A 115343-nucleotide genomic window follows, 5' to 3' on the forward strand; every position below is an offset into this window, starting at 1 on the left:
CAATTGATAAGACCCGAAGACCACATACCCACTCTGACCAGTTATATTGGTACTCCCGGAAAATGTCATTTTCTTTTAATTATAAGTAAATTCCCTTAACTTCATTAAGTTAAAAGTATAATAATGAATACACTAGAAGCAAATATTAAAATTACCAGAAACGGAGAAAAGCTCTCTTCTGTCTCTGTTATGATGCCGATATGGAATAAATTGTCCGATCATGGCAATTTGCTTGTAAAACTCCCATTACTTGGTATAAGTACGATTGCTAAAGATGAAAATGATGCTGATAAAGCTATCGAAGAAGCAATTGCGTCTTTTTGTATTGTAGCCGATAAATTTGGTCAAGGAATTGAAAAAGAATTACAAGCATTGGGTTGGATAGCTGTTAATGGCGAAAATGGTGAGCCTCTGTTGGGCTATAATGTTTCAGATACAGATGCTTTACTCGAAAGACTTTTTGAAACTGGCGAAAATTATATAAATAAACATTTAGAGATAGCATAATTATGTCTGATACTTATTACCCGTCCGTCGATATTAATTTTATCGAGGAACACGTTATAAAAAGCGGCAAACTGGTTAAAGACGGAATTATCAAATTTGGTACTACTACTACATTTGTCGTCGATGGACCACAGGCAATATACAAAAGAAGTATTTTTTTAAGGGAATTACAGCCCGGTCAGATTTGTTTTGAACAAGCGACTGCCCTTGCATTTAGATTTTCATTTATGGGCGCACTTCTTGGTTGGCTTGAAGAAAATAGAGATTGGAAAGAAGGTGCATACGTTGAACAACAAGAAATCAAGCAAAACTAATTGACCAATATGACAAAAGGCGAGAATTGATTTTAGCCTATTCACCAAAAAAGGCCTTTTTTGGTGAATAGGGTCTATTTTTTCGTTTTACTTCTCATCTTCCCTACCTCCTCCGAAGTCAATATAAACTTACTCTCCTTATTAAATCTTCTTTTCACATAAGTAACAATAGACGCCACTGCATAATCATCCAGGAAACTACCATGTGCCGGCATTTGCCCGTTAAACTTTTTACCGTTCACCGTAATCTCTCCATTTAAACCATTCAGTATAACATTCATCAATCGCTCCTTATCTCCAGCTACCCACTCAGAACCTACTAACGGCGGATAACGGTTGTTATCTCCTTTCCCATCTCTCTGGTGACAACTACTGCAATAGGAATTAAACATTATCAGTCCGGCCATTTCACCTCCTTTGCCCAGATTATCCTTTATCTCATCCGGTGTTTTGATATACGTCCGGGATTTCCTCGCTTCCATAGGTGCCAACTGCGCTTCTCCGAATTTCGCTTTATCTCCTTTGTACATCACCCGCCAGATCTTTCCTTCATTAGACTCAGAAATATATAAAGAACCATCTGGTCCCGTAGCCAGTCCCATAGGACGGTACTTTGCGTCGCTGGTATTTACTACGGTATCGATGCCAGTAAAACCATCTGCAAATACTTCCCATTTCCCTGTAGGCGCACCATTTTCAAATGGAACAAAACAAACGATATAACCTGCCTGCGGATATGGCGAACGATCTGTAGAACCATGAAACGCAATGAAAGCGCCTTTCTTATAGCGTTCAGGAAATTGATTACCCTGATAGAACAACAGATCCATCGGTGCCCAGTGACCGGGGAAACCCATGACGGGCTTATCGAATTTACTTGCTCTGCCTACAATTTTTCCATCACCACCATATCCCGGTTGCAAAATGTTTTTGTTCTGCATATGATCCCAGTAAGCGTATGGCCAGCCAAAATCTGAGTTTTCGGTAACTTTAAGTAATGGCTCAGAAGGTAATACAGCTGCCTGCCAGGCAGTATAAAGGTTAGGATATCTTGTATGAAAATTATCCATGCCGTTCATGGCAATGTATAATGTATTATCCATCGGGTTCCATGCAATCCCTAATACACTGCGGATGCCGGTAGAATATTTAGTACCATCCTTTTGCGTTTGCCCTGTTTTGTTGGCATCAAACTTCCAGACGCCGGCATGCCATTCAAGATCAGGCGCAGGGTCCAGTCCTTTACCACCTGGCATTCCAGCGGGACCGGCAGTATTAATATCTTGTGCGGCATCGGTAGGTCCGCCGAATGGGACATACATGTTTCCTTTGTTATCGAAAGCGATTGGTTTGGCAGAATGCCAATGCCGGAAAAGGGCTGTATCCTCGTCCGTAAGAATGGTTTCTGTTTTACTTTCCGGTACTAACTGACCAGGTGTTAATTTATTCCTGAGTACATATTTGACGGTAGTCGTATACAGGTATCCGTTATAGATAGAGATACCGGCGGGTTGCCCTCCTTCATCTCTGTAATCTCCAAAGTAAGAGATTACATCCGCCTTGCCATCATTGTCTTTATCACGAAGTGCTACAGTTCCTCCGCGCCCGTCCATGGCGTCATTGTAGGTAAGCTTCACATAGATATCTCCGTTGTCATTTACGACGAGATGCCTTGCGCGACCAACACCTTCAGCGACAACAACAGCTTCAAAATTTCCGGGCAGGACCAGTCCTCCATTATCAGGATCTGATGCTGGTAAGGAATACTGTTTCTGATCTTTACATGAAATTACTGCAACAGCCAACAGGCAGGAGAGAAAAAGCCTTAACATGAAATTCAGGATTAAAATGAAAATTGGGTTCTCAATCTACACACACTCGCTTTTGACAACAGGGGAGTTGTCTGTATTTATTCAGAGGAAATAAATCAATTTAGCTTAAAAGGGACTATCATCTGGAATTCAGGAATCTTTACTTCGAATTGCTTTTTATTTAGTTGATTTTCCATCTGGTAAGTACCATACATTTTTCCGATTTCAGTTCGCAGATTGGAACCCGAGACATACTGATAGCTTTCGGTAGGTGCCAGCAGTGGTTGTACACCTACTACGCCCTCTCCTTCCACTTCACGATGTGTACCGTTTGAATCAATGATATACCAGTGGCGACGAAGTAATTTGATGGGGAAGATGTTATTATTTTCAATGGTGATACGGTAGGCGAACATGAATTCACTGCCAATCGGATTAGAATAATCCGGTTGATAAAATGTTTCCACACTGATGGTGATTCCGTCTGTTACTTTCTTTACCATAGAACACCTCCGTTTTCGTAAAAATAAGCAAAATAAATGCAGTAGTAGTAAAATTTATATGTTATGCCAGACTTTAACTTTTTATTTAGAAGTGGTAAAGTCACAATTATAATTAGCTGATAATCAAATAACTAAATAATTGAAACCGTCCGAAGAATAGCGGGATCCCTTTCTGCTGCGCGTGCTGCTATCTCAAAACGATTCTGATAATATCCTACTCTTTTACACTCCCAGAGGTAATGCCAGAGAAAGGGAATCAGTCCTAACTCCCTGTATTGCACTACATGACATACCTCATGTCTTACCCAACTTATATCCTGCAGAAACTCTTCCCGGTTTACCCCATGCAGGTAAATGGTTTTTCCTATTACCATAGCAATCCGCTCGCTTTTCATCCGGCGGGCTGCAATACGGGCCAGGACAGACCGTTCTTTTATATGACATTTAACCGCTGTCAATGTTTTTATATTGTACATCAAAAATAATAATTGCGAATGACCATCAGGATAATAGTATCATAATTTGTACCGGTTTTCCTCAATAATCATTCGCAATCAGAAGTTTATGTATCAATATTAGAGCGAAAACCTGCGGGAGATATTAAAACCCCAGCGGAACTGCCCCTGCTGCCAGGTGGTAGTGGTTTCCGGAATGAACTGGTTTTCCAGGATAGCTGTGGAGTTGGTAAAATTGACGTGAAAAACGTGCCCACCGGTTTCAATTTCCAATCCTACCGCCAGGGGATTATAAAACTTCTTCCCCTGGGTTGCAAAGTAATCTTTGCTTTCCTGGCTGCGGAAAGGATAGAAGTATTCCACCAGCAGTCCCAATCTTTTAGAGAATTTGAATCTTCCGCCAGCACCAAGGGCAAAGATGTCATTCTCATCCATATATACTACTCTATTGCGATGTACCAGCGTTGGTAACAGCGTTAATGACAGATTCCGGTTAAATTTACGTGCCAGGATCACCTGAGTGGTATAACTCATACGATCTGACCGCTTTTCGAAATGACTGGCATCTGATTTTGTTCTGCTTGATTTCATAGCTGTCCCTACCACATTACCAAACAGTGTAACAGAAACAGGCATATGGTTATCTGTTGTTTGCACCAGCAGGCGGTATTTTGCCAATCCTTCATACATCTGGGTAAGGCTACCAGAGCCTTTTGTACGGCCCACTCCCACCATCAGGCGGTCTGTAACACCGTATTCAAAAGCGATGCGAACATCGGTAGAGTTGTCCATTCCAAAGAATGTTTTACCGCCGCCGGACTCTCCGCCCAGATCTCCGAAATGATGCGCCACCCGGAAATCAAGTTCACGCTTCTTTAATGTTTCAGGAGAATGCCCCTGGATAATGCGGGTGGACTTATAGGTAGCGATAACCGGTTCATGTGTTTTGACAGAATCGTTCGCAAACATTTTTGACAGATCGTCCTGCGCATAAGCATTTACGCCCAGGCAACTGCCCACTAATAACAGGTATATATATTTCATAGTAGTTATAGTTGATGAATTCAGGAAGGAGAATAAGTGGCTTTTACGGTTACTTCCACTACTTCGGCAATGTTTTTTACTACCAGGGTAGGAATCTTGATATGATGATCTGCCAGGCGTACATTGAATTTAGTAGTGGCGGCAGGCTTTCCGTCCTGCACTGTCACAGTCGCCTTTTCGCGGTATACTTTGTCCACACCATGCATTGACAATGTACCTTCTACCGTTACGTTATATGTACCATCCTTATGCAGATCTATAATATCAATGATCTTTCCCTTGAATTCTGCGTGAGGGTACTTATCGCTTTCCAGGTAGTTTTCATTGAAGTGTTCTTCCATCAGTTGCTTTTTGAACTTAAAAGTGTTCACCGCTACTTTAAAATAAACAGCTCCCGTTTTCAGATTGATGGCAGAAACCCCTTTGCTGGTAACCGCATCAATATCCTCCATAGGAGTGGCCGAGAAGAAGGACAATGTAGTATTACGGCAGGAAAAGATCTCCTGGGCAAAACACGAGATAGTCAGTAAAAGCCCGGCGAATAATGTAACTAAATGTTTCATGTTGTTGGGTTTAATGGTTATTCGGGCATCCCGTGAGAGATCCAGCAGGCAATAGAATCACGCATTCCCACACTCAGGTCGGGGAATCTGCTGGGCGGCATATCTGCGTCCGCACTGATTACGCGCGAGCGGAAAATCGCTTCATTGCTGGTGAGATACGTTTTCAACTTCGCATAGGTAGTAAAATCGGATGAAGCAGTGGCACCGGTACCTTTATGGCAACCTCTGCTTGTGCAATTTCCTGCTATGGAAGTGAGAACATAGGAGGAAGTGATAACAGCTGTGTCACAGGCAGTGACAGGGATTCCTGGATCAGGAGCCGGGGCTTGTTCGGCAGTGCATCCATATGCTAAAGCTAATAGCAATACGGGTAACAAATTTGCTCTCATAGGTTTTTTTGAGTTGGGCACGGGTTTTATGGCCCGTTGGGTTGAAAATATGGCTATTCTGTTTAGAACGTTCTCTGCAAAAATAAATTATAATGTAAAAAAATAATATTTTGATTTTCGGTATTCTATGTTATGAACTCTTGCTCAACTCCCGGAATTTGATACTTTTGTTTCTATGAACATAGATCAGCTGTACGATATTTATAAAAAACATACGTCTATTCAAACAGATACCCGGCAACTAAAAGCAGGCGATATGTTTTTTGCCTTGAAAGGGTCCAATTTCAATGGCAATACTTATGCTGCAGCAGCCCTGGAAAATGGAGCTGCTTTCGCAGTAATAGATGAAGAGAAATATTATACACAGCCAGATAAGATGATGCTGGCAACAGACGTGCTCGAAACCCTTCAGCAGCTGGCATTGCGGCATCGTCAGGAACTGAAGATCCCTTTTCTGGCTATTACCGGCACTAACGGTAAAACCACTACAAAAGAGCTGATAAGTGCGGTATTGTCTTCTACTTTCAGAACCACTGCTACAGCAGGTAATCTGAATAATCATATAGGCGTACCCTTAACCATTCTGCGTATTCCGGCCAATGCAGAAATGGCTGTTATAGAAATGGGTGCTAATCATGAACATGAAATAGAAAGTTATTGCCGGATAGCATTGCCCACACACGGTATTATCACCAATATAGGTAAGGCACACCTGGAAGGTTTTGGCAGTGAAGAAGGTGTACGCAGGGCTAAAGGAGAACTGTATAATTTTTTACGTGATAACGGGGGAACAGTATTTCTTTATAATGAATATTCTTACCTGGAGGAAATGAGCAAAGGAATAAAAGAAGTAATCACCTACGGGAAAACTAACGCAGATTATACAGGACAACCACTTGCAGATACTGCACTACTGGGCGTGAAAGTAGATACAACTGGCACTATCTCCACTCAACTGGTGGGCGCTTATAACTTCCCGAATGTAATGGCGGCAGTAGCTACAGGTAGCTATTTTGGCGTACCCGGCAGCAATATCAATGCAGCAATTACCGCATATACACCATCCAATAACCGTTCACAGGTTATTCAACAGGATAGTAATACCATTATCATGGATGCTTACAATGCAAATCCATCCAGCATGAAAGCAGCCATTGAAAATTTTGCAGGCATCAATGCCACCAAAAAAGTATTGCTGCTTGGAGCAATGAAGGAACTGGGAGAAGATAGTGTGAAAGAACATCAGGCACTGATAAATATGCTGCAACGTACTCACTGGCATGCGGTAGTACTGGTAGGAGGAGATTTCAGTAAAGCAGAACATCCTTATCTATACCTGGAAAATGCAGCAGAGGCTGGCTCCTGGTTAAAACAACAACAGTTCACTGATACGTATATATTAATTAAAGGATCGAGAAGTGTGGGCATGGAAAAGGTTATATAAAAAAAGAGACCTGCAGGTTAAAGAACCCGCAGGTGTTCATAACCTATGCCAACTTTAGAGTAATTCTAAAAGATTTAAATATCATTATAGTGTACGATCAGATCGTATAAATAATTTTTGTTTGACTTGTTTAATTGATGAGGTTTAATTCCGGCAACAAATGAGGAATAATAATAGGTTATACCCAGGTTTGATGCGTAAACTACGCTGCGAACATTCTCATACAATCTTAACAACAAGGTATGCTACTAATTGTTTAAACTTAACTGAAATAGTTTTCTCTTTCTAACGTGATTCTTCTGGTGTCTGCAATTATATACGGTGAGTGATAATGGACGGATTTAATTACTCAAAAGATTTTTCATACTGGCATTTCCTGGCACAATTCAATCAATACTCCGCTGGTATCTTTAGGGTGTAAAAAACATACCAGTTTATTATCTGCACCTCGCTTGGGAACCGGCTGTAATAATGTAAATCCTTCGGCCGATAAACGCTCCATTTCTGCTACAATATCCTTTACTTCAAAGGCAATATGGTGCATTCCCTCTCCTTTTTTTTCCAGGAAACGGGCAATCACACTTCCCGGACTGGTAGCTTCCAGCAATTCTATCTTTGTATCCCCCTGCTGGAAAAATGCAGTTTGCACCTGCTCACTTTCTACTGCTTCCTTTTTATAACAGGGACTGTTCAGTAACTTCTCGAACAGAGGAACAGATACCTGTAATGATTGTACGGCAATACCAATGTGTTCAACTTTAAGCATAACAGCAAGTTAGCATTTTTACGGTGTAGGAAGGAACCGCAGGATCGTAAATCTCGTAGATGATTATAGACCCTCTCTATACCCTCATCAGTACTTATAATGTATGAACAGTTTATTAAGCGTAATTTTGTCTTAATAATTCGTCACTCATAAAGATCTGTGCCACTATGTTAAAGTTGCCCGTTTATCTTGACAACAATGCTACAACACCCTGCGATCCGCGGGTTGTAGAAACAATGCTTCCTTATTTCACTGAGATCTTCGGGAATGCTTCCAGTCGTAACCATTCCTACGGATGGGCGGCAGAAGCTGCTATAGATCTTGCACGTGAGCAGGTAGCTGCACTGATAGGCGCTGATCCCAAAGAAATAATCTTCACCTCCGGTGCTACTGAGGCAGATAACCTGGCACTGAAAGGCGTATTTGAGATGTATGCCAGCAAAGGCAACCACATCATTACTACTGAAATAGAACATAAAGCAATACTCGATACCTGCAAACACCTGGAAAAGCTGGGAGCAGAGGTGACTTACCTGAAAGTGGATAATGAAGGCCTTCCCAACCTGATAGAACTGGAAGCTGCCATTACACCCAAAACCATCATGGTGGCAATAATGTATGCCAATAATGAAATTGGGGTAATTAATCCAATCCGTGAAATCAGTGCAATTGCCAAAAGAAATGGCGTACTGATGATGAGCGATATCACACAGGCTGCCGGCAAAATCCCTGTAGATGTGGACCGCGATGGAATAGATCTGGCTGCTTTCAGCGCCCATAAAATGTACGGTCCTAAAGGGGTAGGCGCCCTGTATGTGCGTCGGAAATCACCCCGTGTAAAAGTTACTTCGCAGATGGATGGTGGCGGTCATGAAAGAGGGATGCGCTCCGGGACACTGAACGTACCAGGAATTGTAGGTTTTGGGAAAGCCTGTGAACTAAGCTTTCAGGAAATGAACGCAGAAGGCAAACGGTTGTCCCTCTTGCGCGATAAACTGGAAAATGCGTTGTTGCAAATGGAAGAGTCTTATGTAAATGGCTCCCGTACACATCGCCTTCCCCATGTAACTAATATCTCTTTCAGATATGTGGAAGGAGAAGCGCTGATGATGGGATTCAATAAGAATCTCGCTTTATCGTCCGGCTCAGCCTGTACCTCAGCATCTCCTGAACCCAGTTATGTACTCAAAGGACTTGGACTGGGCGATGATCTGGCCCACTCTTCCCTGCGCTTTGGACTGGGACGTTTTACTACAGAAGAAGAAATTGACTATACTATCCAGGCCGTAACTGATACTGTGAATAAACTGCGGGACATCAGTCCACTGTGGGAAATGTTCAAGGAAGGCGCGGATATGACGGAATATTATTGACATTTTTATACTTATACTTATGGCTTACCCGGAGAAAATACTGGATTATTACAATAACCCAAGGAATGCCGGCACACTGGATAAAGCAAAAATCAATGTGGGAACGGGACTCGTGCATGTACCGGGATATATTGAAGTGATCCGGTTACAAATAGAAGTAGATCCTGCCACCAGCGTGATCTCAGATGCAAAGTTCAAAACCTTTGGAAGCGGAGCTGCCATTGCAGCATCTTCACTGGCAACCGAATGGATCAAGTTTAAAACTCTTCAGGAAGCATCACAGATCGATGATATGTATCTCGTTGAAGAACTAAACCTGCCTCCCTCAAAGATTCATTGTGCTGCTTTGGTAGAGGATGCCATCAGAGCTGCTATCAACAATTACAGGTTAAAGAACGGATTGGAAGAACTCCGGTTTGAGGAGGTTACTACTGATTTTGAAGCATAAGTTGCTATCCATCCCTGCCTGAAACTTATATACTATCTTCAGATTTTAATAACAATCCCCCCCATTATTGCGTTAATCAGCTAGTAATTGATCATTTTTAATTATATATATTTGTACTTTCAGTCATTACTATGCTAGCAATTTTCAAAAAGGAAATACATCAGTTTTTCAGCAGCATTACAGGTTATGTGGCCATTATTCTTTTTTTGCTGGCTAATGGGCTTCTCCTGTTCGTGTTCCCTGATACCAGCCTGCTGGATTATGGATATGCAAACCTGAATCCGCTATTTGAGCTGGCACCACTAATCTACTTATTACTGATACCTGCCATTACCATGCGCAGTTTTGCGGATGAATTCAAAACAGGTACAATGGAGTTGCTCAGCACCAAACCACTTACCTGGTGGCAGATAGTGCTGGGTAAATTTGGAGCCGGAACACTGGTTGTTCTCATTTCACTGGTACCCACTATCGTTTATTATGTGGCTATCCGCCAGCTGAGTGCGAATCCTTCCAGCCTTGATAACGGAGGTATTGCTGGTTCTTACATAGGACTGTTTTTACTGGGAGCTGTATTCACCGCTATTGGTGTATGGTCTTCCTCCCTTACCTCCAATGCTGTCGTTGCCTTTCTCACCGCTATTTTCACCTGTTTCATATTTTATTACGGCTTTGATGCGTTAAGTAAGCTGCCGGCATTTACTGGTAGTGCAGACTATTACCTTCAAATGGCCGGAATCCGGTTTCATTATATTTCTATCAGCAGAGGTGTGATAGACAGCCGGGACATTGTATATTTTGTCAGTGTAATCGGGCTAATGCTTTACCTTACCAGGTTGTCATTGCAGCGCAGAATCTGGGATTAATCTTTAAGTAACAATTATCATTGTGGCTATCAACAGAAGGAAACAATATTTACAGCGTGCGATTGTTGTTATAGGTGTGCTGGCAGGAATTAACATACTGGCAGCTTATCTCCACAGCCGTTGGGACCTTACCGCAGAAAAACGATATACACTCACTCCCCATACCAAACAATTGCTGCGGGGACTGGACAGCACAGTGACTATAGAAGTATTCCTCAAAGGTGATTACCCAGCCAGTTTTAAACAACTGGCACAGTCTACACAGGAATTACTGGAAGAATTCAGAGAATATGGTGGTAAACATATCCAGTTCTCCTTTCAAACTCCCGGCCAGGGACTGACAGACTCCGCCCGCCTTGCTTTTCAGCAGTCGCTGGTAGAAAGAGGCATTACTCCATTTAACATGCAGGTGCAGGAAGATGCCAGCCAGGGATATTCTGAAAAACTGATCTTTCCCGGTGCCTTACTGCATTATGGTAATAAAACTATCGGAATCAATCTGCTCAAAAACCAGGGAGGAGCAAATCCGCTGGAAACAATGAACAGCTCTGAATCCCTGCTGGAATACCAGTTTTCCAGTGCTATTTATCATTTACAGCAAAAGCAACAGCCACTGGTGGGTTATATGCTGGGTAACGGGGAAATGCTGGGTGCTGAAGTGTTTAGCGCCCTTACTACCATGCAGAGCAACTATCTGCTGGATACTATCACACTTCAATATGTATCACATATTCCGAAGGATTTTAATCTCATTGTGTTTGCTAAGCCAATCAACCGTTTTTCTGATGAGGATAAACTGAAGATAGACCAGTATGTGATGAATGGCGGGAAAGTGATCTGGTTTATAGATGAACTGAATGTGTCAATGGATAGCCTGCAGCATCATGAAAGTTATGCGGCACTTGATCAGGCTCTGAACCTGGAAGATCTGCTGTTTCGCTATGGGGTACGCATTAACCAGGACCTGCTGCAAGATCTGCAATGTGATCAGATTCCGCAAATTGTAGGACATAATGGTAACCAGCCCCAGTTTGCGCTGGTGCCTTTTCCATATTTTCCTTTATTGGCGCCAACAGGAGCACACCCTATTGTAAAAAATATGGATCCCATCCTCAGCCATTTTGCCAGTTCCATAGATACCGTAAAAGGTGGTGGAATCTCCAAAACTATCCTCCTGACCACCTCCAACAGCACTCGTGCAGTAGGTGCTCCGGTAGAACTGAGCTGGAACGATCTGCGGGTGAAGCCTAATACACGCCAGTTTACCAAACATAACCTGCCGGTAGCGGTATTGCTGGAAGGGAAATTCACTTCCTTATTCCACAACAGACTTGATGTAGCTACACAACAGGCGCTACAACAAGGCACTGGCATGGCTTTCAAAAATAGTAGTGACGGGATGAACAGTATGATTGTGGTGAGTGATGCTGATATTATTACAAACGCCGTTTCTCAGAAAGATGGCCCTTTACAGATGGGGATTAATATGTATAATCCGTCTGTAGTCTTTGCCAACAGAGAATTTCTCCTCAATTCACTGGAATATCTCACCGGCAACTCAGGTATTATGGAAGCCCGTAATAAAGAACTCACGCTGAGATTGTTAGATGCAGAAAAAATTAAACAGGAAAAAACGAAGTGGCAGGTGATCTGTTTCCTTGTCCCTATTGGTATAATCTTGCTTTTTGCTGTTATTTTCCAGTTTATCAGACAACGAAAATTTGAGCAGTAACCAATAAATTTTATTCTCCTACGTTCTCTAATTGTTTAAGGAGCAATAGTTAAGGTATATTACACCTATCTTTGTGCCTATTAAAAGGCCAATACTTGCCCCGGTATATTTATTGTATATAGCCATTGTACTTTGCCCCGGCAATTCAATTGTATATTATTCATAAGTAGAACAGCATCCCGGACAAGCCGGGATATGCCGGGAAGATCACAAAAAATTAAATCCATCAGTGTATAACGCAGAAAGTATCAGCAAGGTGCTGAAAGGTGAATTATTACAGCAAACGGGTAATCCGGAGATTGAACACATTTTACTGGATAGCCGGAAACTGACTTTTCCAGAAACTTCTCTTTTCATTCCGTTGGTAAGCACCCGGCGGAATGCCCACCAGTATATGGAAGAGGTATATGAAAAAGGAGTAAGTAATTTTGTGGTAAGTGAACCCCTCCCCGCAGGCAAATTTCCCAAAGCCAATATTATATTGGTAAAGGATACCATGCATGCACTACATATGCTGGTCGCTTTTCACCGTCAGCATTTTCAGATTCCGGTTATCGGAGTTACGGGCAGTAACGGTAAAACCATCGTAAAAGAATGGCTCTACCAGTTGCTGGAAAAGGACTACAACATTGTTCGCAGCCCTAAAAGCTACAATTCCCAGATAGGTGTTCCTTTGTCAGTATGGCAAATGAAACCCGAGCATACACTGGCTATTTTTGAAGCCGGCATTTCCCAGCCGGGCGAAATGGAGCACCTGGAAAAGATTATCCGCCCTACTATCGGCATCTTTACCAATATAGGCGAAGCTCATAGTGAAGGCTTCCTCAACATCAGACAAAAGATCAATGAAAAGCTGGTATTGTTTTCCAAAAGCGACCTGTTGATCTACAATAAAGACTATCTCGTGCTGAATGAGTGTGTGAATACTTTCCATAGTGTAGTAGGAAAAAAAGATAATCATGAAGGATTACAGTTATTCACCTGGTCGCGCAAAACGGATGCAGACCTGCGCGTTACCAGTGTAGATAAAAATAATAATCGTACCCGCATAGATGCGCTATATAAAAGTGCCCCCCAAACTATCACTATTCCTTTTGTGGATGAAGGGTCTATTGAAAATGCAGTCCACTGCTGGGCACTGATGATCCACCTGGGTATGGACCCGGTAGTGATCCAACAGCGGATGGACCAGCTGGGCAATATTGCTATGCGGCTGGAACTGAAACAGGGTATTAATAACTGCTCTATTATTAATGACAGTTATAATTCCGACCTGGGCTCCCTCACCATTGCCCTGGACTTTTTACAGCAGCAACATCAGCATCCCACCCTCACAGTAATACTGAGCGATATATTACAAAGTGGAAAAAGTGATGCATCTCTTTATGAAGAAGTAGCCAGCCTGCTGCAACAGAAGGGGATCAATAAACTGATCGGTATTGGTAAGAACATCTGCCGGGAGAAAAAAAGCTTCCAGCAGGTAGCTGATCTGAAAAGTCATTTTTACCTGACTACAGAAGAGTTTATACAAAACTTCAATTCCCAGGACTTCCAGCATGAAACCATTCTGCTAAAGGGCGCACGTATCTTTGAATTTGAGCGGATTGGTAAACTGCTGGAGCAGAAAGTACATCAGACCATACTGGAAATCAATCTCAGTGCGGTTTCCCATAACATTAAACAATACCAGGCATTACTGCAGCCATCTACCAAAATGATGGCAATGGTAAAAGCATTTTCTTACGGCAGCGGCAGCTTTGAAATTGCCAACCTGCTCCAGTTTCATGGTATTGACTATCTCGCAGTCGCTTATGCTGATGAAGGAGTGGAGCTGAGAAGGACCGGTATTACCATGCCCATTATGGTAATGAACCCGGAGCCCAGTTCTTTTGATGCCATCCTGCACTGGAACCTGGAACCGGAAATATATTCTCTTCACCTGTTACGGCAGTTCGAAGAAGAGGTAATCATTTCCGGTAAAACGCATTTCCCCATTCATATTAAACTGGATACGGGCATGCACCGGCTGGGCTTTGAGAAGAAAAATATTCCGGAACTGGCGTTATTATTAACTGACAATGCACACCTTAAAGTGAAATCTGTCTTCAGTCACCTGGCAGGCAGTGAAGATTCCGCTATGGACAATTTCACCAAACAGCAGGGGGAATTGTTCTTTGAGATGAGCCATGAACTGCAGAAAGCATTGGGTAATGCCGTAATCCGGCATATATCCAACAGTGCGGCAATACGGCGACATCCCAACCTGCAGCTGGACATGGTAAGACTGGGAATAGGAATGTACGGTATAGACAGCAGTGAGGATATGCAGTCCCAGTTGCGTCCGGTAAGTACATTAAAAACAACGGTAGCACAGGTAAAACACCTGGAAAAAGGAGAAACAGTAGGGTATGGAGGAAGATGGAAGGCCAATGGAACATCTGTAATTGCCACAGTACGCATAGGGTATGCAGATGGTTACCCCCGCCGCCTGAGTAATGGCGCGGGTAAGATGCTGGTACGCGGGCAATTAGCTCCTATAGCGGGCACAGTAGCAATGGATATGTTGATGCTGGATGTAACGCATATTCCGGATGTAACCGAAGGCGATGAAGTGATTGTTTTTGGAGAAGGACTACCGGTACAGCAACTGTCAAATTGGGCAAATACCATCCCTTATGAAATATTAACAGGAATTTCTCAGCGTGTGAAGCGTGTATATTTCCAGGAATGACCAGAAATTCCGATTTTGCACTTTATTAGTACTTTTAACAAAATTTATTCCCTTTGAAATATCGTCACGTAATTTGGATTGTAGTGCTGGTGCTGGTTGTAGACCAGGCATTGAAGTTTTGGATTAAAACTCACATGAATTTTAATCAGGAATACAACATTTTCCCTAATTGGTTCCGTATACATTTCATCGAAAATGACGGTATGGCTTATGGAATGAAGTTTGGCGGCAATGCCGGTAAAGTATTGCTGACCTTGTTCCGACTGGCAGCTGTAGTATTAGGCTTCAGATATATGAAGAAGCTGGTAACACAGCAATACAGCAATGGGCTGCTGATCTGTGGATCACTGATCCTGGCGGGCGCTGCCGGCAACCTGATAGACAGCATGTTCTACGGGATGATCTTCTCTTCTACCAATTATTATGAAATAGCTAAATTCCTGCCTGCTGAAGGTGGTTATGGCACTTTTCTACATGGGAATGTGGTTGATATGCTGTATTTCCCCATTTATGAAGGATATCTGCCAAAGTGGATCCCTTTTAAAGGCGGCGACTACTTCATCTTCTTCCGTCCTATATTCAATGTAGCGGACGCAGCCATCTCTATAGGTGTAGTTTCTATCCTGGTACTCCAGAAACGTTTCTTTGCCAAACACCATGAGAAACTGGCAGAACAGGAGCAGGTTCCTGTAGCAAAATAAGATTAGTAAGAAATATATATTGGCTTTCAGTTGGTTAGAGTGATCTAAAACCAGCTGAAAGCCAATTTTTTTTAGCACCTACCCACCGTTCCCAGCATTTTATTTTCCTCTTTCCTTTGAAAAACTAAATTCCCTTATTACATTTGTCCACAAATTCTATAGACTAATAGATATACTAATATTTACCACCAATAAATTGAACAATGGACAATTCTTTACGATGTTGTTGTAGCATATAGCACTTTACCCGGCAAACCTGTAGGGACAACCAATTTCACTCAACATCTTATCAAACAAATTACAAATAATACAACTGTATGAACAGAACAAGACTTTCCATACGTATAATGTACCCATGGCTGCTTACATTGCTATTGCCTGTATTGGCAAAGGCGCAGCTGAACGGTTCCTATATTATCGGTGGGAGGATTACCGGCGATAAAAATGAAATACTGGCAGGCGCATCCGTACAAATCAAAGGAACTTCCTTTGGCGCACTGGCAGACAGTACCGGACGCTTTGAAATAACAGCCAACACCAAATTTCCGCTGAAACTGGTAGTAAGACTACTTGGTTATCAGCCACAGGAATTTGACATAAAGAATAGTAGCAGCCGCTTGCAGATCCATATGATTACACAATCACTGCTGGTGAATGAAGTGGTGGTATCGGCTTCCCGTCAGTCGGAAAAGCTGTTGAAGTCACCCGTAGCCATTGAGAAACTGGACGTACGGGCCTTGAAAGAAACTCCTGCAGCTTCATTTTACGATGCCATCGGTAACCTGAAAGGAGTGCAGATGACAACAGGCGGACTTACCTTCAAAGTATTCAACACCCGCGGTTTCAACGTTCCCAATAACTTCCGCTTTATGCAGTTGATAGACGGGGTAGACAATCAGGCAGCTACACTGGGTGTGCCTTTGGGAAATGCGATAGGCCCCACTGAACTGGATATATTAAGCATAGAAGTCACTCCCGGCGCCTCTTCTGCCCTTTATGGAATGAACGCTATCAACGGGATGTCTAACCTTATAACAAAAAATCCTTTCCAGTACCAGGGTGTAAGTGTTTACCAGAAACTGGCTTTCAATCACTTTGATGGTAGTGCGGGTTCTCCTAAACCCATCACTGAAACTGCCGTGCGTTATGCGCAGGCATTGAGCAGTAAATTTGCATTTAAGATGAACTTCTCTTATATGCAGGGTACTGACTGGTACGCGGATAGTCACAACGACTTTAATCCTGGTTCCAAAGCCAATCCTGATTTCCCCACATTAACAGGAGCCGACAATGTGGCCAATGATGCCTGGAATAAATATGCAGATCAGAGTACTTTCCCGATTACTGATAAGAACGGAAAATCTTACAATGTATCCCGTACCGGTTACTGGGAGAAAGACCTGGTAGGCGATTACACCGTAAAGAATATCAAATTCGATGGAGCCATCCATTATAAAATAAAACCTAAACTGGAAGCCTCTTACTCTTACAGAGTAGGGCGAATGGACGGTTTCTTTCAGCGTGGTAACCGTATTGGTCTGAAAAATGTACTGGTACAAAATCATAAAGTAGAACTGGTAGGACAGGATTTTACCCTCCGCTCTTATGTATCACTGGAAAACACGGGCAACTCATATAATATGAACCCGCTGGCAGACAACCTGGAAAAATCCTTTAAGACCGATAAAAACTGGCAGAAAGATTATACCACAGCACTGAATGATGCACTTACTTTAGGCGAAGATATAGCAGCAGCACACAGGGCTGCACGTGCAGCTGCTGATAATGGCCGCTGGACTCCCGGCACACCGGAGTTTGATAAGCAACTTGCTAAAATAAAAAGTATCAACGACTGGGATATCTACCCTGTTTCCAAAGACAGTACCAACAAAAGTGGTGGTGCCGCATTGCTCCAGATGAGCCACTTCTATCATGTGGAAGGTACCTGGAACCTGCGTAAATACATCACCTTCATGGACGTACTTGTGGGTGCAGACTATCGTACTTACGAGATCATCCCTGATGGTAACAACTTTGTAGACTTTACCAAACCAATGGATCAGCGTAATACTCCCGGAGGAAAACATATCTGGTATGGTAAAACAGGTGGATTTGCTCAAGTCGGTAAGCTTTTCTTTCATGATCAGCTGAAACTGACAGGTTCTCTTCGTTATGATAAGAGCCAGCAGTTTGATGGTAAGTTCAACCCACGCATTGCGGCGGTGTTTACTACCCCCAACCAGCGTCATAATTTCAGGGCTTCCTGGCAGAATGGATTCCGGTTCCCTTCATTATTTGAAGCATACTCTTTTGTTAATAACGGTGGGGTAAGACGCGTAGGCGGACTGGCATTCATCGAAGATGGTCTGGGTTATTTCAAGAACTCTTACCTTACTTCCTCCGCAACGGCATTTACTACTGCTGTAAACAAAGCTACGAATGCTGATCCTACTGTAACCCGTGCACAAGCGGAAGTAAATAATGCAGGTGTACTGAAAGTGGCAAACCTGGACCCTATTGTTCCGGAACAGATCCATTCATTTGAAGCTGGCTATAAGAGCGTACTGTTTGACAATAAATTATTCGTTGATATTGATGGATATTACAACTCTTATAAACATTTTATAGGACAGGTGGAAGTAGCTGTTCCCAAAACAGGAGACGTAAACAATCAGACCCAGGAAGTACTGGATCAGATGTATGATAAACAATACCAGAACCGCTATCGTGTATGGACCAACAGTAAATCTACCGTTGAGAACTACGGTTTTGCGCTGGGTTTAACTTACAACTTCTATAAAACCTTCACTATCAGCGGTAACGCCAACTATAATACGCTGGCACAGGATAAAACCAAAGACGATGCTTTGATTCCTGGTTTTAATACGCCAAAATGGTTTACTAATGTAAGTATCGGTAACAGGCAGGTATTGCCACATATTGGCTTTAATGTGGTATGGCACTGGCAGGACAACTTCTACTGGCAAAACCTGTTCGGTAATGGTAATGTACCGGCTTACAGCACAGTAGATGCCCAGGTCACTTATGGATTGCCTAAACTTCATACTTCTGTAAAAGTGGGTGGTTCTAACATTTTTAATTCATCTTATTTCCAATACGTTGGGGGGCCTACTATAAAAGGTCTTTATTATGTGGCTATTACATATGATCTGCCTTTCAACAAGTAGAAAAACCTCATTTATAAAGAATAGAGCGGCTGTAAATAGCCGCTCTATTTTTTTGTTTCCATTTGGATATACAATTTATTCAACCTACCTTAGTCTATAATATCTATAGACTAGACTATATAACATTCATTCATGTCGCATAACGAGGTAATTGAGAAGATTGAGAAACAGACAGCCACCGTTGCACGTCAGGAGGTATTAATAGACCTGGTGAACGAAGAAAATCAGAAGAAACCGGCGCTCTGGTTGCTGATTGGACTTATCGCGTTGGCGGTACTGGCGGGAGCCGGGATTTTGTATTACTACAATACTTCCGATGCTACCCATACACGCATCTATGATTTTACTGCTTCCCTTTTTACCAGGGAAGTATTGTTTTATATCTGTGTGGGGCTGGCGGCCCAAATGGTAGACGGTGCCCTGGGCATGGCTTATGGGGCTACTTCTACGTCGCTTTTGCTGGGCCTTGGTATTCCTCCTTCTATTGCGAGTGCCAGTGTACACGTAGCAGAGGTATTCACCACCGGCGCTTCAGGGATCTCTCACTTCCGTTTCGGAAATGTAAACAAGAAACTGTTCTTATATCTTCTGATACCTGGTATCCTCGGATCTGTAACGGGTGCCTACCTGCTTTCCAAAAAGATAGACGGTGATTTCATCAAGCCTTTTATGAGTGCTTATCTGCTGGTATTGGGTATTATAGTTTTACGCAAGGCTTTCCAGGCAAAAAAGGCGAAAAGCAAAACAAAGAGACTGGGCTTTCTCGCGCTTTTTGGTGGTTTCATGGATGCTATTGGCGGAGGAGGATGGGGCCCAATTGTTACTTCTACCTTATTAAGCAAAGGCCGCACAGTACATTATACAATCGGCTCTGTAAACGCAGCTGAATTCTTCATCTCTTTTGCCAGTGCCAGTACTTTCCTGCTGTTCGGTGCTATTACTGGCTGGCCTGTGATCATTGGACTGATTATAGGCGGGGTGATTGCTTCTCCTTTTGCAGCAATACTGGTGAGGAAGATCAAACGCAAACCTATGATGATCATGGTAGGTATCCTGATTATTTTACTAAGCCTTAGAACGATTATCACAACACTGATTCATCACGTGAAATAAAATTAACCATTATTATATTTGATAAAGAAGTCCCTGGCGCTGCCAGGGACTTCTTTGTTTGGGGCTACTGTCTTTAGTAATATCAGGACACAATCTATACTAGTTTCAGGAAGGCCCGGGGAGACATAATAGTGAGTCTATGCATAGAACATACATTGGACATTCGTTGGACATTGGTTGGACAATCTTAGAGCACATAAACGTGTTCTAAGATTGTCCAACCAATGCCCAACGTACGACCAATCCCCCGTCAAATCCAGAAGTCACTCCGAACTTTCCCCGAAGACTCTATTAATTTATACAAATCCTGAATAGCTATAAACCTGGTGACTTTCAAAAAAAAATTCCCGGCTATCTGGAAGGGACAGCCGGGAATTAATATCGGAAAGACTTAATCTTACTAAATTTCTCCTACCATATCGATTGGGTTTACCCAGGCATCAAATTCTTCAGGTTTCACATGACCAAGTTTCACTGCCATTTCTTTCAGGGTAGTACCTTCTTTATGTGCTTTCTGTGCAATTTCTGCTGCCTTATAATAACCAATCTTCGTATTGAGTGCAGTTACCAGCATCAATGAATTGTCTACGTGCTTTTTGATGTTTGCTTCGATAGGCTCAATTCCCACAGCACATTTATCATTGAAGCTCACACAACCATCTCCAATAAGACGGGCAGAATGCAGGAAGTTGAAGATCATTACCGGTTTAAATACATTCAACTCGAAATGACCGGTAGCACCACCAATGTTGATGGCAACGTCATTACCCAATACCTGGGCTACGATCATTGTCAATGCTTCACACTGGGTAGGGTTTACTTTACCCGGCATGATGGAAGATCCTGGTTCGTTGTCCGGAATATGGATTTCGCCGATACCGGAACGTGGACCGGAGCTTAGCATACGGATATCGTTTGCTATTTTCATCAGACTTACTGCTACTGTTTTGAGGGCACCATGTGCTTCCACGATAGCATCGTGAGCCGCCAGGGCTTCAAATTTATTTTCGGCAGTAATGAAAGGCAGTCCGGTAAGTTCAGCTATTTTCTTAGCTACATTTTCAGAATATCCCTTAGGTGTATTAATTCCAGTACCAACGGCAGTACCACCCAGGGCAAGTTCGCTCAGGTGTTCCAGTGTATTCCTGATAGCTTTCAGACCGTGATTCAGTTGGGATACATATCCGCTGATTTCCTGTCCGAGTGTTAAAGGCGTAGCATCCATAAAATGGGTACGGCCTATCTTCACTACATGCTTGAATTCCACAGCTTTGGCAGCCAGGGTATCCCGCAGTTTGGTAATACCGGGGATAGTTATTTCCACCAGCATTTTATAAGCTGCAATGTGCATTGCAGTAGGGAAAGTATCGTTAGATGACTGTGATTTGTTCACATCATCATTGGGATGGATCACTTTATCTTTATCAGCAAGCTGACCGCCGTTGATCACGTGAGCGCGGTAAGCTACTACTTCATTTACATTCATGTTGGACTGGGTACCTGAACCGGTTTGCCACACTACCAGCGGGAACTCGTTATCCAGTTTACCTTCCAGGATTTCATCGCAGGCCTTACCTATTAGTGTTGCCTTTTCTGCTGTCAATACGCCAGCATCCAGATTGGTCAGCGCTGCTGCTTTTTTCAGGTAAGCAAACGCTTTGATAATCTCCCTGGGCATCCTGTTGATATCCTGTGCGATCTTGAAATTATCGATAGATCGTTGTGTCTGAGCGCCATAGTAAGCATCTACCGGCACTTTCACTTCGCCCATCGTGTCTTTCTCTATTCTATATTCCATATACTTGATTTTTGCGGTACAAACCTAAGTAATCAATAGCACTTTTTGTTTCGCAAAGCGGAACTATTCTCCTGTAAATATTGCTTTCTCCTTCTTTATGAATGCGGCGGCCCCTATCTGAAGGTCTTTAGTGGCAAAGCAGGCACTGAATTCTGCTATTTCAAGTTCATAGCTATCAATATCCTTATCAAATGCCGCATTAGCACATTTAATTACCCGGGCAATGGCGAGCGGAGCCCTGGTATGAATCGTTTTAAGAATTTCTTTGGCTTTGGCAATCAGCTCTTCCGATGGTACTACATAGTTAACAAGACCCCATGCCAGGGCATCATTTGCATTAATCATATTCCCGGTCATCATCAGTTCCAATGCCTTTCCCTTTCCTATCAGGGCGGTAAGCCGCTGGGTACCACCATAACCGGGAATCAGTCCCAGTTTTACTTCCGGTTGCCCGAATTCAGCATTTGCTGATGCGATCCTGAAATGACAGGCCATTGCCAGCTCACAACCACCTCCTAATGCGAAACCATTCACCGCTGCTATAATTGGTTTTGGAGAATCTTCGATACGTTTGAAAATTACATGTCCTTTTTTAGCCAGTTCTATTCCCTGCTGGGCAGATATAGTAAGAAACTCTGCAATATCTGCTCCTGCCACAAAAGCCTTTTCTCCTGTACCGGTTATTACTGCGCTTTTAATTTGCGTGTTAGTATAAATTTCATCTATAGCCAATGCCAGTTCTGTCATCACCTCCTGGTTCAGCGCATTCATTTTATCCGGCCTGTTGATATAGATAAAGAAAATATTATCAGTGAGTTCGGTACGAATAGTTTGATACATGATAATCCGGGTTTTGTTAGAGGAACTAATTTAAGTCATAAAACGGAGAGTGGAACGATAATACTATTTTAGATTCCCTTAAGTCATATAGTACTCTCTGCCCAATCAGACATAATTCAAACAGGAAGTAAAGAGGCTCATCCTACGTCTTTTAACGTAAGATGAGCCTCTTTACTTCCTGTTCAGGACATATCTGAAGTATCTTTATAGTATAGTCAGGTTATAGCCTTAGAAGTGTTTTTCCCAATGATGGCTATGTTTTTTGTGTTCCCAATGGGCTTTCATACTACGATGATCTGGTACCCGTCCAAAATCATACGTGATGGTGGCAAAGAACATTTTTGATTCCACATCTTTATAGGGCTGAGTGGATACACCGTTCACTGTTTCCTTAAAATCTTTATTGAAGAAGTCATTCGGGTAATACTGGATTTTTAATCCAAAGCCAGGGCTTACACGTAATCCTGCAAAGAGGGAGGGCATTAGCAATGGAGTACGATCACTGAACCACTCATTGAATTTATGTACTTTATCTCCGTTCAGGAATTTTTTCTCTTTATAATTAAAGGCAAGATCGTAAGAGCCTCCGGCAAAAAAGAAGAATTTGCCTCTTCTTAGATCCCCTATTTTGAATCCCAGTGGAACACCTACAGTGTATACACGACGTTTCAGTTTTACAGAGTCATTATCTTTAGTAATCAGCCCTATGTTTTTGAGGTTGAGACCAGTGAAAATGCCAAAGTTATTGCCAAAATCGTAGTTGAAGTTATTCCCCACATTAAAGAAGATGGTAAAGCGTGGAATATTCCTCACATGATCACCTGCGTATTTAATATCCCCGAAAGACAATAATGGACCATCTCCACCCCAGGTTATGTAGCTTTTTTTATGATGAACAGGATATCTGTCAAAACTCATCCAATCATGTCCGGAGGAATCCGAAGGAGTCTCCTGAGAGAAAGCAGAGAGCTGTAACAAGCACAGCAGCATGGGAAACAGGTAAAACTTGGAGTTCATATTATTGATAATTGTACCAGGAAAGACGACCGGGTCAGAAAAAGGTTACAATAAATTTAAAAATCCCTGTGGGTAGCCACCCATTCATTGATATATATCGCAATGTCTTCTGTCCGGGTGCCGGGGGGAAAGAGTTTACCAACACCGATTTCATTCAGTTCATTCATATCTGGCTGTGGTATAATGCCCCCGCCGGTCAGCAGCACATCATCCATTCCTTTTTCTTTCATGAGTGCCATAATACGGGGAAATACAGTCATATGAGCACCTGACAGGATACTGACACCAATAGCATCCACATCCTCCTGCAGAGCGGCATTCACCACCATATCGGGCGTTTGACGCAGCCCGGTATAGATTACCTCCATACCGGCATCCCGGAGTGCTGCTGCTATTACTTTTGCACCGCGATCATGGCCATCCAGGCCCACTTTAGCTACCAATACCCGCACGGGGCGTTTCAGGGGGTTCTCCATAAACGTTTCGGTTGTTAAGGGTTGTAATTTAGGATTTTTTAGTCCACAGACCATGAATCTATGGACTACTGGACTTTTTACTACCTTTGCCGTCCGAAATATATAATCTATATGAGTGAAGAAAAGTCTCTGAATTTTCTGGAACAGATCGTAGAAGAAGACATAGCCAATGGCGTTAACGATGGCAGAGTGCTGACGCGCTTTCCTCCTGAGCCTAATGGTTACCTTCATATTGGTCATGCCAAATCTATTTGCCTCAATTTTGAACTGGCAAAAAAATACAATGGGCAGACCAACCTGCGGTTTGACGATACTAATCCTGTTAAGGAAGATATTGAGTATGTGGATTCTATCAAACATGATATTCAATGGCTGGGATTTGAATGGGCACAGGAACTGTATGCATCAGATTATTTTGAGCAGCTATACGCATTTGCTGTACAACTGATAAAAAAAGAGCTGGCTTATGTAGATGATTCTACTGCAGAAGAGATTGCCGCATCCAAAGGTACACCTACGGTACCGGGTACGCCTACTCTATATCGCAGTCGCAGTGTGGATGAAAACCTGGATCTGTTCGGGCGTATGCGTAACGGAGAGTTCAAAGACGGCGAAAAAGTACTACGTGCCAAAGTAGACCTGGCATCTCCCAACATGCATATGCGTGATCCTATCATCTATCGTATCAAGCATGCCCATCATCATCGTACGGGTGACAAATGGTGCATTTATCCGATGTATGATTTTGCTCACGGACAGAGTGACAGCATAGAAAAGATCACACATTCGATCTGTACGCTGGAATTCATTCCGCATCGTCCGTTATACAACTGGTTCATAGAACAACTGAATATATTTCCGTCTCATCAATATGAGTTTTCACGCCTGAACCTTACTTATACGATCATGAGTAAACGTAAGCTGCTGGAACTGGTGAACGGGCAATTTGTAAGTGGCTGGGATGATCCCCGCATGCCTACTATCAGCGGATTGCGCCGTCGTGGATATACACCTGCAAGCATCCGTGCCTTCTGCGAACGTATAGGCGTACAAAAGCGCGATAACCTGATAGATGTAAGTCTGCTGGAATTCTGCATTCGTGAAGAGCTGAACAAAACAGCCAACCGTGTAATGGCAGTACTTGATCCGGTGAAGTTAGTGATCACTAATTATCCTGAAGGTCAGGTAGAAGAACTTTCTGCAGAGAATAACCAGGAAGATCCCGAAGCTGGACGTCGTATGTTGCCTTTCAGTAACACGTTGTATATCGAAAGAGAAGATTTCATGGAGAATCCTCCGAAGAAATTCTTCCGTCTTGGACCGGGATTAGCAGTACGATTGAAGAATGCTTATATCATCAAAGGAGAAAGTTTCGAGAAGGATGAGAATGGAGAGATAACTACTATCTATTGTACTTATTATCCTGAAAGCAAAAGTGGTATTGATAACAGCGGACTGAATGTAAAAGGCACCATTCACTGGGTGAGTGCGGCTCATGCAGCAAAAGCGGAAATAAGACTGTACGATCGTTTGTTCAATGTAGAAAATCCAGGAAGTGAAGAAGGAGATTTCAAATCATATATCAATCCGGATTCCTTGCAGGTTATTCCAAATGCCTATATAGAGCCGGGACTGGTGAATGCCAAACCTGGAGAGCGTTTACAGTTTTTGCGTAAAGGTTATTTCAGTGTGGATGCAGACAGTACACCGGAGAAACCGGTGTTCAACAGAACAGTAACATTGAAAGATGCATGGGCGAAGGAAGTGAAGAAGGGTTAGTTTCGAAGATAATGCATCAAAAATAAATGAAGGTCCTGAGTAACTGTATATCTCCATCAGGAGCCGAAATAATAAGAGCCTGTATCAGCAATTCGATACAGGCTCTTATTATTATATAATGAAGATGATCAACTATGCATTAATAGCATCTAGTCCTTTTACGATTCGTTCAATCGTTTCATGTTTGCCCAATGTTTCTGCGATATTAAATACCGTAGGACCAAATTTTCCACCACATAACATGATGCGGAAAGGCAGCTGCAACTCACCCACTTTAATATTTATAGAAGTAGCCAATGTTTTGAAGCTTTCTTCTATATTCTCCAGTGTGAAGTCTGACATGGATTCCAGCACAGATGCCCAGTCCATAAAGAACTGTGATTTCTCAGGTGTCCATTTAGGTTTTACAGCCGCTACATCATAATTTTGCGGACGCTGGAAAAAGAAGAACCCGTGATCCCATATTTCGTTTACAAAATGACAGCGTTCTTTTACCATGCCGGCTATTTTGGCAATGTATTCCATGCTTGCATTTTCACCCTTTTCTTTTAGTACGGGCGCAAACAATTCTGCCAGGCGGTTATCATCAGTCTTAACAATGTATTCGTGATTGAACCATTTTGCTTTTTCGAAATCGAACTTAGCACCTGATTTATGTACACGATCCAGGGAGAAGCGTTCGATCATTTCTGTCATTGAAAAGATCTCTTTTCCGGTACCATCGTTCCATCCCAGCATTACCAGCATATTGAGGAATGCTTCAGGGAGGAAACCTATTTCACGGAAGCCTTTTGTGATCTCGTTTGTTTTAGGATCTGTCCAGTTCATAGCGTATACCGGGAAGCCTAAACGGTCACCATCACGTTTGCTCAATTTACCATGACCATCAGGTTTGAGGATCAATGGAAGGTGTGCCCATTTCGGCATTTCCGCTTCCCATCCCAGGTATTTCCACAGGAGTAAATGTACGGGAGCAGAAGGCAGCCATTCTTCACCACGGAAGGCATGGGTGATTTTCATCAGGTAATCGTCCACTACTACCGCAAGGTGATAGGTAGGCATTCCATCTGCTTTCAGCAATACTTTATCATCCACAGTATCAGTATTAAACTGTACATGACCACGTATCAGATCGGTAAAGCTTACTTCTTCATTTGCCGGCATTTTTATACGAACTACATGAGGTGTTCCTTTTTCCAGCAGTGCCGCTGTTTCTTCCGGAGAAAGGCTCACGGAGTTACGCATTTGTAAACGCGCAGCGTAATTATATTGCGGAGAGGGATTCTCTGCCGTTTTCAAATTAGCACGCATTGCTTCCAGCTCTTCCGGTGTATCGAAAGCGTAATAAGCATACCCGTTCTTTACCAGTTGTTCAGCATACTCCCGGTACTGTGCTTTTCTTTCACTCTGCCGGTAAGGCGCATACGGACCTCCCACATGCGGACCTTCATTAGCTTCCAGGCCGCACCATTTCAGGCACTCGATAATATATTCTTCCGCACCGGGCACATAGCGGGTTTGGTCGGTATCCTCTATACGCAGTATGAATTCACCATCATGCTGCTTTGCAAATAAATAATTGAATAAGACCGTGCGTACACCACCCAGGTGCAGTCCGCCGGTTGGACTGGGCGCAAAGCGTACCCGAACTTTCTGTTGTTGCATAAGCGCAAAGGTAAAATATTGTAACTTCATTCCATGTTCTATCTTACTAAAACACCTGCTCTTCTTAAAACAATTTATAAGAGCTGTACCTGGAATTTTTCTCCTGCAAAACCATCGGTGTACCTCACCTTTGATGATGGTCCGCATCCCACGGCCACTCCTTTCGTACTGGAACAGCTCAAAAAATATGAAGCAAAAGCAACTTTTTTCTGTATAGGTAAGAACGTGGTAGAACATCCGGGTATTTACCAGCAGATCCTGGAAGAAGGGCATGCCATTGGCAATCATACACATAATCATCTGAACGGGTGGAAAACAAGTACGGATAAATACTTAGAGAACATAATGGAAGCCCGTAAGTACATCAACTCACCACTTTTCAGGCCACCATATGGAAGGATTACCCCATTCCAGGTAAAACATATTAAGAAGACCATCCCGGGGGCGCAGATCATCATGTGGGATATTTTAAGTGCCGATTTTGACACTGCAATTAATGGAGAGGACTGTGTACAGAATGTTGTTTTTAAAGCGAAGGCGGGGTCTATTATTGTATTTCACGACAGTACGAAGGCATGGGACCGGTTAGAATATAGTTTACCGCGTGTATTGGAGTTTTTCAGGAAGCAGAAATTGTCTATGGATGCCATTCCCTATTAAAATTAGAAAACCCAGGTTCCAAACTTCGTACTGGCATTCGCGCTTTCCGGAGATCTGAACCTGGGTAGTTATTTTAAAGTACTACCTGATTATTTAGGTAATGCTACATTTTTAACTTTATCACCAATACTTACAAGAACCGAGTCATCACACACACCATTACCATAATCAATGGTAGTTATTACAGACTTAAACGTTAATGCCACTTTACCCTTGCCGATATAAGGACAATCAAACTTTCTTACAAGCGCAGCAGAATCACTTATTGTAGCGGTAGCAATATTACCATCGGGATAAGTGAGTGCATCAGAACCTGTAAAGGTATAAACATCGTCTGATGTCGCATCATCACCTTCAGTAGTACCGGCACCGGCAGTTTGTGTAATGGTAAATTTGCTGCCATAACTAATAGTAATAGTATCAATCTGAATAGTACCACCTTTTACCTCTGCACTATATTTATATACATCATTGGTACTCAGGTTGGTGATCAGATCTGTACCGGTTAATTTAACACCGTTTACTGTATAGGTAATAGGTTCTACAGTAACAGTAGCTCCCGGATAACGGAAATAGCCTGTATAAGTTAATTTCAGAATCCCTGCACGGCTGCGACCGGAAACATCGGGACAACCAGTACCGAAATCTACGGTTAGTACTTTAGGCCAATGGTCAATTGTCATATCATCTGCTGTTGGAGTATAGCAATAACCCAGTTTACCTGACTGGTTATTCTTAGCTATACGGCCGGTTTCACTTAATCCCATATTTATACTTACCTCTGCCACAACACTGAAAAGATCATTATATACACTGCTTACGGTAGCTTCATTGCCAGCAGCGCTAATAGACAAATTATCGTTAGCATTTGAAGGAGCAGCATCACTGCCGTTTTTGGTACACGCAAAAAATATGGTAGCAATCAATAACAGGGCGATTACACCTGCAAGGATACGGTTAAAGCAAAAATAGCTTCTCATAAAATAGTATAGTTTTAAAAGAGGTTTTTGGCCGTACTTTTGTACGGGGCTGACAATATTGATATTAAGATTATACAAATATAATTATTTTTACTAATCATATAAAAAAAATTAATATTTAAATATGCAATGGATAGATACGCATGCACACCTGTATGGGGAGGAGTTTGCGACAGACAGGACAGAAATGGTGGAGCGGGCATTAGCGGCAGGCGTATACCAATTATTATTACCTAATATTGACAGCAGCACCATCAATGGAATGCTGGCGCTGGAAGCGCAGTTTCCGGGTAGTTGTCATGCTATGATGGGGATACATCCTTGTTATGTAAACGAAAATGTGGAGCAGGAATTGAGTATTGTCCGGGAATGGCTGGAAAAACGTCCATTTAAAGCTATTGGGGAGATAGGGCTTGATTTTTACCATGATGTAACCTATACAGAACAGCAGTATAAAGCCTTCCGGGAACAATTGGAGCTGGCCCGGCAATACAGTTTGCCGGTATCGATACATGCCAGGGAAAGTACCCGGGAGTGTATTAATGAGGTGAAAGCATTACAGGATGGTCGCCTTAGTGGCGTATTCCACTGCTTTTCCGGAACACTGGACCAGGCTAAAGAAGTGATTGACCTCGGTTTTTATCTGGGAATAGGAGGCGTGGTCACCTTTAAAAAAGCTGGACTCGATAAAATACTGGAAGATATAAACTTAAAATACGTCATTCTGGAAACAGATGCTCCCTACCTGGCACCAGTGCCATACCGGGGAAAACGGAACGAAAGTTCATACATTCCACTGATAGGCGAAAAGATTGCAGATGTAAAAAATCTAACAATAGCCGATATAGCTGAGATTACGACAAGCAATGCACAGAAATTATTCAAAACTAACTAACCATTAAGGCGCTACATTTGCAGGCAATTTGGAACAGCAGCAATGAGTAAAATCCTGATTATCTACACCGGGGGTACAGTAGGGATGATCTACGACGAGAAGACCAAGGCTTTGCGCCCTATCGGGTTCAATGAAATACGCAACAATCTGCCGGAGCTATACCGCATGGGCATTGATTTTTATGTATATGCCTTCAATCCTCCTATAGACTCTTCAGACATGCAGCCGGAGATATGGGTAGAGCTAGCCTCTATTATAGAAGACCGGTACGACAGGTATGATGGGTTCGTAATATTACATGGTTCCGATACCATGTCGTTCACCGCATCTGCCCTGAGCTTTATGCTCGAAAATCTTTCAAAACCAGTAATTCTTACCGGTTCTCAGCTACCCATCGGCAAGATCCGTACTGATGCTAAAGAGAATATCATTACCGCTATGGAAATAGCTTCTACCCGGCATAATGGTCAGGTAGTAGTTCCGGAAGTATGCATCTATTTCGACTTCGCCCTTTTCCGTGGCAACCGCTCCAAGAAATATAACGCTGAAAAGTTCGAAGCCTTCTACTCCATGAACTACCCTCCACTGGCAGAAGCAGGCATCGACATCAAATATAAAACCCAATTCGTACTTCCCACACCGGACAAACCACTGAAAGTACACAAACAGCTGGACGATAATGTGACCGTACTTAAAATGTACCCGGGCATTACCCGCAAAGCCGTAGAAGCAATACTCAGCGTACCAGGATTACGGGGAGTGGTACTGGAAGCCTTTGGTAGTGGTAATACAAATACACAACCCTGGTTCACTGAAAGCCTCAAAAAGGTGATCGATAAAGGCGTAGTGGTAGTGGATATCACACAATGTGATGGTGGTTCCGTAGAACTGGGTAAATATGAAACCAGTCAACCCCTTCAACAGATAGGTGTGATCAGTGGTCATGATATGACCTTTGAAGCAGCAGTAACCAAACTGATGTTCGTCTTAGGCCAGGGACTGAACCCCGAAGCAACAAAGAGCATGATTGAAACTTCTCTGAGAGGAGAATTAACCCCATTCAGTCACGATTGGGAATAATTTGGGAAATATAACCGGAAAGGTTACTTTTGCAATCCCGTAATAAAATTTTCAACCGGAAAGGTGCAGGAGTGGTTGATCTGGCTCGCCTGGAAAGCGTGTATACCGCAAGGTATCAAGGGTTCGAATCCCTTCCTTTCCGCAAACTAGAAAGCCTTCAAGTCGAAAGATTTGGAGGCTTTTTGATGTAATACTTTATTTAAAATATTGATTTAATTCAAAATATCCTTCGCGGATTGGAATTTTGAAAATGTCAGTAGAGTACATCCCATTCCACACACCAAGTAATTCATGATTGTTTTCATCATGATTATCTATGATAAATTTTAGTTCCTTTACTAAATCTTTTTTCCCGGAAACATTGTAAAAGTCAGATTGAGTCCGATTTGTCCAATCAATAAGATAATACCATACCGATTTATCTCTGCTATGAAATGGGAAATTTTCCAAGCTTGTTGCAAACGGCATAAATAGCTATTAATTCATCTCCGTATTTTTCATCTCTATTCGTTGTTTAGCCAAATGTATGGCCAAATGTAATTTCTGTTGCAATACTTCTTTTGGGGGCAATTCGAGAAGATACTGGGCAACATGTATACCCGCTGCATCAAGTTCTAATAATTCCACTAACTCATCATTCTTATCGGCACAAAGTATCAGCCCAATTGGAGATAATTCATGTGGTTGTTGCTCATATTTAGCCAACCAGCGAAGATATAATTCCATCTGACTTTTATGGCTATGCTCAAATTTACCGAGTTTTAAATCGATGGCGACTAAGCGTCTTAACTTACGATGATAAAATAAAAGATCAATGTAATAATCAGTATCATCAATCGAAATTCGCTTTTGCCTGGCTAAAAATGCAAAATCATTACCTAGCTCTAAAATAAATAACTGCAACTGATATATAATGCTTTGTTCCAGATCTTTTTCACTATAAGTATCCTGTAATCCTAAAAAATTCAAAATATATGGATCTTTAAATGTAAGATTTGTTGTCATTTCTTTATTGCTGCGTAAACGTTCCAGATCATTTTGAATGACCAATTCAGGCTTCTTGCTAATTGCCGTACGCTCGTACAGCATAGAATTTATCCGTTCCTGCAATTGACGGCTGCTCCATCGTTCATTTGACGCCATTGTCAAATAAAATTCACGTTGGAGCTCATCTTTGAGATAAACTATTGATTTTATATGTGTCCAGCTTAATTGTCTCTGCACTGCGGAGACAATTTGTGCTTCTGAGAATGTCTCTGCACAACGGAGACAGTGCCGTAAAGTTTTGTCATCCCATCCTTTACCAAATACTCCTATCAACTGGTTAGACAATTTCTTTACAACTTCTTTTCCATAATCTGCCCTTTGATTTCCTAACACATAGGTATTCAATTTTGTCCCCACACTCCAATATAATAATACCAGTTCCGCGTTTACTTTAACCAGCACTTTCTGCCTACTGCTTTCAATTAGACGTTTTATTTCATCAAATAACAGTTGTTCTTCTTTTATCAATTTACTCCCCATTCCAGAATAATTTAAGTTGGAAGATTTTGGTGTATTAATTAAAATTATTGCATCCATGGGGGATTAACAAATCTCTTTAAAAAAGTTTCCTTTCTTATAAAAGACTGAATTTCATTTAGATCATCCTGGAATCGGTTCCGGGTAGAGCGGTTCGTTGCCTCCCCGCTCCCCCACAGATCCGTGCGAGCAGTTTTCCTGCACACGGTTCCTCTATTTACGGTTTCGCTAATTGATAGCTGTGATAGATTCTTGGTTGTACAAGAGGCATCCACTCAGTAGTCAGTTTCATGATCTTATCCCATAATATAACTAATCATACCTTCAAATCCAGTAGCATATCCCTTTAAAATCCCCTCCTTTTTGATAGCATTTACACGACTATTATCCTTGTATATAATTACCCGAACAATTTTCCGCTGCAAAGATTTAAAGACATTTAAATCTTTTGCAAAGAGAATGGCGCCCAGGTTAGTAATATCCCAATTAACTCCTGTGAGAAGAAAAATATCTTCCTAACTCATGAACTTCCACGCACTCTTTTTTGTTTAAGATTTATTCACCAAATCAATTTAACATTATGTCAAACCTCACCCACATTCCCTCAAAAGGTACTTTCAACATCGTTCTGACAAAAACAATCTCCGGTAACACGGTACTTAAAGATCCAACATGCACCTTCAGCTACACATGGAACTTTGAAACAAACGAAGGACAAGCCTCCCTCGACCAGATCGACAACTCTAAACTGGACATTACCCTCTACCCCGAAGGACTCTCAGGTACTCTTGCATTTATGTCCAATATGGAGCCTACCAGCTACCAGGTAAACGGACAAAATGTGTATATCTACCGCGTAATACTCATGATCGACCCTAACACAGGTGAACACAAAGCAGGAATTATGTTCAACCAGGACGGCTCTACAATTGAAACCAGCACAAACTGGTCCGAAGAACTTGTTGATATAAACAGCCTGTTCAAAAAGTATTCTGTTAGCTAATCTGATTTTTTTTTGAGCCCACAACGGGGGGGAATTAGCAATAATTCTTCCCCGTTTTTATTTGAATCTGTAAAAAGAATACAACTATCCAGAATTCGTCTTATAAGCAGGCCCCCTTTTGATCGCACCTTTACATCATTAAACAAACATCAAAAAAATGAACAACACAATCTTAATTACAGGTGCCAGCAGCGGTTTAGGTAAAGCAAGCGCAAAACTGTTTCAATCAAAAGGCTGGAATGTAGTGGCTACTATGCGTAACCCGGAAAACGAAACTGAACTGACAACATTAAACAACATCCTCGTCACCAGGTTGGATGTACTGGATCTGAGTTCTATAGAAAATGCAGTAAAAGCGGGCATACAGCAATTCGGAAAAATCGACGTATTGTTAAATAATGCGGGTTATGGGGCTTATGGCCCACTGGAATCCTTCCCCCGCGAAAGGATAGTACGGCAGTTTAATACCAACGTAATTGGGCTCCTGGACGTAACAAGAACATTGCTGCCGCATTTCCGACAGAATAAAAATGGTATTATTATTAATGTTTCTTCGATCGGTGGCCACATGACCTTTCCTTTAGGCGCACTCTATCATGGAACTAAATTCGCTGTTGAAGGTATTTCTGAATCGCTGAGTTATGAGGTTGCAGCATTTAATGGGAAGGTTAAGATTATCGAACCTGGGGCTATTGCAACAGACTTCGCAAGCCGCTCCCTGGACTTTAGCATGGACGAAAGCCTTACCGAATACCAGTCATTAGCAACAAAAGTAATGGCAGGATTGCCGGCCCTCTATCAAAGTGCATCACAGGCAAATACAATTGCTGAAGTAGTATACGGGGCAGCCACAGATGGTACAGATAAACTGAGATATGCGGCAGGAGAAGATGCGAAACAGTTTATCGGTAACCGGAAACAGTTGGATGACGAAACTTTCTTCGGAGCAGTGAAGGCACAATTCGGGCTTTAAAAGAGGTATATTTACGAAGGCCATGAGTAAATTTATCCATTTACATACAATTTCAGATCTATTCAGGTTGTTAAAACTGGAAGGAACCTCTCAGCATCCGCTGATCGCAGTTGTCGACTTTAGCAAAGCAGATGAACATATGGAGGAAGAGACAAAGGTCTCCGCAGACTTCTACTCGATCATGTTTAAAAACTACGCTAAAAACAATGTCAAGTACGGACGTAAACTCATCGACTTCCAGGATGGTAACCTGATCTGCATAGCGCCCAACCAGGTCATTGAACTCGATGGCGAGATCGAAGAGAAGGAAAATATGCTGGGCTGGGGATTATTTTTTCATCCTAATCTCATCCGGGCCACTTCGCTGAATGATAAAATGAAGGACTACAACTTCTTCTCCTACGAGGTATCAGAATCCCTTCATTTATCGGAAAAGGAAAAGCAGATATTATACGATTGCGTTTTAAAGATACAGGCAGAATTACAGGAAAATATAGACGTGCATAGCCAGGCGATCATCGTTTCGAATATTGAACTGCTTCTGAATTATTGTACCCGGTTCTATGGGCGGCAATTCATTACCCGAAAAACTTCCAACAACGCAGTGGTGGCACAGGTGGAGAAAATATTAAGTGAATATTTCAGGAACGATAACCAGGGCTTGCCAACCGTAAAATACCTGGCAGAACAAGTACGTTTATCACCCAGTTACCTGAGCGACCTCCTAAAAAAGGAAACCGGTAAAAATACACAGGACCATATACACATTTATTTGATAGAAGAAGCGAAAAGTATACTGTTAAGTACGGAGAAGTCGGTGGGAGAAGTCGCATATGCGTTAGGGTTTGAATATCCACAATACTTTAATAAACTCTTTAAACAGAAGACAGGCAAAACACCTATAGAATTTAGAAACATGAATTAAAGGGGACATTGTCCTCTTTTTACACCTTAGTGCTGTACCCGCAATACTCCTTCAACGTACCAGGCACGCAACCGGACAATAACAGCAAGTTTAACTACCGCCTCTGATAAAATTTCAACCTGAAGGATATTTTTTATGATCAGATTTATTAATCATTTTGCAATGCAATAATTATTTGCAGTACGACATAGCAAAAACAACAACCTTAGTTGAATTTCATAATAATCATTTACGATTCGGTTCAAACTTCGCCCCCGGTGGCCCGCAGATTAAAAGCCTTCAAGTCGAAAGATTTGAAGGCTTTTTCTTGGACCGAATTGACGGGCCATGACCTAAATAATTTTCGAATTCTCCTTAATTTATAATTATATTAATTTGTTTCTAATTAAATTGGCAATGGTGCCGAAGTTTGCTCCAAGGATGCCTGATGTTATAATTTAAAATTGAAGTAAATAAATGTTAAGAAAAGCAATTTCTATTTTGCCTCTACTCATTAGCCTTTCTCTTTTAAGCAGTTTTTTGTATTTGTTAAATAAGTATCAGGTGTATAAGGCAACTAGAATGATTAATACTGAAAGTTATTTGTTTATTTATGATTTTTATACTGGTATAGGATACCTGCTGATATTAATTGGTATTGTTCTTTCTTTTTTTATAAAAAATTGGTTGTTCAAATTGGGTTCTATAATTGTGTTGGTTTTCACGGTTGTTTATATTTATCAAAACATTGGAATGTTTAATCCGTTTTAGAAAACGATACATGTTTAGATACAGGAAATAGCCGAAGGTATTAAGCTAGACCGCGGTGAACACAGACGTCCCACTAGACTCGTCGGGGGGTATCCCACTCTTCTTTATCATAGATCAATCCTCATCAATCCAAGGATTATAGGGGACTTATTCTTCGAATACTGGTACTTTTTCAACAACAGGCTTCCATTGTAAGCTCATTTCTATTTGTTTGAGTATTTGCCTCGCCTGTGTCAAAGGGTGATCCGGAAATTCAATATCATAAACATACTGTTCAGATTTATTCATTAAAGGTCCATCCTTAAAATTATTATCATAAGGATCAGCAGACCAGTTTGAATATCCATTTTCATCAACAGAGATCATTTTATTCGAAATAAGTTTGTCTGCAATCAATGCTTCTCTCATTCCCGTAATACCTATTTCTACGGCCTGCACTTTAAAGACAAAACTACAAGTCTTGAATGGAAAGGTTAATGATCCGATATATGTCATTCCTGAACCTTCCTGTGGAAGCTTGAAAATTGTTTTTATGAAAGGTCTTGTATCTTTTTCAGACAATGCTACTTCAATCAGTCCACCGTTTACGCCGGATATTAAGTGTCTATAAAAACTTCTAAGTGTTTCAATATTCTTTATTGTAGGAATATCTGGTGGCTTCTCAAAAAAATTGACGCTTATGGATATAGTCTGTTCGGGATTTATCCATTGAATGATGGATTTATCGTCCTTAGCTTTTGCCCAGCCGAAGTCAGAAATTGAAACTGAATTGATATTAATTATCTCCCTTCTAAATAATGAAAACATAGCGTAAATATAGGCTATATATAATGGTCGATCTGTGTTAAAAAAAGAAGCGTTAATCAGCTTATGTATTCAGTATTGTGGGATTTAAACATCTTGTAAATATTATTGCTTACTATTAATAATAGCTACATTTACTCAACTTTTATGATTTACCTATGAAATTGTATTGCTATATTTCGGGCATTCTTATTTTATTGATTTGCTGTACAAAGAAAAAAGATGAGACTTCTCAACCGCCGACTGTTAAACAAGACCCAACGCTTACATTGATTTCTGCTGACGTTGAGAATAATGATGCCGTTCATATCGAAGGTAAGATCATTGCACCGGTCTGGTTAGAGAATCCTGTTTATGGCATCGTATATAGCGTAGATTCAATCCCTACAGTGAACAGTTTGGGGAAAATCGTCCTGGGGAATGTCCGCGACTCTGCTAATATAGATTATACTATTAAGGATTTGTCGCGTTGGGAAAACTATACTTTCCGACTGTTTATAACGACGGAAAAGGGAACCTGGTACAGTCTGTCAAAACAGGTAGTTCCTCCCAGCTTTCAGATAGCACCGCTCAAAGATTCGGTTATTTCCAGAAATACGATATTAAAGGTCTATTTCACAGAACCTATACCAGCTGATCAGACAAAAGGTTTTGAAGTATATGTAGGTGATAAAAAGGTAGACAGTATAAATGTTGTTGTTGACGCATCTGGTAGTATTACTTTCCTTGTGCCGATCGACTATAAGCAAGGCACATCTATCACAATCAAAAAGGGCTCATATAGCCAAACTATTGTTCCAGATATTCCTGTATTACCCGGTTATTGGAAGCGCATTCCATCGCATGAAGGTTATCTCGCTGATAATGCCGCTTATTTTACACTTGGCAATAACGGATATATTATAGGGGGACACCAGTATCTGTCGGAAACGCAACCAATTAATGCCGTTTGGGAAATTGACCTCAGCACTTACAAATGGAAAAAGAAGAATCCATTTCCGATAACACTCCATAGTGCTATGGCAGTCACCATTAATAATAAAGGGTATTTGTTTGGAGGAGTAACAGACGGGGCTACACCTAATGACAAGGTTTGGGAATACGATCCTGTATCTGACAGCTGGCAAAGCATAGGCACTATGAACGACGTTGTTGCTGAAAATATAATTGGTCGCCTGAGGATGTCTACAGCGGTTTACAATAATAAGATCTACATGGGTGGTGGTATACGATTAGGGGGATCACCGAACTTCTTCGAGTATTGGTATACGAAATATTGGGTAACCTTCGATCCGGTTGCGCGCGTCTGGGAAAATCTACCACAGTTACCAAGTATTAACAAGATACAAAGTATGACTACCTACACGTACGATAATAAATTATATTTATTCGGTGGTGATAATAGTAGCCATGAATCAGGTGAAAGTTTTGCGCTCGATTTCAGTAACAAAACCTGGTCAAAACCTGACATTACCAGATCATTACCACCGCGAACAGGAGTATCTGTTATCAATAAAAACAATACCACGTATTTCTTCGGGGGGTATCAATATAAGCCGAGCACTGGTCCGTCCGGAGGTAGATTCGGGGTGATGCCTGAGTTTTGGAAAATGGATGAGAACCAGCATTATACACAATTGGCAAGTGCCAGTACGTCAGAGTTTGTGTCTGGATTAAACAGAAATGCTCCAATTTTTGCAACAGCCAACGGGTTTATCGTATATAATGTGCTTACGTGGAATGGAAACAATACATTGACGAGAGCCATAATAGAGTATGTACCCGAATAATTGACGTCACATTAAATATCCGACTATTTTTTAAGCATGAATATGTTTAAAAAATACCTGAATTTCTGATAAATTATCTGCAAATTGGTTCGAAACCTATAAGCCTCCATCAGGTATCCGAACAAGAAGAGCCTGTATCGCATTTATGATACAGGCTCTTCTTGCTAAGAAGGCCTTATTAAATTAATGTAAAAACCTCAGGTAACTTACAATACACTTCTGAGTAGTTCTTCTAGTTTTAATTCGCCTGCTATAGTTTGTGCGCCATTTGCCATAGCTTTTTTCATAATCTCCGCAGTTTCTGGAGAAAATTCCAACACTTCCCAACCTTCATTTTCAGCTTTAAAAACTTCTACATTTCTAACCGGAGTTATAACTTTTTTCGTGGTTATGCCATAAATTTTTAACGATTTTTGAAAACAGATGTCGGCTCTAATACCTTATAGTTTTACATAACAATTTTTACAGCCTTTTTATTTACGAATTAATCTAATATTCCAAAAGCACATTTAATACTAAAAAACTTCTTATTTCTCTCTTTTATCCATACCCAACCATAACCATGCGTCTTGGTAGAATATATTTCAATCACGTACTTCTTTCTCCCCAATAAATGCGAATAAATAAGGATATTGGAACTATTAATTTGGTTCGTTATCGAAGAATCAGTTACTATTTTTGTCATTCTACCGTTAATATTTTCTACACTACATTTATCAAAGAATCTGGATGTATCTATTATTATAATTGGAGTATCCTTATACTGAAAGGATTTAAAATTAAAAAAACGTTGAACAGTAGAGTCCTTTAATAAATTATTTAAAATCTCACATCTACTAAAACAGGGATGACATTTAGTAATATCCTGCTGGCAAAATGCGCTGTAAGAAAGCATACATAGTACAATAAGGACAAACGCTTTTTTATGAATATTTAATACCTTTTTCATTTAATGCATTTTATCCGCTTCCGATAACAAGTAAAATAATTTCTAGTTGCAAACTAATCTACTATTCCGCTCCCCGCGTCGAGGCTAAAAAATCTGCCATTTCTTTCCTTTAGGTTTATCCAAAAAAAGCTATTGTTCTTTTTACGCAACAATTCAACCCTATATTTTCTTTTACCATTGGGGTAGAAATTAACAATAATGTTAGAATTATTAATTTGCTTCATTAGTGAAGAATCGGTTACAATTTTGGTAACTCTTCCATTAATATTTCCTAAATTACAATTAACAAAGGATTTAGATATATCAACTATTACGATTGGAGTATCCTGAAACTTTTTAAGATGATACCAACGCTCAATCGTAGAATCTTTTAATAAATTACCTAAGATCTCACATCTATCTAAACAGGGATGACATTTAGAAAAATCTTGGTCCTGGCAATATGCGCTGTAAGAAAGAACACATAATATAAATAGCAAAAACTTTTTTTTATGGTCATTTAATACACTTATCATATACATATTTTACAAATTTGTTACTATAAGGACAATACTAGGATTAGCATCCAACGCCGCATTTATCTGTTGGGCAGCAGCATTTCCTATAAGGCTAGGCAGCATTTTTCTTCCTTCCTCTGTTTTACTTTTTTCAGCCCTTACTTCTCTCGCTCTGTCAATCATTTTCTGTTCAAAATCCACATCTCCAAATCCAGGCCAATCTAAGTAAACACTTACCTGACCGTCTACAGTAGGAGACCACATCTCATTATCAAAATCATTCCCAGGCTCACCTTCAGGCTCACCATTCTTTTGTAAATCGCCTCTGTGTACTTCTTCATGCAAAAGCGTCTTTACTACCCACCATAAAAGTGCGTCCTTATCCTCTGGCTTCGCACTTTCGAACATTTGAACCAATTTCTTTGAAATATCAATAGTATTCCCTTTATCTTTCTGATGTGTATAACCTCTTACATATTGGATCATAGACGGGTCTAATTCACCCTTACCTGGATCATCTACTATCTTTCCTTATTATAAGAGTTGAGCAGTTATACTTCCTCAAAATAATCTGTATCCAGGCGTTTAACTTCGTAGGCTTTTTTGGAAGCCACCCCAATATTATATTCAATCATAAGCTCTGCGAGTTCCTTCCCATCTATTAAAGCAATTTTGGGTTCAATTGAAGTGACAAATTCCTTAGCACTTAGAGGATAATTCGAGGTAGTAATGAAAATACCTTTCTTGGCCTTCTTAGCCAGCAGAGAACCGGCAAAATCCCTTACCTGATGTATCGTGACTGTATTTCCCCATCTTTTTGCCTGAACATATATTGTGTCAAGTCCCAATTTATCTTCCTTAATCAGTCCATCAATGCCACCATCTCCTGACTTACCCATTACCTGTCCGGCTTCTTTCTTTGATCCACCATATCCCATTTTGATGAGTAGATCGATTACCAATACTTCAAAGAAAGAAGGAGGGCAGCTTTTCACCTTCTCCAATAATTCCGACGCCAACTGTTCTTTGATTGATACAAATGAATATTCCAAAAGCTCTTCAGGAGTTTTCCCTGTCTCGATTTCCGTCTTCTCAATAACAGGAGTTATTCCATCATCTTTTGCGGAAAATGATTCATGCCATTCCTTAAAACCTGGCAAAGTTTTAAGGAATTTCACATCGACTCTGGAAGGCTTGCCTTCAAGCAAATCCTTTCCTGACTGACTGATTTTTAAAATCCCTCTTCGTGGGTTCTCAAGCAATTGAGCCTTTTTCAGGTAGGTCCGTGCCCATCCCACTCTATTATCAATAATAGGCTGATTTCCACTCGGTAATAATTCAACCTTTTCTTCTTCTGTTAAATGGAACTGGTCGCAAATTTTATTAATGACATCACGCAGCATATATTCGTTACCATCAGATAATATTTGCAATAAAGGCAACATGATTGTTTGAAAATCCGGGATCATGGGTTAAAAGATTAATGGGGCTATATTAATCAACTTTTTGTACATGACAAACATATCATTTATAAAACATCATTATTTCCTGTCAGATAACAGAAAAGTAGTAGCTCGAAATATTTCAGAACATCGAGTCCGGAATTCGTACAATGTGCCAGTATTAGTTTGCCTCTTTAAAGCTGAAATGGATTATTTTAATCTTACTATTCCTACTGGTTTTGTTATCACTGTTTGACCCAGGCTGTATCTTAAGCAGCGTTTCAAATTTGCTTTTATAGATCGCCTCCGTCGGATTTGCCTGTTGATCTTTTTTGCAGGCGGTAAGAATAAATAAAAACAGAAAATAGTTAACCAGGGATTTCGGGTTCTTGATCATAAATAAGTTTTTTTTGAATTTATTATTGGGGAGAATATATTTCTTGCCAGGGTACGTTTTTTCTAATTTCCATATTAGCAGGAAGAGTAAATAAGGAATCCGGTTGCTTACCTTCTTTATATCCAGAAACCTGGAAAAGAATTACGCCTATGCCTGGTTTACCATCCTTGCCCGTCCAGTTGACGGATGCTTTAATACACAGTACCTCATACGGAAATTCGGCAGGTAAATAACTGTTTAATGGGGAATGTACTTTAAATGACGTGGGCGTATAATAAAAACGTAAAGTATCTTTACTCTTTGTGAGGGCCACTCCTTCAATACATGGAAGATTAACTATGTAAGTTGATTTTGATTTTCCAAGAGATATAATTGTTGTTTTATTACTATCAATTAAGCGGTAAAAATATTCCGTATTTTCATCTCTTAATAGTTTTTCAGAGATCTGTCTAATACCGTTATTTTTAAAAAATGTATAAGTTAGCCGTTTCTCCCAATCAATAAGATAATTGGGGTGTACCATGTTTAACTGAAGCGTATTAGTTAAAACAGTTCCTTTTGAAATGGCATTCTCTCTTACTGCTTCCGCCGTATCGGATGGTAAATCTTTCCTTAAAATTTTACATCCTTTAATATAGTAAGTAAAAAAATAAGAAGATTGCGAAGCTTTAAGCGAAGAAAGATCTGTCGGTATCAACCTAACATCTGGAAACGTATATTGAGCGATGGTAATAACTCCTTCACCAAAGCCTAATTTGGACTTTTGAATACTGGGGAATATAAAAAGAGATAAAATTAGGCTAACAAGGGTTTTCATATTGCAGATAATTGCTAATTGCAAAATAATAAATAATCATTTTTACAACTTTACATATTTTACCTCTCTATTTACGGATTTCGGCTTTCATATATTATGAGTGTGATTTTTTAAGTTCCAATATCACGAGCTACAACCTAATGAGAACCGAATTTACATGACTGATGCGTAATTAAAAAACTTCCGTTTCTTTCCCCGAAAGAGAGACATGTTTGGCGATGTTTTGTTTGAGAGGTTATTTTATTTTGTATTCATCCTAACTCACAACGCTAAATCTTAGTAATCACAGTTTTCTCTTTTTAAGTTTCACAGTTTGTTTAAAGTAATCAGCAACACATCATTCTCCCTAATGTCCAGGTTCAGATCATAACTACGGTTTGAACCAATGGTGACGCTTTTACTGACTACAGGCGTATCATTATTTTTCTCCTTAATTAAGGCTACCTGTTGCTTCGTCAGTTGACTGGGTGCGCCAAGATCTAGGTAGGTAGTGTAAGAATCATTTGTGCGATAACCTGTTTTATAAACAAGGAGGTTGTACTTACCGGCTGCCAGATTTTTAAAGTTTAATATTACGCTTCCTTTGTCTTTTGATGGCAGATCTCTTTTATAATATACCTGGTTGTTTACCTTGTTATCTGGAAGCGTGTAGGTGAAGTCCCATAATAATAATTGCACATTTCCTTTTTCATCCTTACAAGCCCACGAGGCGGGATCAGTATTTTGTAATTCTTGCCTGCCCAGCATATTCAGGTATTTATAAGCGTAAAAAGCTGGTTTATTGATGTCCTGGTAATTCATCAATCCAAAACCTCCGTGAAAAGGTGTTGTTCTCGGTCCCGCTTCTTCAAATATGTCGGTAAATGTCCAATATGACATAGAATTAGCCGCCGTACCTGCCTTCTTGATCTTTTCCAGAATATAAGCAGCCTCATGGTAGCTGTCATGCACTGGGTCGGCGGGCGTATAGGAAGAACTCCATTCTGTATAATGAAGTTCCAGGTGAGGTAAAGCCGACTGCTCAATCTGCTTCCTTGAGTTTATTATATCTCCATATACAGAGCGTTCGTTTTTACTTAAAATCGTTCCTGTACTGCCTGTTTCATCAAGATAACCTTGGTCAACACCATAAGTGTGCGTACTTACAAAATCCGCCGGAACATTATTCTGTACGCAGTATGAAATGAACTCCGGTATCCATGCATTACCTGCGGTAGCTGGCCCGCCTACTTTAAAGGCGGATGAAACAGATTTTATCGCATTGGCAGTTACATTGTATAGCTTAAAGTATTCGGCCTGATCGCCCGTCCAGAACCCATCTTTTAAATTGGGTTCGTTCCACACTTCAAAATACCATTTCTTTACTTCTTCCTTTCCATAGCGTTCCACCCAATGCTTTACCAACGACTGTATCAGATCGCCCCATTTATTGTAATCTTTAGGTGGCGTAACATTACCCTTCCACCAGAAGATGGTTTTGTTTCCGCTGGCTAAAGCTTGCGGCATAAATCCCAGTTCAACAAACGGTTTAATCTGAACTTGTTCCAGAAAATCATACAGCTCATCAATATATTGCCAGTTATAAACAGGATGACCGTTTTTGTCTTCACTGTATACGCCCATATCATCGCATAAAAGACCGTGCATTCTGATGTATCTGAAACCCAATTGATCTTTAACGTAGCGAAGCTGACGTTGCCAATCGGCCCGAAGCCCTTCGTTCGCTCTCCCGGCTCCTACGCACAGGTTAAAATCCCTATTCAAAGGGCCTTGTACTTTACCGGCGTCCACTACAATACTGCGAACTAATCCTTGTATAGATTGCGACTTTCCTGCCAAAACACCTAGCGAAAGCGTAGAGATTAATAAAATCCTTTTCATAATTCACCAATAATGATAATAGATGAGTAGCCAATTACAAATATATATAAGTCATGTAGTGCTTTAACGGGAATTTTTGATGCCCATCGTTCTAAAATCACCTGTAATTAATTCTATTCCCTTCTGTATTTTTCAAATGGGCCACCACACCTGCCGGAAGCTCCTTGCTTTCCATGAGAAAACTTACAGAATCAGTAACAAAGTTTTTTGTATTGTTTACTTTTTGGAAAATTTCAAACAGGGCAATAGGTTCCTGGTTAAAACTGATACAGGTGCTAATAAAATGCATCTCACTCAATTTATAATCCGGTTGTTTTAGTTTTTCATTAATATCTTTCAGACGTGAAATAAAATGCCGTTGCCGGATAAAGGTATTGCTATTCATAATAATGAAAACATAATCTGCATAAGCTGTTACTTTACCATAATACTTATGATTGTCTCCTCCACTTCTCTCTATCAGGTATTCGCCTGAAGTTTCTGATTTGTATATTTCTACTGATGAGCGCCAGATTCTTTCTTCATTAATCTTGTCCGGGTTATCGGGCAGATTGCGGTTAAAGGAATACCAAAATCCAATTAATTCATCTAATAGTTTAGTATTCACCGCTACCTTCGGGATTTCGATTTTTAAATCATTAAAACTGAAAGCCTCTTCATGCGAATTAATAAAATCGAAGTAGTTATTATACCCTAATACCTGAACAATCCGGCTTAATTTACTAAGGTTAGGTTTACTGGCCCCATCCATGTTTTTCTTCCCTTCGTATGCTTTTAATTTATTTACAATGAGATGCTCGTAAAGATAGTTTGTACCCAATAAATCTGCATCCTTCCTTATTCTATTCCTCTTGTTCTCTTCCTCCAACAGTCTGTTTAGCTCCTCAGCAATATACATCCACTCCGATTTTGAGACATCTTTCCAGGCATTCTTCCTCACAAAATGAGCAGCCAGAAAATTCATCAGTTTTTCGAGATGCAATAAATCTTCTTTTTTCATAAGACGAATATAAGACGTAAATAGTATTGAATAATACTAATATAAGACTTTTATATCTTACTCTTTTCAGAAGTTTACTATTGAAAAAAAAGCAATGAAACCTCCACATTCAAATATTCTGTTAACTAACGAACATATAAATTACCGGCAAAATGCGCTTTGGATACGGATTGAAAATTATGCTATTGACGATGCCAATGCAGTCATTCCGTTTTCTAAAAAAATGGCACAAACGGAGAATTGGACTGATAATTTTACCAGGGATGCCATTCAGGAATATAAACGGTTTGTTTACCTCTGTTGCATAGCTGAAAATGGAGCATCACCATCTATTGTGGTAGATAAGGTATGGCATATGCATTTATTGTATACTACCGAATATTGGAAAAATTTCTGCCCTAATATTCTGCAACGTGAGCTTCATCACTTTCCCAACGTAGGTGGCATTATAGATTATAAAAAACATCATGACTGGTACCTGGAAACCCTGATCTTATACATAAAGGTGTTTAAGCAAAACCCACCTGCAGAATTCTGGCGCATTCCTCCGGAATTAACGCCTTTTTTGTACTCTGATAAAATTTCTGCCACACAACCACCACTCAAGGCTTCCGCCATCAAAATAGCTCCAGCAGTTTATTATCTGACTATAGTGATCCCATTTATTCTCACCTGGTTATTATTTGGTGAATTGCCACTTCTCAATCTTTCCGTATTCCAATACTTTGTTCTCTTTACTCCATTGCTCTTTATCATCAGGCGGCTTGTTGCAATGAGTGAGAAACGGCATCTAAAGCCCGTCATCAGAAATTTGCCACTTTACAATCGCTATCAACTTGCTTATTTATCAGGTGGCTATAACAATGCGTTTTTATTATTGGTAAATGACCTTGTGGAAAATAACTGGATTAAGATACGCGATACGAAAAAAGAGTTTGCAAAAAAATACTTTTCACTTATAGTAGATCAAACAAGTGCTTTCGAAGATCAAAATTTCATTCAACCTGAGGTATTGTTTCAATCAATGGATCACCTGTACAATAAATCAAAATTCAGCCTTCCTCAGTTGGCATCCGCACTAAGTGAATACCTGCATCCCATTGCTACTGTACAAACAGCAGCTCCGGAAAAAGATGCCATACTTTATCCTGTTTGGCTGGCACTATCGGCAATGATCATCTGTTGCTTTCCTGCTGAAGAAGTTAATTTGTTTACCGGTTTTTTATATGGTATCTTTTTCTTCATGTGGTTCATTTCAATCGTTTCCTGGCAGACTCCGGACAGCGATCATACGATTATGGGAAGAGCGCTTAAAAAACAAATGCGTGCTCTTAACAACATCAGGACCATACACCAGCAGGCGATCATACTTAATCGTTTCAATGGTGTTTTTGATATTCCTCTCTTCAAAAAGACAGCCAATTTTTTCAACGACGGAGGCAATTGTGGAGCCACCCGTCCAAGCTGTGGCTGCGGTTGCTAACAAATCATCTTATAAACAGCCAGATGGAAAATAGATATATAAACTTCACATTTGAAGGCTTTCTGAAAAATTTCCTTTTTTATATCCTGATGATTATTGTTTTCGGAGGTAGTGGTTTTATGATGATCGTGACCTTAGCAGATTATCCGCCCACTCCCCAGACTACGACAATAATTCTGCTCATCATTCTTTTCTGGTGTCTTTTACCCGTTGGAATTTTTACCCTTAATTTCTTTAAAAAACTGCTTCCTATGTTTAACCATGCTGCCATCTTATCTCCCCGGGGCATTAAGTTTGCAGGAGAAAAAGAAATACTTTGGGTAGATATTAAAAACGCAGCATATCATTATGATGATGTAGAAAGCGTATCAGATACATTACTGCTGGAATACAAAACAGGTGGATATAAGTATTTCGATATCAGCGAAACAAATATTTGTAATGACAATACTGCTTATAGAGCTGAAATATTGAAAATAATCTTATCCTGCATTTAATATGAGGCTAAAAAAGTTTATCATTTAATTAAACCATATTGGTTTAATTAAATGATAAACTACTGATCAATAAAAAATATTACGGCCAAATTGTACCACTCTGATCTTCACTTATCCACGGCTTCCCATAACAACTGGTACCAGGATGAGCAGCTATACAAGCTCTAACCCACTCCTTACCTACATCGTGATTCGATACCTTTTTAGGGCTGCAGTAGGTAGTCTCGGTATTATCCTCATATAATTGATAAGCTGGATAACTTACCTTTCCTTCCACTGCACTGAATACAGGAACCTGTGCTGTATACATAGGAACATCCACTTCAATAACATCTTCCAGCAAACATCTTACTGTTACAATGCCATTACCCTGGGCCAAACCCCATTCATTAGGCGTTACACTTGCAAGCGCCCAGGTATTTGTATTAGCGGTGTAGGTCAGGTCTGCATGCGCATAACCACCCTGTGTGCTAACAACTATCCTGTATGTATAGTCATTATTAATGCTGATGTTTACGCTACGTTCGTGATCGGGTTGTAATGTAAATGAATCACCATTATTGATCATCCAATCCTGAACAGAATGCGATCTGTTCACCCATCTTAAATTGAAAAGTGGCATAATTATTAAGTTTTAAAGTTGTTAATAAATTCAGGACCATTTAATAGTATATAACTCAGCCAGATTTTTGGGCCTGGTTTCTTTCCCCCCAACAGGTTTTGTATTGGAGGTACTGGCTGTATTAATGATAGTAGCAGCAGTTTCTTTTCCTCCCAGTATGGGCTTGTCTGTAGAAAAACTTAACTGATGTTCGTGTTTAAGAAATTCATCATTTTCCACAGTCCCTACATTGTCACCTTTCACGCTGCCTCCCAGTGCAGTTCTCTGTGCAGCATCCGGATCAGTACTGGCACCATGATCCCATGCTCTGCTGAAATAGCCCCTCATATCGGGAAGCATGGACCTCTTGTTGACTCCTGTTCCAAATCTGCCATTGATCACACTGCTCAATCGTGTATAATCAGGACCAAGTTCTACAGACGGGTTACAAAGAGATAATTCTTCAGCGGGTGGATTATCAGTAGAAATATATTGCCTCCTTTCGCCTATAATTCCCTGGATAATACAGGGAAGTGTTTTAAGGGCAATGTTGCCTGTATTAGCACATACATTTGAAATTGCTATCGTAACAAATGGAGCTTTACTTTCTACAGATAATAAAACGGAAGTGGCTTTTGGGTTTACGAACAACTGAACTTCAATTTCAAAATCTCCAATCCCTTTCTTTGTAACTGTATTGGCATCAATCCCATCAGAGAGTATTACACTTACATCACTCACAGTGGAGATACTTAGTGTAACCCTGGCCGTAATTTTCTGTCCGCACAACATTTGCTGCCATCTTGGAAACTCATGGAGTGCCTGACTGAAACGCATCAGACTATTATCTTCGCTTTTGAAGATGATACACCTGTTGGTAGCCGGATCAAAGCCTATCTTACCGTTTCTGCCGGGATCATCGTACAGCCATCCATCTGGTGTTTTATAATCAATGTTATTCCCATTAATAACCTTATTGCTGTAGTACCTGAAATCACTGTTATACACAAGATTCTGCTGCTGCATTGCAAATAGCAACCTTTCTGTTAAGGTTTCCATCTTCTTTGTGTTTAACCAGGGGGCTTTTATCCCCCCTGGTGATTTGAATTCAGTTTGATTATAAAGAGGCTTCCAGATAATGGAAATCAGTGGCAATACTTCTTTGTGTTACAGAAGGAACAGGGAGGAATTTTCCAGATGCACTATCATAAGCTACTGAGATTTCAGTAACCTCACCTCCAAATTTTAATATAGTCATTGGGGATGTAACTGTAGTTACTACTGTATTACTGATAACCTGAGATTGAAGCCAGATATAAACAGTGGTATAGGGAGTCATTGATGCAGTGCTGGATAATAAAACCGGAGCTGCAGAAAGCGCGTTACCAATAATATCGGTTCCGTTTACATTCGCATTCTGGTACAGGCCAACTGTCATATAATCCTTTTCAGCATACTTATTCAATAAGGTGTATGATCCTGCACTACCACCGCTGGCTGGTCCTGAAATTTTAGATGAAGGCTCCAGTGTATATAATTTATTCGTGGCAGCTCCTACAGGAACACTGGATAACTGAGACAATATGGCCCCATTTGTAACACCCGATGTAGAAGCATAAATTCCATATTCTTCTCCCCATGACAGCTGGTTTGACTGCATAGGTTTAAATACCTGCCAGGCCACATTTGGTGTACCTCCGCCAGTAGGTTTGGCAATAATAACATTGGTACCAGTAATATACAGCATATCAAGTTGCTTGTCTGTAAATGCTGTATTTAAAATATAAGTACTCATTTTATAAGGATTTGAAATTATACCTACTCTATTCAGGCTTTTCGGTATCCGCCTTTCATTTTATGTCAGTTTAGGAGCTCCGCCGACTTACAATTCAAAAGTAGATACCCACGCTTAAAATGCCTATTTCACCATATTTCACTAAACAAAAACACCGCATGCAGTGAAGCATACGGTGTTCTTATGAAATGTTCGGAAGTATAGTATTAAGTTTTATCCGGATGATAAGCCTGAGGTGTCATCCATAAAGGATTCATTTCAGAATAGGTAAGAATTTTATCAGCAATACCTAATGTTACAGGTATTTCATATAACCTCCCGGAGGCAAATCTGGGACGGAATGCCCTGAGACCAGGAGCAAAAACTTTAATAACGGGCAGCCCTATATCAGGCCGGGTACAATCAACAATAATCGTATCTATCCCCAACCTGGAAAGCCTTGTTATTCCAGTGGTACACATTTCAGAAACCACAGGTGGTTTTATGAAATCATATTGCTCCGATACTATCACCCGTGCATTTGCTGATGGATACAAAAAATCTGTATCCAAACCGGCAGGAGGTACTATAGGTTTCATCAATGCACGTATTTGGATTAGTTCCGTGAGGGATCTGATGATAGCCGTGTGCGGATCAAAATGACAACCATACCCTGCAAGGAAACCACCACTGAAACAGCCTACAGCCGCTACTACCGGTGTAACAGTATCAATCGTTAAATCCAGGAAATGTACGGACCATCCGGCAACAGTCAGCTGCTGTAATGCAGAATGAAACCAACTGTCGTCCTCCATAATATCGGTATTGAATGCTGGTCGCCGCAAACCATTAAACCACCATATAGCTGTTGCATCCCGTTCTATCAGTTCCAGTAATCCCTGCAGAATCGCCTCTTCCCTGGTATTCCCCGCTGAAAGACCATTGGATTCAAATATGGCAACGCGGTTGTTCTCCGGTCCGGGAAGCCCATAAAGAACCGCTTCTGCTGGTATATACCGCCTTTCCTGATCTCTCAGCGACCAGGCAGGCAACCAGTTAATGAGCTGCCCATCGGTTAGTTTTACTGGTACGGGACCCAGGGCATGCGTAGCTTCGGGTTGTAATAATTGTGCAACATGAAAATGCTGAATTTCATAAGGAGCTACCGCATATGGGCGCAACTCTTCCAACGATGAACTGAAAATTGGTTCGTCTCCCCGGTATCTTGCACTCCTTCTCTCAATAGACTCACACAAAGCACTCACCTTTGATGCAAGTGCAGAACTTCCTTTTCCAAATGCATTTTTGTAAAACTCATGTGCTTCCGGTTTATCATTTACAGGGGTATCCGGAAATACTGCTCCATATACATACATGGATATTTCATCTTCTGCGGTGATAGTACGCAGCTCTGATAAAATACCTGCAACAGGATTAATATGATGCTTCATCTTTTCCCACGTATCTGCCGGAGTTACTGTTCGATAACCTGGTGCATCCGCATGGCCAGTTCCTGTATTACAAATAAAGAATGACTGATTCATCTGCCGGGTTACCAACAACGGGTCGCCGCAAACCTTGCATTCAGGACGCCGTGTCAACAAATGGAAAACCGGGTTACCCGTTGTATCAAGAGTAATCATTTTATCTCCGAAAGGGCCATCAGGAACCCATTTCCCGGCTAATTCCACAATGCCTGCATTCAGCATATTTACCAGGGATACCGGGACATACAGAGGTATTGGAACAGCATTGTTTGTGTATTCTGCAATCCAGTTTAATACACTTGAATTCTGTTTCACCCGCCATCTCAAACATTCCAGACACAAACCCGATGCACGGGAAAAAAATGGCCCTGCAAAAGTGTACCCTGCGCCATAAATTACCGGCAGCCATATTTCATTCCGGGACAACGCTTCCTGATATGCACTTTCTGCATGAACATCATCCAGATCACCATGACATGATACGGAATACCTTTCCGGCAACACAGGTAAAGGAATCTGCTCTCTCAGCAAATATTTCTCCTGAATAAAATCAGCGTCCCGGATAATATATCCCTGGCTGGAAAGTGTGGCAACAGCATGCAATACATGTGGAAGTACAAATTCCTTTTTAAAAAAATCAATTAACCCGCCTACTGAAAATGACCCTGTGCTCAGCAATTGTAATATCCTGATGTATAATATGCCCTCTACCCGGTATATACCGCGACATCCTATTATAAATCCCCACGTATTACCAATACCGGCATAACTCAGGTCTGGTGAAAGCATATAAATATCATCCATGCCAACCCCCTGCCTGTTTTTATCCATTTATCTGGAATTTATAAATAGAAAGAAATCTTCCGGTAATAATTCAGTTATATCACAGACTTTGGTAAGCATTTTTTCATACATTATTACTGCGACTTCCGTAAGTTCCATTCCCGGAATACCTTTATCCTGGATAAACTCCTGCGGAGTCAAAGTTGGCATCAGCAGTAATTTCTCTGTATATAAAAAAGCAGGCTTCGTTGCCTCCAGTGTCGACATCTGCATTATCTGATCAAACGTAGTTGTCTGCGCATCAAGTATCTCCGGCTCTGTCTGAGCGCTTACTGAAACCAACTCCTGGCTTTGTCCGTCTACTTCCTGATTATAGATTCCACTAACGGCATATCCTTCAAATTCAGGATCATTAAACGAAGATGAGATCATGTATGAAATGCTGAAAATAAAAGCGCCAAACCCAGGGCCTGAAGAAAAGAACCGTCGCCAGGATTCGAAATCACCGGGAATCAGGCCTTCACCTATTAGCACCACCGGGTATAAACAGATGCCTGACAGGTCAATATCATCTGGATTCACCAATGCCCAGATTTCAATTGTTAATTCAGGATTCTGCGGATTTGCAAAGGTATATAGCCAGCCAAACAAGTCTGTATGCATGGCATCATAGTAAAGCTTAACAAACTGATCCTGCGGGGAATTATCAGTTGTTCTTTGAATTAACCTGGAGAGCATAATAATAGAATTAACAACACATACAGCAACATGTTGCTTTATGATTTACTGAAAAAGAATTAAGATAAGCAAGTTCATTTGTAAAATTCCCGGGCGCCGGAACAAGTGGTACTTTCAACACAGTTCTTTCTGAAGGTGGCGTATCAAAAATAGTAATGGAGAATTCCGGGAATGAAGAAAAGTCCCTGTCATTTACTTCCTCAAAATGAATTACTATATGTTCTGGTGCAACAAAGCCACAATGATCCTTTAATGTTTTTGCGGGTGCTGCTATTAGTTTTTTCTTAAATTCCGGGTGTTTCCAGGCTTCGGCCAATACGTGATAATATGCCATCAGCCATTGGTTTGAGATAAAAGTTGTGTTCATTTTAAGTAATTGAATGGTTATAAAATATTATTCTCCATTCTGACAATGAGTGGAATTATCCGACGCTCAATCAGGACAGCATTTTGTTCATGCGCTATTTTCTTTGCAGTGTTTACATGTTTTAAGGCGGTTTCATATTCTTGCTCTGACATAAATACGGTACTGAGCATACGATATATTTCTGCGGCATAAAGTGCTCCATCTGAACTTCCCAGATAAGACAAACAATTGAACAATCTGTCCTTTGCTACTTCATAATACCCTGCTTCGATTTCCATCCCGGCAATGATGGCATGCCAAAAGCTTCGCATAGATTGTATACCGCTTGCAGTTTCTTCTTCCAGTGCTTTTGTTGCGGCAGTAAGATCGTCTAGTGACCAGGCGTGAAAAATAGCAGCATAATGCCCAAACATGTTGAGCTCAGTTTGTGCATTCAGTTGTAAAAGTGCTCCACTGAATTTTTCTACCAGTGCTTTATTTCCTAAATAAAAATATACACAACTCAGGCCCAGGTACATCGATGCGCTTGTGTGCGGATGATCAATGCGTGCTACTTTTTCAGTAATTCTTTTTTCGAGCAGAGGGACTTCTTTTTCTCTCCCCAGAAATACATAAATACTTGCCAACGCTCCCGCACCCAGTACCTCCTGATCCAAACCAAATTCATAAGCCAAATGATCATGAAGCACAGGATCATACAGCGCCAGTGCTTCTTCAAGTATTGCTGCAGCTTCTATAAATTTTGCATCATTAAAAAGCTGTAAACCGAGGAAAACAGAAGATACAATAATGAACTTTGTATTGTGAAGTCCGGCGGCCTGTTGATATAATTGACGTGCAATCTGAGTGGCCATCTTCCAATCCCCCCGCATTGCGTAATAGGTACTATAAAGAAACATGCTTGGAAAGAAGCTTTCCTGCACATCCATATTATTATGCAGTTTGTGCATAAAATCGAGTTGCCTGATAACAGCGTCGGACCCAAAACTTTCGACTACAATCAGATTGGAAAGCAGGATCTGCCTGATAGAAAATTCCGTATTATTCCGCTCTGGTGTTTCCGGCAATTCATATACCCACTTCAATGCCTGGTAACATAAAGCCATACATTCCCTGTTGGCAGAGGTCTTTACCAGTAAGTTCATACTTTTCAGGAGCCAGTCAACCGCCGGTGCTATTCTATCTGCTCCATGCAAATGCCTGGCAAGCCTTTCAGCATCATAAGCATTTACATGTGTATTGCCGGACAGGATACTTGTCAGCACTTCCGCAATTCGCCCATGTACCTGTGTGCGGGCTACCGTAACCTGACTGTTATAAGTGACCTCACAAAATAAAGCATGGCGGAATACATAGACTAAACCGTTCTCCGTTCTTATTGGATAGATGATATCCGCATTTACTAATTCTTCAAGATCAGCCTGCACACTTTCTTCTTCTCTTACTGAAATCTGCATTAAAAGCTGATATTGAAATTCGCGGCCTATGGTAGCCGCCAGTTGGGCAGTTTCTTTTGCAAGCCCCATATCATCCAGCCTTGCATTTAAAAGTTCTTTTAATGTAGCTGGTACAGGTAATTGCTGCTTATTATCATCGAGTTTATAAACATTGTTCTCAAACACAAGCCTTCCCTTAACTGATAGCATCATAGTCAGCTGCTCAATAAAAAACGGAATACCATCTGTATGATCAACGATATATCCGAGCGACTTTTGCTCAATTGTTTTATTACCAAGCAGTTCTTCAATTATCCCTCTGGACATTACTTTATCCAATGGTTCCAGCTCTATAAGAGAAAAAGAATGATCTGCCCATTCCGGAATAAAGTCCGGTCTTGCTGAAAAGAGAAAAAGAAAATTGTTTTTATCTGTGCTGGCAATCATCTCTGATAGGAACTCCCTGCTACTTGGATCCAGCCAGTGCAAATCTTCTATGATCAGTACATATTTTCTGGTGTCCGCTATTTTCACAATACATTTTTTCAAAGCATTAAACAGGATTGTTCTTTGCTCAAAAGGACTGACTTGTGAAGCAGGATACTTTTCATTAAAGGGTATGTCAAGCCAGGAGAGAAGAACAGGCAGCACATTATTCACCTCACATCCGGCTCCGGACAGCATCTGTTCCAGTAAAAGTATGGAGGTTTCCGGGGTGGTTGTGGAGTGCAACCCGTAGTATTGCCTGATGATTTCAAAAACAGGTTGTAATACTATATTCCTGTATTCCGGAAGACAACGAAGTTCTATTAGCGCATTGGTTTTAATAGCTTTTTTCGTCTCATACAACAATTTAGATTTACCAATTCCGGCCTCACCTCTTACCAGTATTACCCGTCCATTTCCGCTATCCACCTTTTCATAGTGTTGCGTAATAGTAGCTAATACCTCATCTCTTCCATGCATTTTTCTATTAATCCCGGCAGATCTTAACTGAGAAAATGCTTCAACAGGGCGCTCTCTTAATATGTGAAATGTTTCCATTTCCTGAAGCATATCCGGGAACTGTATGCTTTTATATTTTTCGAATTCTACATATGCCTCCAGCAGTTGCCGGGCGGCTTCTGTGATCAGTACGCGCTGGGAAAAAGTATGCTGCAGTAAGTTAAAAGCGATATTCGCAGTGATACCATCCGGCACCTTATTCTGCCGGGAAATAATCATTCCGGAATGAATGGCCAGGCGTATATCCAGGTAAATCCTCAGTTGTTTATAGAACCTCGCACTACGTTGCTGTATACGGGTAAGAATTTCCAACGCGGCTCTGCTGGCAAGTCTTGCGTCGCTGTCACTTATATGCGGATATCCGAAATAAATCATGATATGATCCGCAAAAATCCCTTTTACATATCCCCCGAAACGTAATGCGATATCAGTACAGGTATTTATCTGATCGCGCTGTATTTCTTCCAGCGTTTCCTCATCTATTTCCACAGCTTCTGTTACCTGAATATTTATTTTTATACAAAGGGTTGTAATTTGTCTTTTTTCCCTTCTTTCATAATTCCAGGCTAGCGCATTATCCACCGTATCATTTCCGGAGAATCCGGGATGATTATATTCAGATTTATTTACTGTCAGTGTAGTAAAATCTATATTATTATAATCATGGAATAATACGTGTGCATCGGCTATCCTTGTTTCTGCCTTTTTATCCAGTACCCGCAGTAATAAATCATGTAGTGGATGACCTTCCATAAACGAGGGAATTGGAATAACAGATGTATTGAGTTGCTGATAATAAATATCAGCGACTGATTTTCCCCGGATAGCAGGTTTCCCTGTAATGCACTCTATCAATAAAAGTCCCCAGGCATAGAGATCAGATCGTGTAGTAGGAGGTTCTCCTCTCAATTGCTCGGGAGCTGCATAAGCAGGTGTACCTGCTGCATCATGGTTAAGGATGGTATCCTGAGTAAAAGCACCAATGCCGAAATCCAGTATTTTCACATATGCCCTGGTACCTGTTTTCGTTACCATGATATTCTCCGGCTTCAGATCTCGGTGTACAATTCCTTTATCATGTGCACACGACAATGCATCCAGTACCTGCCCCATTAATTCTTTCGTATCGTGAAAACTCACAGCTCCTTCCTGAAGGATCAGTTTCTTAAGGGTAACTCCAGATAAATATTCAAAAACAACAAAAGGTATATTGTCTGATGTATAACCTTTATCTAACAGCTTTACTATGTATGGATGGCTGATTTCAGCACAGATCTGCACTTCACGTTCAAACCTGGCAATCTGTTGTTTCCCCTGCAGGTGATCACATTTGAGCACTTTAATGGCAACATACTGGTTGGTCGCAATCTGTACCGCTTTATATACCTGGCCGAAGGTCCCTTCTCCAAGTATTTCAAGGATCCAGTAATTATTCAGGTGAGGGAATTCATTAATCCGTGGATCGGGTTTCATAGGGTAATGCTTATTTAACTTTCAAAACAGAAATTTATTCCGGCAATATGGCTCCAAGATTTTGTTCGCCCTTTTTAATACAAAAGAAAGGATGTCCTAAGCGTATTTCCCCGGAACGTCTTTCAATAACATTCGCAAATGCATATCCAAAAGAGAGCGTTTCAGAAAGTTGTTTTCGCAACCGGAAGATCTGTAGGTTCAAAAAATACATATCAATGTCCTTTCTCATTTCCCTGGATAAATCTTTTACTAGCTTGCCAACCTGCATCCAGCCCTGCTCTTCAGGGGCGATTTCCAATAGTTGATCCGACAGGCGCGTGCGGCTAAGTGCCAGTAACAGATAATTATGTGAACGGCTCCCCAGGTCTATTACCTGCTCATCAGACACTACAAGTTGCAGCCTTATATGTTCTTCATCATGGCTCAGTTGAAAAAGAAAATAAGCCTGGCTCACGATATTTCCAAGGTCTATTGTTTCTTCAATATCTCCGTTGGCCACAAACTCCCATTCATCGTCCTGAAATATAATTTTACTTCCGTTAGATAAACTGGAAGTAGCCCCCTCTCTTTCAAAGACCCACCCTTTTTCAGGTATGTAGTAAATGGCTGCTTCATGCTGATCATGGTTACAGAGCTCTGTTACAAGTGACAGTTTAATAATTTCATCTTTCCTTTTAATAGATTTCAGATAAGGGCCTGGAGGTTCCAGGTCCAGAACTTGCCATCGTGTACTTTCATCACTGCCGAATTGTATGGTATGCTTTTTAATCAGTTTCCTGGTAGACTGACGGATAAGTTCACCATCGATAAGTGTACCATTCCGGCTATGATCCCTGAGATACCAGCCATCTCTGGCCCAGAATACAGAAGAATGAAACTGGGATATATCAACCTGAGGCAAATGAGTGTTTGCAATAGCCGGGTTTCTTCCAAACACATAATGGGGGGTCAGGATAACCAGTTCTTTTGTGACAGAATTAATTATACTTGCCATTGGTAATGGTTTATAGCGGGTCGTTTAATTTTCAATACTTTGAAAACGGGTTTATGCCAAAATGCAGGATGGATCCATGGGATTCAATCATTGAATTAGGAAAATGGTTCTCTGACAAAATTGGCTTTTCAATAAGGGATTCTTCTTTATTACCGGGTATGGTTACTATTTTATCTGACAAAAACACAACAACATTATTGCCCTGAATAGAATGTAGTATATCTCAAAAGTAATCAATATTCAGGTTTTTTCTTTTTTAAGTGTCTGGAAGAGGGAAAATTGAGGGTAAACTCACGGCTATAAAGGATAATAAATTATCAGAGAGGCAGATCACAGTTAATCTCTGTGTCATCAATGATGGCTCCCATCTTTTTATAAAAGCTGATAGCATTTGCATTCCAGCCCGATACCTGCCACCGTACCTTTTTACATTGTTCATTTTTAGCCAGCTGAATAATGGTATCCAGTAATTGCTTACCGATGCCTTGCTCCCTGAAGGCGGAGGTGATATACAGGTCATCAAGATATAAAGCCTTCCCGCTCCATGAATAATAGGTGAAAAAGAAGGTGGCAAATCCTATAATGTCAGCATTGGATTCTACCACGAATGCGCGGAAATAATCTTTTTCAGCTACCATCTGTTCCAAGGTAATCTTCACCTTGTCCGGCGTTTTCTGAAATTCGGAAAACTCTTTTATTAAAGAAAGTATGGCTGGAAAATCATGTTCTGTAGCTCTCCTGATGGTTGTTGACATATTACCCTGTTTTATAGGAATGGTTGCGTATTAAATATACACAGAATTTTACTTTTTACTAATCGATAGTTTCCAGTGATATAATTGTATTCAAGAATCAGCAAACAAATGAAACAGATCATCACTTTGAACATACTGAAACAGTTTAAATATATTGACTGAAAAAACTTACAGACCAGTACTGAAATGAGGCGTATCAAAGGGATGATACGCCTCATTCTTTTACTTCATTTAAGCAACAGCTCTTCGATATTCTACTTTAACGCCCGGATATTCATTAATACTATAGCCGACAGCATTATCATAATACCGGCCCACTGTATTAAACCTACCGGCTCTTTTAGTACAACATGTGCTGTGATTACAGCTACCGGAAGTTCTACCGTCATAATAATTGCACTGATACCAGCACCTACTTTTGGAATACCCCTGGCAAACAATGCCTGTGGAATGATAGTACCAAACAAGCCGAAGAATAATGCCCATCTTAGTAAGTTCCAGTCAAAGTGATTGTTTGACAATAATACGTGCATATTCACAACTAAGATTATAAGTGTAGAGCCAGTCATAATAATAGCACTCTTCCGTAAAGGAGAAATGTGTTCTATTGTCCGGCTGTTGATTACAATATAAATAGCATACAGAAATGCTGAACCCAACGCATACAGGATTCCTGTTAAAGAAACCGGTGCGTTAATAAGGCCACTGGCCATTACAGTTGCACCTATAATCACCAGCATGATAAATACCTGGATCCAGCCTGGTTTCTTTTTGAAGAAAATCCATTCAAGTAATGCTCCCATCCAGGTAAACTGCATCAGTATAACGATGGCGAGGGATGCCGGGATGTAGTGGACAGACACGTAATAAACAAAAGTAGTCAACCCTATAGCCGCACCAGTTAGTAAAAGAGATAACCACGTCTTCCCATTGATGCGGGGCTGGTTAGATTTGCGCTGAAAGCAATTCAGTAACCACAAGACCAGCATACCAATAAGAGCCTGTGAGAAGGTTATTTCCGCAGTAGAATACCCTTCATGGTAAGCCAATTTGACAAAGGTTGACAGGATGCCGAAACTGCATGCTCCGGCAAAGACCATAATAATATACTTAATCATTGATTATACGTTGTTTAACTAATAGATGACAGAGAAATTCTTATTAGTTACCGGCAGGTATAACCAGTGAATTTAGTTCCCGTTATATTGCCAGTAAGACAACGGGTGGCGGAGGAGTATTGGAGAATAAAATGAAGTTCATGGCTTGTATTTATTATACTTGATGCTAAAGATAAGATTTTAAAAGATACTGTTCCCATCTATTACTAAAACCATTTATTTAACAGATAAAAAGAAAAAATGTATCTTATACTGCCAACTAATTTATTGCTCACCTCATCGTCATCATGAAAAAAATATACCCTGTTATACTGTTGATAGTGCTTTCCATAACGGCCAATGCACAGACTGGTTATCATATTATTACCAGTGATGTGGATCATTTCTGGAAGGCTTACGATCTGCTGCAAACAGTACATACCAAGACCGATAGTGTTGCTATTATCCAGCAAAATTATATTGATATCGGATCAACCGGTTTGCAGGAGTTTATCAGGCTTAAAACTATTACAGCAGAAAATTATGTGGCATCCTTTGGCCGACGGCCAAAATTCTGGAAATCAGTGCGTCCTTCGCTTTCAAGGGTATCACAATATAAAAACAGCATTGATACAATCTTCAGCCACTATCAGAAAATACTCCCCGACTTCCATGCACCGGATGTATGTTTTGTTGTAGGTTATCTCACCAGTGCTGGTACAGCTACAGATAAATTCCTGATCATTGGTTCCGAAATCGCGGCGGCTGATTCTACAGTAGAACGCAGTGAACTCAAAGGTTATATTAAAGAAGTAATAGGCACAATGGAAATCCCCTCCATTGTGGCCCATGAACTGATACATACCCAGCAAAATCCTGCTGATAGCGCAACACTATTATCTAGTGTAATTGAAGAAGGAGCAGCAGATTTTATTCCTCTGATATTATCATCATTCAATATCAATGTGAAAGTTCATGCCTATGGCGCCACCCATCAGTGTGAGTTATGGCAGCAATTCAAAACCGATCTCTCTACAAACAATTATGCTCCCTGGTTGTATAATGGAGCCACAATAAAAGGTAAACCGGCCGACCTGGGTTATTACATCGGATCAAAAATCTGTGAGGCTTATTACGATAAACAAAAAGATAAACAACAGGCACTTCGTGATATTCTGAAGAGCAGACAATACGAAAAGATATTACTTGAAAGTAGGTATAATGGAGGATGTCAGTAGTTTCAAAATTCAGGCTCCCGTAACAGTTTATTTAAGGATCAGTACCGGTTCTTTAGCATTCCGATAAATCCCTTCCGAAATACTTTTATGCGTTAAGTAGTATAAAAAACTACGCTTGCCACGTAATGCTACAATGAGTTGTACATCATTTGCTTGGGTGAAATTAAGAATCCCATTGATGATATTTTTATCATTACTATAGTGCAGTTCATGATTGAAATTCTTCAGATATTCGTGTAGTGCGCTTTCTTTTTTGTTGAAGGCTTCATCAGGATGTAAAAAACGTTCTTTGGCATCTACATTAAGGACAAGCAATTTTGTATCACTAATCAAAGGTGAGGTTTCCAGTTTGTTGAACTTATCCATCACATCCATTGTATTATAATCACAGGGAACCAGAGCAGTTTCCACAGGTTTATAAGTATATCCTGCAGGGACTATCAATACTCTTATAGGACTGGCCTTTACAATAGAAATTACATTCCCTGCAATAAAGCTACCGCTGGAATAACTGTAATTATCACTGCCTAACAGCAGCATTTCAGGCTTTTCCTCTTTTATCACACCCAGAATCGCCCTTAACAAGGGTATTTCACTGACCACAGAAGATACCTCAACGCCCTCTCCTAAAGATGAACTGAGCCGTTCGGACAATTCCTCCAGCCGTTCTATCGTTTCCTCCCGTTCCTGTTGCCTGTATTCCTGGCTAACAGGAGCATACTCAGCAGAAATTACAATATGATCAAATACATTGTCGTAGAAGGTTCTGAGCAGAATTACACGCTCATATTTATATCTGCGGCACCATTCGGCGGCAAATGTTACTGCATTATCAGAAGTATCGGTAAAATCAACGGGGATCAGTAACGTTTTCATAACTACAGATTTTCGTTCATTGTTATACTAATATAACAATTCTCCACAACGATAATGCCGGATATGATGTTAATCATCATTTTGCCTCTACCGCCAACAGGTACATCTGCATCAGCTGCCCCTCATTAGCGATCCAGGAATCATATGCAGCAATAGCAGCCAGTCTTTCCTCTTCGGTGATGTATTTGTCTTTTACCAACTGATTTCCCCTTGTTTTAGCAACTTCAGACCAAATACCGGCTTTACTGGCAAAATCTGCATCCCTTTTCTGTGTAAGTTCAAACTGCACTTCAAGGTTAATATCTTTAAAATTCAGTTTAGCGAACAGCTGGGATAAGTTGTCTGCAATAGCATTATCAAATCCTGCATCTTTTCTCCATTGCAGAAAAGCATCATAAAACTTTTGCATTTCAACAGGCAGCGCAGGATGCCATTGGATCTTTTCGTGATTATAATCAAGTATGGCAAGTACCCCTCCTTCCTTCAGTAATGGTTTCAATTTCCGGAGTGCTTCCTTAGGATCAGAAAGCCATTGCAGTACTCTTGCAGCAGTAATAATATCATACCGTTCAGTAGTATCGAAAGTATGAATGTCTGCAACCTGAAATTCCAGATTGGATATATCACCATAATTCTTACGCGCCAATGCTATCAGGCTTTCACTGGTATCAATACCGGTAACTTTACCCGCTCTTCCGGCTATGCCGCGTGTGATAGCACCTGAACCACAACCTACATCCAATACACTACTCCCGCTATTCAGATACTTCAACAGGTTTTTATTGTCAGTTTCAAGCGACCTTCTGTCAAGTACTTTATTAGTACCCTCGGGCATTGCTGCTCTTTTTTCTGCAAATTGTTGTTGCATAGTTGCTGTTTCCTTTAAAAATACGCTCTTTTTAAAACGGTTCATTGTTTTTTTTGTTTGATCTCCATAAATGACAATCAGCTGCGTTCGGATAGCGTCGGGATCTACCACTTATCCATTTAAAGCCCAAACATTTTCCATATCCTGATCAGATTTATTACCTTATATTTCCTTAGATAATTAACCAGATAATGAAAAGAACATTTCTAAGCTCCACGTTACTTTTCTTTGTGGCATCTGTGTCGCTCCACGCACAGAAAGCCGAAGTTTTACAGCATACAGCAAACACAGGCTCCAACAGTTTCTATCTTGTAAACAGGGCTCCTTTGCAAAAAGAATATTTTACAAAGCTGCCAATCACCAGCGTAACCCCTAAAGGGTGGGTCCGGAAAGCACTTGAAATGCAACGGGATGGCCTTACCGGTAATTTAGGAGAAATTAGCATCTGGCTTTCCAAAACTGATAATGCCTGGCTCAACAAAAAAGGAAAAGGTAAATATGGCTGGGAAGAACTGCCCTACTGGCTGAAAGGGTATGCTAACATCGGTTATGTGCTGCAAAATGACCACATGATCAAAGAAGCAAAGTTCTGGCTGAATGCAGTACTAAATAATCAGCGGAATAATGGCGACTTTGGCCCTAACGTTGAAAAGGGTGAAGGTAAAAGAGACCTGTGGACGAATATGCCCATGCTCTGGTGCCTGCAATCTTACTACGAATACTCTAAAGATCCACGGGTGATCAAATTGATGACCAAATACTTTAAATGGCAGCTCTCCATTCCTGACGACAAATTTCTCGAAGACTACTGGGAAAACAGCCGCGGTGGAGATAACATGTATAGCGTATACTGGTTATATAATCATACCGGTGATAAATTCCTGCTGGATCTGGCCACCAAAATAGATAAGAACACGGCCAACTGGCGCCAGCCCAATAACCTTCCCAACTGGCATAACGTGAATGTAGCGGAATGTTTCAGGGAACCTGCACAATACTATCAGCAAAGTGGAAATCTCATTGATATAAATGCTACCTATAATAATTTCAAAATCATCAGGAATAAATATGGACAGGTACCCGGCGGTATGTTCGGTGCAGATGAAAATGCCCGCGAAGGATACGACGATCCACGACAGGCAGTAGAAACCTGCGGATTAGTAGAACAGATCACATCCGACAATATGCTACTTGGTATTACCGGCGATCCCTTCTGGGCAGATAACGCAGAAGATGTGGCATTCAATATCTTTTCTGCGGCATTCACTCCTGACTACAGGGCACTTCGTTACCTGACGGCTCCGAATATGGTTGTAAGCGATAGCAAAAATCACTCACCCGGTATTGCCAACGAAGGACCATTCCTCATGATGAACCCTTTCAGCAGCCGCTGTTGCCAGCATAACCACTCCGCCGGATGGGTATACTATTCAGAATACAGCTGGATGGCTACACCAGATAATGGCATCGCGGCACAACTTTATTTCGAGAATGAAGTGCAGGCCAAAGTGGGCAATGGTACAGTAGTTACACTATCTCAGCAAACAAAATATCCTTTTGATGACCAGGTAGAACTAACACTCAGTACGCCAAAAACGGTATCCTTCCCATTATACCTGCGGATACCTTCCTGGTGCAAAAATCCTGCTCTTAAAATAAACGGAAAAGTTATTGCATTGGTAAGTAACACCAATGGATATATCAAAATAAGTAATACCTGGAAGAACGGCGATAAAATCTCTCTGCAACTACCGATGGAACTGACTGTACGTAAATGGGAGAGGAACAAAAACAGCGTCAGTGTCAATTACGGACCGCTGACCTATTCTTTGCTTATCCAGGAAAACTATATACAGCAGGACAGTAAGGCAACTGCTATCGGCGATTCCCGCTGGCAGGAAGGTGCAGACCCGCGCAAATGGCCTTCTTTTGAAATTAAAGCTGGCTCTGACTGGAACTACGGGCTGCTCATCAATGAAAAAGATCCAGCCAGCTCATTTAAGGTGATCAGGAAAAGCTGGCCGGCAGGTAATGATCCCTTTACAAATGCTACGGCTCCCATCATTATTAAAGCACAGGGTAAAAAGATCACAGGCTGGGGTATAGACCAGTACGGACTGGCAGCAGTATTGCCGCAGAGCCCCGTTAACACAACAGAACCAGCTACAGAACTGACACTGATCCCTATGGGCGGCGCCCGGCTGAGAATATCTTCATTTCCTGTAGTAGAATAAATGAGAAAGCCTGCAAATTCAACATTTGCAGGCTTTCTCATTTTATATCTTTCTTTAGTTCTTAAAATACTCTTGTGCTGTGCGTACCTTCTCTACCCAGCATCCTGAAGTAGATTGTAATACATATTCACTTAACCCCACTTCTTTTGCATCCGGTGCCCAGTCATAAGTATACCCAAAACGCGTCCAGGGATAATGGAAGTCCGTCCCTGACTGTAATGAATGATAATAAGCATAAACAATATAGTTATTAAACCAGTTCCTGAAACTGGCGGATACCCCGCTCATTAATACTGCACTGGCGGTGGTAGTTGTAATATCAGGACTTCCCGCAGGACGGCGCAGGCGTGCTGCTTTCACCCACACTTCAGCGATATGTGTATTACTACTGCTGTTTACTGGAGGAAGCCCCAGCAACTGGCAGATTCGCATAATTGTATCGGAACTGGCTGTAAAAGCTAACCGGTTCCTCATCTGTGATGGAATAAACAACCAGGATTCGCCCCATTTAGTGGTGATGGAATCTCCTTCCGGGTAACTGGAAGGGAAACGCATAAATGTAGCCATCAGTACATACGACTGCCCTTTGATCTTTTTCCATTGTAAGGCACTGTTAGTTGGTATAATAGGCAGGAGAGTGTCTATTATTTCGGAACTATCGGCCACCATAGCATCTGCAATAGAGTTGGCATATAACTGATCCACACTGTAATCTGGTATGGGTTCTTCATCCTTTATACATCCAACTGTCGTTAAAATGAACAGAAATAAAATTAAATGGGGCGTTCTCATGAGGCTATTTTGTTGTGGAATAACCTTAAAGTACAGGATATTTTGTTATTCACTCCTAGCCATTTTTTTATATCGTGTTCATTTTGTTCATTTTTTCTTTTTAAGCAACCTCAGATCATCATATGCTTCATTTAAAAGGATCCTTGCGGCCCCATCATTCTCAGAGGCAAGCTCACTGGCACCGGCAACTACACTATCAAACAGTTTGTCATTATTGAAATAATAGCGCCCCTCAAAGGTTATTTCCGTTTTCATATAGTTAAGCCCCCCCAGTTTTTCATCATATGGAAATGACTTAAACTCCGCATACACAAAGATCACTTTCCCATCTTTAAAGTAATATTCCCGTACTTCAATTCCATTGGAAAGACCAACCCACTGTACAATTTTCCTGATTTTTCTATCCTTATAAAAACCTGTTAGCAAACTACCGGCATCAGTCATAGTACCTAAGAAATCTTCATTCTCAAGCATCACCTTTTTTAAGGTAGTATCGCTATTAATAGCCTGGAATTCCGTTCTTACAGATTTGATCATTTCTTCTTTAGACTGTGCTATAGAAGGATGTATGAAAAAGAAGATCATAAGAAAACAGATCATCTGCTTACGTAATGCTGGCATATAGTTAGTTTATTTCCTCCGGAAATTGCTTTAATAAGGCTTGTGTATATTCAAGACCTGTAGTATAAATCTGCTCCAGGTGATTGAAGTCAAACATCCCGAAATGCCCCAGCCCGTCGGGCTCCACAAAACGGCTGCAAAGCTGTTTGTTCTTTAACACCGGCTCACTGATGGCCATATTCAGCGTGCGGTCTATATTCGCAAGAAATCCTCCTGCGGGATTATAAGGTATAATCGGATTCACATGCACTCCTATAATATGTTTGTATTGAGCCACCAAAGGTTCAATAGGCAGGTTACCGGATAATCCGCCATCTACATACGGGATACCATCAATTTCTACCGGCGGGAACAACATGGGAATAGAGGATGCTGCAAGAACGGCAGGAATGATAGCGCCTTTGTGGAAGATGGCCTGTTCCCCGTTAATAAAATTAGTGGCAGTGATATATAACGGAAGATCTAATGATTCAAAGGTGGTATGCCGCAATGTTTGTTTTAGCACCTGCTCCACCTTTTTTAATGATAAGAAACCGGCACTCCAGTTTTTCCATTGCATGGACAATCCCAGTTTATTTTGCTTGAAGATCTCCCTCACTTCATCGGTGCTATACCCATCGCAGATAAAGGCGGCAGCTATCGATCCGGCACTGGTAGCCGAAATCGCTTCAGGGAAAATGCCTTGTTCGGCAAAGGCTTTTAATACGCCCAAATGAGCATAACCGCGGGCTCCTCCTCCGGATAACACAAATGGGCGGCGGATAGACATAGGCGGAATTAATTGATCCATAAAGCTAATATAGAAAAAGAATGTTACATCAGCTGACTACCATTTGGTACCGGCCTTTCAAGGGCAGTCAGTACAATGTCCCCATTCTCGTCGGCAAAACCGGTTACCAGGAATTCCGACATAAATCTGCCGATCTGCTTTTTGGGAAAGTTGATCACACCCACTATCTGCCGGCCAATCAGTTCCTCTTTAGTATAGTGTTTTGTCACCTGCGCGCTTGACCATTTAATACCGTATTGTCCAAAGTCAACACATATTTTATACGCCGGTTTACGGGCCTCCGGGAAATCAACGGCTTCCAGTATGGTGCCGGCCGTTAAGGCTACTTTTTCAAAATCCTGCCAGGTAATTGTTTCCATAAAGTAAAGTTAAAAAAGATCGCGCTTTTTATCAATCTGATGAAACAGTTAACGTCTGCACTTCAGGAAAGCGACGGTAAACAGGAGATACATAATTAATACGAACGTTGCGTGAATATCCCATATTACCATTTTAAATACGTTCGGCGCATTGGCACTTACAATATTTGAAAATGCAAATTGTGATAGTGCTCCGGAAAAATAGAGCAGGATACCAGCATTTACCCAGTTTTCCGGGATTCTGTTCCATTCTTCATTGTTGTCATCGTTAGCGGAACGACGGATAAAGATCACTCCGAAGATAATCATGATCACTGCTTCTACTCCCCGTGAATAAGAATTGAATCCATAAATACTTTGTACTACCAGACTATTAATAACAGCCCATAGCGGGAATAAAATACTCATCAGGATCATTGATCTTTTCATACGTTCACCTGGCAGCATGTAAAAGTAGAAACGTATCAATAACAGGAACTCAACGACTGTATAAATATGTAATAAGGGTAAGTTATTGGAATGTGATAATATAGTGGCAGTATAGTTAAAAACAACTGCTACGCAAAGGTAAAACAGAATAGCCTTCAATGATCGGGTAATGACACGGTATTGCCATATTGCTGCAATAATTGGGAGAAATGTTATTGCAGGCACTATCTCCCCCGTATATAACGAGGTAAATGATCTGAACGTAAGCATTATTTATTATTTACTCTGATGCATACAAGGGACTACTCAGATCACATAAATCAGGGCACGGTTTTGTAAAATCATAAATGTTGGATTCCCCTGCAACGAGCGTACATTCAGGGGATATCATATCCTCATCATTATGGTTCACGGGAACGAGGACTACGCTTATCTCTGGTTTTTTATGTAAAAGAGGATCGGGCCCTATAAACTCCTGCTCCTTCTTTGTGAAATAAGCCCGAACACCTTTAGCGTCATCTTTATGTTTTTCATAAAGCGCCATAATATCATCCATCGAGATATAAACGGCCCGGGGAACCATTGATTCGTCTATTTCATCGGGAACATTGTCTCTTATAAATTTCCGCCACTCGGTAGTTCTCTCAATAGCCTCTATTTCGGAAATAGTATTCCCATCTATATGATGGTGGTGATGGTGGCCGTGGTGTTCATGTTTGTTCTCCATAATGGTGTGGGTTTTAAGAGAATTGGTAAATGGCAGGATCTGCCAATGGGTATATATACTAAATGCAATATATTAATTAATTCCTGAAAAAACCACCCGGTATTACAATGCCATTCAGGAGATTCCTTTTATCGCGATAAATTATTAAATTGCAATACTAACCAATCCTATTCCATTTTTAGAATTATTCCTCACAAGACATGTAATGTTTCCTTTTTTAACCCGTCACAATGCAACAGGTAACTGACAATATTTATGTGCTGGTTATTATTGCCATGACAGGTACATTTATATTGGTTATTTCATTCCTGTTGCTCTATGTGTACAATCATAATAAAATATTGAAGCAAAAACAAATGCTGGACCAGACAGAGATAGCCCATCAGAAAAAATTAATGCTTACCATTTTTGAATCGCAGGAAGAAGAGAGAAAACGTATCGGGGGAGATTTACATGACAGTGTTGGTGCTGCACTCTCTTCACTGAGGCTAATTATTGACAGCAGGGATGACTTCATGCTGACTTCATTTAAGCAGGATTGCAAAAATATTATAGATAAGGTTATTACAGATACCCGCAACATTGCACATAACCTTTCTCCTCCCACCCTCAGTCTGTACGGACTTTCAGAAGCAATAACAGAGCTGGCGGATATTGCATGCAAATCAGGAACCCTGGAAGTTATTATCGATAACCAGGCAGAAGAATTACTGGAAACACTTCCTCATTCTATATCGCTTGGTATGTATAGAGTATTGGAAGAACTTATGACCAATACACTCCGGCATTCCTTTGCAAATACCGTTCATATAACCTTCAGAGCCACACCGGAACATCTCAGTATAATATATGCTGATAATGGTATCGGATATAATGAAGAGGATATCACTAAAGGAATGGGATTATTCAATATTACCAACCGCCTGCAGATAATAGATGCAACACACTGGATATCTACAGGCAGGGGTAAAGGATTTCGTATAAACATACTCCTCAAAATATTACTATGAATAAAATAACAATCGGTATTGTCGATGACCACACACTTTTCAGACAAAGTCTTATCGCTTTATTGCAACAGGAAAGCTCCCTGGAAATACTGGCAGACGCGGCTAACGGGGCTCTCTTCCTGGAAAAAATAAAAGACCCGAAACTATTACCTGAAATAGCCCTGATAGATATTGATATGCCTGAAATGAATGGCATTGTGTTAAATGAACAGCTTCAGGCAAACTATCCGCAAGTGAAAGTGATCATACTTTCAGTCCATGCACAGGAAAGGCTTATCTCTACTATGATCGGTGCAGGGGCTGCTGCATATCTTCTAAAAAATTGTGATAAGGAAGAATTTACAAATGCAATCCATAGTGTGCACAAGAGCGGATTTTATATGAGTAAGGACGTGTTCAATGCTTTACAAAACACGAAGAAAAATTCAAAGCCCATCAGGAATATTAATGCCATACCTGTTGAACTGACAAACCGTGAAACAGAAATACTAAAATTAATATGCGGTGAATTAAGTAATACGGCTATCGCTGAAAAACTATTTCTGAGCATACGTACAGTAGAAGGCCATCGTAACAATCTCCTGTTAAAAACAGGTTGCAGTAATACCGCTGGTCTTGTACTGTTTGCGGTGAAACATGGCATCTATACATTGGAACTAATGTAATCACAAAGCATATCGCCCTGCGTAAATAATGTAGTTAACATAAATATTTTTAGGCCTTGTTTCTTCGCCCGAAAGAGCGGTCTTCCCGCTATCATCAGTATAAAGGCCGGTAGTAACCGCGGGTGTTTTTGTTACCTGTGAAGCTGTACCTCCAGTTCCGCCGGCGGCATTGTTTCCCGGATAATTCGTATAATCATGTTCATGGGTCTGCACCATACATAACTGTGTGGACCCAACGCCATCAGCAGTACCATTTGCAGGTGCTGTACGATTATTGTAACCGGGATCCTGTGTAGCATTCACTGCCAGCCCCCGGAGGAAATAACCACGATAATCCGGAAGATTAAAAGATCCATTGCTGCCCCCGTATGTATAGCCGATCACTCTAAACAGATCAGGGAAAACTGACTGCATAATTGCAGATCCGTCACACAGAACCCATCCGGAATTATTTCTTACATCGGGGCCAAAGCTATATTCTCCACACATATAGGTCTGAGGATCTATATCACCTGCAAAAGCAATTATTGTCCCAAAAGGTAATAATGATGGTATCATGTTATCTGTTTTAAAAAAATTGGTAAATCCTGGCCGTCTTGTAATATAGTCATTGAAGTGGGGACTACAATATTCCAGGGTTCTCCAATCCTGACTTCACGATCTTCCATTCTTTCTATTTCATAACAATAGTTTAAATACTGTTCACTCACAGGCGATGTTTTCTCTGCATTGATCCTGTATAAAAAGTTTAACACCTGCATCTCATAACCTCTTCTTACCGCCAACACTACTTTTGCGGACTCTGCTTCCAGGAATTTATTAAACTCCGGATCACGGTATAACTCCTGATGGATATTATTCCACTCAGGACCAGACTCCTGCTGCACACAATATTTAAAAAATGTGTAGGTCATTTTATCCCATTCAAATGCCTGCTCAAAAAAACTCCAGGGGATATTACCATATGTTGCGAGCAATTGCATACACCCTCTCTTTAGTTCGCCTTTCTCAATCGTTCTTTGTAACATCCAGATCTCTTTCAGATCTTTCTTCTTAAAATATTCTTCCCGTAGTTTTTCATAAGTGATTACTACCAGCTGAAAGAACTGCACCTGCCATCTTTCATATACATCAGGAGCACAATTACAGGTTACATCTACATTAACAGTATAAAAATTGGCGTTACACATTACTGATACCGGTACAATAGGAGCTACATTATTTAACACGATCTCTTCTGTACCTTTGCTCATAGATGAAGGGAATATGGGAGGGGATGAAGGCGCGTCTCCTAAAGCAGTTGGACTGGCATTGGAAAAGAAACTATCACCCACCATTCCAATCAGTTCTGTTCCACTGAATATATAACTGATCACTGCCTTTCCTGCAACATATCCATCCGGTATCCGTACAAAGGTATTTGCCTGTTGGGGCATGTTCTGCAATGTTACCAGTACGGACCTGTTGGCTTCGGGTGGCTGAGGAAAGTCTTTAATATTGTAATCCGATACATACTGCAGATAGTTGTCCCTGGTGATGTCTCCATAGCTGAAAGCAGGAGGCAGGGATTTAGGTGGAGCAGGAATATTATATAAATTATCGCTGTTCCTGAAAGATGCAGCCGGATCGGGTACACCAAATTCAATAATAATTCTGCGTCCGTAATTGATCAGCGAAGTACTGAACACTTTATTAACCCAGCGATAAATACCACGGATATTGGCATCGTTGCCGCGGTTGTCAATTTTATTAACATCAATACTCGTTTTACGGATCAACGCTGATCGTTCGTAACGACTGCTTACCTTCTGTTTCAGTTGATGAGATGCCCGGCCGGTAAGATTACGAACATACAGGAGCAGGTTATTTACGAGATCTTTTGTTGGTAGCGTTAATGTCCAGCCACCAGTTAATACTTCGGATGTATTGCTGAATGTTTTTGTGATATTAGGATCGTACGAGAAAGTTTCATTATCGCTTGCCGCCAGTGTTCCTATTTCCTGGCCTATATCATAGCCTTCGGATTTAATCAGTTCCTCTTCCTCATTACTCGTTGTATCAATATTCTCTTTGTAGATGATCCTTTGCTCTTCCTCTTGTTTATCTGTATGTGTTTTAATCTGATACATCATCACATTCTCAACAAATGCGACGTCGCCCTCTTCATAACCGAGCAAAGACTGTTTAATCACGAGGAGTTCCCCAATACCCAGCAGACCGATATAACCCAGGCAAGCTACAGATGATGGAACACTAATATTACTGGCAGCGGCGAGCAGTGAATGATCAGGAACTATTTCATAGTTTTCAGGAACTTCCCTTACCGGACGATCTGCTGGAGGTCTGATCGTCTTAAAATGACACAGATCGAAATAATTAATATTGTCAATGATCACCTCTTCATTATCATTATCAGGATAAGGAGGGTAAGGCGGAAAAGGTTCAATAGGAATAGGGATAGCTAACATTTCGTTATTATAATCATGCATTACTTCATTACCATATCTAAAAAGTCCCCAGATCTTATTGATCCGGTTTTGATTATCATATTGCAACAATAATGAACCGGACGCCGTATATGGGTGATTGATATTATCACTTTTAAGATCAAAGTTTATGATAGGATCAATCTTTCTGAAAACAGGTTCTTCATCAGGTCTGAAAAGGAAAAAGTATACTTCTACTTCCTGTACATTCTCATTGGCATCTATTTTCAGCCGGAATGTAAAGCCTGCTTTATCTACATAAATAGTATCTGAAATTGTATGTTTAAATGGAGGTAACATTCCGGCTTGAATTTTAAGGTTTATTTTACGATAAGTGTGAGTGTGTTTTTCTCAACTGCATTTTCTTTGATTGTATACAGATCTATATGTGCTATTCCCGGTTCATCAGAAAAGTATTCCAGTTGTCCGTTATGAAAGCGTAACATGCCAGGACCATCCAGCAACAGTTTATACCATACCGGGATCTGAATATTTAGCCCCGTACTTTCTCCTACAGAAATCTCATGACCGTGCTTTGAAAAGAAGCTTTCTGAGGGGGAATCTACCGCTGCATGTTCCTCATATCTGTGATTTAAAATCCGATACAGTTCCTTTATAAAGTCATTACAGGCAATAGCAGTGTTACCGACACTATGTACCCTTATCACCATATTAGCAACCAGGAACAGGCCATAGTACATCTCTTCAATATCATTCACATAGGCATTACTGCCTAATATAGATGGTACTTTTCTGAACTCGCTCAGCGGACGCATATTTTGCTGTAATAGATGCTGGAACTGATTTTTGGCTTCCTCATAAGAAAATGATTCTACCACATCCACTTTAAAAATTTCGTCGGATGCATTTGTGTTGACCCATACATATTGTTTTATAAATGAGTTTCCAGTATTATGAACCGGGGAAGTCTCCTGCATTTCCCATCCTGTAAATTCTTTTCCATTCATAAAATAATTATGAAAAAAAGTCTTCACATCTTTAGTATCCGGAGCTTCCCAGTGATGAATATTAAATTGATTGTTCATTTTTTTTTGATTTAGAGTTTAGCTGATCGATCTTAATTGTGCGGTAGTAGGTATCGGTAAACATCTGGGGCAACCATCCTGTTGCGATGTTGTGAGATACAACTTATAATCCGCCAGCGTTGTGCAGGTACCAAATGGCATATTCACAGGCAGATATCCACTGGGGGGAGCATTCTGCAGGGTAGTATCTATCTGCAGGCAGGCATCGTAAAGATTAGCATTACTATCACAGGGTACTTTCCAGGCAACTTCATGGTAACTGAAATATCCGTTAAACGGTACTGCCCAGACATGCCTGCCAATTGCGCGTATTATTCTGAGTGCAAAATCAAAACCCATTCTTGACTGCAATAACTGGCATCCCAGGATATTGCTGAAAGAGGATACAATAGTTGCACAATCAGTGCAGTTCACCAACATTCCAAGGCCATACTGTCCATTTATTCTTTGAAGGAACTCCGTGCATCTGAAATTAGGATAAGCATAATTAGTAGCCCCGTTAATAATGTCATATGCAATAACGGCAGGTGTTGGCTCTCCAAGATCATACACCTCTTCAGTTATTAATCGCTGTACTTCATCTGGAGTTGTTGCACCCTGGGCCCAACGGTTTGTTACGTCCAGCACATCTGTCCAGGGTAATTGTGTATCATTAGGATTGGTACTATTACTCCAGGGAGCGCTGGGTCTTGAAAGCAGGGTATATACCGTAAAGTTAGTAGTATCGATATATATCCAATCTCCATTTCCTTGCTTATACGACCATTGCCACCCTGTGTACAATATATTTACGCCCGCAGATGCAAGGTTTGTTCCTGATAAAGAGAATGCGATATAATTGTTGTTAATGGTCACTACCTGTTCTGCCACCTGCCCTAACTCATCCCCGCCTATAGCTTTTATCCTGACCGTGGTACCAGGAACATCGCAGGATAACTGCGCGTATATAGTGATTGTCTGACCCGCAGTGTCCTGGATGGAATAGGCAGCCCTGGCATTCTGTCCATCCGTTTGGGGTGTCCATTCCGGAACTGAAATAGGTGTAGAATAATTCTTACGTATGGTCAATGCACTGGTGTTTATTGCTCCCGGTGTATGGTTAAACGCAATTGCATGTATTTTGATTTTCATTTTTTACAGTTGAATGATTGTAGGATATTTGTTAGCGGACATAAGGAATTTCCTGTTCTTCACCATTTATATTTAATGTTACCGAATCTCTTCCACCCTGGAATTCTATGTTCATTTCTCCACCATAAAGACCAGTAAAGAAGTTAAGAACAGGTTTGCCCCGGATCGCAGATATGGCAGCCTCCAGCCCCACGGCACCGCCTCCGTTTGCTATCACATCTGCCAGATAATATCTTTCCAATGTAACGTTACCACCCCTGCTATCCGGATAGTAATTTTCATTTGTTCCCTGGTAAAACAAGGCTTGTAATTCGTTGGTATTATTCCATATGGAAGAACCGATCAGGAAAACCGTTGTTATCGTTTTGCCGGCAATAAGACTAAACAAGTTTGAAGAAACATACCACAGGCTAAACGGAGTGATAACAACATGCCCACCTCCAATGGTTCCATCCGAGCAGATACAGGTAACTGTAAGGCAGCTTGTAACTTTTGAATAGGCCAGTGCATTTGTATCTGTACTTTTTCCGTCAACGCTGTTATAAGCACATTCATGTAATATTATTTTTCCCATTTTCTTTTTTTGAGAGATTTAATAATCGATAATAGGTTTACAGGTTGATAAAATCCGACCAGGCCGTATTCCTGATCACAAAGTCATAACCCAGGTTGGCTGTACCTCTCAATATTGCAGTCTTTCCTGATTGTATCACATCGGGAGAGAGCAACATTTCTCTGGCAGTAAATACACTCCCTTCCTCTATTTCCGGCCTTACCTTACTTATAAAGAGGTCGTCCTGTAAGACGAATTGTCGTAACCCGCCGGGCGATAAAGGAAAAGAGAAATAGACCTGTTTATTGCGGGTAATATTGATGTGGATCAGTCTTTCAACTTTTTTATCTACTTCAACCAATACATCGTTTCCCGAAGAGAATGTATCGGTAAGGAGCAGATTAATTTCCTGTGCGGATCTTACTACTCTGAAAACACCTTCACCATCTGTAATAGGGATCACTTCAGACTCATACAGGATATTTCCTCCCGGCGAATAATAGGATATGAAAATCCCATATGACGGTCTGATATTTAACCTCGCCGCAGCCCCTATAGGAATATATGCCATCATCCAGGCATGCACATTAATATCGGAGACTTCATCAGATTTTTTGTAAAGTGCTATACTTGTTTTAGGATCATCTGAGTGATTGAGAACGTATATGTATGACATTCTGCAGGGGCATAAATCCGTCCGGCGGCTGATCGCAATACTGCATGAGAGTGGCTTTGCTGCACTACAGAGCAGGCATCACGAAACATTCCGCGCGGACGGACAGGTTAAAGATGATTGTTAGTGATTAATTACCACATGGAGCAGTGGATAAACCATTTTGCACAGTGATGGTGTAGCCGGAATTAATGTCGCCGGTGATAGTGGCTGTCTGGCCGGGTTGTATAGCCACTTCTGAAGAGCTCAGTTCTTCTGCCACAAGAATACCGCCTTTAGTTACTTCAGGTTTTACTTTTGCAAGGTACAGGGTAGGAAGGATGCTGAAATCCTGTGAATCGCCCGGAGAAGTGGTTTGTGGAGGATAAACAACATCCCCACCGAGTGTGATACAAACATCTACTGACTGCGCCACTTTCTTTGCTACATCAACCAGTACCTGGTTATCAGGATAATCTGTTGTTGAAGCGCTTAAGGTAATATCACTTCCTTCTTTGGATACCTGGTAAGCTCCTTCGTAATCAGTGATCTGGAGGCACTTGGTTTTGTAGTTGATTCCATCCTGATTGTAAATAACATGTACTGCATAATTTGACGGCACAGGTACATAAGCAGTAGTACCAATACTTGGAGAAGCAGTACGCCATGCAGCTACTGTAAGGTCTGGCGTAGCAGAGAACTTTTGATAGATAGCCAGGTTTAAGTTGTCATTGTCGACAGTGTTGTTGATGATGTTAATCTGAGGAGTTGCCATTTTTTTTACTTTGTTTTTCTGTGAATAAAATTGTTACTGATAATGATGTTACTTTGTTTCCCTACTCTGTTACTGGCTTTTCGGAACCGCCATTTTGTTTCGATCATTGAAGCTTCGTTTGACAGTTCAAAGTAAAGAAATGTGCAACTCCTGTATACGCGCAAAAACACCCAAAAGTAAAACCAGGTAGAAATACCTGGTTTTACTTTTGGATGAAACTTATTTCTTATTCAATCCTGGATGATCATATAAGCCGTGCTTTTATAGACAGGGCTTACTGATAAACGGGGCTATTGCAGAATACAAATAACAAAGCCTTATAATTTTTGATTTATAAGGCTTTTGTTATTGTCCTTTACTGAGGAGCATTTTAGGTATTCATAGGAGGAAGTATTTGTACTAATAACAAGACGGGGCACTTAAACCTGTTGCATATTGTTTAATGATAAACAACACTCATTCACTTTTATAATCTAAAGAGCAGCGCAAGAATAATTCTGTCTTCTGATTTCACCAGGTCTGGTCTCCAATCTGCCGGTAGAGGGGTAGTGGTATAACCATTAGGTGAAGTAACACCTCCGGCACCTGCAAAATAAGGCACGCTTGAGTGTCTGTGTACATATTCTAAACGAAGGAGAAAACTTTGATTAGGCATCCAGTCAAAATTAGTAGAACAGTCCCAGCCTTTGAACTGGTCTCCCGGATTCGCACTGAATGGATATTTTCCTTCGGTTTGTGTAGGATTGTTAGGATCCGGCAAAGGGCTTGCCTGCCCGGTAGGATACAACACCAGATAGCGTCCGGGGTTAGTCATAATACCACCTCCAATTGTCCATGCAAATTTGTTTTTTGCAAACCAGATGCGGTTATATATCATGGAGCTTAAAAAATATTGAGAGGGCCCTTTAGAAGAATCATTTTTAAAACCATTTACTCCTCCACCTTTTTCGAAGCCGAGATCACCGGTTAACGAAAAGGCCATTTTGCTGATCCCTTTTGATTGAGGTTTATTGTAATACCTTACAAGTAAGCTATTATCGGAATGAAATCTTTTTCTATCAGGGAGTCCGGCAGCATCAGCACCATAATAATCATTGGTTAAGAGTTTAAGATTGCTGCTTGGATTCCATGTGATATTGGCTCCCAGGCCTGGCATTTTATTGAACCTACCATAACTTTGCCATCCATTAATGATCCATGGTTCGATCTTAAGATTCTTTGTTGGAAAGATCTGAATACGCACACCATTAAAAAACCAAGGGGTATTGTCAGATGTAAAAGATGCCTGATATTCCCAGTTTTCTACCTGGTAGTATGAATTAAGTCCTATATACGACATAAAAAGTCCGGCGTCTACATTAATTCCATACCATTTGTTAAAATGATAACCTACATATGCTTCACTTAAGTAACGGTAAACGTTAGCCAGTTGATATTGCCCTCTGTATGGACTGAGGTCATTTCTTGGTACTACAATCGATCTTGTTCCAAACTGCAACATTACCCTTGCTCTTGCGTTTCCATAATAAAAATCGCCACCAAGACTTAGCTGAGACAATTGAATTTCATTATTGCGGGCCAGAGCAGTTGAACCTACTACTGTATTATCATTAGGGTTATTAAACGAATGTGTGTAGTTCAAATCCACCATAACGGAGGGCACAAAATATTTTCCATGAAAAACGGAAGAATCTCTCCGGTCACTTCCGTTCTGCCAGTTTGTTTCAATTCCATCGAATGGTATTTTGGGACCTGTTGAATCTTGTGCCTGCACATAATCTGTGATGCCAATTAAAAAGATGCTTGCGAGTAATAAATTTTTCATTATATCAGTTTTATTTACAATTAACCAGATAATCTTTCTCTAGCACTTAAAATGAAAATAGGATAGACACATGAAGCCAAATGGAGTGCCCATATTGAAGTTTACGATATTAATCTGAGGAGAACGCAGCTGCCAGGCTATTACAGGGAAAGTTGCTGATTTTTTTCAGGGCTTCATGGGGTAAAAATCTGTATCAAAATGAAAGTGATTTCTCAAAATGATATGAATCATAAAGGACAGATGATTTTTTTGCGGGAGCAACTTCATGCTGCCCCCGCACTATATTTATCTTCGGGGGAAATCACTTCAGAAATAACTGTTATAGTGAAATAAAGAATAGAAAATAAGGAGCTATAAGCAAGGAATTATTTTAGTTTTTCAAATCGTTTTTCAATATCTAGTAACCATTTTTTTCGCTTTTTATCCGATGCAAATTTCACCACGTTTAAACTTATCCATTTCCTGTTCTTATAACCTGTTTTCCAGAATGTGCCTGTCATAATAGCCTTCTTAACAGCATTGCCGAAAAGAAAGCGATATACCAGACTGGGAGTATTCATTGTTGTAATAACAGTAACCCCTTTAATATTTTTAAATAAGGGTAACATACTGTAACCACTTTCCGAATGATCATAAGCAACTCCGGGGAAGATCACTTTATCAATAAAACCTTTTGTCATAGCGGGCATTAGCTCCCACCAGATTGGGAAAATAAAAACAAGGCGATCTGCATTGTCTAACCGTTTCTTATATTCTATCACTTGCGAATCAACAGGAATTCTGTCTCTGAAGGCTTTCAAATCGCTGGCTGTCATCACGGGATTAAAACCATCCTGATCCAGGTGGATCAGATCTATTTCATGTTTGGCTTTCTCTGCACCGGCTATTACAGATTGTAAGATGGCATTGCAATAACTACCGTCATAGGGATGATTAAAAACAATTACTATTCTCATTTGTCATTGTTGATTGAAGCACAAAAGTCTACCCTTTGAAAGAGCTGTCAATTAACAATTGTAAAGAAATGTATGCTTAAATAATTTTTCTTATCCGGCTTAATGAAACGGGAGTGATACCCAGGTAAGAAGCAATATATTGCAATGGTACTCTTTTTATGATATGAGGCTTTTCTTTGAGCAGGTTAGCATAACGCTGTTTAGGTGTGTCTTTCAGAAAAGAAAGAAAGTGGTGCATATACTTCATTTGCCGCTCGGCAATTACTTTATAGAAATCTTCCTTTATCAGAGGTTCTTCGCGCAAAACAGCATCAAAATCATCTTTGTGGATCCATTGCAAAACACAGGGCTCTATAGCCTCCATTGTAAATAGACTGGGTTGTCCGGTATTGAAGCTTTCAAATGAGGAGACTCCTTCATTTTCAAAGAAAAACTGAAAAGTGATGTCTTTCCCGTTATTATTATACCAAAGCCGGATACACCCCTTCTCAATAAAATAAGCCTTTTTTGAAACATCTCCTTCCATCAGCAGTACTGTTTTATCAGGTACAGTTATATGGTTAAAAAGATGGCTGTACTTCTCCCACCGGCTGCTTATTTCTGAATGGCTGTTCATATCCATAAAAATAGGAGATAGTCTGTTATCATTGCAAAATCCAGTATTAAATTATCAATTAAAACTAATATGATACTTATATAAGCCTTATCTTAATAGATAAGGCTTATATAAGGCTAAAATAAGACTAGGATAAGGCTTATATAAGAGTTATATACCTTCTAAAGCACTACTATGGCTGATTTAGAGTACTTTGCTAGTGCCATGTAAAATATAGAAGAGATGATAAAGAAGCTATTATACTTGATCTATATTTAACATTAATTGTTTTTTACGCGGGATTTTAAATATTTGAAGATCTCCTTCTCCTCTTCGGAAGCATCCGATTTGTATAACTGCAAATATTTACGATAATAACGGGTGGCTGCCGTTTCATTTTTTAGATGTGCATCGTAAATGCGGCCTATACTATATTGCCTCAGGGGCTGGTGAAAGAGGTAGTAAGCGGTATCCAGATTGGCAATAGCCGGTTTGTACTTACCCAGTGCCAGGCTCACTTAGCCTTGAAACTAATTATTTAGTTATAAAAAAGGGAAACTTAGTTTTTGTGTGGAAAATGAGATTTCAGCATCACAGTCCGCCGATATCTGACATGTAATTCTTCCTGGAAGTATGATGCAAATCCCTACCTGGAATCTATCCAGCTTAAATATTAACAGATAAGAGTGGGAATATCAGTTTTGTGAGAGAAGGTTATTCTGATGAAATAAAAAATGCAAGAAGGCCCCCTACTATTCGTGGAGTAACGTTTCCTCTTTAAAGGCTTGTTTCATAATTTCCAATTCATGCAAAAGGCTTTCTTCGGAAGAACTAAGCGGAGAAACAGCTGTTTCGGTCCATCCTACAATCTTGCCATGACTATCATAATAAACTTCATAAACGCCAAATTCATATTCGCCGTCTTCATTTAATTTCTTCATTACCCGGTAATTCCGTGTACTCATATTGTTACAGTTGCGGCGTAAATTTAATATAAAAGTGGCATCAGAGGTAATTATTCCGGTTACCATTACAACAAATCTATAACATTAATCGTTCATGTGTAGTAGCACAAAAACCATATTCTTTATGAAACAACGGTTATTCCAGGCGATCGTATATATATCCCTGTGTATGCTCCCTGCCGCAGTGTTTGGGCAGTCAGTGGCTGATACATCGGAAACACCGGCAGCCATTGAATCTTCAGTTGCAACAAAAAATGTAGCTGTAAAGCAGGCAGAACAGGTGGTAGTCCGTATCTATCCAAACCCGGCCGTAGATAAAGTAACATATACTTTTCCGGCAGGCATCCAGAAACACCTGCTTCAGGTAACAGATATGGGAGGCAGAACCATCCTGAATTTAATAGTGGGCAACATCGGTACACAAAATACGATCAATACTTCCTCCTGGAGATCGGGAGTTTATTTTGTGAGTATCAATAGTTCTACATTCAGTAAAACATTCAAACTGATGAAACAATAAGGCATTTCCCGAGATCTTCTGATATCTGTTTATTTAGTACCGCTGCTAGATTCATTCTTAAAAGTCGTCAATGCACCTGTAGGACACTTACTCACTTGCTCTATAATTTTCTCAGTAGATGCTCCCTGTGCATTTATCCAGGGTTTGGCCTTTATATCAAAGACTTCTGGTAAACCGTTTCCGCAACGTGCGGAATGTTTACAGAGCTCCGGCTTCCATACTATTGTTACTTCTCCATTTGTATAACTTCTTTTCTTTTCTGTATCAGCATCACTGAAAGTAAATGTTCTGACAGAAATCTGGTTTTCAAGTATCTTAGAGATAGGACAGGCGGCTGCAATCTGTGTCAGTCGCTGCCGCTGCTCTTCTGTTATCTCACTCAGGAATTTAATATCACGATCGAGGGTAGTAATTAATTTATCTCCTTCTGTGGTCTGATACATGTTTGCATTCACCTCAATATTATCAATGGCCCATCCTTTACGGTCTATATACATGCGCAATGTAATCAGCGTACATGATGCAAGAGAAGATAAGAGTAATGTGTACGGATCGGGGCCGAGGTCCTGACCACCAGTCTTAACAGGTTCATCTGCTATAAACTTCCCATTGCGCCATGAAATGGAGCATTGATATTTTTCCCGTCCAATACTGGCATGTACGGGTTTGTCCAGCGCATATTGCATAATATGATTTTTAGGAAGGTACTATTTTTCAGAGCAGCACATCTCTGAGTTCCGGCCTTTTATTAAAGATTGCTTTCGCAAAGGGACAGAGCGGAATGATTTTGATATTCTCTGTTCTTGCATAATCTACCAATGCATGCAGCAATTGTATACCTACACCCTTACCACTGAGAGACGCATCTACGTCCGTATGATCTATGATCATTTTATCTGGCGCTGGCATAGTGTAACTCATTTCGGCCAGTACTTTACCATCTATGGATACATAAAACATTCCTTTACCTTCTGTTTCTTTCTGCTGGATAAGCATCTTTACCAATCTAATTTAATGAACGATACTCCCTGTTTTGGCAACGTGATATTAGCCACATAAGTTCCGTTAACAGGTTTGATATTTTCTGGTTTACCTAATAACTGTAATTGTCCGGACTTTTCCAGGGCAAGAAACTGCTCTTTTGAAGGATGCAATGGTGAGCCCATTTGTTTCCAGGCTGTATACGAATTACTGTGCTGATCATCAATTCTGTAATGTGTGAGTTTCACTGTTCCTGATGGTAGTCCTTTAACTGTTACCCGCACCGGCCTTGTACTTCCTGCTGTATCCGCATCATGATAGTTCCAGATCATAACTGCTGCTGATTTATCTCCTTTCGAAGCCAGCGCACCAAGATCTGCATTCTTTCTTACACTACTATCAAGGATCGTTTGTAAGCCATACATATCACTCCCTGTTACGGCTACCCGTTTTCCCTGCATCATACCAAACATACGAAAGACATTCAGCACAGGCTTATCCACTCCATTTGTGGCAAGATCACGGAAACCTGCAAAGATAGGTTGATCTTCAAATTCAAATGACCAGCTGACAGCCCCTGTAAGATCCGTTTTATATTTATCTGCCAGCTCATACTTACGCGCAAAAGAAGCAGCGGTATAACTTGAGTACATTGTACCATTTCTATAAGCATTTTCAGGATTCGTACTCATGCCACAGGCAGCACACCCCTCCGGATCAGATTCTCCGATGATAACAGGCAATCCCTTTAACTCAGAATAAGCACTGATCACCTTTAAATTATCATCAATGTTCCTTAACTGGTTTCGCACATTCATTACCACAGTACCATTCACTATAACCGGCGATCCTTTAGCGTGAAACAACACCGCGTCCAACGGGCTTCCTTTTTTACCTGTGGCATAATTTGTTTCATATAAGCAGTGCTTTAAGAACGCATCGAGGAACTTCATAGCTCCTCCCGTACTATTACATCCTCCTATCCTTGCGGTTGGCAATGCCCGCTTTAATCCGTCTGCTGCATAATCGTAGAGTTTGAAAAACTCCTGCTGGCTACCCTTCCAATAATATCCATCCGGTTCATTCCATACTTCCCAATACCAGCTTTCCACTTCTTTCTTTCCATATCTTTCTACGCAATGTTTTACCCATTCGCATACCAGCGTGTCCCACTTATTGTAATCTTTTGGTGGATAAGCCCATCCGGTAATAATCCTGCTGTAAGGAACGCCCGGTTTCCAGTCATGTTTATATGGCTGCGGATGAGTGGATAAGGCCTCCGGCATAAAGCCGATCTGGGCAAGTGGTTTCATCCCCCTTTTAATATAGGTATCAAAAATGCTATCTACAATCTTCCAGTTATAAACAGGATTCCCGGCAGCATCTTCTGTGTACATATTTGTAGAACCCCATTTAAGGGCTGCTACACCGTCTCCGCTGGTCAGCAAATTATGTGCACGAACATACACCGGCACCGGACTAAGTGCTGCTATTTCAGACAACAGTTTTCTGCCATCTTTCATATAGGTGTAATTGGGCTCATCATATCCAAACCAGGCCCAAAGAGGATGCATAGCACCTGTTTCCTTTGTAAGGTCTATGCTGATGGAAGCCTGTTGGCAGTGCCCGTATTTTACAATCCCCAGGGCAACAAGGAAGAGGCAGCTATTAATTAAGTTTTTCATCATGGTTAATAAAAATAAGTTTTTTGAGCCAAAAAATATCTCAAACCATAACATGAGGATTCAATCTGATTAATTGATTGGTTTTTAAGGGGATCTGTTTCCGGGATACAGATTATGCTTCCGGCAACATTTTTTCAACTACTACTTATAGTACTTAATTGATATTCGCACGACTCCTTACGATTCGATTCCATTTGGATTTTACCTGTCACAACACAGATACGTTCAGTGAGAAAAGCCTAAACCTGGTCTACCCTTAAAAACCATATAACATGAACGCAACAAATTTTGCAACCACAACAAAAACTATTGCACTATCGGCAATGGTATTACTGGCAGCCTGCAGTAAAGAAGCAACCCAACCACAACTTAAACTGGATCAGGCAACTGCTGTAGGCAGCGTTATCAACAACACCTGGGCTGTAAACTGGGACAATTTCACTCACGGAACTGTTTACACCACTGACCAGGCGGTAAGCAGCTTCGGAAATGTTACCGGATGGAATGACGCACGCACCTTCATCTCCAATGGTAGCTGCAGAATTGCTTTACAACCCAATGCATTATCAGCAGCTGGCGGCGTTGTTGCCAATATCAACATCACAGATGCATCTGCTTATGAAGTGGATTATGATGTAAGATTTCACAGTCAGTTTGACTGGAGCAGAGGCGGTAAGCTGGGATTCGGATTTTCTATCGGTGAAGGAAATACCGGTGGAGATCCAGGATGGGATGGAAATGGCGGTAGTGCCAGAATCATGTGGTATCAGACAGATGCCGGCCGTGTATTCTTCCAGCCCTATCTTTACTTCAAGGATCAATCCGGCGAATACGGAGAAACATTTGGTAAGTCCTATCCTTCTACAGGAAGCCTGAATAAAAGTCAATGGTATCACGTACACCTCTATGTGAAAAGTAACACCGGAAGTAATACAGACGGCCATGTGCAGTTAGTGATTGACGGAACCGTTGTACTTGACAGAGATATCAGATGGACTACAAACGACAGTCAGCGGTTGATCAAAGGGCTTACATTCCACACCTTCCGCGGAGGTAGTCAGGATTACTGGGAATCATCTACCGTTGGGTATATCTATTATGATAACTTAAGCGTGCATAAGATTAACTAATTTCAGAAGGAACGCGTTTCAGGTAATTGAAGCGTTCTTTTTTTCACAGCGGCGCCCTCACGGACGCCGCTGTTTTTTTAATATAATGTATGTCATAGAACAGTCTCTTCAATTTATCCATAATATATTGACTATTAGCATTTTTCAATAAATTATTCTATAATTACAGTACTATATCTTTACCTTTGCATCCAAATTTTGATTTGTAACGTTATATTTGATTATACAAGTCCATTTTATTAAAAACAATGACTGCTTTTATTAAACTAAAAAAGACTCCAATAGAGGAAATTATCTTCACAATTTCGTTTAATGAAAGTGTGTCTATTATAAAGTTGGATGAATTTAAAGCGTTACCTCAAATTTCAAACAAGTTTTCTATAGTTGACAAAGGGCCAGAAATGGAAAGTGAAGCCAAACAAAGGAATAAAATTGATGGTTATGTACTAAAGTGCCCTGCGTCAAGAATTATACAGGCCCAAAGAGGTTCTTTTGCTTTTCATAAAGTTAATGGTTATGAGAGATTTGAGATATTGTTAAAGGAACTATATGAGTATTGGTCGCTTTTAGTTAATATTACTGGCTCCTTGACTATAAATAATTTATCAGTTCGTTATTTAAACTTTTTAGAAAGGGCTCCCAATGAGAAAAATAGTGATGTATTAAATATATATACAACTCATCCTTTCGGTAGTAATATTACTAGTAGTTTTTATCAACTAAATTTAAATTACAATACAACCTCAGGTATTGTGGCTAATGTAATTACTGCTGATGGTGATGTTGTTAAAGGAAATGGAATTATATTGGACATTAGCCTGGATAAAAAGATTACTAAAGAACAAAATATTGATATAATATTTAGTGTGTTCAATGATATGAGAATGGCAAAAAATGAAATCTTTTTTAAAAGTATCACGGAAGCCACCATAAAAAAATATAATCAATGAGCAACCTAATCAATCACATAAAACTTAAAGCTGAGCTAAGCCAATCAAAAGAATTTGGTTCTGCTTATGAAAAGGTTTTGCAGGGTGGTGATAGCAAGTCTTTTAGCAGTCCTATCATTGATGATGTTAGTGGCTTACTGAATTATATTCTGATAAAATATGATGGCTTGACTGGCTTTCAAAAAAATATGTTGGCAAACATCTTTGATGAATTTCAAAACGTCCATAAAACTATTGACCCTAAACGATTAAGATCGTTTGAGCATTATTTTAATGACGATAACGAACTGCTATTATTTAGAGAGACTGAAAACGGATTAATCAATATTATTATTAATCCGGATGAATGTGCGGCTTTTTCATTTATTCCCAATAATAGTGAAGAGCAGAGACAACTTTACTTCATTTATCCAGAAGGTGATTTTGAAACGCTTACATATAATTTTTTCTCGCATTAATAACATGTTGTTTTCCCAAAATGATGAAAAAGTTCCTGAATGTGGTATTCAATACATTCCAGAGAGATTGCATAGAAATAGCAGACCATTAATAGAAGAGTTTGAAGTTGGAGAATGCCTATACATGCGCTGCAAACCGGAGTTTGCTGACAATCCGTATAAAAATATTTCCATCGCTGAATTATCTCATAACAGAGCCGGACTTTCTATTGATATCTTATGTAATCCCGATGATGTATTGTATAGTATAAAGCATGACGAACCTTTTGAGAAATATGAGGATAAGGAGGTGTGCACTTTAGAAATTAAAAGTTTAACTCCAAATAATAGATATAAGAAAACATTTACACAAGAAAAAAATGGAGAAGTATATACAGGTGAAATAGAATTGTTGCATGATCCAGAATTATGTATGTATCCTCATTCCATTTTCCGTGTTTGGTTAAATGGAGAAAAAATTACGATGGATAACTTTAGCAAGACAATTGGAAAATTAAATGTAATTAAGACACAGTTGAAAGAAGAACTAGCGTCTATGGTAAGGAGACGACAAGTTCACCAGGAAGAGACACCTCTTGAAAAAACATGACAAGGATAACTTCCTGTTCATTACTACAAACAGGAAGCTGGCAAAGTGGATTATGGCGAAGAATATACACGCAAACAGAGGTACCGCATAGACCAAAACAGTATGAATGTTACGGGAGTTGAATTCTTTGATCAGTTAAGTGAATTACATCATCAGTCTGGCAATATAAAAGCAAAATATCCTAAACTCCGTTCATTACTTGAACGGGTTTGTAAGGATATGACCACCGGGGATACCATTCAGTTCTCCAACTTATTCTCCAGGCTCAATTTCGTTTGTAAGAAAACAAAACTCCCTCCACGCAGAACATACCAGGTAAATACCTTCCGGGTAAATGCCAATAATGTGCTGTTTGCCGGTTTTGATCCTTCTGAAGAGGATTACCTGCAGGATCTCAAGGCGCTGTGTCATGCAATAAGCCATTTCTATGCAGTTCCCATACCTGCATATATTGCCACTATATTACCGGAAATAGACCTTTACAAACCAACACAAAAAATAAAGGGAGCCAAACATGCAAGGCTGAGGGTAGAAGTTGTAGATTTTGATGAGGACTATATTTATGCCTTTGCAGAAAAAATACCCACAGAAGAGCCCATCAAAATAAAATATGGTATTAAAAAACTCAATGAAGAGTTTAATACTACCATTCCTGAATTGTGGCCCGACTGTCAGCTGAATTTAATAGATGTTACCATTGACAAAAATGATATCCTATTCCCGGAACTCATCATCCTGGAACCGGATTATTTAATTGATATCAGCGCCCTTGCAGAATGCCTTAAAGAATATGGTAGTCATCCGCTTAACTATATTCAAAGCAGATTTGAAGGCACTAAAAACACCACGCATATCCTGCTAGGTAATGCTGCCAATATTTTCCTGGATGAATTCGTAAATGAAAAACCTCATGAACCGGTGATTTATAAAACCGCCATGATGAAGGCATTTAAATCTACACCGCTCGAATTTGCCACCTGTACAGATCTTAACAGCAAAGAACATGAATATGAATTCTTTGAAAGTACAATGTCACAATTCAATAACATCCAGCGGGTGGTGAACGACTTTCCTAAAAAAGGAATCGACCGGGAATACGGCATTCTGGAACCTGCTTTCATGTGTGAACACCTGGGCGTGCAGGGCCGGCTGGATTACCTGCAGTTAAATACGAACAGCAAAAAGCAGGTGGTAATAGAATTGAAATCCGGAAAGGCTCCTTCACCTGATACTAACTTTGAATTAATTGGTAAGAATCATAAAGCCCAGGCATTCATCTACCAGATCATTATTCAAAAAATATTAGGCGTTTCATTTAAAAACCTGGACACCTTTATTTTCTATTCAAAGTATGGTGACGAACAAGCTAACCTCCGCCTGTCCGAACCTTTCATGGCCGTGATCAGGGAGATCCTTAACATCCGTAACCTGATAGTGGCAGGTGAAAGAAACATTGCTGCCGATACCACCGGTGAAGCTACTAAAGATCAGATAGCCGCCATTTCTCCGGAAACGCTGATCACTGATCCCCAGCTGAATCAAAATTTCCTGAACAGGTTTATTGTTCCGCAAATCAATCATTTTAAATCATTCTTCAATAATTCATCTGCATTAGAAGCTGCCTATTTTCACAGCTTCTACGCCTTTGTGGCAAGAGAACATTATATCTCAAAAACAGGCGGAGCTGACTATGAAGGCAGTAAAGGTATTTCCTCCCTCTGGCTTTCTACTTTGGAAGAAAAGATGGAATCAGGAGAAATTCTGACAAACCTGAGCATCAGTGAAAACAATACAGAAAAGATCCCTTCTACTGTTACATTGAAGATCCCTGCTTATGAAGATAACTTTTTACCTAACTTCAGACAGGGGGATATTGTGATTCTTTATCAACGGAATAGTGATGAAGATAATGTGACCAACAAACAGATCTTCAAAGGATCTATCGAATCATTGATGCATGATGAAATTACAATTCAGCTGCGTCAGCGGCAACGCAACCAATCTGTTTTACCGGCAGACAGCAGCTATGCGGTAGAACATGATTTCATGGATGCTACCTACAGTGCCATGTACAGAGGATTGTATTCCTTTTTGCAGGCAAACCCTGAACGTAAAGCATTGCTGTTAAATCAACGGAAGCCACAGTTATTTGCGGGCAATGCTCCTGCAGTGTCAACAAATCATTCGGCAGAAGTAGATGAGATTGTTAGAAAAGCAAAACATGCCAGGGATTATTTTCTGCTTGTTGGTCCGCCGGGAACGGGGAAAACTTCTATTGCCCTAAAAGAGATGGTAAAAGAATTTTACCAAATGCCGGGAGGTGCGATTCTTCTGCTTTCCTATACCAACAGGGCAGTAGATGAGATCTGTGATTCACTTGATAGTATAGAAGATCGGCCTGATTATATCCGGATAGGCTCTACTCTTTCCTGCCATACCAAACACAGAGGCAGACTGCTTCATAATGTGATAGCCGATTGTGATTCCAGAGAACTTGTAAAATTGCGCGTGCAGCAATTCAAGATCTTTGTGGGAACGGTAGCCTCTATTTCTGCCAAAATGGATCTGTTCAGGATCAGACATTTCCAGGTAGCAATAATTGATGAAGCCTCACAGATACTGGAACCACATCTCTTAGGAGTCCTGTCTGCCAAGCACGGGAATGGCAATAATGCAATCGATAAATTCATCCTTATAGGAGATCATAAACAGCTGCCGGCAGTGGTATTACAGAAGCCCATAGCTTCGCAGGTGAATGACCCGCAATTACATGCAATGGGTTTACAAGATAGCAGGAACTCTCTCTTTGAAAGATTATATAATCTTCATAAGGAAGATAAAACATCTCCTTTCTGGGGAATGCTACATAAACAAGGACGCATGCACCCTGAGATTGCGTTGTTCCCCAATTATGCGTTCTACAACGGAGAACTAAAAGCTGTTCCCTGTCTGCATCAAACCACCCCTCTTGAATTTCACACTTATTCATCAGGCAATGCTGTACAGAAATTGATCGCAACAAAACGGCTCGCATTCATTCCATCTGAAAGAAATGAATCCGAAAAGACGAATAAAACAAACACTTACGAAGCCGGCATCACTGCCATGCTGCTTAAAAATATTTATGAATTATATGCCTTAAACGGCTTGTCCTTTATTCCGGAAGAGAGTGTTGGCATCATTACACCTTACAGAAGTCAGATAGCATTAATCAGGCGGGAAATAGCCAAACTCGATATCCCAGTACTAAATCAGTTAACTATTGATACAGTAGAACGTTTCCAGGGATCACAGCGGGATATTATTATCTACTCTTTCAGTGTGAACCAGTTTTACCAGATAGATCTGCTCTCGAATAATATGGAGGAAAACGGTATGGTGGTAGACAGGAAGCTCAACGTTGCTATTACGAGAGCAAAGAAACAGCTCTTCATTACTGGTAATCCTGCTATCCTTTCTAACAACCTTACCTATTTCCGTCTTATAGAATTTATCCGTTCAAAAGATGGATATCTGCCAGTACGTCCTTATCAATTCCTGTCAGGGAATTTTACAGTCGCCAAAGAGACTGTTGCTCCACAATCTGATCAACTATTCGCACCCATATTTAACAAACTGGTAATTGATCCCATTAAACATCACCCGGATACCAAACCACCGGCGCTGATTTATGGCAATGATCATGATTACAATAAGTTGTGCGTAATAGAATATGGCAGAACAAACTTTGACCAGCCAACACTTGCATACAGTACACAGGAGAAAGTAGATCTGTATTGTTATTACAATATGCGCCAGCAATATTCCAGTGTGCTGGAAATGTTTAATTCATCTGCTGATTATTTCAGGACTGCATTTGCAAACACGAATAACAGGGTTACGTTTATTGATCTGGGATGCGGCCCTTTAACTTCTGGACTGGCATTTAACTGTAGTTTCTCTTCTACAGCGCGATTTCACTTTCACTATATAGGTATTGATATTGCTGATTCAATGCTGTCTAAAGCAAGGGAGTTTGCTACCAGCGGATTATTTGACAAAGACACCACATTCCTTTTAAAACGTTCGTTGGAAGAGATAGATGCTGATTACTGGTCCAGCACATTCCTGTTACCGAATACAGTCATCCTTCACTTTTCTCATCAGTTTGCAAACCTGGGTAAGGATGATGTAGAACATTTAGCAATAAGTATAAACAGACTGTTGGATAAATATCCGTTGAACAGATATATCGTATCCGCAACAGACAGAAAAGACAGGATGTATCATATTTTCAGAAGACTTACTCCCAGATTGAATGATTAAAATCAGAGATCAGTTTCTGTTCCTTCAAAGAGTTTACTCAGGATAGGTTTCTCCTTTTGCACATCATTCTGAAAAGTAATGCATAAAACAATAAATACAACCGGCAGCATTACTACTCCAAACAGGGTAACTGGTTTATCGAAAGAGAGACCTCCATTTCTTGTAGTAACCATTATAAGCATCAATAAGATAAAACCAATTACTATATAAGTAAAAGGGCTTAAGGTCATTGTTATTGAGATAGTACTACCAGCTCCAATATCCGTGATTCTACCTTTGATAGCCATCATAGATTTTTTCTTATATCCCCTTATGTTGTTAATCCTGCTAATAAGGAATGCATTGTTAACAATGTGGCCTGAATATGCCTTTGTATTCCTGGCATCAATCACAAAAGATCCTGAAGTTTGTCCTTTCAGCCTTTCTTTAATCTCTGTGGGAGATAAAGGACTGAGAAGTGTATAGTATTCAAAAGGTAATTTGAATTTCATAGCATTACAAAAATAATCAGCCTGCAGTAATTAATTTCATTAATTCTTCTGTAGATAATCTCCCCGCCTGATCACTCCCCTGCAATAACTGATCTGCCAGATCCCTCTTATTATGGTGCAATGCGATGATCTTTTCTTCAATGGTGTGCTTTGTTACCAGCCTGTAAATTGTAACCGGTTTGGTTTGCCCTATACGATGTGCACGATCCGAAGCCTGTTCTTCAACAGCGGGATTCCACCACGGATCCATGTGGATCACATAGTCTGCTGCGGTGAGGTTCAATCCTAGCCCACCGGCTTTCAGACTTATGAGGAAAAGGTCGCCCTTGCCGGACTGAAACTCTTTTACCAGTGTATCCCTCATGGGAATAGGGGTAGAGCCATCCAGGTATAAATAGGAGATACCCATATGATCCAGTGCTTTCTTTACAAGGTCCAGATGTTTTACAAACTGACTGAATACCAGCGCCCGATGATTATTGGAGATCAGTTCAGTTACAATTTCCAGGAATACGGATAATTTGGAAGAAGGGATGTTCACATCTTCATCTATCATCTGCGGATTACAAGCCGCCATCCTCAGCTTACCAATTTCCGTTAATGCATTCAGATGCTGACGCCCATTTACGTTGCCATACTTCTTAATATTCTCTACGGCTTTCAGTCGAAGGGCTTCATAAAACGCCACCTCATCCGGAGAAAGATCTACCATTCTCACAATCTCTGTTTTAGCTGGTAGTTCATCCAGAACACCGGCTTTAGTTCGGCGTAACATGAAAGGAGAGATCAGTTTTTTGAGGTGTTTTTTTACCGTGCTATCAGGATTATAGATAACCGGAGTGGTAAACTTTTTATTGAAATCGTACAGCGTACCTAATAAGCCGGGATTGATAAAATTGAAAAGATTCCAGATCTCGCCCAGGTTATTTTGTATAGGCGTACCAGTGAGAATCAGTTTAAAGTCTGCCTGTAAGGACATTGCAGCTTTGGAAGTTTTAGTCTGGAAGTTTTTGATGATGTGCGCTTCATCCAGCACAACCGTTGTCCAGTTAACCGCAGCAAAAAGCTTTTCTTCGGATTGTAATATACCATAAGTAGTAATTACTACATCGAACGCAATGGCAGCTTTCAGTACGTCTTCGCGGTTCACAGTATTCAGGTATACCAGTCGCAGGGAAGGCGCAAACCGGTTTATTTCATTTGTCCAGTTAGGTAATACAGAAGCAGGACAAACTACTAATGCTGGCCCCAGCGATGCACGATACAATAACATCGTAATGCCTTGTATGGTTTTACCAAGTCCCATATCATCAGCCAGGCAGGCACCGGCTCCCCATGATGCCAGTCGCGCCATCCAACGGAAACCCTCTTCCTGGTAAGGCCGTAATGTAGTTTGTAATGTAGAAGGAACCTCTGGTTCCAATGCAGCAGCTTCTTCCCATTTGGAACGATGCGTTTTCCAGTCATTATCAGCATCCACACTACCAGCACTTTCCAGCAACTCATCCAGCATATGTGCGCTAAGCTGCTGTACTTTGATGGTATCATTTTCTGTAAGTGCTATACTGGCTAACTCGTTAAGATGCTTATATAACTTATTGGTCAATGCCAGGAAGTCTCCATTCTTCAATGCAATGAATCTGTTTTTACTTATTCTGGTTGCATCCAGTAATTCCTTCAATGATAGTACTGTATTTTCATCTGCCTGTAACTCTCCATTACATTCAAACCAGCGTCCATTTGCTTTCCTTACAGTAAGGCGCAGATTAGAACCGGCTACCTGTTTGCGTATTTTAAATTTCTCTCCCTCCAGCCATTCGGCCACCGCAAGTTCCGGATTACGCTGTATAATATCCAGTAACTGCAAACAATCCAGCGGGTCTTCAAATATAATCACCTCATCATCTACTTCCTGTACTATAGATTGCTGGATGTACACCATCAGCAATGCCAGGTTTCCTCTTTCTGTATCCAGATCCCTCACAGCCTGACAACGTTCTCCATCCATCATGCCGATAATCACTTTTGCTCCTTCACCCGGCTTACAATAAGGAGGATCATTTGCAAACGGCTTCACAAAAAAGGCAGCCTTTAACGCAGTACCTATAGGCAGTAACTGTACACGAATGCGCGAATCAGCAGCTTTCTGTTTTATGTCTGTTGCTGTTTCATCAAGGTTGGAATGTACCGTAATATGTGCACCAATATTCCGCAACGCCTGTAACAGCTTATCCTTACCGGCAGCTGGCACAACATCGATCTGCTTTAATGTATTTAATAATGTGCGCTGCTGTGGTGTGAGCTTTATTATTTTTAACCTGTTCATCGTTTCTTTTACGATGACGGTATCTCCGATAGTTTCTGAAATATTACTGTTGAAAGTAAATCCCTTGCCCGTTTTATTCACAAAGAGTTCTGGCACCCCTTTTATTATTTCCACTGCAACTGTAGGTTGTTCCTTCAGGAATAAATAGGGATGCCCTGTAATTTCCTCCCATACTTTTTCTTCAAATGAAAAAGACTCTCCACCATAGGTGTAATGTGTTTCTTTCCTTAGAGTAGCACCAATTCTGAAATCCTGGTCTGTCATCCCTTCTACCTTTCCCTCTTTTAGTTTCTTCAGTTCTACACTTCTTCCCTTACTCCATTCCCCACCCTGATTGGTTTGTAAAACAGGTTGAATACTATAGTTATAAAAATCTATCAGGTATATCAGTCTTGACTCAATAACTACCTTTTCCTTTTTAACATTATTCTCATTGGAGAGCAGGAGCGTATTCAACAACCTTTCCCAATCAGGTAACTTTTGTAACAAAGAAAGCGCAGGCTTTTTACCAATGAAGGCAGCTATTTCCTGGAACAGGGATTCATAACCCAGGTAACCATCTTCCTTAAAAAGAAACAGGTATTCATATGTGAGTAAGCGATAATTATGCTCAATACCTCGACTCAGAATCATTTTTGCTATCGGACTATATGTCTTTAATAATTTACTTTTCGGATGAAATAATTGCAGACAGATAATAGACAGATAACTTAACAGATACCTCCCGGGTTGCTTTGCATTTGTTTCCAGCAGGATCTGTAAAATATTTTCTGCCTTCTCTTTTTTACCATTATGAAAATGTAATAAGCAGATAGCAGGTGTTATCGTTGCAAATAATTTCTTTTCGTAAGCCGCTGTAATTTTATTGATAACGGGATATGACTGTACGTCCGGCAGTAATGTCAATGTCAGCGCATACAGGAAAGAAAATAAAGGGGAATTGGGGACGCTGTTTTTCTTATCTGTTTGCCGTTGCTCTTTTAACCCTTGTTCAAAAGCAGCATATGCCTTTTCCGTTTCTCCATTATAAAGGAAAGTTACTGCTCTGGCATAATGATGATCTGTTTCCCTGAAATTACCTTCCAGCAAAAGTAATTCGGGATCTGTAAGTGTTTGTTCTGTAACGGGAATAAATGCGGCTATCTTTTTCTGAAATGCGTACACATCACTCAGCAATGGCATTTCAAGCATCGTATATTTTATAGTAGCCGCATATATTTTAATGATACTATCCTCACTAAATAACCTTAGTAATGATTCATATGCCGGAAAATATAACAGGTAACATAAATAAGGAAAATATTCTGCGAGTTCAAATTCCAACTTCCTTACAGGTTGCAGAAGTAATGATTTCTCTCCAGTAAAATAAGCAATGAGTAACTGATGAAGTTCCTGTAGCCGGGCACTGGTACTATAAAAAGAATAGCTTTTTTCATCCAGCAAACGAAGGTAATGGGGCTTTACAATATTGACAGGGAACATACAAAACCCATACTCAGGTATCAGAGAATAGTTACCGGCAAGGTTTATAACAACCATCCTTTCATCCACCAGATCCTGCAGAATTTCAACAATCCCGGACTGGGGAAGTTCCCTCAGCTGAAGTACTTTATCAATCAGTCTATGCCGCTCCAAAGGATATAGATGAATAGAGAGTACATCTATTACTAACTTTGTGTCCTCTGGTTTTGACTGATAATGTTGCCTTAAATAAAATGCTTCGTTAATCATTACTGCAATTCCCTGTATGAATTACAAAAATAGCTGATTAAGAGGTGACTATACCCAATCTTTTATTAGCTGACCTATCGCTGTTTTCAAATTACCCGCATATGGCTTTTTACTCCAGGACAATACCGCAGACAGGAATTGCAAATGTTCCTTTTCTGTGATCCTTTTACCCGGAGAGCCCGCCTGATCCAACTTCAAGGTCACATTCCCCGTATTTTCCGGATGGATCAGTAATAAACATAATTGAATATTCAACGTGCTGACGAGGTCCCAGTAATTCATTTCATTAGTCGAAGGCTGCTGCTGTAACAGCTTATTCAGCATTTTCGTAGCATCTTTATCCGATGGACGCACATAATCGCCAATCGTTTTTTCCGACCAGTCATCCTTTTCATTCAATAATACCAGCAATGCTTCAATACCCAGCCATTGTGTAATCGCATATGATGAAGGACTGATAACGCTGGCCGTGTGGTAATGGACAGCTGCTTCCTGCAGTGCTTTCAATCTTTCGGAATCTTCTTCGGCCAGCAATGCTTTGCGTTTAAATGCACTACCCAGCAGGGTATATATTTCGTTTGTCTCTGCCAGTCTGGTAAGGTTATGGAGATCTGTGATCACATCGTCCAATCCTGTTATCAGCTTCTTCCGCCTTTTAGGATAATGGGTGAATTCGGCGACCTGTTTTTTACTGCGGATATTACAATACTGTATAGCAGAGAGGAATGAAAAGGTGGCTTTTTCAATTTTCAGCAGTTCCTCAAATTTCTCAATCGCCTTATCATATTCTCCCAGCTCAGCATAAATCAGTGCTTCTTTTTCTGTGATCGCTGCATTGCGGATACCCGCTTTCTCCACTGCAGCTGTAATAATATTCAATTTCTTCAGGTAATCCTCCACAGTCCGGTTTCCCATCTCAATTCTATTGAGAAGATTGAACAGAGCATCTTCTGCTTCCTGAGGCATTAGATATACGGGAAGTGATGCAGGTGCTTTATAGGAAAAATCAGTCAGCTTGTAAAAAGGGTCTCCGTAACATTGATAAGCACCCCACGTATTATTATCGGGATACTTTTCATAGATGAATTTTCTGGCCTTCTGGATAGCATCGCCAAAGTTATAACCAGCAAACATAGAAGTATAAAACTGATCTGTAAAATCAAATGCACCATCATCAGTCACGGCCCATCCTGCCACTACCACTGCTTTCACACCATTCTCTATCAATTGTACACCTATGTTAGCTGCCATCTTATAACGGTTACGGTAATACTCTTCTGCAGCGCCATCTGTTTTACCCAGGAAGCAACAGTTTACAAACACCAGTTCGGGCACAGTACTCATTTGCGCAATCTCCCGTGTAGAGAGATATACATGATCTCCGATCACCATTCCCGATGCTTCAGGGGCATCTTTATTAAAGACTCCATGCCCCGCCAGGTGAATGATCCTGTAGTCTTCTGCAAAAAGAGATTTGATAATATTGAAAGAGGTATCCTGGATCATTTTTGCAGTAGTGAATCCCTGCTTTTCCAGGATGTCTGATACCAGCTCACCTTCTTTCAATGCTGCCGGTAAGGCAGGCAGGAAGCCTTTCAATTGCGGGTCGGCCACGATGAGTGCTGTTTTCTTTGCTACAGCATTGATCGTGAGCCGGAAATCCTGCGTGGACAGCTGGCGGATCATACCCGCATTAACGGATAAGGGACAATTGTCGGACATCCCATCGTGCAACAATTCCCAGGGATAAGCAGCGGTATCTTTATCCAGTATCCAGTTGATATTAGCCTGCTTTTTCAGTTGCTCTTTAAAATCATTCGGGATCAGTAATTCAAAGATGGTTTTGGCAGATGCAGGAGACCAGTCATTATTGGTAGATATTTCATTTACCAGTCCTGTGATAATATCTATACTGCTAAAAAGCTGGCGAAGTTCTTCCCTGGCACCACCAGTAGAAGTACTAAACTGCAGGTAGCTATCTTTCTCATTTTTCACTAACTGCACATTGATCCGGTTCCACCATTCATCTGCCTGATCAGGTGCAGCCCGTCTTTCCAGGCCGAACAGGGTTTTGATCTTTTTATTTCCAAGAGAGATATTAATTGACTGGTTATTTTCGTGAGCCAGCGTATTCAATGCATAATAACAGTTCAATGCACGGTTCTCATATTTCTCTACAAATTCTACATGGCTTACCACTACAGCATCCTCTCCCTGCATTTTCCTTATCTTGTTATTCGCCTGCTGAATACCTTGTAATATTGCCCTTACAGAATTTTCGATGGTGAGGCCACCATAACCACAGCCTATAATCAATGAAGAAATTCCTATCTCAGTAGCAACAGTGCTCTTATTACTTTCCAGGAATAACAGGTAATTGGCAATACCCTGCTCCACTGTTCGGGATAACTGATAGGCGGTTAGTTTACCCGCATCTCCCAGTCCTACAATCAAGGCTCCTTTTATCTGTTGCTGTGATCCGGTTAGCACTTCACTACTTCCAATAATTCCAGGATACAATCCCAGTTTATGCCTTTGGGTTAGTGCACCACCCAAATAGTTATCTATTGCTTTTTCTGCATAGAGAATTCCATCACGGTTAAAATGCCCAATGAGTAATGGATAAGCAGCATAGAGCAAATCTCCCTGGCTTACGGAAACATTAATAGGCTTTTCTTGTTTGTCAGCAATATTCTGCATGCGGAATTATTAAAGTAGGCCAATAATAGGTTTTGGATAGGCTGCACTGGGTTAGCGAAGTATCAACGGTATATGTATTTACACAAAATAGTATTAAAACCTGTTATTCTTTCACAAAAGATAACATATGTTTTGCTATAGACTGGAAAGAAGCAAAATCGCTGGGCTTGGTGATGTAATCTGCCACCCCTAATTCAATACTCATTGCTTTAAATACAGGCGAGTTTGATGTACTCCATATTATTTTAGGAATATTGAGATAGCGGACATTATCATTCAGCTCCTTTACTATCTCTACCCCGGTAAGTTCCGGCATATTATAATCAAGTATCAGTAAGGCAGGGAGATCTATATCCTGGATAGTTTCCAGGTACTTTACGAACTTTCTGCCATTTGGTATACATACCACCCGCCAGGAAGGATCTATTTCTCCAAATGCACTTTCTAGCAATTCCTGATCATCAATATCATCCTCTGCCAACAGAATTAGTCTGTTTGAATGGCCTAAAAATTGCATCTATTTTATGTGTTATTTGTAAAAGTAATTCAAAAATACTACAACAAACCTTATAATGTATAATTACTATATGCAAAATTTAATACGATTTTAGGTATCCTGACCGCACTGCATAAAGATTTCAAAACAATACAGGTCCCTAATCCTTTAATACCGTTCATAAATGGCTACCCGGAAAAAGCTGCCTGGGCAGAATGCCCAGCCTATAAGCAATGTGGAAAAGATTCCACACAACGCAACAGAGATAAAGAAGAAAGCCACACCTGTATATGAACCGCTATCTGACGAGTTGGATACCCGGCAATTATTACAGGTCCTTTCTGAGGTTAAAAATGGTAATTTTTCTGTCAGGATGTCTATCGACAGTATCGGCCTCAGCGGGAAGATCTGTGATACGGTAAATGATATCATTTCACTTAATGAAACACTGGTAGAAGAATTGACGCTAGCCCGTAATACTATCGGGAAAATGGGCCGGCTGAACCATCGTGTACAGATGCCCCGTACAGCAAGAGGCTCCTGGAATACGGCGGTGGTATCTATCAACACTCTCATATCAGATCTTGTACATCCAACCATCGAAATAGCACATGTAATCAGCTCAGTAGCAAAAGGAAACCTTTCCCAGGAAATGCCCCTGGAAATTGAAGGTCACCTGCTACAGGGGGAATTTGCGCGTATCGCAATGGAAGTAAACGGGATGGTGAAACAGCTGAACCTGTTTTCCAGAGAGGTAACCCGTGTGGCCAGAGAAGTAGGCTCTGAAGGAAAACTGGGCGGACAGGCAAAAGTAAAAGATGTGGCAGGGGTATGGAAAGACCTGACAGACTCCGTGAACCAGATGGCGGGCAACCTGACAGCACAGGTGAGGAACATTGCCGACGTAACAACGGCTGTGGCGAAAGGAGACCTTTCCAAAAAGATTACAGTAGACGTACAGGGAGAAATCCTTGAACTGAAAGATACCATCAATACCATGGTGGACCAGCTGAACTCCTTCTCATCGGAGGTAACGCGTGTGGCTCGTGAGGTAGGTACAGATGGGAAACTCGGCGGACAAGCAGAGGTAAAAGGAGTAGCCGGTACATGGAAAGATTTAACAGATTCCGTGAACCAGATGGCCTCCAACCTTACCGGACAGGTACGTAATATCGCCGAAGTAACAACGGCAGTGGCAAGGGGCGACCTGTCCCGTAAAATCACAGTAGACGTAAAAGGAGAGATCCTGGAATTGAAGAATACCATCAATACCATGGTGGACCAGCTAAACTCCTTTTCTGCAGAGGTAACACGCGTGGCGCGTGAAGTAGGCTCGGAAGGGAAACTGGGCGGACAGGCAACCGTAAAAGGCGTAGGGGGTGTGTGGAAAGATCTCACAGACTCTGTAAACCTTATGGCGGGCAACCTGACAGCACAGGTGCGGAACATTGCCGACGTAACAACTGCCGTGGCATTGGGCGACTTATCCCGTAAAATCACCGTGGATGTAAGAGGAGAAATCCTGGAACTGAAAAATACCATCAACACCATGGTGGACCAGCTCAACTCCTTTGCCTCTGAGGTTACCCGCGTGGCTCTCGAAGTAGGTACGGAAGGGAAGCTGGGCGGACAGGCAAAAGTACAGGGAGTGGGTGGTACCTGGAAAGACTTAACAGATTCCGTAAACCAGATGGGATCTAACCTCACAGCACAGGTGAGGAACATTGCCGAGGTAACAACTGCTGTGGCAAACGGTGACCTCTCCAAAAAGATTACCGTAGACGTGGCCGGAGAAATCCTTGAACTGAAGAAAACCATCAATACCATGGTGGACCAGCTGAACTCCTTCGCCTCCGAGGTAACCCGTGTGGCTCTCGAAGTAGGTACAGAAGGGAAGCTGGGCGGGCAGGCAAAAGTACAGGGTGTGGGCGGTACATGGAAAGACCTTACTGAGTCCGTAAACCAGATGGGGTCCAACCTCACGGCACAGGTGCGGAACATTGCCGAAGTAACAACCGCCGTGGCGAAAGGAGATCTCTCCCGCAAAATTACGGTGGACGTAAAAGGAGAAATCCTGGAACTGAAAAACACCATCAACACAATGGTGGATCAGCTGAATGCATTCGGTTCGGAAGTATTCAGGGTGGCACGTGAGGTAGGTTCTGAAGGGAAACTGGGCGGACAAGCAGATGTACCGGGCGTAGAAGGCTTATGGAAAGATCTGACAGACTCCGTGAATATCATGGCCTCCAACCTGACTTCTCAAGTGCGTAACATTGCGGAAGTAACTACTGCGGTTGCAAATGGTGACTTGTCGCGCAAAATCGAAGTAGACGTTAAAGGAGAAATCCTGGAACTGAAAAATACCATCAATACTATGGTGGAACAGCTGCGCGCCTTTGCCTCTGAGGTAACGCGTGTAGCCCGTGAAGTAGGTACTGAAGGGAAACTGGGCGGACAGGCAAACGTGCCTGGCGTAGGCGGTACATGGAAAGACCTCACGGACTCTGTAAACCAGATGGCAGGTAACCTTACAGCCCAGGTGCGTAATATCGCAGATGTGGCCATTGCGGTGGCCAACGGGGACATGTCCCGTAAAATTACAGTGGACGTAAGAGGAGAAATTCTCCAGCTGAAAGAAACACTCAATACGATGGTGGATCAGCTGAGAGCCTTCGCCTCTGAAGTAACCCGCGTGGCACGTGAGGTGGGTACGGATGGAAAACTCGGCGGGCAGGCATTCGTGCCGGGTGTGGCAGGTACCTGGAAAGATTTAACGGACTCCGTAAACCACATGACAGGTAACCTCACCTCACAGGTACGTAACATTGCAGAGGTAACCAAAGCAGTAGCATCAGGCGACTTATCCAAGAAAGTAACAATAGACGTTAAGGGAGAAATCCTCGATCTGAAAAACACCATCAATACCATGGTGGATCAGCTGAACTCCTTCGCCTTCGAGGTAACCCGTGTGGCACGTGAAGTAGGTACTGAAGGGAAACTGGGCGGACAGGCAGAAGTACAGGGCGTGGGTGGTACATGGAAAGATCTTACCGACTCTGTAAACATGATGGCCTCCAACCTCACCAACCAGGTACGTGGTATTGCGAAAGTTGTAACCGCCGTGGCGACCGGTAATCTGAAACAAAAATTGTCCATCGTATCCCGCGGGGAGGTAGCACAGCTGACAGAAACGATTAATGAAATGATTGATACACTGGCTGTGTTTGCAGACCAGGTAACGAACGTGGCGCGTGAAGTGGGAGTAGAAGGACGATTGGGCGGACAGGCAAGTGTGCCCGGTGCTTCCGGCATCTGGAAGAACCTTACAGAAAACGTAAACCAGCTGGCAGCAAATCTGACCACCCAGGTGCGTGCGATTTCTGATGTGGCTTCTGCGGTAACAAAAGGAGACCTTACCCAGATGATCCGCGTAGATGCAAAAGGTGAAGTGGAAGAATTGAAAGATACCATCAACCAAATGATTGCCAATCTGAAACAAACAACACTGCGTAACCAGGAACAGGACTGGCTGAAATCCAATCTGGCGAAGTTTACACAGATGTTGCAGGGCCAGAAAGACCTAAACACGGTAACCCGTCGTATCCTCTCAGAACTTGCACAGACTGTAAATGCACAGAAGGGCATGTTCTATATTCTTGAACAGGAAGAATACCAGGAAAATCCTAAACTGAAACTCTTTGCTGCATATGCCTACGGAGATGAGGTAAGTATGACCCGTGAATTCTCTCTGGGACAGGGATTAGTTGGACAATGTGCTGTGGAGAAAGAAAGAATTCTGCTCACAAACGTTCCTTCCAATTATATCAAGATCTCTTCCGGATTGGGAGAAGCGGCACCGCTTAACCTGATCGTATTGCCGGTATTATTTGAAACAGAAATCAAGGCCGTTATTGAGCTGGCATCTTTTGATTCATTCAGCCAGACACACCTTGACTTCTTAAGTCAGCTGACAGAAAGTATCGGTATCGTACTGAATACTATTGAGGCCAATTCCAGAACAGAAGATCTGCTGGAACAGTCACAATCGCTGGCAGATGAACTGAGAAGAACAAATGAAGAATTGCAGGATAAAGCTCACCTGCTGGTGAAACAGAAAGAAGAAGTAGAGGAGAAAAATAAAGAGGTGGAAGAAGCGAGAAAATCGCTTGAAGAAAAAGCAGAACAACTGCAACTGACTTCCAAATATAAATCAGAGTTCCTTGCGAACATGTCGCACGAGTTACGTACCCCGCTGAACTCACTGCTAATACTGGCACAACAGCTGTATGAGAACCATGATGGTAACCTGAATGAGAAACAGGTACGGTATGCAAAAACCATTCATAGCTGCGGAGACGATCTGATCCAGCTGATCAATGATATCCTTGATCTGTCCAAGATCGAGTCAGGATATATTTCGACAGATTTCATCAAGGTACGCTTCAATGAAGTAATAGGATTCGTGGAAACTACTTTTAAACATATCTCTGAGAGCAAGAATCTGCGCTTTGGTATTGATATGGACGATCAGCTGCCACAGAGCCTGGAAACAGACGTACAGCGCCTTAACCAGATCCTGAAGAACCTGTTATCAAATGCATTCAAGTTTACGGATAAAGGCGAAGTAAAACTCCGCATCTATGAGGCAAAACGTAACTGGAAACTGCTGAACTATAGTCTGGATGGTGCAGACCGTGTAGTGGCCTTTGAGATCAAAGATACCGGTATAGGTATTTCCAAAGATAAACAGAACATCATCTTTGAAGCATTCCAACAGGCAGAAGGCTCTACCAGCCGAAAGTATGGAGGAACGGGCCTTGGATTGTCTATCAGTCGCGGACTGGCCGATCTGCTGGGCGGTTCCATTGAACTGGAAAGTGAAACTGGCAGAGGAAGTACATTTACACTCTTCCTTCCGCTTAACTATAATCCGTCTTCCATCAGGAAAGAAAAACAAAGCAGCCTGACGGTGAGCGGATATAAGCTGGGCGATATCTACAAACCTGGTTTGATTCAATCAGCGCCTACCTCTAAGGTATCGCCAGATACCAAAGACCTGGAAGGACTGAATGAAATCATTAATGAAATTGGTGATGACAGAACACATATTCTCGATACAGATAAAGTAGTACTGATTGTGGAAGATGATGTACGTTTTGCCAAGATCATGCAGGAAAAAGCACATGAAATGGGCCTTAAAGTAGTGGTAGCTACTACTTTTGGGGAAGTGTTTGATCTCACCAATAAATTCAATCCGATAGCCGTTACACTGGATGTAAAACTACCTGATGCCAGCGGATGGAGAGTATTAGACCTGTTTAAGAATGATATTAATCTTCGTCATATTCCTATCCACTTGATTTCAGGAGAGGAAAACAGGTTACTGGCTATGCAGCGCGGTGCACGTAGCTTCAATTTAAAACCATTGAAAACAGAAGCGCTGACGGTATTGTTTAACAACATCATTGAACTGGATATCAAAAAAAAGAAGACAATACTGGTGGTGGAAGACAATGAACCGGATGCTTCACAGATAGCCAGAATGCTGGATAATGGTGATCTGATAGAGATGGAATTTGTCGAAAATGGAAAAACTGCTATCGAACTCATAAATAAAAATTCTTACGATTGTATTATCGCAGATTATATGCTACCTGATATTGAAGGAGCTGAGTTTGTAGCTAATATCAATACGATGAACAGGTATAATGCTACACCTGTGATAGTATATTCTGCCAAAGATTTTTCCAATAAAGAGAAATCAAAATTGAAGCAGTACGCCAATAAAATATTACTAAAAGGCGTTAATTCTCTAGACTTGCTACTGGAAGAAACCGTTATGCAGCTTCATATTAATCATACTGCATTATTGCCCGAAAAGAGACAGCTGATAGAAGACCTCCGCTCACAAAAGGATGTGCTGATCCATAAAAGTGTATTGGTAGTTGATGATGATGTAAGAAATCTTTTTGCCCTGACCACTGCTTTTGAACGTTATAATATTAATACGATTACAGCAGAAAGTGGAAAAGAAGCGATTAACATCCTGGAAGAAAACAATCAGATTGATATGGTGCTAATGGATATTATGATGCCCGAAATGGATGGTTATGAAACAATGCAGAAAATTCGCAGGGAACATAAAAACAGTGCGCTGCCTATTATTGCTGTAACAGCAAAAGCAATGAAAGGCGACCGGGAAAAATGTCTCGACGCAGGAGCCTCTGATTATATCACCAAGCCATTGAAAATAGATCAGCTGCTGTCTTTAATGCGTGTATGGTTGTATAGATAATTTCATTAGAAAAAACATACAGGTGCAAGACCAAGACCTAATAAAAATATTAGTTGTAGACGATAGAGAAGATAATTTATTATCTATAGAATCCATCCTGGAAAGGGAAAGCTATATCATAGTAAAAGCTAATTCCGGCAGGGCTGCATTAAAAATATTACTAAAAGAATATGACTTCTCCCTGATCCTGATGGATGTACAGATGCCTGATATGAACGGTTTTGAAACAGCTGCACTGATCTATCAGCGGGATAAACTGAAAGACGTACCTATTATCTTTATTACTGCCCACAATGAAGATGAAGCCATTTTCAGAGGGTATAAAGTAGGAGCCGTTGATTTTATATATAAACCTGTTAACCCTGAATTATTGAGGATAAAGGTAGGCCTGTTCGTGGAGCTATACCGAAAAACAAAATCACTGATAGTACAGGAGCAAAAACTACTCAATGCAAATGCTTCCCTGCAACGTGAGATAGAAGAGAAAGAGGCCTCCGAACTGAAGGTACGGGAATTGAACCGGCAGTTGATTCAGAATAATATCCATCTGAAAACAGTCAATGAAGAGTTAGACCGTTTTGCCTATATCGCCTCTCACGACTTACAGGAACCTCTGCGGAAAATCCGTGTGTTCAGTGATATGATTATCCAGAAAAAAACAGGACCGGCAGAAGAAGTTGATAAATACGTGATGAAGATTACGAATGCCACAATACGTATGCAACAACTGGTAAGTGGTCTGCTGCGTTTTTCCAGGCATTCTATCCAGGGCGGCGATTTTGAAGCGGTAGATCTGACTGAGATTGTCAGGGAAGCCATTACAGAACTTGAAATAAAAATTCAGCAAACCAATGCCCGTATTACTATAGATCCACTGCCTGCTGTTTTTGTGATACCACTCTTAATGCGACAGGTATTTTATAATCTGATCAGCAATGCGCTCAAATTCAGGAAAAAGGAAGTATCTCCTGAAATACATATTTATTCGCAGCAGGAAGAGCATCGGGAGGCTACCGGATCTACTTATTACCGGATCTTTATAAAAGATAATGGTATTGGATTTGAGAACCAATATTCAGATGATATTTTCGTAGTGTTCAAACGACTGCATAGTTATCATGAGATAGAAGGCACAGGCATTGGCTTGTCAATCTGCAAGAAGATTATGGAGCAACATAACGGTTCTATTACCGCTATTAGTGAAATAGACAATGGGGCAACTTTTATTGTGGGTATTCCTGAGAAACAACAAGTGAGGTTAGGTAATCATTTTACCTTTTAATTGCCCCGTTTATAGATGACACCTTTTCTTAAAATAATTTGACTCCGTAAGTTCCTCTGTTTGTAATGATTCAACAGAGGACTTTACGGAGTCAGATTAATATGATAACATTCCTACAACCACAGAGATGTATCAAAAATAAATATCTCAATATCCATCATTGATCCGAATATTACTTTTGATACACTTTGTATCTACCGGATTTCAACCGCCTTATTCACCTGGAAAGTTTCCTTTAAACGAATATCTTCAGAGGAAGCACCCACCATCGCAGTAAAACTACCTGGTTCCACTACCCACTTCATATCCATGTTCAGTAATTTCAAATCTTCCGGCAGCAGTTCAAAGGTGATTTCTTTCTGCTCTCCTGCCTGTAAATGAATACGCTGGAATTTTTTCAGTTGCTTCACAGAAGTTACCACAGAGCTGGCATCATCACGGATGTATAATTGTGCTACCTCATCTCCAGCTACTGCGCTTGTATTCTTTAACAGGAATTTCACCGTTGCTTTCAGCGTGGTCTGATCCTGTACAGTTATTGTCAGATGCTGATAATCGAACGTAGAGTAACTTAATCCATGACCAAAACTGTACAAAGGTTTAGCATCCATTTCTACATAATCGTGCCGTGAAGCATTCTTATAATTGTAATAAACAGGTAGCTGTCCTACAGACTTAGGAATAGAAACCGGTAAACGTCCTGCAGGATTATAATCACCAAACAGTACATCTGCTACAGCAGTTCCCCCTTCCTGCCCGGGATACCAGGCATTCACAATAGCAGGAACATGTTGCGCTGCCCAGTTGATATTCAGCGGACGACCTTCTATCAGCACCAGGATTACCGGTTTGCCAGTAGCTATAATATTTTGCAGCAGCTCATTCTGCAAACCCATCAAATCCAGACTCACCCTGTCAAAACCTTCACCACTCTCCATATCACTCACTGAAACTTCTGAAGATTTTACCTGAGCAGCACCTGTGCTCTGGTAAGATGTTTCAAAATCACGCGCACTTGAACCACCCAATACCAGTATTACTGCATCAGCCTCTTTAGCTGCCGCTACTGCCGCTGCCATACCAGCCCTTGAAGTATCGCGGATAGAACAACCTTTCACATATTTCAACTTAGTATCCGCAGAAACTTTTGCCTGTATTCCTTTCAGTACCGTCACAATTTTCTCTGCAGGCTGAGGTGCCGTATAATCACCCAATTGATTATACATATTATCAGCATTAGGTCCAATCACTGCGAGATTCTTTATAGTCTTTTTCAATGGCAGGATGCCATTATCATTTTTCAATAATACAATAGACTCTGCGGCTACACGCTCTGCCAGTTGTTTATGTGCCGCACTTCCCACTGTTTTTTCCGCGATGGCAGCATCCACATAAGGTTTATCGAAAAGTCCCATCTCAAATTTCAATCTTAACACATGACTAACAGCAGTATCAATAGTAGCCATTGTTACTCTCTTATTGTTCACTGCTTTTATCAATGCATCTCCATAAGCTTCTCCTCCCAGGTCTGCATCCAGTCCTGCATTTATGGTCAGTGCTGCAGCTTCTTCCATAGAAGCTGCTACATGATGGTTTGACTTAACACCGGGAATACCTCCAAGGTCAGAAACAGTGAATCCTTTGAAACCCCATTGTTTACACAATACATCCTTCAGCAGGAACGAATTGGAGCTGCATGGTATTCCATCAATAGAGTTATAAGAAGCCATGATAGACAACGCACCAGCCTTTATAGCATCTCTGAAAGGGGGTAGATAAGACTGGAACAGATCGCGGGTACCGGTAGTGGAAATACCACCGTTATGACCGCCTTCCGGAGATCCGTAGGCAGCGAAATGTTTTAAGGTAGAGATAACATTCACACCACTGTTGATGCCATTACCCTGGAAACCTTTTACCATAGCGATTCCCATTTGGCCTATCAGGTAAGGATCTTCACCATAGGTTTCTTCCAGCCTTGACCAGCGGGGTTCACGCACCAGATCTAATACCGGTCCGTAACCAATGTGTGCGCCCTGTATGCGCGCTTCCTGTGAAATAGCAGTTGCCATTTCCTTAATCAAAGCAGGGTCCCATGTACTCGCCTGTCCGATGGAAGTAGAGAATACGGTGGTACCGATGGCCATATGCCCATGCGGACATTCTTCTGCCAGTAGCAGCGGAATACCCAGACGGGTATGTTCCATCATATATTTCTGCATAGCATTGGTGGCTTTGGCAGATAATTTAGGAGACAACCCGGTTTCCAATGTCTTTTTGGTCCACGGATCGGCTCTTAACGTAGCCCAGAAACTCCCGATATGCCTGTTTTCAATCACTTCTTTAAAAGTTGCACTCACTCCTACGGAGTCTCCATTCTTTTCATACATATCCCAGCCCAGCAGCGTGCATAACTGCCCCACCTTTTCTTCCAGCGTCATTCTCTTTAAAAGATCCTTCACCCTGTTATCCACCGGAGCCGCAGGATTTTTATAAAGCACTGCCGTCTTCTGGTTTTGTGCTACGGCCGGAGTTCCCAGCCCAAGAACTGCTATTCCAAGCATGAAACAATTCCTGGTAATTGATTTTCTGATTTTCATTGCTACCTGTAAATTAATTGACAATCATCTTTTTACTCCCATTTCATCCATAAAAATAACAAGTTGTGAGCTTAATTCTTGAATATTTATTAAAATGAGAAAATCCTCCCATTTATGGGTAATTCCGTTGTAGCGGGTTCTTAGTAAGAACGTACTGGAAAATAATATAGTTGAACTGAAGAAAGTCAATAATACCAGGGATCATTTGGGGAAATGAATCTATCAATAAATCTTAAATGGAATGTTAATGAAGGCTAAATAAGAATGCACTCTTTGAAAGTGCGGAGCGGGGGTTACGATGCTGTCAGGAGTACAGGCAAGCAATGCTCTAACACAGAAACAGCTGTTGTCGGTTCACATGTTATTAAAATAGACACTGGACGAATGAAGTTATCAGCGCTCCATCATATCCAATATATCAGTCCAGATGATGCGTGCAATCTGTTCACTTTCCACCAGTTTAACCCGCTTATTAGGCATCACCATTGTATCTTCCGGCCAGCCAATGAAATCAGGTGTGAACTCTTCCACCTCAGCCATGAAGTCTTTCAGAATATTGCCACTGGTTATTATTTCATAGGTGGTTTCATGAATGGCGTGATTAACTGTAATAACGATCTGATAGGACTGGCCTTCAATGTAAACAGTAACAGTATGTTTTTCCATTTAAAAACAATTGAATTGATGTTACCTCCGGAATACCCGGCGGCAGAGATAGCTTTGCTTTGGATACCTGTCTATATTCTTCATACATAAGTATTTTAGTACAAAATATCTGCCAGTATGTTCAAATGGTCATTTTCAGCAAATTATCATATGCAGGAAGCCATGTTGTAGAAAAATACACACAAGAAATGCGGTGTAGAGTATGCTACATATCATCTTTTAATACGTCTCAACATAACATAAACTAATCGAAAAGCCGTAAGCGACAATTACATTTTGCTGCTTACGGCTTATGCTACTTCAAAAAAAAACTGAGTACGTGTTTCGTGGTAATTAGTACAAAGAGTATATACCACTAAGTTAATATTGGCAAAGCTAAAAGTTGTTGATAAAAAGCAAATCAATTGTAAACAATCTTTAATAGATTGTGAATGAAACTTAAATTCCCGATATTTATATATGAAGAGAAGTTTATGGATGAGGATAAAACTTTCACTTGAAAGAATATATTTGTCTTTCAGGAATTATTTCATGACGCATCCGGTTAAGATCTACATAACAACATCGGTCATCTGTTTTCTCGTACTTGCATTAGTTCAGTTTATTCTTGTGTACAACACTTACGATTTATTAAACCGGCGGTTCTATTACGAAAAGAAAGGAATTATATATGAGAAATATACCAGGGCGATTATCAATGACCATTTATTTCCCGGAGGCAAAAAAATCATAGACAGCTATATAAAACCCCGGTTCAAAGAGCTGGAAAGATTGCATAACACAGATACTGCTGCCTTTAAAATACAAACACAAATTCTCTTAAATGATATTTTCAGAACCCTCATCAAAGAGCAAAAGGCAGACAGCCTTATTACAGATATAAAAAAGAAAGGTAACATCACAGATTCTTTACGATACCTGCTTAGCGTTCGCAGAATAGAACTGATGTTTGGGGATGGAATAAAATATGTGAACATATATGATAGCAGGAAAAAATATCCACTCATTGACAGCAGCATCCAACAAAAAAAGGGGTTACATATTTATGGAGACCTCCCTACTCCCGATGATCAGAATACTGTAATCAACCTGAATGTATCTGATCCTATACCTTACACTTATGCCATAAGTTTTACGCTGAATGCAGACCCTTATAACCGGCGGCAGCTGGTATTCAGACAAATGCGGCTGATGCTGACCATGTCGCTGTTATCCATGCTCGCTATTATTACACTTTTTATCATCACCCTGCGTAACTGGATTAAACAGAAACATCTGTCTGATGTAAAAACAGATTTCATTAATAACATTACACACGAATTTCATACACCTTTAACGGCTATCATGGTAGCCAACAAAAATATCCAGAATGAGAAAATACTGGATAATAAAACAGCTCTGCGGTCATTGTCAGAAATCATAGAACGCCAGTCGCAGCGATTAAAACTGCTGATAGGTCAGGTACTTGATATTGCCGCTATTGATAAGTTGTCCGTACATAAAGAACCCCATAATCTGAACGTCCTTGTAAAAGATATCCTCACAGATTTCAGCATCAAGTTTTCTGCAGCCAACCTGCAACTTACTTTTGAGGAGTGTCCCTGCAACATCATTGTAGATGCTGATGGGTTCCATTTTGCCACATTGCTGCTGAATATCCTGGATAATGCAGTAAAGTATAATCTGCAAGCGGTGAAACAGATAAAGGTCAATATTACACAGGATAAAGAAAATGTACAGATCATGGTGAGTGATAACGGCATAGGGATGACAAAAGAAACCACCAGATACATATTTGACAAGTTTTACCGGCACCAGAAAGATCTCACCCAGTATTCCAAAGGATTAGGGTTGGGACTTCATTATGTAAAGCAATGCATTGATGCACATCAATGGAAATTAAAAGTAGAAAGCGAAGCAGGAAAAGGAAGTACCTTTGTGATCATTATACCTGTATAACTTATGCTTACAACCAATTTATAAGGTATGAAATACAAAATTCTACTGGTAGAAGATGAAGCCGACCTGGGTAATGTTGTTAAACAATATCTGGAACTGATGGATTTTGAGGTGGACTGGCAACAGAACGGCCGTATAGCGCTCGATGTTTTTGAGAAAACACCGGAGGCCTATCATATCCTGCTAATAGACGTAAACCTACCAGGACTGAATGGTTTTGAACTGGCAGAACAGGTAGTAAAAACAAATAATAATGTGCCCTTCCTCTTCCTCACCGCAAGAGGAGAAAAAACGGATCGTTTAAACGGATTAAAGATCGGCGCAGACGATTATGTTGTAAAACCGTTTGATGTAGATGAGCTGGTGTTGCGCATCAGGAATATTATCAAAAGAAAACAACCTGCCGTTCCCACTGAACAATCCCAGCAAAGCATCATTAGCATAGGAACCAATAAACTGTATGTAGATTCTCTGAAGCTGATTACAGAAACTGGTGAGGAGATCATCCTCACACCCCGTGAATGCGATCTTCTCATCCTCTTCTTCCATAATGTGAACCGCGTTATTAAACGCGAAGAAATTCTTAACAAGGTATGGGGCTCCAACGATTATTTCGTTGGAAGAAGTCTTGATGTATTCATCTCCAGGTTTCGCAAGTATTTTCAGCACAACTCCAATATCAGTATCAAAAATGTATATGGTATTGGATTCGTCTTTAATGTAAAATAACACTCAGTGCTCTGTTGCCCCTCCTGTAAGCTGTCTTTAACTTATACAGGCACGTAAATCCTTGCCCTGTCTGTATAGAACGGTTAAAGTTTGCTGGAAAATGTCTGGGGTTCTCAGAAATTGTTGCGCTCTTACTGCAGTTGTTGCTCACGATTGTCTCTCAGGTTTACTTTCGTTTTGTATCCGTAAACTTTGTTCACTAAAACAAATGTGATCGTAATGCCCGCAATGATAACGTAATGTAAAACGATTGACGGCATAAAATGTGGAATAATGATTTTGGATAATGTTGCTCTTAAAATTACACGATTTGCTATGAAAATATACTGCACTAAATCCAATTATGATACAAGCCAGTCAAGCGTTAACAAAAAAGAATATAGGGGATCAATTTGATAAATACAATAACCAATTAATCATGTGAAAACACATTAATAAAATTATTTATCGATAGCCAGAAAAAGTTCCTGTTAACTATTAAACATACAGAGGAGTGCCAAATCAGTGTGTTTCCCACCGCAGTCATCTTCGGAATAACTTCAATATTTAGGTATAAGTACTGCCCATGACGATAGGGACTAAATCACGGATTCGTAGTCTTTTTTTCATAACTTGAATTGTGTTCCTATTTAATAGTGGGAAATAGAATGGCTGGCTTATCCCAGTGGAGCGGGTATAAGGCAACGTGATCAAAGATTTCAGCCAGTGGTACGGCCATACCGCTGGCTTTTTTCATTCTGATGGCATACTCTGGCTGCATTGTAAACAACAGTCAGGATTTTAATAGCCTTACAAGTATAACCTATAGTAGTTTAGGAGAGTTCGGGGAGAGATAATAGTGAGTCTATATCTTGAACATACATTGGACATAGGTTGAACATAGGTTGAACAGGGTTAGATCGCATATAAGCGTTCTAACCCTGTTCAACCTATGTTCAACCTATGAAGCAAATATCAACTCTCTCCGAACTCTCTCCGAAGACACTATTAATTTGGACTGAATAGCTATATACTTTGTGAAGAGCCTGGAAAGGAGAAGAAAGCCATTACATCCAGGCAGAAACCCATATTATTTAAACTACTTCAAAAAGTAGTTGATTTATGACTAATGGGAATCGATTTTCAAAAAAAATAAGGGGCCTGATGAAAATCAGGCCCTCCCCAAATTAACCATTAAAAAAACTCATTTGAATTTTGCTTAGACCAAAAGTAAAACGAATCCTTTTCTTATTTGTTAACTATAAGTTAATGAAAATAAATTATTTGGATGGAATAACCGGATGCCTGAAAGAGGTAAAAAAGGACAAAAAAAAGGCCCCCGCAAAAAATTGCAGGGGCTTACCATTTAACCTATATTCTGTACTGTAGCATCAAAGTTATAAATATTTTTCAGTGGCTTACAAGTATTAATCTTTTTCACTCTTTTCTAACCGCTGCCCTCAAATATTTGTTGTATCTAAGACTTGCTCTTATA

Annotated in this window: 96 protein-coding genes and 1 tRNA gene; 36 read left to right on the forward strand and 61 right to left on the reverse strand. The window is 40.8% G+C overall.

Annotated elements, in window-relative coordinates; all coding sequences use genetic code 11:
- Nucleotides 1–123 precede the first annotated feature (123 nt).
- Together BM176_RS06265 and BM176_RS06270 are read left to right on the forward strand one after the other, a co-directional pair.
- A complete protein-coding gene (locus BM176_RS06265) occupies nucleotides 124–507 on the forward strand; it encodes a hypothetical protein (RefSeq protein ID WP_090100664.1) in 384 nt (127 codons plus the stop codon).
- 2 nt (nucleotides 508–509) lie between these two features.
- Nucleotides 510–821: a hypothetical protein gene (locus BM176_RS06270; RefSeq protein WP_090100666.1), complete on the forward strand. Its 312-nt coding sequence runs from the start codon at nucleotides 510–512 to the stop codon at nucleotides 819–821.
- A gap of 74 nt (nucleotides 822–895) precedes the next feature.
- On the opposite strand, the gene BM176_RS06275 is transcribed toward BM176_RS06270, so the two are convergent.
- From BM176_RS06275 to BM176_RS06300, 6 genes are all read right to left on the reverse strand, one after another.
- Nucleotides 896–2653 carry a PQQ-dependent sugar dehydrogenase gene (locus BM176_RS06275; protein WP_090100668.1) on the reverse strand — a complete coding sequence of 586 codons (1758 nt, stop codon included), beginning with the start codon at nucleotides 2651–2653 and terminating at the stop codon, nucleotides 896–898.
- Between the two features lie 95 nt (nucleotides 2654–2748).
- Nucleotides 2749–3135, reverse strand: a complete 387-nt coding sequence (gene apaG, locus BM176_RS06280; RefSeq protein ID WP_090100670.1) for a Co2+/Mg2+ efflux protein ApaG — start codon at nucleotides 3133–3135, stop codon at nucleotides 2749–2751.
- A gap of 131 nt (nucleotides 3136–3266) precedes the next feature.
- The gene (locus tag BM176_RS06285) at nucleotides 3267–3611 is read right to left on the reverse strand and encodes a DUF4157 domain-containing protein (protein ID WP_255373451.1); all 345 of its coding nucleotides are present in this window, start codon (nucleotides 3609–3611) and stop codon (nucleotides 3267–3269) included.
- A 99-nt stretch (nucleotides 3612–3710) separates the two neighbouring features.
- A complete protein-coding gene (locus BM176_RS06290; protein ID WP_090100672.1) occupies nucleotides 3711–4634 on the reverse strand; it encodes a DUF5777 family beta-barrel protein in 924 nt (307 codons plus the stop codon).
- Between the two features lie 20 nt (nucleotides 4635–4654).
- Nucleotides 4655–5197 carry a YceI family protein gene (locus BM176_RS06295; RefSeq protein WP_090100674.1) on the reverse strand — a complete coding sequence of 181 codons (543 nt, stop codon included), beginning with the start codon at nucleotides 5195–5197 and terminating at the stop codon, nucleotides 4655–4657.
- Nucleotides 5198–5214: 17 nt separating this feature from the next.
- Entirely contained in the window at nucleotides 5215–5586 is a 372-nt protein-coding gene (locus tag BM176_RS06300) for a hypothetical protein (protein WP_143097732.1), read from the reverse strand.
- Nucleotides 5587–5761: 175 nt separating this feature from the next.
- On the opposite strand from BM176_RS06300, the gene murF reads away from it, so the two are divergent.
- Nucleotides 5762–7030, forward strand: coding sequence for a UDP-N-acetylmuramoyl-tripeptide--D-alanyl-D-alanine ligase (gene murF / locus BM176_RS06305; protein ID WP_090100678.1), 1269 nt, complete (start codon nucleotides 5762–5764; stop codon nucleotides 7028–7030).
- A 361-nt stretch (nucleotides 7031–7391) separates the two neighbouring features.
- Here the strand turns inward: murF and mce are convergent, their stop codons facing one another.
- The gene (gene mce / locus BM176_RS06310) at nucleotides 7392–7796 is read right to left on the reverse strand and encodes a methylmalonyl-CoA epimerase (RefSeq protein WP_090100680.1); all 405 of its coding nucleotides are present in this window, start codon (nucleotides 7794–7796) and stop codon (nucleotides 7392–7394) included.
- Between the two features lie 167 nt (nucleotides 7797–7963).
- Between mce and BM176_RS06315 the strand changes: the two genes are divergently transcribed.
- The 8 genes from BM176_RS06315 to BM176_RS06350 all read left to right on the forward strand — a co-directional run bounded on the left by BM176_RS06315 (nucleotide 7964) and on the right by BM176_RS06350 (nucleotide 19948).
- Nucleotides 7964–9169 (forward strand): IscS subfamily cysteine desulfurase, encoded by a 1206-nt coding sequence (locus BM176_RS06315; protein WP_090100682.1) that lies wholly within the window; start codon nucleotides 7964–7966, stop codon nucleotides 9167–9169.
- A 19-nt stretch (nucleotides 9170–9188) separates the two neighbouring features.
- Nucleotides 9189–9617 carry an iron-sulfur cluster assembly scaffold protein gene (locus BM176_RS06320; RefSeq protein WP_090100684.1) on the forward strand — a complete coding sequence of 143 codons (429 nt, stop codon included), beginning with the start codon at nucleotides 9189–9191 and terminating at the stop codon, nucleotides 9615–9617.
- Nucleotides 9618–9748: 131 nt separating this feature from the next.
- Nucleotides 9749–10483, forward strand: a complete 735-nt coding sequence (gldF, locus tag BM176_RS06325; RefSeq protein ID WP_090100686.1) for a gliding motility-associated ABC transporter permease subunit GldF — start codon at nucleotides 9749–9751, stop codon at nucleotides 10481–10483.
- Between the two features lie 22 nt (nucleotides 10484–10505).
- Nucleotides 10506–12215 carry a gliding motility-associated ABC transporter substrate-binding protein GldG gene (gene gldG, locus BM176_RS06330; protein WP_177230314.1) on the forward strand — a complete coding sequence of 570 codons (1710 nt, stop codon included), beginning with the start codon at nucleotides 10506–10508 and terminating at the stop codon, nucleotides 12213–12215.
- Nucleotides 12216–12444: 229 nt separating this feature from the next.
- Nucleotides 12445–14946 (forward strand): bifunctional UDP-N-acetylmuramoyl-tripeptide:D-alanyl-D-alanine ligase/alanine racemase, encoded by a 2502-nt coding sequence (locus BM176_RS06335; protein ID WP_090100689.1) that lies wholly within the window; start codon nucleotides 12445–12447, stop codon nucleotides 14944–14946.
- A gap of 53 nt (nucleotides 14947–14999) precedes the next feature.
- Nucleotides 15000–15647 carry a lipoprotein signal peptidase gene (locus BM176_RS06340; RefSeq protein WP_090100691.1) on the forward strand — a complete coding sequence of 216 codons (648 nt, stop codon included), beginning with the start codon at nucleotides 15000–15002 and terminating at the stop codon, nucleotides 15645–15647.
- Between the two features lie 317 nt (nucleotides 15648–15964).
- Nucleotides 15965–18835, forward strand: a complete 2871-nt coding sequence (locus BM176_RS06345) for a TonB-dependent receptor (protein ID WP_090100693.1) — start codon at nucleotides 15965–15967, stop codon at nucleotides 18833–18835.
- Between the two features lie 132 nt (nucleotides 18836–18967).
- A complete protein-coding gene (locus BM176_RS06350; RefSeq protein ID WP_090100695.1) occupies nucleotides 18968–19948 on the forward strand; it encodes a sulfite exporter TauE/SafE family protein in 981 nt (326 codons plus the stop codon).
- A gap of 400 nt (nucleotides 19949–20348) precedes the next feature.
- Here BM176_RS06350 and fumC read toward each other — a convergent pair whose 3' ends face one another.
- The 4 genes from fumC to BM176_RS06370 form a co-directional block, all read right to left on the reverse strand.
- On the reverse strand, nucleotides 20349–21746 hold the full coding sequence (gene fumC / locus BM176_RS06355) for a class II fumarate hydratase (protein ID WP_090100696.1): 1398 nt from the start codon (nucleotides 21744–21746) through the stop codon (nucleotides 20349–20351).
- Between the two features lie 63 nt (nucleotides 21747–21809).
- Nucleotides 21810–22586 carry an enoyl-CoA hydratase/isomerase family protein gene (locus BM176_RS06360; RefSeq protein WP_090100698.1) on the reverse strand — a complete coding sequence of 259 codons (777 nt, stop codon included), beginning with the start codon at nucleotides 22584–22586 and terminating at the stop codon, nucleotides 21810–21812.
- 228 nt (nucleotides 22587–22814) lie between these two features.
- A complete protein-coding gene (locus tag BM176_RS06365) occupies nucleotides 22815–23603 on the reverse strand; it encodes an outer membrane beta-barrel protein (RefSeq protein WP_143097733.1) in 789 nt (262 codons plus the stop codon).
- Nucleotides 23604–23659: 56 nt separating this feature from the next.
- Nucleotides 23660–24079, reverse strand: coding sequence for a cobalamin B12-binding domain-containing protein (locus BM176_RS06370; protein WP_090100700.1), 420 nt, complete (start codon nucleotides 24077–24079; stop codon nucleotides 23660–23662).
- A gap of 111 nt (nucleotides 24080–24190) precedes the next feature.
- Here BM176_RS06370 and BM176_RS06375 point away from each other — a divergent pair, with 111 nt between their 5' ends.
- Nucleotides 24191–25858 (forward strand): glutamine--tRNA ligase/YqeY domain fusion protein, encoded by a 1668-nt coding sequence (locus tag BM176_RS06375; protein ID WP_090100702.1) that lies wholly within the window; start codon nucleotides 24191–24193, stop codon nucleotides 25856–25858.
- Nucleotides 25859–25990: 132 nt separating this feature from the next.
- Here the strand turns inward: BM176_RS06375 and gltX are convergent, their stop codons facing one another.
- Entirely contained in the window at nucleotides 25991–27523 is a 1533-nt protein-coding gene (gene gltX, locus BM176_RS06380) for a glutamate--tRNA ligase (protein WP_090100704.1), read from the reverse strand.
- A 33-nt stretch (nucleotides 27524–27556) separates the two neighbouring features.
- Between gltX and BM176_RS06385 the strand changes: the two genes are divergently transcribed.
- Nucleotides 27557–28183 (forward strand): polysaccharide deacetylase family protein, encoded by a 627-nt coding sequence (locus BM176_RS06385; RefSeq protein ID WP_090100706.1) that lies wholly within the window; start codon nucleotides 27557–27559, stop codon nucleotides 28181–28183.
- An 89-nt stretch (nucleotides 28184–28272) separates the two neighbouring features.
- Here the strand turns inward: BM176_RS06385 and BM176_RS06390 are convergent, their stop codons facing one another.
- Nucleotides 28273–29163, reverse strand: a complete 891-nt coding sequence (locus BM176_RS06390; RefSeq protein WP_090100708.1) for a hypothetical protein — start codon at nucleotides 29161–29163, stop codon at nucleotides 28273–28275.
- A gap of 124 nt (nucleotides 29164–29287) precedes the next feature.
- Between BM176_RS06390 and BM176_RS06395 the strand changes: the two genes are divergently transcribed.
- The 3 genes from BM176_RS06395 (at nucleotide 29288) to BM176_RS06405 (ending at nucleotide 31280) form a co-directional block, all read left to right on the forward strand.
- The gene (locus BM176_RS06395; RefSeq protein WP_090100710.1) at nucleotides 29288–30058 is read left to right on the forward strand and encodes a TatD family hydrolase; all 771 of its coding nucleotides are present in this window, start codon (nucleotides 29288–29290) and stop codon (nucleotides 30056–30058) included.
- A 42-nt stretch (nucleotides 30059–30100) separates the two neighbouring features.
- Complete coding sequence (locus BM176_RS06400; protein ID WP_090100712.1) at nucleotides 30101–31138, forward strand: asparaginase; 1038 nt, start codon at nucleotides 30101–30103, stop codon at nucleotides 31136–31138.
- 57 nt (nucleotides 31139–31195) lie between these two features.
- Nucleotides 31196–31280: transfer RNA gene (locus BM176_RS06405), tRNA-Ser, on the forward strand.
- Between the two features lie 53 nt (nucleotides 31281–31333).
- Here BM176_RS06405 and BM176_RS06410 read toward each other — a convergent pair.
- Entirely contained in the window at nucleotides 31334–31606 is a 273-nt protein-coding gene (locus tag BM176_RS06410; protein WP_090100714.1) for a hypothetical protein, read from the reverse strand.
- A 9-nt stretch (nucleotides 31607–31615) separates the two neighbouring features.
- Complete coding sequence (locus BM176_RS06415) at nucleotides 31616–32722, reverse strand: PDDEXK nuclease domain-containing protein (protein WP_218162154.1); 1107 nt, start codon at nucleotides 32720–32722, stop codon at nucleotides 31616–31618.
- A 520-nt stretch (nucleotides 32723–33242) separates the two neighbouring features.
- Between BM176_RS06415 and BM176_RS06420 the strand changes: the two genes are divergently transcribed.
- From BM176_RS06420 to BM176_RS06430, 3 genes are all read left to right on the forward strand, one after another.
- Nucleotides 33243–33665, forward strand: a complete 423-nt coding sequence (locus tag BM176_RS06420; protein WP_090100716.1) for a hypothetical protein — start codon at nucleotides 33243–33245, stop codon at nucleotides 33663–33665.
- Nucleotides 33666–33822: 157 nt separating this feature from the next.
- Complete coding sequence (locus BM176_RS06425; protein ID WP_090100717.1) at nucleotides 33823–34638, forward strand: SDR family oxidoreductase; 816 nt, start codon at nucleotides 33823–33825, stop codon at nucleotides 34636–34638.
- A 22-nt stretch (nucleotides 34639–34660) separates the two neighbouring features.
- On the forward strand, nucleotides 34661–35563 hold the full coding sequence (locus tag BM176_RS06430; protein ID WP_090100719.1) for a helix-turn-helix domain-containing protein: 903 nt from the start codon (nucleotides 34661–34663) through the stop codon (nucleotides 35561–35563).
- 897 nt (nucleotides 35564–36460) lie between these two features.
- Here the strand turns inward: BM176_RS06430 and BM176_RS06440 are convergent.
- Nucleotides 36461–37120: a hypothetical protein gene (locus BM176_RS06440; protein ID WP_090100724.1), complete on the reverse strand. Its 660-nt coding sequence runs from the start codon at nucleotides 37118–37120 to the stop codon at nucleotides 36461–36463.
- 155 nt (nucleotides 37121–37275) lie between these two features.
- Between BM176_RS06440 and BM176_RS06445 the strand changes: the two genes are divergently transcribed.
- Nucleotides 37276–38907: a Kelch repeat-containing protein gene (locus tag BM176_RS06445; protein WP_090100725.1), complete on the forward strand. Its 1632-nt coding sequence runs from the start codon at nucleotides 37276–37278 to the stop codon at nucleotides 38905–38907.
- A 484-nt stretch (nucleotides 38908–39391) separates the two neighbouring features.
- On the opposite strand, the gene BM176_RS06450 is transcribed toward BM176_RS06445, so the two are convergent.
- The 6 genes from BM176_RS06450 to BM176_RS06485 all read right to left on the reverse strand — a co-directional run bounded on the left by BM176_RS06450 (nucleotide 39392) and on the right by BM176_RS06485 (nucleotide 45890).
- Nucleotides 39392–39856 carry a hypothetical protein gene (locus BM176_RS06450; RefSeq protein WP_090100727.1) on the reverse strand — a complete coding sequence of 155 codons (465 nt, stop codon included), beginning with the start codon at nucleotides 39854–39856 and terminating at the stop codon, nucleotides 39392–39394.
- A gap of 524 nt (nucleotides 39857–40380) precedes the next feature.
- A complete protein-coding gene (locus tag BM176_RS06460) occupies nucleotides 40381–40839 on the reverse strand; it encodes a hypothetical protein (protein WP_090100731.1) in 459 nt (152 codons plus the stop codon).
- Nucleotides 40840–40904: 65 nt separating this feature from the next.
- Nucleotides 40905–41822, reverse strand: a complete 918-nt coding sequence (locus BM176_RS06465) for a restriction endonuclease (RefSeq protein WP_090100732.1) — start codon at nucleotides 41820–41822, stop codon at nucleotides 40905–40907.
- Between the two features lie 392 nt (nucleotides 41823–42214).
- A complete protein-coding gene (locus BM176_RS06475; RefSeq protein WP_090100736.1) occupies nucleotides 42215–43009 on the reverse strand; it encodes a hypothetical protein in 795 nt (264 codons plus the stop codon).
- Nucleotides 43010–43315: 306 nt separating this feature from the next.
- Nucleotides 43316–44890, reverse strand: coding sequence for a GH39 family glycosyl hydrolase (locus BM176_RS06480; RefSeq protein ID WP_090100738.1), 1575 nt, complete (start codon nucleotides 44888–44890; stop codon nucleotides 43316–43318).
- 97 nt (nucleotides 44891–44987) lie between these two features.
- Nucleotides 44988–45890, reverse strand: coding sequence for a hypothetical protein (locus BM176_RS06485; protein WP_090100739.1), 903 nt, complete (start codon nucleotides 45888–45890; stop codon nucleotides 44988–44990).
- Nucleotides 45891–45984: 94 nt separating this feature from the next.
- On the opposite strand from BM176_RS06485, the gene BM176_RS06490 reads away from it, so the two are divergent.
- Nucleotides 45985–47373, forward strand: a complete 1389-nt coding sequence (locus tag BM176_RS06490; protein ID WP_090100741.1) for a glycine-rich domain-containing protein — start codon at nucleotides 45985–45987, stop codon at nucleotides 47371–47373.
- 23 nt (nucleotides 47374–47396) lie between these two features.
- The gene (locus tag BM176_RS06495; RefSeq protein WP_143097734.1) at nucleotides 47397–47870 is read left to right on the forward strand and encodes a hypothetical protein; all 474 of its coding nucleotides are present in this window, start codon (nucleotides 47397–47399) and stop codon (nucleotides 47868–47870) included.
- A 79-nt stretch (nucleotides 47871–47949) separates the two neighbouring features.
- Here BM176_RS06495 and BM176_RS06500 read toward each other — a convergent pair whose 3' ends face one another.
- The 10 genes from BM176_RS06500 to BM176_RS06545 all read right to left on the reverse strand — a co-directional run bounded on the left by BM176_RS06500 (nucleotide 47950) and on the right by BM176_RS06545 (nucleotide 60401).
- Nucleotides 47950–48492, reverse strand: a complete 543-nt coding sequence (locus BM176_RS06500) for a hypothetical protein (RefSeq protein ID WP_090100745.1) — start codon at nucleotides 48490–48492, stop codon at nucleotides 47950–47952.
- 30 nt (nucleotides 48493–48522) lie between these two features.
- Nucleotides 48523–49530: a hypothetical protein gene (locus BM176_RS06505; protein WP_143097735.1), complete on the reverse strand. Its 1008-nt coding sequence runs from the start codon at nucleotides 49528–49530 to the stop codon at nucleotides 48523–48525.
- 58 nt (nucleotides 49531–49588) lie between these two features.
- Entirely contained in the window at nucleotides 49589–50266 is a 678-nt protein-coding gene (locus tag BM176_RS06510) for a hypothetical protein (RefSeq protein ID WP_090100749.1), read from the reverse strand.
- Nucleotides 50267–50472: 206 nt separating this feature from the next.
- Nucleotides 50473–52563 (reverse strand): TOMM precursor leader peptide-binding protein, encoded by a 2091-nt coding sequence (locus tag BM176_RS06515; protein ID WP_090100750.1) that lies wholly within the window; start codon nucleotides 52561–52563, stop codon nucleotides 50473–50475.
- Nucleotides 52564–53253, reverse strand: a complete 690-nt coding sequence (locus BM176_RS06520) for a hypothetical protein (protein WP_090100752.1) — start codon at nucleotides 53251–53253, stop codon at nucleotides 52564–52566.
- A 10-nt stretch (nucleotides 53254–53263) separates the two neighbouring features.
- Nucleotides 53264–53620, reverse strand: coding sequence for a hypothetical protein (locus tag BM176_RS06525; protein ID WP_090100754.1), 357 nt, complete (start codon nucleotides 53618–53620; stop codon nucleotides 53264–53266).
- 17 nt (nucleotides 53621–53637) lie between these two features.
- Nucleotides 53638–57534 (reverse strand): TOMM system kinase/cyclase fusion protein, encoded by a 3897-nt coding sequence (locus BM176_RS06530; protein ID WP_090100756.1) that lies wholly within the window; start codon nucleotides 57532–57534, stop codon nucleotides 53638–53640.
- Between the two features lie 34 nt (nucleotides 57535–57568).
- Complete coding sequence (locus BM176_RS06535; protein WP_090100758.1) at nucleotides 57569–58528, reverse strand: FHA domain-containing protein; 960 nt, start codon at nucleotides 58526–58528, stop codon at nucleotides 57569–57571.
- Nucleotides 58529–58845: 317 nt separating this feature from the next.
- Entirely contained in the window at nucleotides 58846–59283 is a 438-nt protein-coding gene (locus tag BM176_RS06540; RefSeq protein ID WP_090100760.1) for a GNAT family N-acetyltransferase, read from the reverse strand.
- A gap of 254 nt (nucleotides 59284–59537) precedes the next feature.
- On the reverse strand, nucleotides 59538–60401 hold the full coding sequence (locus tag BM176_RS06545; protein ID WP_090100762.1) for an EamA family transporter: 864 nt from the start codon (nucleotides 60399–60401) through the stop codon (nucleotides 59538–59540).
- Nucleotides 60402–60688: 287 nt separating this feature from the next.
- Between BM176_RS06545 and BM176_RS06550 the strand changes: the two genes are divergently transcribed.
- Nucleotides 60689–61618 (forward strand): gliding motility protein GldB-related protein, encoded by a 930-nt coding sequence (locus BM176_RS06550; protein WP_090100764.1) that lies wholly within the window; start codon nucleotides 60689–60691, stop codon nucleotides 61616–61618.
- 27 nt (nucleotides 61619–61645) lie between these two features.
- On the opposite strand, the gene BM176_RS06555 is transcribed toward BM176_RS06550, so the two are convergent.
- Nucleotides 61646–62494 (reverse strand): universal stress protein, encoded by an 849-nt coding sequence (locus tag BM176_RS06555; RefSeq protein WP_090100766.1) that lies wholly within the window; start codon nucleotides 62492–62494, stop codon nucleotides 61646–61648.
- Between the two features lie 76 nt (nucleotides 62495–62570).
- Nucleotides 62571–63473: a class I SAM-dependent methyltransferase gene (locus BM176_RS06560; protein ID WP_255373452.1), complete on the reverse strand. Its 903-nt coding sequence runs from the start codon at nucleotides 63471–63473 to the stop codon at nucleotides 62571–62573.
- A gap of 80 nt (nucleotides 63474–63553) precedes the next feature.
- Here BM176_RS06560 and BM176_RS06565 point away from each other — a divergent pair, with 80 nt between their 5' ends.
- Entirely contained in the window at nucleotides 63554–65596 is a 2043-nt protein-coding gene (locus BM176_RS06565) for a beta-L-arabinofuranosidase domain-containing protein (RefSeq protein WP_090100767.1), read from the forward strand.
- A 54-nt stretch (nucleotides 65597–65650) separates the two neighbouring features.
- On the opposite strand, the gene BM176_RS06570 is transcribed toward BM176_RS06565, so the two are convergent.
- From BM176_RS06570 to BM176_RS06595, 6 genes are all read right to left on the reverse strand, one after another.
- Nucleotides 65651–66388: a hypothetical protein gene (locus BM176_RS06570; protein WP_090100770.1), complete on the reverse strand. Its 738-nt coding sequence runs from the start codon at nucleotides 66386–66388 to the stop codon at nucleotides 65651–65653.
- Nucleotides 66389–66475: 87 nt separating this feature from the next.
- The gene (locus tag BM176_RS06575; protein ID WP_090100772.1) at nucleotides 66476–67009 is read right to left on the reverse strand and encodes a hypothetical protein; all 534 of its coding nucleotides are present in this window, start codon (nucleotides 67007–67009) and stop codon (nucleotides 66476–66478) included.
- Nucleotides 67010–67013: 4 nt separating this feature from the next.
- Entirely contained in the window at nucleotides 67014–67799 is a 786-nt protein-coding gene (locus BM176_RS06580) for a patatin-like phospholipase family protein (protein ID WP_090100774.1), read from the reverse strand.
- Between the two features lie 23 nt (nucleotides 67800–67822).
- Nucleotides 67823–68158, reverse strand: a complete 336-nt coding sequence (locus BM176_RS06585) for a tRNA-binding protein (RefSeq protein ID WP_090100776.1) — start codon at nucleotides 68156–68158, stop codon at nucleotides 67823–67825.
- A gap of 48 nt (nucleotides 68159–68206) precedes the next feature.
- Entirely contained in the window at nucleotides 68207–68857 is a 651-nt protein-coding gene (locus BM176_RS32115; RefSeq protein ID WP_143097736.1) for a hypothetical protein, read from the reverse strand.
- 10 nt (nucleotides 68858–68867) lie between these two features.
- Nucleotides 68868–69314 (reverse strand): hypothetical protein, encoded by a 447-nt coding sequence (locus BM176_RS06595; RefSeq protein WP_090100780.1) that lies wholly within the window; start codon nucleotides 69312–69314, stop codon nucleotides 68868–68870.
- Between the two features lie 230 nt (nucleotides 69315–69544).
- On the opposite strand from BM176_RS06595, the gene BM176_RS06600 reads away from it, so the two are divergent.
- Nucleotides 69545–70324, forward strand: a complete 780-nt coding sequence (locus BM176_RS06600) for a sensor histidine kinase (RefSeq protein ID WP_090100782.1) — start codon at nucleotides 69545–69547, stop codon at nucleotides 70322–70324.
- A complete protein-coding gene (locus tag BM176_RS06605) occupies nucleotides 70321–70989 on the forward strand; it encodes a response regulator transcription factor (RefSeq protein ID WP_090100784.1) in 669 nt (222 codons plus the stop codon). The genes BM176_RS06600 and BM176_RS06605 overlap by 4 nt, the downstream gene beginning before the upstream one ends.
- Here BM176_RS06605 and BM176_RS06610 read toward each other — a convergent pair whose 3' ends face one another.
- From BM176_RS06610 to BM176_RS06665, 12 genes are all read right to left on the reverse strand, one after another.
- A complete protein-coding gene (locus BM176_RS06610; protein WP_090100786.1) occupies nucleotides 70990–71547 on the reverse strand; it encodes a tail fiber protein in 558 nt (185 codons plus the stop codon).
- Nucleotides 71544–73775, reverse strand: coding sequence for a hypothetical protein (locus BM176_RS06615; RefSeq protein WP_090100788.1), 2232 nt, complete (start codon nucleotides 73773–73775; stop codon nucleotides 71544–71546). The genes BM176_RS06610 and BM176_RS06615 overlap by 4 nt, the downstream gene beginning before the upstream one ends.
- Nucleotides 73776–73795: 20 nt before the next feature.
- On the reverse strand, nucleotides 73796–74521 hold the full coding sequence (locus tag BM176_RS06620) for a hypothetical protein (protein WP_090100790.1): 726 nt from the start codon (nucleotides 74519–74521) through the stop codon (nucleotides 73796–73798).
- Nucleotides 74522–74539: 18 nt separating this feature from the next.
- Nucleotides 74540–75652, reverse strand: a complete 1113-nt coding sequence (locus BM176_RS06625; RefSeq protein ID WP_090100791.1) for a hypothetical protein — start codon at nucleotides 75650–75652, stop codon at nucleotides 74540–74542.
- Nucleotides 75653–75683: 31 nt separating this feature from the next.
- The gene (locus tag BM176_RS06630; protein ID WP_090100793.1) at nucleotides 75684–76226 is read right to left on the reverse strand and encodes a hypothetical protein; all 543 of its coding nucleotides are present in this window, start codon (nucleotides 76224–76226) and stop codon (nucleotides 75684–75686) included.
- Nucleotides 76227–76263: 37 nt separating this feature from the next.
- Nucleotides 76264–76881: a hypothetical protein gene (locus BM176_RS06635; protein ID WP_090100795.1), complete on the reverse strand. Its 618-nt coding sequence runs from the start codon at nucleotides 76879–76881 to the stop codon at nucleotides 76264–76266.
- A gap of 127 nt (nucleotides 76882–77008) precedes the next feature.
- Nucleotides 77009–77632: a hypothetical protein gene (locus tag BM176_RS06640; protein WP_090100797.1), complete on the reverse strand. Its 624-nt coding sequence runs from the start codon at nucleotides 77630–77632 to the stop codon at nucleotides 77009–77011.
- 466 nt (nucleotides 77633–78098) lie between these two features.
- Complete coding sequence (locus BM176_RS06645; protein ID WP_090100800.1) at nucleotides 78099–79457, reverse strand: porin; 1359 nt, start codon at nucleotides 79455–79457, stop codon at nucleotides 78099–78101.
- Between the two features lie 365 nt (nucleotides 79458–79822).
- Nucleotides 79823–80413 carry an NAD(P)H-dependent oxidoreductase gene (locus tag BM176_RS06650; RefSeq protein ID WP_090100801.1) on the reverse strand — a complete coding sequence of 197 codons (591 nt, stop codon included), beginning with the start codon at nucleotides 80411–80413 and terminating at the stop codon, nucleotides 79823–79825.
- 76 nt (nucleotides 80414–80489) lie between these two features.
- Nucleotides 80490–81029, reverse strand: coding sequence for a Crp/Fnr family transcriptional regulator (locus BM176_RS06655; protein WP_090101708.1), 540 nt, complete (start codon nucleotides 81027–81029; stop codon nucleotides 80490–80492).
- A 260-nt stretch (nucleotides 81030–81289) separates the two neighbouring features.
- The gene (locus BM176_RS06660) at nucleotides 81290–81526 is read right to left on the reverse strand and encodes a hypothetical protein (RefSeq protein WP_090100813.1); all 237 of its coding nucleotides are present in this window, start codon (nucleotides 81524–81526) and stop codon (nucleotides 81290–81292) included.
- A 234-nt stretch (nucleotides 81527–81760) separates the two neighbouring features.
- Nucleotides 81761–81973 carry a hypothetical protein gene (locus BM176_RS06665; protein WP_143097737.1) on the reverse strand — a complete coding sequence of 71 codons (213 nt, stop codon included), beginning with the start codon at nucleotides 81971–81973 and terminating at the stop codon, nucleotides 81761–81763.
- 124 nt (nucleotides 81974–82097) lie between these two features.
- On the opposite strand from BM176_RS06665, the gene BM176_RS06670 reads away from it, so the two are divergent.
- On the forward strand, nucleotides 82098–82493 hold the full coding sequence (locus BM176_RS06670) for a T9SS type A sorting domain-containing protein (RefSeq protein WP_177230316.1): 396 nt from the start codon (nucleotides 82098–82100) through the stop codon (nucleotides 82491–82493).
- A 29-nt stretch (nucleotides 82494–82522) separates the two neighbouring features.
- Here the strand turns inward: BM176_RS06670 and BM176_RS06675 are convergent, their stop codons facing one another.
- From BM176_RS06675 to BM176_RS06685, 3 genes are read right to left on the reverse strand one after another with little or no spacing between them, the layout of a single operon-like run.
- A complete protein-coding gene (locus BM176_RS06675; protein ID WP_090100819.1) occupies nucleotides 82523–83179 on the reverse strand; it encodes a (4Fe-4S)-binding protein in 657 nt (218 codons plus the stop codon).
- Nucleotides 83180–83207: 28 nt separating this feature from the next.
- Nucleotides 83208–83489, reverse strand: a complete 282-nt coding sequence (locus BM176_RS06680) for a GNAT family N-acetyltransferase (RefSeq protein ID WP_090100821.1) — start codon at nucleotides 83487–83489, stop codon at nucleotides 83208–83210.
- A 2-nt stretch (nucleotides 83490–83491) separates the two neighbouring features.
- On the reverse strand, nucleotides 83492–85162 hold the full coding sequence (locus BM176_RS06685; RefSeq protein ID WP_090101710.1) for a GH39 family glycosyl hydrolase: 1671 nt from the start codon (nucleotides 85160–85162) through the stop codon (nucleotides 83492–83494).
- Nucleotides 85163–85431: 269 nt separating this feature from the next.
- On the opposite strand from BM176_RS06685, the gene BM176_RS06690 reads away from it, so the two are divergent.
- From BM176_RS06690 to BM176_RS06710, 5 genes are all read left to right on the forward strand, one after another.
- The gene (locus BM176_RS06690) at nucleotides 85432–86289 is read left to right on the forward strand and encodes a polysaccharide lyase (RefSeq protein ID WP_143097738.1); all 858 of its coding nucleotides are present in this window, start codon (nucleotides 85432–85434) and stop codon (nucleotides 86287–86289) included.
- 248 nt (nucleotides 86290–86537) lie between these two features.
- Nucleotides 86538–87239 (forward strand): TIGR04255 family protein, encoded by a 702-nt coding sequence (locus BM176_RS06695; RefSeq protein WP_090100825.1) that lies wholly within the window; start codon nucleotides 86538–86540, stop codon nucleotides 87237–87239.
- Complete coding sequence (locus tag BM176_RS06700; RefSeq protein ID WP_090100827.1) at nucleotides 87236–87697, forward strand: hypothetical protein; 462 nt, start codon at nucleotides 87236–87238, stop codon at nucleotides 87695–87697. The genes BM176_RS06695 and BM176_RS06700 overlap by 4 nt, the downstream gene beginning before the upstream one ends.
- On the forward strand, nucleotides 87663–88286 hold the full coding sequence (locus BM176_RS06705) for a hypothetical protein (RefSeq protein WP_143097739.1): 624 nt from the start codon (nucleotides 87663–87665) through the stop codon (nucleotides 88284–88286). The genes BM176_RS06700 and BM176_RS06705 overlap by 35 nt, the downstream gene beginning before the upstream one ends.
- A gap of 102 nt (nucleotides 88287–88388) precedes the next feature.
- The gene (locus BM176_RS06710; protein ID WP_143097740.1) at nucleotides 88389–92591 is read left to right on the forward strand and encodes an AAA domain-containing protein; all 4203 of its coding nucleotides are present in this window, start codon (nucleotides 88389–88391) and stop codon (nucleotides 92589–92591) included.
- A 2-nt stretch (nucleotides 92592–92593) separates the two neighbouring features.
- On the opposite strand, the gene BM176_RS06715 is transcribed toward BM176_RS06710, so the two are convergent.
- The 4 genes from BM176_RS06715 to BM176_RS06730 all read right to left on the reverse strand — a co-directional run bounded on the left by BM176_RS06715 (nucleotide 92594) and on the right by BM176_RS06730 (nucleotide 100356).
- A complete protein-coding gene (locus tag BM176_RS06715; RefSeq protein ID WP_090100832.1) occupies nucleotides 92594–93082 on the reverse strand; it encodes a hypothetical protein in 489 nt (162 codons plus the stop codon).
- Nucleotides 93083–93098: 16 nt separating this feature from the next.
- Nucleotides 93099–97139 carry a DEAD/DEAH box helicase gene (locus tag BM176_RS06720; protein ID WP_090100835.1) on the reverse strand — a complete coding sequence of 1347 codons (4041 nt, stop codon included), beginning with the start codon at nucleotides 97137–97139 and terminating at the stop codon, nucleotides 93099–93101.
- Between the two features lie 48 nt (nucleotides 97140–97187).
- Nucleotides 97188–99839 (reverse strand): CHAT domain-containing protein, encoded by a 2652-nt coding sequence (locus tag BM176_RS06725; RefSeq protein WP_090100837.1) that lies wholly within the window; start codon nucleotides 99837–99839, stop codon nucleotides 97188–97190.
- A gap of 103 nt (nucleotides 99840–99942) precedes the next feature.
- Nucleotides 99943–100356, reverse strand: coding sequence for a response regulator (locus BM176_RS06730; RefSeq protein WP_090100839.1), 414 nt, complete (start codon nucleotides 100354–100356; stop codon nucleotides 99943–99945).
- 163 nt (nucleotides 100357–100519) lie between these two features.
- Here BM176_RS06730 and BM176_RS06735 point away from each other — a divergent pair, with 163 nt between their 5' ends.
- Nucleotides 100520–106633, forward strand: a complete 6114-nt coding sequence (locus BM176_RS06735) for a HAMP domain-containing protein (protein WP_218162155.1) — start codon at nucleotides 100520–100522, stop codon at nucleotides 106631–106633.
- A gap of 22 nt (nucleotides 106634–106655) precedes the next feature.
- The gene (locus BM176_RS06740; RefSeq protein WP_090101716.1) at nucleotides 106656–107915 is read left to right on the forward strand and encodes a sensor histidine kinase; all 1260 of its coding nucleotides are present in this window, start codon (nucleotides 106656–106658) and stop codon (nucleotides 107913–107915) included.
- Between the two features lie 194 nt (nucleotides 107916–108109).
- Here the strand turns inward: BM176_RS06740 and BM176_RS06745 are convergent, their stop codons facing one another.
- Complete coding sequence (locus BM176_RS06745; protein ID WP_090100840.1) at nucleotides 108110–110515, reverse strand: glycoside hydrolase family 3 N-terminal domain-containing protein; 2406 nt, start codon at nucleotides 110513–110515, stop codon at nucleotides 108110–108112.
- Nucleotides 110516–110908: 393 nt separating this feature from the next.
- Nucleotides 110909–111181 (reverse strand): hypothetical protein, encoded by a 273-nt coding sequence (locus BM176_RS06750; protein ID WP_090100842.1) that lies wholly within the window; start codon nucleotides 111179–111181, stop codon nucleotides 110909–110911.
- 459 nt (nucleotides 111182–111640) lie between these two features.
- On the opposite strand from BM176_RS06750, the gene BM176_RS06755 reads away from it, so the two are divergent.
- Both BM176_RS06755 and BM176_RS06760 read left to right on the forward strand, forming a co-directional pair.
- Complete coding sequence (locus tag BM176_RS06755; protein WP_090100866.1) at nucleotides 111641–113140, forward strand: sensor histidine kinase; 1500 nt, start codon at nucleotides 111641–111643, stop codon at nucleotides 113138–113140.
- 27 nt (nucleotides 113141–113167) lie between these two features.
- A complete protein-coding gene (locus tag BM176_RS06760) occupies nucleotides 113168–113869 on the forward strand; it encodes a response regulator transcription factor (protein ID WP_090100878.1) in 702 nt (233 codons plus the stop codon).
- Nucleotides 113870–115343 lie beyond the last annotated feature (1474 nt).

The sequence above is a fragment of the Chitinophaga sp. CF118 genome (assembly GCF_900112615.1).
In the GTDB taxonomy this organism is placed as follows: Bacteria; Bacteroidota; Bacteroidia; order Chitinophagales; family Chitinophagaceae; genus Chitinophaga.

Bases quoted from the DNA above. Each gene is read 5' to 3' on its own strand.
- BM176_RS06505 (WP_143097735.1), bottom strand. From the start codon at position 49,530: ATGGAAACCTTAACAGAAAGGTTGCTATTTGCAATGCAGCAGCAGAAT.
- BM176_RS06750 (WP_090100842.1), bottom strand. From the start codon at position 111,181: ATGGAAAAACATACTGTTACTGTTTACATTGAAGGCCAGTCCTATCAG.
- BM176_RS06730 (WP_090100839.1), bottom strand. From the start codon at position 100,356: ATGCAATTTTTAGGCCATTCAAACAGACTAATTCTGTTGGCAGAGGAT.
- BM176_RS06500 (WP_090100745.1), bottom strand. From the start codon at position 48,492: ATGCCACTTTTCAATTTAAGATGGGTGAACAGATCGCATTCTGTTCAG.
- BM176_RS06695 (WP_090100825.1), top strand. From the start codon at position 86,538: ATGACTGCTTTTATTAAACTAAAAAAGACTCCAATAGAGGAAATTATC.
- BM176_RS06620 (WP_090100790.1), bottom strand. From the start codon at position 74,521: ATGAACAATCAATTTAATATTCATCACTGGGAAGCTCCGGATACTAAA.
- BM176_RS06655 (WP_090101708.1), bottom strand. From the start codon at position 81,029: ATGAACAGCCATTCAGAAATAAGCAGCCGGTGGGAGAAGTACAGCCAT.
- BM176_RS06540 (WP_090100760.1), bottom strand. From the start codon at position 59,283: ATGTCAACAACCATCAGGAGAGCTACAGAACATGATTTTCCAGCCATA.
- BM176_RS06580 (WP_090100774.1), bottom strand. From the start codon at position 67,799: ATGGATCAATTAATTCCGCCTATGTCTATCCGCCGCCCATTTGTGTTA.
- BM176_RS06510 (WP_090100749.1), bottom strand. From the start codon at position 50,266: ATGAGTACTTATATTTTAAATACAGCATTTACAGACAAGCAACTTGAT.
- BM176_RS06440 (WP_090100724.1), bottom strand. From the start codon at position 37,120: ATGTTTTCATTATTTAGAAGGGAGATAATTAATATCAATTCAGTTTCA.
- BM176_RS06680 (WP_090100821.1), bottom strand. From the start codon at position 83,489: ATGCTTATCCAGCAGAAAGAAACAGAAGGTAAAGGAATGTTTTATGTA.
- BM176_RS06425 (WP_090100717.1), top strand. From the start codon at position 33,823: ATGAACAACACAATCTTAATTACAGGTGCCAGCAGCGGTTTAGGTAAA.
- BM176_RS06375 (WP_090100702.1), top strand. From the start codon at position 24,191: ATGAGTGAAGAAAAGTCTCTGAATTTTCTGGAACAGATCGTAGAAGAA.
- fumC (WP_090100696.1), bottom strand. From the start codon at position 21,746: ATGGAATATAGAATAGAGAAAGACACGATGGGCGAAGTGAAAGTGCCG.
- BM176_RS06475 (WP_090100736.1), bottom strand. From the start codon at position 43,009: ATGAAAACCCTTGTTAGCCTAATTTTATCTCTTTTTATATTCCCCAGT.
- BM176_RS06415 (WP_218162154.1), bottom strand. From the start codon at position 32,722: ATGGATGCAATAATTTTAATTAATACACCAAAATCTTCCAACTTAAAT.
- BM176_RS06420 (WP_090100716.1), top strand. From the start codon at position 33,243: ATGTCAAACCTCACCCACATTCCCTCAAAAGGTACTTTCAACATCGTT.
- BM176_RS06615 (WP_090100788.1), bottom strand. From the start codon at position 73,775: ATGTTACCTCCATTTAAACATACAATTTCAGATACTATTTATGTAGAT.
- BM176_RS06710 (WP_143097740.1), top strand. From the start codon at position 88,389: ATGAATGTTACGGGAGTTGAATTCTTTGATCAGTTAAGTGAATTACAT.
- BM176_RS06350 (WP_090100695.1), top strand. From the start codon at position 18,968: ATGTCGCATAACGAGGTAATTGAGAAGATTGAGAAACAGACAGCCACC.
- BM176_RS06575 (WP_090100772.1), bottom strand. From the start codon at position 67,009: ATGCCAGCATTACGTAAGCAGATGATCTGTTTTCTTATGATCTTCTTT.
- BM176_RS32115 (WP_143097736.1), bottom strand. From the start codon at position 68,857: ATGCTTACGTTCAGATCATTTACCTCGTTATATACGGGGGAGATAGTG.
- BM176_RS06645 (WP_090100800.1), bottom strand. From the start codon at position 79,457: ATGAAAAATTTATTACTCGCAAGCATCTTTTTAATTGGCATCACAGAT.
- BM176_RS06295 (WP_090100674.1), bottom strand. From the start codon at position 5,197: ATGAAACATTTAGTTACATTATTCGCCGGGCTTTTACTGACTATCTCG.
- BM176_RS06625 (WP_090100791.1), bottom strand. From the start codon at position 75,652: ATGAAAATCAAAATACATGCAATTGCGTTTAACCATACACCGGGAGCA.
- BM176_RS06285 (WP_255373451.1), bottom strand. From the start codon at position 3,611: ATGTACAATATAAAAACATTGACAGCGGTTAAATGTCATATAAAAGAA.
- BM176_RS06745 (WP_090100840.1), bottom strand. From the start codon at position 110,515: ATGAAAATCAGAAAATCAATTACCAGGAATTGTTTCATGCTTGGAATA.
- BM176_RS06685 (WP_090101710.1), bottom strand. From the start codon at position 85,162: ATGATGAAAAACTTAATTAATAGCTGCCTCTTCCTTGTTGCCCTGGGG.
- BM176_RS06570 (WP_090100770.1), bottom strand. From the start codon at position 66,388: ATGAGAACGCCCCATTTAATTTTATTTCTGTTCATTTTAACGACAGTT.
- gltX (WP_090100704.1), bottom strand. From the start codon at position 27,523: ATGCAACAACAGAAAGTTCGGGTACGCTTTGCGCCCAGTCCAACCGGC.
- BM176_RS06525 (WP_090100754.1), bottom strand. From the start codon at position 53,620: ATGAACACAACTTTTATCTCAAACCAATGGCTGATGGCATATTATCAC.
- BM176_RS06460 (WP_090100731.1), bottom strand. From the start codon at position 40,839: ATGATCCAATATGTAAGAGGTTATACACATCAGAAAGATAAAGGGAAT.
- BM176_RS06385 (WP_090100706.1), top strand. From the start codon at position 27,557: ATGTTCTATCTTACTAAAACACCTGCTCTTCTTAAAACAATTTATAAG.
- BM176_RS06490 (WP_090100741.1), top strand. From the start codon at position 45,985: ATGAAACCTCCACATTCAAATATTCTGTTAACTAACGAACATATAAAT.
- BM176_RS06690 (WP_143097738.1), top strand. From the start codon at position 85,432: ATGAACGCAACAAATTTTGCAACCACAACAAAAACTATTGCACTATCG.
- BM176_RS06315 (WP_090100682.1), top strand. From the start codon at position 7,964: ATGTTAAAGTTGCCCGTTTATCTTGACAACAATGCTACAACACCCTGC.
- BM176_RS06345 (WP_090100693.1), top strand. From the start codon at position 15,965: ATGAACAGAACAAGACTTTCCATACGTATAATGTACCCATGGCTGCTT.
- BM176_RS06555 (WP_090100766.1), bottom strand. From the start codon at position 62,494: ATGAAAACGTTACTGATCCCCGTTGATTTTACCGATACTTCTGATAAT.
- murF (WP_090100678.1), top strand. From the start codon at position 5,762: ATGAACATAGATCAGCTGTACGATATTTATAAAAAACATACGTCTATT.
- BM176_RS06600 (WP_090100782.1), top strand. From the start codon at position 69,545: ATGCAACAGGTAACTGACAATATTTATGTGCTGGTTATTATTGCCATG.
- BM176_RS06665 (WP_143097737.1), bottom strand. From the start codon at position 81,973: ATGAGTACACGGAATTACCGGGTAATGAAGAAATTAAATGAAGACGGC.
- BM176_RS06735 (WP_218162155.1), top strand. From the start codon at position 100,520: ATGGCTACCCGGAAAAAGCTGCCTGGGCAGAATGCCCAGCCTATAAGC.
- BM176_RS06465 (WP_090100732.1), bottom strand. From the start codon at position 41,822: ATGATCCCGGATTTTCAAACAATCATGTTGCCTTTATTGCAAATATTA.
- BM176_RS06550 (WP_090100764.1), top strand. From the start codon at position 60,689: ATGAAAAAAATATACCCTGTTATACTGTTGATAGTGCTTTCCATAACG.
- BM176_RS06675 (WP_090100819.1), bottom strand. From the start codon at position 83,179: ATGCAATATGCGCTGGACAAACCCGTACATGCCAGTATTGGACGGGAA.
- BM176_RS06400 (WP_090100712.1), top strand. From the start codon at position 30,101: ATGAGTAAAATCCTGATTATCTACACCGGGGGTACAGTAGGGATGATC.
- BM176_RS06390 (WP_090100708.1), bottom strand. From the start codon at position 29,163: ATGAGAAGCTATTTTTGCTTTAACCGTATCCTTGCAGGTGTAATCGCC.
- BM176_RS06725 (WP_090100837.1), bottom strand. From the start codon at position 99,839: ATGCAGAATATTGCTGACAAACAAGAAAAGCCTATTAATGTTTCCGTA.
- BM176_RS06545 (WP_090100762.1), bottom strand. From the start codon at position 60,401: ATGATTAAGTATATTATTATGGTCTTTGCCGGAGCATGCAGTTTCGGC.
- BM176_RS06700 (WP_090100827.1), top strand. From the start codon at position 87,236: ATGAGCAACCTAATCAATCACATAAAACTTAAAGCTGAGCTAAGCCAA.
- BM176_RS06395 (WP_090100710.1), top strand. From the start codon at position 29,288: ATGCAATGGATAGATACGCATGCACACCTGTATGGGGAGGAGTTTGCG.
- BM176_RS06300 (WP_143097732.1), bottom strand. From the start codon at position 5,586: ATGAGAGCAAATTTGTTACCCGTATTGCTATTAGCTTTAGCATATGGA.
- BM176_RS06450 (WP_090100727.1), bottom strand. From the start codon at position 39,856: ATGAAAAAGGTATTAAATATTCATAAAAAAGCGTTTGTCCTTATTGTA.
- BM176_RS06370 (WP_090100700.1), bottom strand. From the start codon at position 24,079: ATGGAGAACCCCCTGAAACGCCCCGTGCGGGTATTGGTAGCTAAAGTG.
- BM176_RS06520 (WP_090100752.1), bottom strand. From the start codon at position 53,253: ATGCTCTCCAGGTTAATTCAAAGAACAACTGATAATTCCCCGCAGGAT.
- BM176_RS06720 (WP_090100835.1), bottom strand. From the start codon at position 97,139: ATGATTAACGAAGCATTTTATTTAAGGCAACATTATCAGTCAAAACCA.
- BM176_RS06515 (WP_090100750.1), bottom strand. From the start codon at position 52,563: ATGGATAAAAACAGGCAGGGGGTTGGCATGGATGATATTTATATGCTT.
- BM176_RS06275 (WP_090100668.1), bottom strand. From the start codon at position 2,653: ATGTTAAGGCTTTTTCTCTCCTGCCTGTTGGCTGTTGCAGTAATTTCA.
- BM176_RS06430 (WP_090100719.1), top strand. From the start codon at position 34,661: ATGAGTAAATTTATCCATTTACATACAATTTCAGATCTATTCAGGTTG.
- BM176_RS06445 (WP_090100725.1), top strand. From the start codon at position 37,276: ATGAAATTGTATTGCTATATTTCGGGCATTCTTATTTTATTGATTTGC.
- BM176_RS06635 (WP_090100795.1), bottom strand. From the start codon at position 76,881: ATGTCATACATATACGTTCTCAATCACTCAGATGATCCTAAAACAAGT.
- gldF (WP_090100686.1), top strand. From the start codon at position 9,749: ATGCTAGCAATTTTCAAAAAGGAAATACATCAGTTTTTCAGCAGCATT.
- BM176_RS06495 (WP_143097734.1), top strand. From the start codon at position 47,397: ATGGAAAATAGATATATAAACTTCACATTTGAAGGCTTTCTGAAAAAT.
- BM176_RS06650 (WP_090100801.1), bottom strand. From the start codon at position 80,413: ATGAGAATAGTAATTGTTTTTAATCATCCCTATGACGGTAGTTATTGC.
- BM176_RS06530 (WP_090100756.1), bottom strand. From the start codon at position 57,534: ATGAAACCCGATCCACGGATTAATGAATTCCCTCACCTGAATAATTAC.
- BM176_RS06535 (WP_090100758.1), bottom strand. From the start codon at position 58,528: ATGGCAAGTATAATTAATTCTGTCACAAAAGAACTGGTTATCCTGACC.
- mce (WP_090100680.1), bottom strand. From the start codon at position 7,796: ATGCTTAAAGTTGAACACATTGGTATTGCCGTACAATCATTACAGGTA.
- BM176_RS06485 (WP_090100739.1), bottom strand. From the start codon at position 45,890: ATGAAAAAAGAAGATTTATTGCATCTCGAAAAACTGATGAATTTTCTG.
- BM176_RS06610 (WP_090100786.1), bottom strand. From the start codon at position 71,547: ATGATACCATCATTATTACCTTTTGGGACAATAATTGCTTTTGCAGGT.
- BM176_RS06565 (WP_090100767.1), top strand. From the start codon at position 63,554: ATGAAAAGAACATTTCTAAGCTCCACGTTACTTTTCTTTGTGGCATCT.
- BM176_RS06605 (WP_090100784.1), top strand. From the start codon at position 70,321: ATGAATAAAATAACAATCGGTATTGTCGATGACCACACACTTTTCAGA.
- BM176_RS06270 (WP_090100666.1), top strand. From the start codon at position 510: ATGTCTGATACTTATTACCCGTCCGTCGATATTAATTTTATCGAGGAA.
- BM176_RS06480 (WP_090100738.1), bottom strand. From the start codon at position 44,890: ATGAAAAGGATTTTATTAATCTCTACGCTTTCGCTAGGTGTTTTGGCA.
- BM176_RS06760 (WP_090100878.1), top strand. From the start codon at position 113,168: ATGAAATACAAAATTCTACTGGTAGAAGATGAAGCCGACCTGGGTAAT.
- BM176_RS06595 (WP_090100780.1), bottom strand. From the start codon at position 69,314: ATGGAGAACAAACATGAACACCACGGCCACCATCACCACCATCATATA.
- BM176_RS06585 (WP_090100776.1), bottom strand. From the start codon at position 68,158: ATGGAAACAATTACCTGGCAGGATTTTGAAAAAGTAGCCTTAACGGCC.
- BM176_RS06670 (WP_177230316.1), top strand. From the start codon at position 82,098: ATGAAACAACGGTTATTCCAGGCGATCGTATATATATCCCTGTGTATG.
- BM176_RS06715 (WP_090100832.1), bottom strand. From the start codon at position 93,082: ATGAAATTCAAATTACCTTTTGAATACTATACACTTCTCAGTCCTTTA.
- BM176_RS06365 (WP_143097733.1), bottom strand. From the start codon at position 23,603: ATGAACTCCAAGTTTTACCTGTTTCCCATGCTGCTGTGCTTGTTACAG.
- BM176_RS06360 (WP_090100698.1), bottom strand. From the start codon at position 22,586: ATGTATCAAACTATTCGTACCGAACTCACTGATAATATTTTCTTTATC.
- BM176_RS06265 (WP_090100664.1), top strand. From the start codon at position 124: ATGAATACACTAGAAGCAAATATTAAAATTACCAGAAACGGAGAAAAG.
- BM176_RS06320 (WP_090100684.1), top strand. From the start codon at position 9,189: ATGGCTTACCCGGAGAAAATACTGGATTATTACAATAACCCAAGGAAT.
- BM176_RS06290 (WP_090100672.1), bottom strand. From the start codon at position 4,634: ATGAAATATATATACCTGTTATTAGTGGGCAGTTGCCTGGGCGTAAAT.
- BM176_RS06630 (WP_090100793.1), bottom strand. From the start codon at position 76,226: ATGGGAAAAATAATATTACATGAATGTGCTTATAACAGCGTTGACGGA.
- apaG (WP_090100670.1), bottom strand. From the start codon at position 3,135: ATGGTAAAGAAAGTAACAGACGGAATCACCATCAGTGTGGAAACATTT.
- BM176_RS06410 (WP_090100714.1), bottom strand. From the start codon at position 31,606: ATGCCGTTTGCAACAAGCTTGGAAAATTTCCCATTTCATAGCAGAGAT.
- BM176_RS06640 (WP_090100797.1), bottom strand. From the start codon at position 77,632: ATGGCAACTCCTCAGATTAACATCATCAACAACACTGTCGACAATGAC.
- BM176_RS06755 (WP_090100866.1), top strand. From the start codon at position 111,641: ATGAAGAGAAGTTTATGGATGAGGATAAAACTTTCACTTGAAAGAATA.